This window comes from Buttiauxella sp., assembly GCF_049686335.1.
GTDB lineage: Bacteria > Pseudomonadota > Gammaproteobacteria > Enterobacterales > Enterobacteriaceae > Buttiauxella.
On sequence record NZ_JBAVHX010000006.1, the window covers coordinates 1 to 93,145 of the forward strand.

General features: G+C 48.4%; 79 protein-coding genes, 1 tRNA gene, 2 rRNA genes and 1 pseudogene. 49 read left to right on the plus strand and 34 right to left on the minus strand.

Annotation, left to right across the window (positions count from 1 at the left end; genetic code table 11):
* The first annotated feature begins 5 nt into the window (after positions 1 to 5).
* From rrf (WBL83_RS04925) to rrf (WBL83_RS04935), 3 genes are all read left to right on the plus strand, one after another.
* Positions 6 to 121: ribosomal RNA gene (gene rrf, locus WBL83_RS04925) — 5S ribosomal RNA — on the plus strand.
* Positions 122 to 136: 15 nt separating this feature from the next.
* Positions 137 to 212 (plus strand) — tRNA-Thr (locus tag WBL83_RS04930).
* Between the two features lie 38 nt (positions 213 to 250).
* Positions 251 to 366, plus strand: a 5S ribosomal RNA gene (gene rrf / locus WBL83_RS04935).
* Between the two features lie 99 nt (positions 367 to 465).
* On the opposite strand, the gene WBL83_RS04940 is transcribed toward rrf (WBL83_RS04935), so the two are convergent.
* From WBL83_RS04940 to WBL83_RS04960, 5 genes are all read right to left on the minus strand, one after another.
* Complete coding sequence (locus tag WBL83_RS04940; protein ID WP_424588105.1) at positions 466 to 1,224, minus strand: amino acid ABC transporter ATP-binding protein; 759 nt, start codon at positions 1,222 to 1,224, stop codon at positions 466 to 468.
* Positions 1,225 to 1,234: 10 nt separating this feature from the next.
* Entirely contained in the window at positions 1,235 to 2,335 is a 1,101-nt protein-coding gene (locus tag WBL83_RS04945) for an amino acid ABC transporter permease (protein ID WP_424588106.1), read from the minus strand.
* Between the two features lie 9 nt (positions 2,336 to 2,344).
* Positions 2,345 to 3,526 carry an amino acid ABC transporter permease gene (locus tag WBL83_RS04950; RefSeq protein ID WP_424588107.1) on the minus strand — a complete coding sequence of 394 codons (1,182 nt, stop codon included), beginning with the start codon at positions 3,524 to 3,526 and terminating at the stop codon, positions 2,345 to 2,347.
* A 70-nt stretch (positions 3,527 to 3,596) separates the two neighbouring features.
* Entirely contained in the window at positions 3,597 to 4,622 is a 1,026-nt protein-coding gene (locus WBL83_RS04955; RefSeq protein ID WP_424588108.1) for an amino acid ABC transporter substrate-binding protein, read from the minus strand.
* 522 nt (positions 4,623 to 5,144) lie between these two features.
* Complete coding sequence (locus WBL83_RS04960; protein WP_034459881.1) at positions 5,145 to 5,366, minus strand: hypothetical protein; 222 nt, start codon at positions 5,364 to 5,366, stop codon at positions 5,145 to 5,147.
* A 994-nt stretch (positions 5,367 to 6,360) separates the two neighbouring features.
* On the opposite strand from WBL83_RS04960, the gene WBL83_RS04965 reads away from it, so the two are divergent.
* From WBL83_RS04965 to WBL83_RS05050, 18 genes are all read left to right on the plus strand, one after another.
* The gene (locus WBL83_RS04965; RefSeq protein WP_424588109.1) at positions 6,361 to 6,732 is read left to right on the plus strand and encodes a hypothetical protein; all 372 of its coding nucleotides are present in this window, start codon (positions 6,361 to 6,363) and stop codon (positions 6,730 to 6,732) included.
* A 20-nt stretch (positions 6,733 to 6,752) separates the two neighbouring features.
* A complete protein-coding gene (locus WBL83_RS04970; RefSeq protein WP_424588110.1) occupies positions 6,753 to 8,531 on the plus strand; it encodes a polysaccharide biosynthesis/export family protein in 1,779 nt (592 codons plus the stop codon).
* Between the two features lie 54 nt (positions 8,532 to 8,585).
* Positions 8,586 to 9,389 (plus strand): ABC transporter permease, encoded by an 804-nt coding sequence (locus WBL83_RS04975; RefSeq protein ID WP_424588111.1) that lies wholly within the window; start codon positions 8,586 to 8,588, stop codon positions 9,387 to 9,389.
* A gap of 11 nt (positions 9,390 to 9,400) precedes the next feature.
* Positions 9,401 to 10,051 (plus strand): ABC transporter ATP-binding protein, encoded by a 651-nt coding sequence (locus WBL83_RS04980; RefSeq protein WP_424588112.1) that lies wholly within the window; start codon positions 9,401 to 9,403, stop codon positions 10,049 to 10,051.
* Positions 10,052 to 10,065: 14 nt separating this feature from the next.
* The gene (locus WBL83_RS04985; protein ID WP_424588113.1) at positions 10,066 to 11,268 is read left to right on the plus strand and encodes a sugar transporter; all 1,203 of its coding nucleotides are present in this window, start codon (positions 10,066 to 10,068) and stop codon (positions 11,266 to 11,268) included.
* A 133-nt stretch (positions 11,269 to 11,401) separates the two neighbouring features.
* On the plus strand, positions 11,402 to 13,918 hold the full coding sequence (locus WBL83_RS04990; protein ID WP_424588114.1) for a class I SAM-dependent methyltransferase: 2,517 nt from the start codon (positions 11,402 to 11,404) through the stop codon (positions 13,916 to 13,918).
* A gap of 36 nt (positions 13,919 to 13,954) precedes the next feature.
* Positions 13,955 to 16,123: a glycoside hydrolase family 99-like domain-containing protein gene (locus WBL83_RS04995; protein WP_424588115.1), complete on the plus strand. Its 2,169-nt coding sequence runs from the start codon at positions 13,955 to 13,957 to the stop codon at positions 16,121 to 16,123.
* A 5-nt stretch (positions 16,124 to 16,128) separates the two neighbouring features.
* The gene (locus WBL83_RS05000; RefSeq protein WP_424588116.1) at positions 16,129 to 17,199 is read left to right on the plus strand and encodes a glycosyltransferase family 2 protein; all 1,071 of its coding nucleotides are present in this window, start codon (positions 16,129 to 16,131) and stop codon (positions 17,197 to 17,199) included.
* Positions 17,200 to 17,727: 528 nt separating this feature from the next.
* Positions 17,728 to 18,894 (plus strand): nucleotide sugar dehydrogenase, encoded by a 1,167-nt coding sequence (locus WBL83_RS05005; protein WP_424588117.1) that lies wholly within the window; start codon positions 17,728 to 17,730, stop codon positions 18,892 to 18,894.
* Positions 18,895 to 18,984: 90 nt separating this feature from the next.
* The gene (locus tag WBL83_RS05010; protein ID WP_424588118.1) at positions 18,985 to 19,362 is read left to right on the plus strand and encodes a hypothetical protein; all 378 of its coding nucleotides are present in this window, start codon (positions 18,985 to 18,987) and stop codon (positions 19,360 to 19,362) included.
* A gap of 82 nt (positions 19,363 to 19,444) precedes the next feature.
* On the plus strand, positions 19,445 to 20,350 hold the full coding sequence (locus WBL83_RS05015) for a glycosyltransferase family 2 protein (protein ID WP_424588170.1): 906 nt from the start codon (positions 19,445 to 19,447) through the stop codon (positions 20,348 to 20,350).
* An 88-nt stretch (positions 20,351 to 20,438) separates the two neighbouring features.
* Positions 20,439 to 22,478: a glycosyltransferase family 2 protein gene (locus WBL83_RS05020; RefSeq protein WP_424588119.1), complete on the plus strand. Its 2,040-nt coding sequence runs from the start codon at positions 20,439 to 20,441 to the stop codon at positions 22,476 to 22,478.
* Positions 22,466 to 23,491 carry a glycosyltransferase family 1 protein gene (locus tag WBL83_RS05025; protein WP_424588120.1) on the plus strand — a complete coding sequence of 342 codons (1,026 nt, stop codon included), beginning with the start codon at positions 22,466 to 22,468 and terminating at the stop codon, positions 23,489 to 23,491. Before WBL83_RS05020 ends, WBL83_RS05025 begins: the two co-directional genes overlap by 13 nt.
* A 62-nt stretch (positions 23,492 to 23,553) precedes the next feature.
* Positions 23,554 to 24,639, plus strand: a complete 1,086-nt coding sequence (rfbB, locus tag WBL83_RS05030) for a dTDP-glucose 4,6-dehydratase (protein ID WP_424588121.1) — start codon at positions 23,554 to 23,556, stop codon at positions 24,637 to 24,639.
* Entirely contained in the window at positions 24,639 to 25,526 is an 888-nt protein-coding gene (rfbD, locus tag WBL83_RS05035) for a dTDP-4-dehydrorhamnose reductase (protein ID WP_424588122.1), read from the plus strand. Before rfbB ends, rfbD begins: the two co-directional genes overlap by 1 nt.
* A gap of 117 nt (positions 25,527 to 25,643) precedes the next feature.
* The gene (rfbA, locus tag WBL83_RS05040) at positions 25,644 to 26,522 is read left to right on the plus strand and encodes a glucose-1-phosphate thymidylyltransferase RfbA (RefSeq protein WP_424588123.1); all 879 of its coding nucleotides are present in this window, start codon (positions 25,644 to 25,646) and stop codon (positions 26,520 to 26,522) included.
* A 237-nt stretch (positions 26,523 to 26,759) separates the two neighbouring features.
* A complete protein-coding gene (locus tag WBL83_RS05045; protein WP_424588124.1) occupies positions 26,760 to 28,748 on the plus strand; it encodes a capsular polysaccharide biosynthesis protein in 1,989 nt (662 codons plus the stop codon).
* 101 nt (positions 28,749 to 28,849) lie between these two features.
* Positions 28,850 to 30,100, plus strand: coding sequence for a capsule biosynthesis protein (locus WBL83_RS05050; protein ID WP_424588125.1), 1,251 nt, complete (start codon positions 28,850 to 28,852; stop codon positions 30,098 to 30,100).
* Positions 30,101 to 30,115: 15 nt separating this feature from the next.
* Here WBL83_RS05050 and WBL83_RS05055 read toward each other — a convergent pair whose 3' ends face one another.
* The gene (locus WBL83_RS05055; protein WP_424588126.1) at positions 30,116 to 31,357 is read right to left on the minus strand and encodes a conjugal transfer protein TraF; all 1,242 of its coding nucleotides are present in this window, start codon (positions 31,355 to 31,357) and stop codon (positions 30,116 to 30,118) included.
* A 517-nt stretch (positions 31,358 to 31,874) separates the two neighbouring features.
* Between WBL83_RS05055 and WBL83_RS05060 the strand changes: the two are divergent.
* Both WBL83_RS05060 and WBL83_RS05065 read left to right on the plus strand, forming a co-directional pair.
* Positions 31,875 to 32,226: pseudogene (locus tag WBL83_RS05060) on the plus strand (IS3 family transposase); the annotation flags it as partial.
* A 337-nt stretch (positions 32,227 to 32,563) separates the two neighbouring features.
* Positions 32,564 to 32,881, plus strand: coding sequence for a hypothetical protein (locus tag WBL83_RS05065; RefSeq protein ID WP_424588127.1), 318 nt, complete (start codon positions 32,564 to 32,566; stop codon positions 32,879 to 32,881).
* 12 nt (positions 32,882 to 32,893) lie between these two features.
* On the opposite strand, the gene WBL83_RS05070 is transcribed toward WBL83_RS05065, so the two are convergent.
* The 11 genes from WBL83_RS05070 to msrP all read right to left on the minus strand — a co-directional run bounded on the left by WBL83_RS05070 (position 32,894) and on the right by msrP (position 43,239).
* Positions 32,894 to 33,715 carry a DUF4225 domain-containing protein gene (locus WBL83_RS05070; protein WP_424588128.1) on the minus strand — a complete coding sequence of 274 codons (822 nt, stop codon included), beginning with the start codon at positions 33,713 to 33,715 and terminating at the stop codon, positions 32,894 to 32,896.
* A gap of 875 nt (positions 33,716 to 34,590) precedes the next feature.
* Complete coding sequence (fis, locus tag WBL83_RS05075; RefSeq protein ID WP_000462905.1) at positions 34,591 to 34,887, minus strand: DNA-binding transcriptional regulator Fis; 297 nt, start codon at positions 34,885 to 34,887, stop codon at positions 34,591 to 34,593.
* A gap of 25 nt (positions 34,888 to 34,912) precedes the next feature.
* On the minus strand, positions 34,913 to 35,878 hold the full coding sequence (gene dusB, locus WBL83_RS05080; protein WP_034459869.1) for a tRNA dihydrouridine synthase DusB: 966 nt from the start codon (positions 35,876 to 35,878) through the stop codon (positions 34,913 to 34,915).
* Positions 35,879 to 36,279: 401 nt separating this feature from the next.
* Complete coding sequence (gene prmA, locus WBL83_RS05085; protein ID WP_424588130.1) at positions 36,280 to 37,161, minus strand: 50S ribosomal protein L11 methyltransferase; 882 nt, start codon at positions 37,159 to 37,161, stop codon at positions 36,280 to 36,282.
* 11 nt (positions 37,162 to 37,172) lie between these two features.
* A complete protein-coding gene (gene panF / locus WBL83_RS05090; RefSeq protein ID WP_424588131.1) occupies positions 37,173 to 38,627 on the minus strand; it encodes a sodium/pantothenate symporter in 1,455 nt (484 codons plus the stop codon).
* Positions 38,617 to 38,859, minus strand: a complete 243-nt coding sequence (locus WBL83_RS05095) for a YhdT family protein (RefSeq protein WP_424588171.1) — start codon at positions 38,857 to 38,859, stop codon at positions 38,617 to 38,619. The genes panF and WBL83_RS05095 overlap by 11 nt, the downstream gene beginning before the upstream one ends.
* Positions 38,860 to 39,096: 237 nt before the next feature.
* Complete coding sequence (accC, locus tag WBL83_RS05100; protein ID WP_424588132.1) at positions 39,097 to 40,443, minus strand: acetyl-CoA carboxylase biotin carboxylase subunit; 1,347 nt, start codon at positions 40,441 to 40,443, stop codon at positions 39,097 to 39,099.
* A gap of 10 nt (positions 40,444 to 40,453) precedes the next feature.
* Positions 40,454 to 40,927, minus strand: a complete 474-nt coding sequence (accB, locus tag WBL83_RS05105) for an acetyl-CoA carboxylase biotin carboxyl carrier protein (protein WP_424588133.1) — start codon at positions 40,925 to 40,927, stop codon at positions 40,454 to 40,456.
* A gap of 21 nt (positions 40,928 to 40,948) precedes the next feature.
* Positions 40,949 to 41,401 carry a type II 3-dehydroquinate dehydratase gene (gene aroQ / locus WBL83_RS05110; RefSeq protein WP_424588134.1) on the minus strand — a complete coding sequence of 151 codons (453 nt, stop codon included), beginning with the start codon at positions 41,399 to 41,401 and terminating at the stop codon, positions 40,949 to 40,951.
* Positions 41,402 to 41,633: 232 nt separating this feature from the next.
* Positions 41,634 to 42,233: a protein-methionine-sulfoxide reductase heme-binding subunit MsrQ gene (gene msrQ, locus WBL83_RS05115; RefSeq protein ID WP_424588135.1), complete on the minus strand. Its 600-nt coding sequence runs from the start codon at positions 42,231 to 42,233 to the stop codon at positions 41,634 to 41,636.
* Position 42,234: 1 nt separating this feature from the next.
* Positions 42,235 to 43,239 carry a protein-methionine-sulfoxide reductase catalytic subunit MsrP gene (msrP, locus tag WBL83_RS05120; protein WP_424588136.1) on the minus strand — a complete coding sequence of 335 codons (1,005 nt, stop codon included), beginning with the start codon at positions 43,237 to 43,239 and terminating at the stop codon, positions 42,235 to 42,237.
* Between the two features lie 285 nt (positions 43,240 to 43,524).
* On the opposite strand from msrP, the gene csrD reads away from it, so the two are divergent.
* The 8 genes from csrD (at position 43,525) to tldD (ending at position 55,961) form a co-directional block, all read left to right on the plus strand.
* Positions 43,525 to 45,465, plus strand: coding sequence for an RNase E specificity factor CsrD (gene csrD, locus WBL83_RS05125; protein ID WP_424588137.1), 1,941 nt, complete (start codon positions 43,525 to 43,527; stop codon positions 45,463 to 45,465).
* Between the two features lie 308 nt (positions 45,466 to 45,773).
* Positions 45,774 to 46,817: a rod shape-determining protein MreB gene (gene mreB, locus WBL83_RS05130; RefSeq protein WP_000913396.1), complete on the plus strand. Its 1,044-nt coding sequence runs from the start codon at positions 45,774 to 45,776 to the stop codon at positions 46,815 to 46,817.
* 67 nt (positions 46,818 to 46,884) lie between these two features.
* On the plus strand, positions 46,885 to 47,907 hold the full coding sequence (mreC, locus tag WBL83_RS05135; protein WP_424588138.1) for a rod shape-determining protein MreC: 1,023 nt from the start codon (positions 46,885 to 46,887) through the stop codon (positions 47,905 to 47,907).
* Complete coding sequence (mreD, locus tag WBL83_RS05140) at positions 47,907 to 48,395, plus strand: rod shape-determining protein MreD (RefSeq protein WP_183270843.1); 489 nt, start codon at positions 47,907 to 47,909, stop codon at positions 48,393 to 48,395. The genes mreC and mreD overlap by 1 nt, the downstream gene beginning before the upstream one ends.
* An 8-nt stretch (positions 48,396 to 48,403) precedes the next feature.
* A complete protein-coding gene (locus tag WBL83_RS05145; protein ID WP_424588139.1) occupies positions 48,404 to 48,997 on the plus strand; it encodes a Maf family protein in 594 nt (197 codons plus the stop codon).
* Positions 48,987 to 50,456 (plus strand): ribonuclease G, encoded by a 1,470-nt coding sequence (gene rng / locus WBL83_RS05150; protein ID WP_424588140.1) that lies wholly within the window; start codon positions 48,987 to 48,989, stop codon positions 50,454 to 50,456. Before WBL83_RS05145 ends, rng begins: the two co-directional genes overlap by 11 nt.
* A gap of 184 nt (positions 50,457 to 50,640) precedes the next feature.
* Positions 50,641 to 54,441, plus strand: coding sequence for an AsmA2 domain-containing protein YhdP (gene yhdP / locus WBL83_RS05155; RefSeq protein ID WP_424588141.1), 3,801 nt, complete (start codon positions 50,641 to 50,643; stop codon positions 54,439 to 54,441).
* Between the two features lie 74 nt (positions 54,442 to 54,515).
* Positions 54,516 to 55,961 (plus strand): metalloprotease TldD, encoded by a 1,446-nt coding sequence (gene tldD / locus WBL83_RS05160; protein WP_424588142.1) that lies wholly within the window; start codon positions 54,516 to 54,518, stop codon positions 55,959 to 55,961.
* Between the two features lie 16 nt (positions 55,962 to 55,977).
* Here tldD and aaeR read toward each other — a convergent pair whose 3' ends face one another.
* Positions 55,978 to 56,925 (minus strand): HTH-type transcriptional activator AaeR, encoded by a 948-nt coding sequence (gene aaeR, locus WBL83_RS05165; RefSeq protein ID WP_424588143.1) that lies wholly within the window; start codon positions 56,923 to 56,925, stop codon positions 55,978 to 55,980.
* Positions 56,926 to 57,084: 159 nt separating this feature from the next.
* Here aaeR and aaeX point away from each other — a divergent pair, with 159 nt between their 5' ends.
* From aaeX to WBL83_RS05190, 5 genes are all read left to right on the plus strand, one after another.
* Positions 57,085 to 57,288 carry a p-hydroxybenzoic acid efflux pump operon protein AaeX gene (gene aaeX / locus WBL83_RS05170; RefSeq protein ID WP_034498893.1) on the plus strand — a complete coding sequence of 68 codons (204 nt, stop codon included), beginning with the start codon at positions 57,085 to 57,087 and terminating at the stop codon, positions 57,286 to 57,288.
* A 28-nt stretch (positions 57,289 to 57,316) separates the two neighbouring features.
* Positions 57,317 to 58,228: a p-hydroxybenzoic acid efflux pump subunit AaeA gene (gene aaeA / locus WBL83_RS05175; protein WP_424588172.1), complete on the plus strand. Its 912-nt coding sequence runs from the start codon at positions 57,317 to 57,319 to the stop codon at positions 58,226 to 58,228.
* Positions 58,229 to 58,240: 12 nt separating this feature from the next.
* Complete coding sequence (gene aaeB / locus WBL83_RS05180) at positions 58,241 to 60,202, plus strand: p-hydroxybenzoic acid efflux pump subunit AaeB (protein ID WP_424588144.1); 1,962 nt, start codon at positions 58,241 to 58,243, stop codon at positions 60,200 to 60,202.
* Positions 60,203 to 60,407: 205 nt separating this feature from the next.
* Entirely contained in the window at positions 60,408 to 61,862 is a 1,455-nt protein-coding gene (locus WBL83_RS05185; protein ID WP_424588145.1) for an NAD-dependent succinate-semialdehyde dehydrogenase, read from the plus strand.
* A gap of 41 nt (positions 61,863 to 61,903) precedes the next feature.
* Positions 61,904 to 62,176, plus strand: a complete 273-nt coding sequence (locus tag WBL83_RS05190; protein ID WP_424588146.1) for a barstar family protein — start codon at positions 61,904 to 61,906, stop codon at positions 62,174 to 62,176.
* Between the two features lie 68 nt (positions 62,177 to 62,244).
* On the opposite strand, the gene yhcN (WBL83_RS05195) is transcribed toward WBL83_RS05190, so the two are convergent.
* From yhcN (WBL83_RS05195) to argR, 3 genes are all read right to left on the minus strand, one after another.
* Positions 62,245 to 62,511: a peroxide/acid stress response protein YhcN gene (gene yhcN / locus WBL83_RS05195; RefSeq protein WP_424588147.1), complete on the minus strand. Its 267-nt coding sequence runs from the start codon at positions 62,509 to 62,511 to the stop codon at positions 62,245 to 62,247.
* A gap of 117 nt (positions 62,512 to 62,628) precedes the next feature.
* Entirely contained in the window at positions 62,629 to 62,892 is a 264-nt protein-coding gene (gene yhcN, locus WBL83_RS05200; protein ID WP_424588148.1) for a peroxide/acid stress response protein YhcN, read from the minus strand.
* A gap of 385 nt (positions 62,893 to 63,277) precedes the next feature.
* Positions 63,278 to 63,748, minus strand: a complete 471-nt coding sequence (gene argR, locus WBL83_RS05205; RefSeq protein WP_183270831.1) for a transcriptional regulator ArgR — start codon at positions 63,746 to 63,748, stop codon at positions 63,278 to 63,280.
* 433 nt (positions 63,749 to 64,181) lie between these two features.
* Between argR and mdh the strand changes: the two genes are divergently transcribed.
* A complete protein-coding gene (gene mdh, locus WBL83_RS05210; protein ID WP_424588149.1) occupies positions 64,182 to 65,120 on the plus strand; it encodes a malate dehydrogenase in 939 nt (312 codons plus the stop codon).
* Between the two features lie 64 nt (positions 65,121 to 65,184).
* Here mdh and degS read toward each other — a convergent pair whose 3' ends face one another.
* The 3 genes from degS to zapG all read right to left on the minus strand — a co-directional run bounded on the left by degS (position 65,185) and on the right by zapG (position 68,346).
* Positions 65,185 to 66,252 carry an outer membrane-stress sensor serine endopeptidase DegS gene (gene degS / locus WBL83_RS05215; protein WP_424588150.1) on the minus strand — a complete coding sequence of 356 codons (1,068 nt, stop codon included), beginning with the start codon at positions 66,250 to 66,252 and terminating at the stop codon, positions 65,185 to 65,187.
* Positions 66,253 to 66,338: 86 nt separating this feature from the next.
* Entirely contained in the window at positions 66,339 to 67,709 is a 1,371-nt protein-coding gene (gene degQ / locus WBL83_RS05220) for a serine endoprotease DegQ (RefSeq protein WP_424588151.1), read from the minus strand.
* Between the two features lie 235 nt (positions 67,710 to 67,944).
* Positions 67,945 to 68,346 (minus strand): Z-ring associated protein ZapG, encoded by a 402-nt coding sequence (zapG, locus tag WBL83_RS05225; RefSeq protein ID WP_064543068.1) that lies wholly within the window; start codon positions 68,344 to 68,346, stop codon positions 67,945 to 67,947.
* Between the two features lie 180 nt (positions 68,347 to 68,526).
* Here zapG and zapE point away from each other — a divergent pair, with 180 nt between their 5' ends.
* The 8 genes from zapE (at position 68,527) to WBL83_RS05265 (ending at position 75,811) form a co-directional block, all read left to right on the plus strand.
* Complete coding sequence (gene zapE, locus WBL83_RS05230) at positions 68,527 to 69,645, plus strand: cell division protein ZapE (protein ID WP_424588152.1); 1,119 nt, start codon at positions 68,527 to 68,529, stop codon at positions 69,643 to 69,645.
* Between the two features lie 248 nt (positions 69,646 to 69,893).
* Positions 69,894 to 70,322 (plus strand): 50S ribosomal protein L13, encoded by a 429-nt coding sequence (gene rplM, locus WBL83_RS05235; protein WP_367594734.1) that lies wholly within the window; start codon positions 69,894 to 69,896, stop codon positions 70,320 to 70,322.
* A 14-nt stretch (positions 70,323 to 70,336) separates the two neighbouring features.
* Complete coding sequence (gene rpsI, locus WBL83_RS05240) at positions 70,337 to 70,729, plus strand: 30S ribosomal protein S9 (protein WP_064543072.1); 393 nt, start codon at positions 70,337 to 70,339, stop codon at positions 70,727 to 70,729.
* A gap of 321 nt (positions 70,730 to 71,050) precedes the next feature.
* On the plus strand, positions 71,051 to 71,692 hold the full coding sequence (sspA, locus tag WBL83_RS05245) for a stringent starvation protein SspA (RefSeq protein ID WP_034498882.1): 642 nt from the start codon (positions 71,051 to 71,053) through the stop codon (positions 71,690 to 71,692).
* Positions 71,693 to 71,695: 3 nt separating this feature from the next.
* Entirely contained in the window at positions 71,696 to 72,193 is a 498-nt protein-coding gene (gene sspB / locus WBL83_RS05250; RefSeq protein WP_424588153.1) for a ClpXP protease specificity-enhancing factor, read from the plus strand.
* Between the two features lie 161 nt (positions 72,194 to 72,354).
* On the plus strand, positions 72,355 to 73,137 hold the full coding sequence (locus WBL83_RS05255; RefSeq protein WP_424588154.1) for a transcriptional regulator NanR: 783 nt from the start codon (positions 72,355 to 72,357) through the stop codon (positions 73,135 to 73,137).
* 180 nt (positions 73,138 to 73,317) lie between these two features.
* The gene (nanA, locus tag WBL83_RS05260; RefSeq protein ID WP_424588155.1) at positions 73,318 to 74,217 is read left to right on the plus strand and encodes an N-acetylneuraminate lyase; all 900 of its coding nucleotides are present in this window, start codon (positions 73,318 to 73,320) and stop codon (positions 74,215 to 74,217) included.
* Positions 74,218 to 74,317: 100 nt separating this feature from the next.
* On the plus strand, positions 74,318 to 75,811 hold the full coding sequence (locus WBL83_RS05265; protein ID WP_424588156.1) for an MFS transporter: 1,494 nt from the start codon (positions 74,318 to 74,320) through the stop codon (positions 75,809 to 75,811).
* A 68-nt stretch (positions 75,812 to 75,879) separates the two neighbouring features.
* Here the strand turns inward: WBL83_RS05265 and WBL83_RS05270 are convergent, their stop codons facing one another.
* Entirely contained in the window at positions 75,880 to 77,298 is a 1,419-nt protein-coding gene (locus WBL83_RS05270) for a glutamate synthase small subunit (RefSeq protein WP_424588157.1), read from the minus strand.
* A gap of 9 nt (positions 77,299 to 77,307) precedes the next feature.
* Entirely contained in the window at positions 77,308 to 81,765 is a 4,458-nt protein-coding gene (gltB, locus tag WBL83_RS05275) for a glutamate synthase large subunit (RefSeq protein ID WP_424588158.1), read from the minus strand.
* A gap of 682 nt (positions 81,766 to 82,447) precedes the next feature.
* Between gltB and WBL83_RS05280 the strand changes: the two genes are divergently transcribed.
* From WBL83_RS05280 to mtgA, 4 genes are all read left to right on the plus strand, one after another.
* Positions 82,448 to 83,380: a TIGR01212 family radical SAM protein gene (locus WBL83_RS05280; RefSeq protein ID WP_424588159.1), complete on the plus strand. Its 933-nt coding sequence runs from the start codon at positions 82,448 to 82,450 to the stop codon at positions 83,378 to 83,380.
* A gap of 61 nt (positions 83,381 to 83,441) precedes the next feature.
* Entirely contained in the window at positions 83,442 to 85,790 is a 2,349-nt protein-coding gene (arcB, locus tag WBL83_RS05285; protein WP_424588160.1) for an aerobic respiration two-component sensor histidine kinase ArcB, read from the plus strand.
* A 235-nt stretch (positions 85,791 to 86,025) separates the two neighbouring features.
* Positions 86,026 to 86,679, plus strand: coding sequence for an isoprenoid biosynthesis glyoxalase ElbB (elbB, locus tag WBL83_RS05290; protein ID WP_424588161.1), 654 nt, complete (start codon positions 86,026 to 86,028; stop codon positions 86,677 to 86,679).
* Entirely contained in the window at positions 86,676 to 87,404 is a 729-nt protein-coding gene (mtgA, locus tag WBL83_RS05295) for a monofunctional biosynthetic peptidoglycan transglycosylase (RefSeq protein WP_424588162.1), read from the plus strand. Before elbB ends, mtgA begins: the two co-directional genes overlap by 4 nt.
* Before the next feature lie 9 nt (positions 87,405 to 87,413).
* Here the strand turns inward: mtgA and WBL83_RS05300 are convergent, their stop codons facing one another.
* From WBL83_RS05300 to vgrG, 8 genes are all read right to left on the minus strand, one after another.
* Positions 87,414 to 87,692 (minus strand): PAAR domain-containing protein, encoded by a 279-nt coding sequence (locus tag WBL83_RS05300; RefSeq protein WP_424588163.1) that lies wholly within the window; start codon positions 87,690 to 87,692, stop codon positions 87,414 to 87,416.
* 71 nt (positions 87,693 to 87,763) lie between these two features.
* Positions 87,764 to 89,554, minus strand: a complete 1,791-nt coding sequence (locus WBL83_RS05305) for a hypothetical protein (RefSeq protein ID WP_424588164.1) — start codon at positions 89,552 to 89,554, stop codon at positions 87,764 to 87,766.
* A 10-nt stretch (positions 89,555 to 89,564) separates the two neighbouring features.
* Complete coding sequence (locus tag WBL83_RS05310; protein ID WP_424588165.1) at positions 89,565 to 90,080, minus strand: DUF3304 domain-containing protein; 516 nt, start codon at positions 90,078 to 90,080, stop codon at positions 89,565 to 89,567.
* A 31-nt stretch (positions 90,081 to 90,111) separates the two neighbouring features.
* Positions 90,112 to 90,618, minus strand: a complete 507-nt coding sequence (locus WBL83_RS05315) for a DUF3304 domain-containing protein (RefSeq protein ID WP_424588173.1) — start codon at positions 90,616 to 90,618, stop codon at positions 90,112 to 90,114.
* A gap of 31 nt (positions 90,619 to 90,649) precedes the next feature.
* Positions 90,650 to 91,156 (minus strand): DUF3304 domain-containing protein, encoded by a 507-nt coding sequence (locus WBL83_RS05320; RefSeq protein WP_424588166.1) that lies wholly within the window; start codon positions 91,154 to 91,156, stop codon positions 90,650 to 90,652.
* The gene (locus WBL83_RS05325; protein ID WP_424588167.1) at positions 91,153 to 91,992 is read right to left on the minus strand and encodes a DUF4123 domain-containing protein; all 840 of its coding nucleotides are present in this window, start codon (positions 91,990 to 91,992) and stop codon (positions 91,153 to 91,155) included. Before WBL83_RS05325 ends, WBL83_RS05320 begins: the two co-directional genes overlap by 4 nt.
* A 4-nt stretch (positions 91,993 to 91,996) precedes the next feature.
* Positions 91,997 to 92,617 (minus strand): bacteriophage T4 gp5 trimerisation domain-containing protein, encoded by a 621-nt coding sequence (locus WBL83_RS05330; protein ID WP_424588168.1) that lies wholly within the window; start codon positions 92,615 to 92,617, stop codon positions 91,997 to 91,999.
* The coding region (gene vgrG / locus WBL83_RS05335) for a type VI secretion system tip protein VgrG (protein WP_424588169.1) at positions 92,569 to 93,145 on the minus strand (577 nt) is incomplete at its 5' end. The genes vgrG and WBL83_RS05330, both read right to left, overlap by 49 nt.

Consider the following 93,145-nt stretch of genomic DNA (forward strand, 5'->3'; position numbering starts at 1 on the left):
ATATGCCTGGCGGCACTAGCGCGGTGGTCCCACCTGACCCCATGCCGAACTCAGAAGTGAAACGCCGTAGCGCCGATGGTAGTGTGGGGTCTCCCCATGCGAGAGTAGGGAACTGCCAGGCTCCAAATTAAAGCGTGCTGATATGGCTCAGTTGGTAGAGCGCACCCTTGGTAAGGGTGAGGTCCCCAGTTCGACTCTGGGTATCAGCACCAGTTTTTAGGTTAAAGTTCGGCGCTAGATAAAGAATTTGCCTGGCGGCAGTAGCGCGGTGGTCCCACCTGAACCCATGCCGAACTCAGAAGTGAAACGCCGTAGCGCCGATGGTAGTGTGGGGTCTCCCCATGCGAGAGTAGGGAACTGCCAGGCTCCAAATAAACAAACAAGCCTCATGCGAAAGCATGGGGCTTTTTGTTTTGGAACTTCGTAAGAAATAAAAGCCACTTTCGTGGCTCTTATCTTTATATATCAATGAATAACCTGAGACAGAAACGCACGAGTACGTTCTGACTTTGGATGAGCAAAGAACTCATTTGGCGGAGCCTGCTCAACAATTTCCCCTCTATCCATGAAGATCACTCTATCTGCTACCGTTCGTGCAAAGCCCATTTCATGTGTGACACACAGCATCGTCATACCTGATTCTGCCAGGCCAATCATCGTATCCAACACTTCTTTAACCATCTCCGGATCCAGTGCTGACGTTGGTTCATCAAACAGCATGATCTTTGGTTTCATACATAATGATCGAGCAATTGCCACACGCTGCTGCTGTCCACCAGATATTTGTCCGGGAAATTTATGCGCATGCTCAGCAATTCGTACTCTTTCCAGATAATGCATTGCCAGCGCTTCAGCTTCTTTCTTGGGCATTTTGCGCACCCAGATTGGAGCCAGCGTACAGTTCTGCAACACGGTCAGATGCGGGAAAAGGTTAAAATGCTGGAATACCATTCCGACTTCGGTGCGAACCTTCTCAATATTACGTAAATCATCATTCAGCTCCGTCCCATCTACGACAATTCGGCCTTGCTGATGCTCTTCCAGATGATTAATACAACGTATGGTTGTGGATTTACCTGAGCCGGAAGGGCCGCACAGAACAATGCGTTCACCCTGTTGTACCTTCAGATTGATATCTTTAAGCACGTGAAACTGCCCGTACCATTTATTGACATTCTCCAGCATGATCATCGCATCAGCGGGGTGCATAGAAATTTGACTCATTTATTCATCCTCAGTGCGGTGTTCGTCCGGTGTTAAAACGTTTTTCAAGATGCTGGCTATAGCGCGACATACTGAAGCAGAAAATCCAATAGATGAGAGCGGCAAAGACATAGCCTTCGGTCGACATGCCAAGCCATGCGGGATCAACCGTGGCTTGCTGTACGCTGCTGAAAAGATCAAACAGACCGATAATGATCACCAGACTGGTGTCTTTAAACAGCGCGATGATGGTATTGACCAGACCTGGGATCACCATTTTCAGCGCCTGAGGTAAGATAACCAGCCCTTGTGTTTTCCAGTAACCGAGCGCCAGAGATTCCGCAGCTTCATATTGCCCTTTAGGCAAAGCCTGTAAGCCCCCGCGGACCACCTCAGCAACATAAGCTGACTGGAACAGGATAACCCCGACGAGTGCGCGGATTAACTTATCGATGCTTGTTCCTTCCGAAAGAAACAGCGGCAACATGACGGATGACATGAACAATACAGTGATGAGAGGTACACCGCGCCAGAACTCGATAAATACCACCGACAAAATTCTGACCACCGGCATGCTCGATCGACGACCTAATGCCAGTAAGATCCCCAAAGGTAAGGCACCCGCGATCCCCACGGAAGCGATGATCAACGTTAACGTCAACCCGCCCCACTGACGTGTTTCGACACGTTCAAGCCCCAAAAATCCACCGTACAGCAGAGCCCAAACAACCAATGGATAGATGACGGCCCACGCCGCAATATATCGTCCACGTTTTGGCATGGCATTCCAGAACATGGGAATGATCGACGCCAGGCCAATAATCAATGCAAGATTAATGCGCCAACGCTGGTCATGTGGATACAAGCCATACATAAATTGCCCGAACCGTGCATGGATAAACACCCAACAAGCACCTTCTTTAGTGCAGTCGGCACGGGTCTCACCAAACCAGTTTGCCTGGAAAATCGTCCAGTTTAATAATGGCGGGATAAGCTCCCACATCATCCACAAACAGAAAATAGTCAGTAAGCTATTAGACCAACTGGAAAAGAGATTTTTACGAGCCCACTGTACGGCCCCTAAACGAACAACCGTTGGGCGCGTGTGATGTGACATCAATGCTTTTGTCATCGTAATTCCTTAGCGCTCGATCAGGGCAATTCGCCGGTTATAGATATTCATCAATAGCGAAATAGTCAGGCTGATAATCAGATACACCGACATCGTTATCGCAATAGTTTCAATCGCTTGCCCCGTCTGATTGAGCACTGTCCCTGCGAACAACGACACCATATCCGGGTAACCAATAGCGGCTGCCAGCGATGAGTTCTTAACGATATTGAGATACTGGCTAGTCAGTGGTGGAATGATTACGCGCATGGCCTGTGGAATGATGACCTGACGCAGTGTGACCGGGTTCGGTATCCCTAACGAACGTGCCGCTTCATGTTGGCCGTAAGGCACAGACTGGATACCCGCACGGATGATTTCAGCAATGAAAGCTGAGGTATAAACCGATAACGCGAGGGTTAATGCCGCCAGTTCAGGGATCAGAACCATCCCGCCACGGAAGTTAAAACCACGCAACGCAGGAATATCCCAGTGCAGTGCAGCACCGAAAATCCACTGAGCGAGCATCGGCAATAATATCAGCAGCCCTAACGCATAAGGCCAGGTGCGACGCAATTGCCCGGTTTTGATCTGATGCATTTTGTTATAACGATACAAACCTGCTGATGCGATAAGTGCCACCGCAATAGCGGCAATAAATGCCAGTGCACCTTCGCCAATTTGCGGCGACGGGATATAAAGCCCGCGATTACTCAGAAAGAGAAGATCAAAAGCACTGACCGCCTGGCGCGGGCCTGGCAAGTTACGCAGTACGGCAAAATACCAAAAGAAGATTTGTAATAAGGGTGGGATATTGCGGAAAGTCTCAATATAAAAAGTAGACAGCTTGCGCAGTAGCCAGTTATCAGAAAGGCGAGCCAGCCCGAGAAAAAAGCCAAGAAATGAAGCAAATACGATACACAACGCTGAAACCAATAAAGTATTCAGCAGGCCAACAATAAACACCCGTCCATAAGTATCACCCTGTTCATAATCAATAAGATGCTGAACGATACCGAAGCCGGCGCTACGGTCAAGGAATGCAAAACCTGAGGTAATTCCACGATTGCTAAGGTTAGTGACGGTGTTGTGTATCAGGTAAATAGCGATGCCGACAACCACGACGACAGCAATAATCTGAAACAGCCAGGCACGAACCGCTGGGTTAGAAAAGGAGATATCACCTTTTACGATTGGGCGGCGATGGGACATAAGCGAACCTCAGTGACATAAACACAAACTTTGGGCACTACTGTGGTAGTGCCCATTTCTGACGTCTCGCTTAGCGAACCGGTGGTGCGTACTGAATACCACCTTTATTCCACAGGTTGTTTTGTCCGCGCTTAATTTTCAGCGGGCTTTCAGAACCGACGTTATGTTCGAAAATCTCAGCGTAGTTACCGACTTGTTTGACGATGTTGTACGCCCATTTGTTGTCGAGTTTTAGATCCTTACCAAAATCACCTTCTTTACCTAACAGGTGCGCCATATCTGGCGTTGTTGGGTTAGCGGCCATCTGGTCAACATTTTTGGAATCCACACCCATCTCTTCGGCGTTAAGCATAGCGAACAGAGTCCAGCGCACGATGGAGAACCAGTCTTCATCGCCACGACGGACGACGGGTCCTAAAGGTTCTTTTGAAATAACTTCAGGAAGGACAATCCACTCGCCAGGTGTGCTTAATTTGATACGCAGCGCGTAGAGTTGAGACTGATCAGAAGCCAGGGTATCGCAGCGGCCTGATTCCAGCGCTTTAGCTGACTCATCAGAACGGTCGAAAGTCACAGGGGTGTACTTCATGTTATTTGCTTTGAAGTAGTCAGCAACGTTGAGTTCTGTATCCGTCCCTGCCTGAATACAAACAGTTGCGCCATCCAGTTCCTTCGCACTTTTCAAATCTGCTTTGTTGTGGGTCAGGAAGCCGATACCGTCGTAATAAGTGACCCCCGTAAACGACATGCCCATGCCTGCATCACGGGAGGAAGTCCAGGTGGTATTGCGGGATAAAATGTCTACTTCACCGGATTGCAGAGCGGTGAAACGCTCTTTCGCCGTCAGTGGGGTGTATTTCACTTTCGAGGCATCGCCAAATACCGCAGCGGCAACGCCACGGCAAACATCCACATCAATACCGGTAAATTTACCGTTTGCATCGGCATAAGAAAAACCTGGCAAGCCGTCGCTTATTCCGCATTGCACAAAGCCTTTCTTTTTTACCGCTTCAAACGTGGTACCAGCATGAGCCTGACTGACAACCGCGAATAATGCACCGGCTGCGACCAGAGTGGAGATCAATGTCTTTTTCATAATGCATCCTGTGTGGCGAAATTATCGTTATAAGTATTGGCGTCCGGATGGCGCCGTTTTTCCTGTCTGTGGCATCTGCCAGTCTGGATATAGCAAAGGGAGTGCCAAGATTGCGATCGAGGGTATGCGTGTACCGCTCGACGCAGTAAGCAGAGTGTAGACAGTAAAAATTACTCTCAGCGCCCTGTAACGGTGCAAAACTGAAACCTACGCCACATTTCAGCGCAAAAAAGTTTCAGATTCTGATCATATGAAAAGAAGTAATTTCAGGAGTTAACATTAGCGTGAGTACTATTAATGCTGGACTGTGAGAACAATCACGACTTCTGCTGCAATAAAACAAAACTGAAGAGAACTGAGTGATTTGTTTCACGCTCAAAATAGTTTGCGGGAGAAGAACTCAAATTCAAAAGGCGGGGGATTGCGACGATTTGCACTTTAATAATGCAAAGGCTGTGTTCGAGATTTCCAAAAAAAAGCGCGCCCTTATTCAGGCGCGCTTTTTCAAATGACTGCCTTAACTTACTTTGTTAAAGCAACGATACCCAGAGTTAAACCAGCAATCGCTGCTGCACCACCGGCGATAGCACCTGCCGTTTCCCAGTTATCCTGCGTTGTCCCTTTCATGCAGGTGTTGGTGTGCACCAAACGTCCCTGGTCGTCATAGACCGGCACACAAGGTGAGTTGGTTGCACAACCCGCGAGAAGCGTAGAAAGCAACGCTGCGGCAATTAGCTTTTTCATTTGGAACCTCATTAACCCAAACCCCGTCCAGGGATAACTTGTGCGCTAAGGCTACAGAGTTATCTAAAAACCCGGTCCGGAGTGAATGTGGTGATTTTATCACCGTCATAAGCCTGGCGAGGAGCAGGGAATAATTGCAATTCATGTGCTGTGTAAACAAAGTGGAGAAAAGCGTCGAGGGCAAAAGTTAATCAAAAGATTCAGAATTACTGAAGTTTCCCGCAGTAAAGAAGCAAACCATTGTTTCCTGAGGTTAAATAATAATCATAGTTATCATTTTCCAACCAGGCGATGAGAGGGTAAGGAGTTGTCGTAATGTACTAACTATACAGAGGTATTTGTGAAAGCAAGGGCGCTGGGCTCCTCAAAAATGTCTCATGACTTGTTGCGGCCAAAATGCCTACAAATGAATAAAACAATTTCCCTTAAGTTTTTTAACAAAAACCTTTCAAAATACCCATAATTGATAGCTTTAAACGATTAGGATAATTCTTATGTATACGGTATTTTTCCGATAATTTGAAAAAATATATGTAGATTTTAAATTATTAAAGGGATGTCTAATTTAAGGATGATTTACATAAGTGACAATCTATAAGTTTATTATTTTCAATCTACCAAATTAGGTAGGTGATATTTAATTTCTTTTATTGCCCGCAAATTATTCCTGCCAGTTAGTACTTAACCTCTCTTTAAACTAAATCCCTCTGTAACAAGAGTCGACTCAGCTTGTTAGCGCATTGGTTGCTGTAAACCAGGGGCGGTAGCATGTAAAAATGCATCGCACGTTGCCTCATCAAGACTAACGGTAAGAACGCATTCTCGGTATCGCATTTTTATTCGTTTGCACACTTGACCTCTATAGATATGCGGTTTTTCGTGCCATTGCCTGCAGCCATAAAGAAACAATTAATATCTTAGCCAAATAACGTTAGTGATAAGCACAATATAGATTTCACGCCTAAAGTTTCGACCCCATGGAAAATAATAACAGATGAATTACTTAACCCGGATCGTGGCTATGTCGCTAGCTTTACAGCTTAGCGGCTGCGCCCATGAGCCAAAGAAGGTCGAAGCATCCCGACCTCTCGTGAATCCAACGGCGTCCACAGATCTGCAGGCCATGCCTGCCAATCTGCAATCAGCATTGAATACCCTCCCTCAAGGAGCCGCTCTCAGTACAGGCAGCAACAGCTTTATTCTGGGCCAGCGCTATGTTTCAGCACTAGGGAATGAATGTGTTGAGCTATTGCTCAACAATTATCAGGGTCATTCGCAAAGAAGCGCTGCATGTAAGAACGCAGAACAATGGTATCTGATACCTCAATTGGAACAGGCATCTGTCAGCAACCTCATTGCTGAATAATAGAATTGAAGGTATACGTTTTGAAGATAACGAAAATTCGTCAACTGAGTACTATTTTGCTACTCATCGGTGCTTCCTGTTCATTGATGGCTGCGCCCACACCGGACCAGGCACAAGCTGGCGGTCAAACATTTGGCTATAACCTTCCAGGCAATGCAGCGGACAATAATCGCCCTCAACTTGGCGGCCAGTCCACATTAAGTGGTCAGGCCAACACCAGTTCCACCACTGGCAGCTTCTCTCAGCAAAATCGGCAAGGCATGTTGCTACCCGGTGAAGCTGATGTGCATAAATTACTGCCACAATCAGAGGCGGGGCTGCCCCCACCTTACGGCGCAAACCTATTTGCCGGAGGATATGAAACAGAACGCAGCGATGGTTTGAATGACAATTACTTGATAGCGCCTGGTGATAAGCTGAATATCTGGATCTGGGGCGCCGTTAATTTCTCGAACGTTGTGACCGTCGACAATCAAGGCAACATTTTTATTCCTGATGTCGGTCCTATCAATGTGAAAAATGTCCCAGCCAGTCAAATTAATAATCTGGTGACCAGTAGAATTGGTGAGGTATTTACCAACAACGTCAATATTTACGTCAATCTGCTAACGACCACCCCGGTCAGCGTGTTTGTAACAGGCCCTGTAATCCGTCCTGGTCAGTACGCAGGACAATCCTCTGATAGCGTACTTTATTTCCTCAAACGGGCGGGTGGCATTGACTCAGAACGGGGTAGTTACCGTCAGATTAAAGTCTTACGCCAAAACCAGGTTATCCAGCAGATCGACCTGTACGAGTTTATGCAGCAAGGCAGAATGCCGAAACTCTCACTGAAAGATCAGGATGTGATTCTGGTCGAGCCACAGGGGCCGATGATCAATGTGGCGGGCAAGGTAAGAAATCCGTTCCGTTTTGAGTTAAAGCAACAAAATACTCCGGGCTCTGAGTTGGCTCGCTACGCACTCCCTCTTGCAAAGGTGAGCCACGTAGGAGTCATCGGTGATCGTTCCAACGGCCCATTCTCGATTTATCTCCCTTACAAAGATTTTGCCAATGTCCAACTCAAGGACGGAGACAAAGTCCTGTTTAACGATGATATGCATGCGCAGGTTTACGATGTGCAGGTCACTGGCAGTTATATGGGGCCATCTTATTTCACCGTTCGTAAACAGACAAAGTTGCACGATCTACTTAATCACATTCCCATCGATCCAAAACTTGCAGATTACCAATCTATTTACGTGATGCGAAAGAGCGTGGCGGCGAGACAAAAAGAGATGCTGGATGAATCGCTCAACCGGTTAGAGCGCAGTGTATTCACCGCGCCTGCCAGTTCGGACGGTGAAGCCTCCATCCGTGCTAAAGAAGCCGAACTGGTGATGCAGTTTGTGGATAAAGCCCGCAAAATCCAGCCTCTTGGAAAAGTTGTAGTGGCAGATAAAGGCATTATTGCCAACATTCAGCTGGAACAGGGAGACCAGATCGTTATCCCGAACAAGACCGACCTGATCCAGATTGGCGGGGAAGTCCTGATGCCACAAGCGGTGGTTTACAACGCTAATGCTGATCTTGATGACTATGTTGCCTGGGCGGGTGGTTTCACCGAACGTGCGGATGACAAACGTATCGCAGTAGTGCATGCCAATGGGCTGGTGGAGTTTAAAGGCCAGGGCAGTGTTCAGCCGGGAGATCAGATTCTGATCTTACCTAAGGTTGACAGTAAGACTATGCAGGCAGTTAAAGACATCACGCAAATTATCTATCAGATTGCCGTGGCTGCGAACGTAGCTATTAATTAATCCCCACAGACAGACTCGCCCAATGGTGAGTCTGTCGTTCGGTAATATGACTCAATGCATAAACCCATACTCAATCAAACACCACGCAGTTCCTTTCAGGTGCTGCGTGATGTCACGTTTGGCTTGCTGATCCGCGAGCTGAAAACCCGCTTTGGTAGTTATCGGCTGGGCTATGCCTGGGCTTTGCTTGATCCTTTGTTGATGATTAGCGTGTTTAGCCTGATTTTCGGCATGCGTGGCGGCCATAGTGGATTTGGTGGAGCTCCAGCCCCACTGTTTATTGCAGCCAGTTATTTACCTTTTCTCATCTTTCGAGATGTTGTGAACAAACTGCAATCAGCGGTCAGTTCTAATATGGGCTTATTCTGCTATCGGCAGGTTACGCCTTTCGCCACATTTATTGCCCGCTTTATCCTCGAAACCATGATTGGCATGGTAGTGGGTGGGATTCTGGTGATGGGGCTACTTTGGTTTGGTTTTGATGCCATCCCTGCGGATCCCTTGCAGGTGCTCCTCGGTTACTTATTGTTAATGGTCTTCTCATTTTCTCTCGGCATTATTTTTTGTGTGCTTGGTCATTTATTCCAGGAGGCAAAGAAGTTTCTCAGCTTGCTGATGATGCCGTTGATGTTTATTTCTTGCGTAATGTACCCACTGGCAACCATACCCTCTCAATATCAACATTGGTTTTTGTGGAATCCACTGGTACATGCAATTGAACTGATCAGATGTGGCTGGATTGCAGGCTATATCAGCCCTAGTGCCAGTTGGGCATATTTTTCGATTGTAACGTTGTTACTCCTGACCTTTGCCATGAGCTGCTATCGGCTGAGCCATCGTCGGCTGATTGCCAGTTAAAGTGAAATAACATGATCATTCTGGACAATGTATCCAAGTATTATCCCACTAAATTTGGCCGCAATTATGTACTACGTGATGTAAGTATTGAGCTGCCACGGGATCGCAATATTGGAATTTTGGGCGTGAACGGTGCAGGTAAATCCACCTTATTACGCTTGCTGGGTGGAATGGATATGCCCAATCAGGGAAAGGTTACTCGACAATGTCGCGTCTCATGGCCACTTGCTCTTGGTGGTGGGTTTCAAGGCAGTATGACCGGAAGGGAAAACACCCGCTTCGTTTGCCAGATTCACGGTGTACGTGATACTCAGGCTGTTGAAGAGTGGGTCAAAGAGTTTTCAGAAATAGGCCAACATTTCGAATTGCCTGTCAAAACCTACTCCAGTGGCATGAAATCAAAATATTCTTTTGCCGTCAGTATGGCCTTTGATTTTGATGTGTATCTAACCGATGAAATAACGTCGGTGGGGGATGCCCGCTTCAAACAGAAATGTATTGACGTTTTTAATCAAAAACGTGAGACCGCGAGCTTAATAATGGTATCGCATGACATGAAGAATCTACGTCAACAATGCGATATGGGTATTTTGCTGCGTAACAGCACACTGGAAATATTCGACAATATCGACGACGCCATCCGCATCTATCAGAATCTATAACAAGCACAAAAATCATGACTCAACTTATTAGCACCAACAAACCATCGCGCTTTGTACGTAAATTGCGCAAACTCAGTAATGAACCGAAACGTTTTTTAATCGATTCCAGCGGTTTTCGAATTGCCCACCGTTCCTGGCAACGTAGCCTCAAACTTGGCAGTTTTCTCTGGGTCGTGGTCTGTTTTTCCATCGCTGCCCTCTATTTTGGTGTTATAGCCTCCGACCGATACGTAAGCCGGGCAGAGTTAATTATTAAACAAGCGGACCAAATTAAAATGTTGCCTGACGCCCTGTCGATGTTGGGTATTGGTGGCAGCAACCATCAGGACGTTCTGCTGGTTCAGGATTATATGAAATCCTGGGACATGTTATCCAAGCTGGATAAAGAGCTTGGCCTCAAATCCCATTACCAGAGCGATAAGGCCGACTACTTTTCTCGCCTGCCCCAAGATGTTAGCCGAGAAGATTTTCTTGAATATTACCGCAATCATTTGACCTTACGCCTTGATGAACTGTCAGGGGTGCTCACGGTCGAGTTACAGGCATTTGATCCCGAGTATGGGCAGCGGGTCGTAAACCTGATGCTTAAAGAGTCGGAGGTATTTATCAACAAACTGGGGCATCAAGTCGCGTTGTCTCAACTGGAGTTTGTAGAAAAAGAGGTCGATCGCGCCTATCAGCGGCTTCAGGATGAGAAAAGCAAAGTGCTGGCTTTTCAAAACAGCCATCAACTCATCAGCCCGGAATCCACCAGTAGCGCCCGCTTAGGGGTGGTCAGCCAGATTGAAGGAGAGCTGGTACGCCAGCAAGCTGAATTAAAGCAATTACAAAGTTATATGAGGGACACTGCACCAGGCATTATCTCGGTACAGGCCAGAATTGATGCGTTGAGCAAGCAGTTGAAACAGGAACAAGCCAGGCTTACTGGTGTTGATCAGGATGCGATGAATGAAGTTACCGCGGGCTATTTAGACGTGCAAACCCAGGCAACTTTTGCTGCTGATCTTTACAAAACAGGCCTTATTAGCCTTGAGCAAGCCAGGGTAGAGGCTTACCGCAAACTGAAACATCTGATGGTCATCAGCCAGCCTACACTTGCTGAAGATGCCGAATTCCCTCGTCGCCTCTACAACCTGGCCACCGTAGGCGTACTCCTTTGTCTCTTTTATGGGCTCTTCGTGATGGGTCTCGCGACTCTGCGTGAGCATCAGGACTAACAGGGAATTGCTGGAAATACTCATTTAACGAGCTATTTCATCTTGGGCCATGGTTCTTCGTTAACCAGCCTGCAAGTAGCCACACTCCTGGCCACTTTTATTCACATATCAAATATTTGAGAGACCTCCCACTATGGACAGTCAACAAGGCAGCCATTTACTGGCTATTCCTAACCACAAATCAGAAGCAGAACAGCAACCAAAGACCGAACTGGACTTTGTTTTCAAGCGCTCCCTTTTTTGGCGTCCAACCTACATTGCCCAATCCGCTTGGTTAGAACACATTCCATTTGCTTTCTGGTTATTGGAAACACTGCGCCCCCGCAAGGTTGTCGAGTTGGGTACCCATTACGGCAGTTCTTATTTTTCATTCTGCCAGGCAGTGACAAAGCTGGATCTCGAAACTCTCTGCTTTGCTGTTGATACTTGGGGAGGAGACGAACATGCTGGACAGTACGGGGAGGAGGTCTATGGGCAAGTATCTGAATATAACCAACAACACTACTCAGGTTTCTCTACCCTTATCCGCAGCACATTCGACCAGGCATTAGACCATTTCCCTCAAGGCAGTATTGATTTACTTCATATTGATGGTTTGCACACGTTCGAGGCGGTACGACATGACTTTGAAAGCTGGCTGCCGAAGCTCTCTGAAAAAGCCGTTGTGATTATGCACGACACTAATGTGCGAGAACGTGGGTTTGGTGTATTCCAGCTTCTGGATGAGCTAAAACAGCAGTACCCTCATTTTGAGTTTGCCCATGGTCATGGCCTTGGGGTGATTGGTGTGGGGAGTGAGCAGTCTTCAGAAATGAAGAGCCTGTATGGTATTTCAGAAAATGCTCGTGCCACCAAACAAGTACATGAAATATTTTCTCGCCTGGGTAAAGCCTGTGGTGATAGTTGGGAAAATAACCAGTTAAAACGTCAACTAACGTTACAGCAAGAAGAGCTACAGGCGGAACATCAACAACTGATGGAACAACAGGCCCTCGAGCGGGGGCGTCTTGCTGAAAGAATCACTGCCCAGCATCACAATCTGACCACATTAGAAAGCAAACTTGAGCATTATAAATCATTAGAAGGTGAGCAATCTGCTCAACGGCAGGAGCAACTCACTACTCAAGAACAGGCTCAAAAGCAGTTACAACAGCAACTTAATGAACAGGCGCTACAACTTAGCGAAGAGACCCAGAGAACTGCGCAACTGACCCTTGCTCTGAGCAAGAGTAACGTGGCACTCACCGAGCACTCACGCCAACTTACCGCACTGCAGCACCATTTGGAGCAAGCTCTACACACACAGGACTCACAATCTCGCACAATGGTCGAACGAGATAACACGGTGAACCTGCTGCAACAAAGAGCTAATGCTCTTTTGCAACAACTTGAAGATGAGAGCCAAACCAAAAATCAACTGCAGCGCGCATACGGATTGCTTGAAGTCCAATATGAAGCTCTATGCAAAGAACGCGATGGCTTGCGTCAGACCAACATCAACCTGCTTGAACAAGTTGATGTTGCCTCGGTAGTAAGGCAACAGTTACAGCTCCAGATAGATGAACAAGAAAGGGTATTGGAATCTGCTCATCAGCGGTATGAAGAGCTGACGCAGGTTCTTACCGACAAAGCACAAGAGGCATCCCAATGGCAGATGCAATGCGAATCCTTGTCTGTCGATCTGGATGCAAGCCGTTTGCTGCTTGAGCAATATGAAACAACCAAGCGAATCTGGCAGGAGCAAGAACAAGCGCTTAATACCACAGTGGAAGAGCGTTTTGCCGAAATTGCGGCACTGACTCGAATGCTTGAAGAGCAAACCCAGACCATTAGTGCGCAAGCGGCGGAATACGAGCACTTGAGCGCCCAATTACACGCTACGCAGCAGCAATTACAGGCTGAACAAGCACAGCATCAAATAAGTATGCAAGCGTCAGCAGAGTTTGCTGCAGAGCAAGAGAAACAGGTTAGCGAACTCAAAAAGATGCTAGATGAGCGCTTCAATGAGATAGCGTTACTCACTCGTATTCTGGAAGAACAAACTCGGACCATTGATGTGCAGGCTGTAGAACACGAGCGTTTGAATATCCAGCAGCAAACCTTCCAGCAACAGGCAGCCCAGCAACAGACCCAACTAGACCTCCGTGTGGAAGAACTGGTTAAACATAACGACGGACTGGAAGCCAATATTTCCGAGCGTTTTCGTGAACTGGCTATCATGACAAATTTGATAGAGCAGCAAGGAAGAGAACTCAGTAATAGTGAACAGCAGATTGAGCGGCTAAAAGCTCGCATAAATAAACTTAAAGGAACAGTGTCTTGGCGTTTGACTGCACCAGTGAGAGCATTGGCAAAGCCCTTCAAGGTTTCGCCAGCATACAGCATTAGCCAAATTAATATAATTGCAGAATCTGGGTATTTCGATGAAGTATGGTATCGCCAACATTATCCTGCTGCTGGGAATAACACCTCAGCGATTGAACACTATCTGAATATTGGCGCAGTGAATGGCTATAACCCGAGCTCTAAATTCGATACCCGCTGGTATATTAATACGTACCCTGATGTAGCTAATGGAGACATAAACCCACTTTTGCATTTCATTTTGCATGGGCAACACGAAGGGCGACTGTGTCACTCACAGTCTTGATGTTTAAAATATGTATTAAATAACATGGGAATGAAAATGCAATCTTTCAACGATATACTTAATGGTTCTGAGCTATTTGATAGTGAATGGTACAAAGAAACTTATCCTGATGTTGAACTCCTAAATATGGAGCCTGCGGAGCATTATTTAAAGTATGGCTGGAGAATGCTCCGTGATCCAAGTGTTGAGTTTTCAACGAAGTTCTATTTAAAGTTTAACGCGGATGTGAAAGAGGCTGGCGTCAATCCGCTGATTCATTATATTACGCAAGGTATAAATGAAGGGCGTGTTTGCAAGCAGGCCACCACTTCTCTGTTTAAAGACGGTATTCCTGCACCCGTATATATAAAGAAAAGCCAGCTTGACTTTAAATTTGAATCGCCGGTCAGAACTATTTGTTTCTACCTTCCACAATTCCATGCCATTCCTGAAAATAATGAATGGTGGGGAGATGGCTTTACTGAATGGTCAAATGTTAAACCCGCGAAATCACAGTTTGAAGGTCATCATCAACCTCATATTCCAGATGAATTAGGTTATTACAACCTACTTGATGTGGATACTCAACGCAGACAGATAGCCCTTGCAAAACAGTATGGCATCGACGGTTTCTGTTTCTATTTCTATTGGTTTGCTGGACATCGTCTGTTGGAGCAACCATTACTCAATTACTTAGATAATAGTGATCTAGATCTGCCATTTAGCTTATGCTGGGCTAATGAAAACTGGTGCCGCCGCTGGGATGGTCTTGAAAGTGAAATTCTCATTGCGCAAGACCATAGCCCTGCTGATGATATCGAATTCATCAAGTATGTTTCAAAATATATGCATGACCCCCGTTATATTCGAGTGAATGGTAAACCGCTACTTACCATCTATCGCCCTAGCTTGCTGCCAGACGCCAAAGCGACCGTAGAGCGTTGGCGTACCTGGTGCCGTGAAAATGGCATAGGTGAAATATATATGGCATACACTCAATCCTTCGAAAAAGAGTCGCCGAACGTGTATGGTATTGATGCTGCTATCGAATTCCCGCCCAATAATTCAAATATTCCTAATATAACTCATCAAATTGCGGAATTATCAGATGAGTTTACCGGTAATATTTATGATTGGAGTGAGTTGGTAAAGCGCAGTGAACATTATAGCGACCCTGGTTATCAATTTTTCCGAGGTGTTACACCAAGTTGGGATAATACAGCTCGTCGCAAAAATAATGGCACTATTCTATACGGTAGTTCACCTTGCCTATATCAAAAGTGGCTTTTCAATGCAGCTCTGGATACTACCCAGCGCATCAAAAATCCAGATGAACGTTTTGTCTTTATCAATGCCTGGAACGAGTGGGCTGAAGGTGCCCACCTTGAGCCAGACCAAGCATATGGATTCGGTTACCTTGAGGCAACCCGTATGGCTTTGGTTCGGGCTCAGCTATGCATCCAACCAGTAAGCAGTCACCAAGATAAGTTGGCTGTGGTAATACATGCCTTCTATCTTGATATTCTTGAAGAAATGATTGCTGAGTTACAATCTGTAACTGAATGGAATATCAAACTATTCGTCACTACACCGTATCAGAACGAGCAAGAGGCCCAAGCACTTTTGCAAACAAGTGGCCTGGCCTATCATCTATTACCGCTGGAAAACCGTGGACGTGATGTGCTGCCCTTTCTAAAAATTATGAATGTTGTTAACCAGGAGGGTTACAACTATCTTGTCAAGGTACATACCAAGCGCTCGGAACACCGTGAAGATGGAGATAAATGGCGTGATGATCTCTTTTCCAAATTGATTACCTCGGCAGCTATCGATAATGCGATGGACATCTTCAGGGAGCAACCCAAAGTCGGAATTATCGGGCCAGAAGGTCATATAGTCCCCATGAATTTCTATTGGGGTTCCAATGCAGAAAAGGTTGAAAAACTATGTTACCGCATGGGGTATAAACTCGATGATATTAGGGAGATCAATTTTGTAGCAGGCACCATGTTTTTTGCTCGCGTGGATACGATCAAGCCTTTACTCGGTCTTGGGTTGACTGATGATGATTTTGATATGGAGGCAGGTCAAATCGATGGAACGATTGCACATGCGATTGAACGTGTGATTGCTGTTGCGGCTAACTCGGTAAAACATACTGTTAGTAATACAAATGGTGAAAGTATGAGTAACCATTCTTCTTATGCATTTGCTAAAATAGGATAATATAGATGAAAACAAACGTAAGAATTTCCGCTATTGCTAAAGATGAAGGTGCATATTTAGTCGACTGGATATTTCATCACTTTTACTTTGGTTTTGATTCAATTGATATTTATATAAATAAAACTACTGATAATTCAAAAGAAATATGTAATAAACTAAGTAATAAATTTAACATTCGTGTATTGGATGGTGATGATTTTGTAACCGAGTATGGTGGTGACTTTCAAAAGCATGTATACGAGCACGCTTATAATTTAGCCAAAGAAGAAGGTGTGACAAATTTATTATTTCTAGATATTGATGAGTTTTGGACTCCACGAAATTTCAAAACTAGCATCCATGAACATTTGGAAGAGAATTCTCATTCTGATATCATTTGCTATGAGTGGGGTATTCCTGCGCATGACTCACTCCCATTCTCTACACCCTTTTCAGAACATCAAAAAATATTAAAAAACTATCATCTTAAATCATTATTTAAAACATCAATTGATATTTCAGTAATAGGTATACACAATGTTTTATCGGAAAGAGCAACGTACGTACTAGCCGATGGTTCAACTCCAAACTTCGACGAAAAAAATAAAGCAACAATCATAGCCACTGATACAATTGGCCCTTTGAAAGAGGTGTTCATTCTACATCGGGTAGCAAGAAGTCAAGTGGAATATGTATCATTACTTGGGAAAGGTCGACCATCGACACAAAACAGCCTGAAAAATAATAGATGGGGTTTCATTAGAGCAAATGATGGTGTGGATTTTTCAATTATCGAAGAACATATTTTAGACTATAAATCAAAATTATCATCATTGATTGATACTTTACACCTAAGAAAAGATATTAATGAAGCAAGGTGTTTTGTCTTGGAAAGATTTAAATATGTGGTGGATTTTATTATAAATAGTGGAAGTCATAACATTGTAATACATCAGAATATTCTAAAAAACATAACATTACCTAGTGTTCTTTTTGTTATTAATGCCGTTTCCTCGAATGCTTTCGTTGATATTAAAAGTGTTTATGAATTTGTGGCGTCTGATTTAGATAAAGTCGATATCAATAAATTTAATTAACTTGAAGTTAATAAACTAATTTTTATAATATTGCAGCAGTTAGACTTTTTTTCAAATAGGTCATTTTAGGCTAACCAATTCCAATACTACACAGGCTACATGGTTATTATGATGTTTCTCCACAAGCTTTTTTTTGGGTGATGGGTTTTAATAGGTGTTGTTCAATAGAAATAATGCATTGAGTGAAAGTTATATAGTTTTGATGATGGTGAGAACAAGTTTCTTCTAAGGTGCACACGAAAAATTTCATATTTTTGTTCAGTCCATGATAAATACTCGCCAATTGTGTTATATATCCTATTTCCCCTAAGTATCTGCATTGAAAATCATATTCTTAGGTCTCCGTCATGAAATGGTTAAGTAACATGAATAATCATGCCATACGTTATTAGGATAGATCCTACCATAATATAATTATAGAAAAATGCGCAGGCATATACTGTTAATTTAACCATTATGGGTATACTGAATTTCATCCTTCATTGTATGATCAAGGTATAATTACTAAGTTTTAGAGTCTCAATAAAAATGAATATAACAATTGCAGGCACCGGCTATGTCGGTCTTTCCAATGCAGTACTTTTGGCCCAACACCATACAGTTATTGCTCTGGACGTTGTGCCAGAAAAAGTCGAACAAATTAACCAGCGCAAGTCCCCAATAGCGGATAAAGAACTTGAAGAGTATTTGGCCAACATACCTCTAAATTTAAAGGCCACGCTTGATAAATTCGAGGCCTATAAAGCCGCCGAGTATGTGATTATCGCTACCCCAACCGATTATGATCCCGAGACTAACTATTTCAACACCAGCTCGGTCGAGGCGGTTATCCGCGATGTAATGGCTATTAATCCCGATGCGGTTATGGTGATTAAGTCGACCATTCCGGTGGGCTTTACCGAACGCATGCGTCAGGAACTTGGCACGGAGAATCTGATCTTCTCACCAGAATTCTTACGAGAAGGTAAGGCCCTGTATGACAACCTTTATCCTTCTCGTATCGTGGTGGGTGAGTGCAGCGAACGCGCTCAAGCATTTGCTGAATTGCTCAAAGAGGGTGCCATTAGGCAGGATGTTCCTGTGCTGCTGACCGGCAGTACCGAGGCTGAAGCCATTAAGCTTTTTGCCAATACTTATCTGGCGATGCGGGTGGCTTATTTCAATGAGCTCGACACCTATGCTCAAGCCCATGGGCTGGACAGCCGCCAGATCATTGAGGGCATTGGACTGGATCCTCGTATTGGCAACCACTATAACAACCCTTCATTTGGCTATGGCGGCTACTGCCTGCCCAAAGATACCAAGCAGTTGTTGGCCAACTATAACCAGGTGCCTAATAACCTGATCCGCGCCATCGTTGATGCCAATACTACTCGTAAGGATTTTATTGCTGACAGTGTGATCCGTCGCAAACCTAAGGTAGTCGGTATCCACCGCCTGGTGATGAAGGCGGGTTCGGATAATTTCCGCTCCTCTGCCATCCAGGGGATCATGAAGCGGATCAAGGCCAAGGGAATCGAGGTGGTGATATTTGAGCCAACGATTAAAGAAGATGCCTTCTTTAACTCCCGCGTGATCCGTGACCTGGGCGAATTTAAGGCACTCAGTGATGTCATTCTGTGCAACCGAATGGCGACTGATCTGACTGATGTTGCAGACAAGGTCTATACGCGAGATCTTTTTGGCTCTGATTGAGTTTTCTAATGAGGTAAGGTGTGTAATAGTGCGGTCAGGCGATAATAAAAAGCGCCACCCCGTCAACAATAACAAGAGTATTAAATCAGGATGATAGCTACCTACACCCTTGTCAAATTACCACTTCTCACACCAGGTGGTCAGTTACGTTGGAATATTGATTCTTCATCCAGCCAGCAGGCTGTTAAAGTTTCAAATGGTCGTATTGAACTTCGTGGATGGTTGCTGGCTGAAAGCGAACCGTTTGCCAGGCTTGCAGTTAAAAACAGCATCGGGACTTATTGCTTTCCTTTTAATATTCGAAGACCTGATGTTATCTCCGCCATATTGGAGTTGCCAGCAGAAAACCATCCAAGACTACTCTGCGGTTTTGACATTAAAGTGCCATTCTCTTCGCAGATGACAATAGGACTGGAGTCTGATGGTTTAATTACCTGGCTTGAAGAATTAATTTTTTCTCCTGCCTAATTATTTGAAAATTTACATTCACACCGGTGTTCAATAATAGTTCTTTGAACCGGTGTGAATGCTGTTTTGCATGGATAATAATTTGAAACTCTATATTGCTGCTATCATTAAAGATGAGCTGTCAGGTCTTCTTGAGTGGATTGCATACCACCGGGTATTAGGCGTGGCAGGGTTTATTATTGCCGATAATGGTAGCCGTGACGGTAGTGGTGAGCTGTTATATTCCCTTGCCAGACTGGGTATTGTTACCACTTTTGAACAACCCGATATAATAAATCAAAAACCTCAACTACCCGCCTACGAGAAAATATTACGCAGTTGTCCACGTGAAGTTGACCTGCTTGCTTTTATCGATGCCGATGAATTTTTATTACCCTTAACATCCGATTGCAACTTAGGTGACTTTTTTAGCTCAAGATTTAAGGATGAAAGTGTCAGCGCGATGGCACTTAACTGGTCAAACTTTGGATCTAATGGTGAACTTTTTGCCGAAGAAGGGTTGGTCACTGAACGTTTTACCAGGCGAGCCCCTCAGGCATTCAATGTTCACCATAATTTTAAAAGTGTTGTGAAACCGAATCGCACTAATCGCTTTCATAATCCTCACTTTGCCGACCTGCGATATGGTCGCTATGTTGACGCACTCGGGCGTGATCTGGTGCTTCACCCAAAACATGGCAACGGGGTCAGTGCAGAGGTGATTTGGAATGGAGTGCGGGTCAATCACTATGCGGTTAAATCGCTGGAAGAATTTCTGTTGGGTAAACATCTGCGCGGCAGTGCTGCCACGGCCAATAGAGTTAAGCACAAAGCCTATTTTAAGGCTCACGACCGCAATGATGAGAGTTGCCTGCTGGCGGCAGCCCTGGCTCCCAAAGTAAAAGCTGAAATGGTGAGACTCACTGAGCTGATAGAAGCACTGCCTGTAGAGGAAAATAAGCCTGCTACCTCATGGTTGTCGCAAAAAGTGAAGAAGTGGAGGGGATGATTTCCCCTTAATATCCAGTTCTTAGCTGACTTTTATTGGTATTGATTGATCCCTCTGGGTTACCCATTTTCTGACGCGATATTTATCTATGACCCCATCTTCTGATTGGCAACCTCTGGTTGTTCCCCCATCCATTGCGCGAAGCGGAGGGTGGTTGTTGATTAAGGCATCGATCCACTGTGTTACGCCACGGGGAGAAACCCGATTACGTTGGCAGGATATACAAGGCCAGCCAGCTGGATGCTTATTGCCAGTTTCTCGCAAAGGCACCTTGTTAGAATTGGTTTATTTACCTGCGGGTGCACAGCAATTGGCATGGCTTGCCAGTAGTGAAGGGGCAGTTTATACGGCAGAGGCGCCAAGTCTGCAGACGGTCTCTGGCATCGAAAGTGTATGGCGCCGCTTGCAACGCGTGTTCCCATTCTATTGGCGGCTCTCTCGCCGCCGTCGGGAACGGCTGGGGCTATCTACCCATCTTTTGCTCACCGATCTGCAACAGGCTTATAGGCTGGTGGGGCAGTTGCGAGATGAGAAGACCCTATTAGAATATGCCAGTTGGCTCGCCCGCTTCGATAAGCTGGAACAGGGCGACCGGTTACGGATAAACAAAATGTTAGGGCGCTGGAGGACATCGTTGCCTCGTTTTCGCCTCCATCTGGTAGGTGACGGGTCGGCTCATGCCTGGCAGCGTACGCTGGAAAGCGTGTCGAATCTCTGTTATCCCACCTCCCATATCACACTGATTGATCCCAGGGAGGAGGGAGCGAACAGCAAGCAGGATCAGATGCAACCCAATGAGTGGCAATGGGTTGTTCCTGTTGGCGCTACTCTGGCCCCGGCATCCCTTTGTTGGATAGCGCATACCCTGCGTCAGTCACCTCAGTGCCGCTGGCTATATGGGGACCATGACTTACTTGATGAAAAAGGGGAGCGGCACAGCCCTGGTTTCAAACCGGACTGGAACCAGACTCTGCTGTACAGCCAGAATTACATCGGTTGGTGCGGGCTCTGGCTTCATGAGGAGGATACCGAGGGGACGGTGCCACAAGACCAGGAAATGTGCCATCAATGGTGGCTGACCCTGGCTGAACGCTTGACCGCGTTGCAGATTGCCCATGTCCCCGCCTTGCTGATGCATCTTCCCGAGAATAATCACCACGCAGAGCACCACAGGGCAGTTTCAACCTATTTTCAGCGGCATCATCCAGAAGTAGAAGTTAAACCGGGCGCACACGGGGTATGCCAATTGCTTTGGCCGTTACCGAAAGTTCGTCCCCTGGTCAGTATTATTATTCCGACCCGCAATGGACTCGCTCATTTGCGCCCTTGTATCGAGAGTCTGGTTCATAAAACCCGTTACGGTCGTTTCGAAATCCTGGTGATGGATAATCAGAGTGATGATCCCGACACCCTGGCCTATTTTCAGTCGATTACCAACACATACGATGTGAGGGTTATCCGCCATGATCATCCTTTCAACTATTCCTCCATCAACAATGAAGGGGTTCGTCAGGCGCAGGGGGAAATTATCTGTCTGCTTAACAATGACACCGAGGTAATCACGCACACCTGGCTGGATGAGATGGTCGCCCAATTGCTGCGCCCCGGCGTCGGGATTGTGGGTGCCAAACTCTTTTATGGTGATGGCAGGGTCCAGCATGGTGGAGATGCAGTGGGTCCTGGTGGATGTGCAGACCATTTTCACAGTCAATTAGCTGCAACTGACCCCGGTTATCAACGCCGGGCGGTGTCGGCTCAGGAGTTATCGGCGGTGACTGCCGCTTGTCTCTTAACTCATCGACATATTTTTATGCAACTGGGTGGCCTGAATGAACAGCAGCTTTCTGTGGCGTTCAATGATGTGGATTATTGCCTGCGGGTCAGAGAGGCGGGCTGGCATGTGGTATGGACTCCCCATGCTGAACTCTATCATCATGAGTCTGTATCGCGTGGCAAGGATGTTTCACCACAACAAACTAAACGCGCCCAGTTGGAGCTTAATTACATGCGTAAGCGCTGGCGACAGCAGCTAAAGCATGATCCTTTTTATAATCCTAACCTGAGTTATGACCGTCCAGATTTTTCCCTGAGCCGTTCCCCGAGCGTGATACCACCATGGATGAATTAATCAGAAAAGCACTATTCAAACCCTACCGGTCTCTGAATAAACAAAGTTATGGCAATCAGCATAACTGGTTGCAGGAGTGTCAACGGGTCATCATCTTGCATGAAGGTCTGTCACCAACCCTGGCTTATTTTGAACAGGCTATTACGAGTAAATTTCCGGATACTGAATATCGGCTCCAGGATACCACCTCAATCTCAAATATGGTGATATCCGAGGGAGATGCCATTGTTATCATTCGGTTTTTATCACCTTCCTGGCAACAGCGAATTGAGCAGGATATAGATAAAATTTCTCGCGTGATCTATTTCATGGATGATGATCTTTTAGATCCACCCGTGCTGGTGGCCTTACCAAAACCATACCGAAAGAAAATACTTCGCCGCTCAGCAGCACAGCATCAATGGATCACCCAGTATTGTGATGAGATCTGGGTATCTACCATTTATCTGGCAAAAAAATATGCTCATCTCAGTCCTGACGTGGTTGAGGCTAAACCCTCTTCACTTCTGCTAGAGTCAATGCAGCCAGTCAAAATCGCTTATCATGGTTCCAGTTCTCATCGTGAAGAAAAATACTGGCTACGCCAGGTGGTTGAAGGAGTTTTGCAGCGTTGTCCTAGTGCTACTTTTGAAATTTTTGGCGAGCATGAGATCTACAAACACTACCGGGACCTGCCCAGAGTCACTGTGCTGCATCCAATGAGTTGGGATAATTATCTTGCCTATACCAGAATCCAACGTATCGATATTGGATTAGCACCTTTACTCGACTCAGCATTTAATGCTGCTCGTGGCCCAGTAAAATATTATGATTTCGTACGAATGGGGGCAGTGGGTATTTATAGCAACTGCGCTCCCTACAACAAATTGATTGAGCAGAACGTAAATGGTCTACTTCTGGAAAATGATTCTAATTTGTGGGTAAAGGCGCTGGAAGTCCTGGTGGAGTTTCCTGACAAAAGAATCGAACTTTCTAGTAATGCCAGGAGGCATGCTTATTCATTGATTGAATAGTTAGATTCGCAGTTTAAAATGAATTAAATCAAATAAATATGAGAATAGGGTAACAGCATAATATGAAAATCCTCGTAACCGGTGGTGCGGGCTTTATCGGCTCGGCAGTGGTACGCCATATCATTGGCCATACCCAGGATTCCGTGGTCAATCTCGATAAGCTCACGTATGCGGGTAATCTGGAATCTCTGGCTGAAGTATCGAGCAGTGAGCGCTATGCTTTCGAGCAGGTGGATATCTGTAACCGTGCCGAGCTGGATCGAGTGTTTGGCAAACATCAACCTGATGCCGTTATGCACCTGGCCGCCGAAAGTCATGTCGATCGCTCCATCACTGGGCCTGCTGATTTTATCGAGACTAACATCGTCGGTACTTATGTGTTGCTGGAAGCGGCTCGTGCATACTGGAACGGACTTGATGAGACCCGCAAGGGAGCCTTCCGCTTCCATCATATTTCTACCGATGAAGTATATGGGGATTTGCCACACCCGGATGAGATGAGTACAGGCGAAGCCTTACCTCTCTTTACCGAAACTACCGCTTATGCCCCTAGCAGCCCTTATTCGGCCTCAAAAGCTTCAAGTGATCATCTGGTTCGTGCCTGGCTTCGCACCTATGGCCTGCCGACCATTGTCACCAATTGCTCCAATAACTATGGTCCTTATCATTTCCCAGAGAAGCTAATCCCACTGGTTATCCTGAATGCTCTGGATAGCAAGCCGCTGCCGGTTTACGGCAAGGGCGACCAAATCCGCGACTGGCTGTATGTGGAAGATCATGCTCGTGCGCTCTATAAAGTGGTGACCAGCGGTCTGGTGGGAGAAACCTATAATATCGGTGGCCATAACGAGAAGCAGAACCTGGAAGTGGTGCATGTCATCTGCGATTTACTTGATGAAATGGTACCCAAAACGGGCTCTTATCGTGACCAGATCACCTATGTGGCGGACCGCCCTGGACATGATCGCCGTTATGCCATTGACGCCAGCAAGATGAGTGCCGAGTTGAACTGGCAGCCGCAAGAGACCTTCGAATCCGGCATTCGCAAAACAGTGCAGTGGTATCTGGACAACCAGCAGTGGGTGAACAACGTCAAAAGTGGCACCTATCAATCCTGGATCGAGCAGAACTATGGAGAAAGAGACTAATGCATATTCTATTGTTCGGAAAAAATGGTCAGGTTGGCTGGGAGCTGCAACGGGCTTTGGCACCTTTAGGGCGCTTGACCACAGTAGATTTTGACTCCATCGATTATTGCGGTGACTTCAGCAATCCAGCGGGCGTTGCCGAAACCGTGCGTCTGCTTAAACCAGATGTCATTGTCAATGCGGCCGCTCACACTGCGGTAGACAAAGCTGAAAGTGAGCGTGAATTTGCCGAATTGCTTAATGCCACCAGTGTCGCGGCGATCGCTAAAGAAGCAGAAGCGCTGAACGCCTGGTTAGTTCACTACTCAACCGACTATGTGTTTGATGGCAGTGGTGAACGGCCCTGGGTTGAAACGGATACCACGGCGCCACTCAACGTCTACGGTGAGACCAAGCTGGCAGGTGAACATGCCGCTGCGCTATGCTCCCGCCACCTCATTTTTCGCACTAGCTGGGTCTATGCCGCTCGTGGTGCCAATTTTGCTAAGACTATGCTTCGTGTTGGTAAAGAGCGTAGCGAGATGTCAGTCATCAATGATCAATTTGGTGCCCCGACAGGAGCAGAATTGCTGGCCGATTGTACGGCTCACGCCATTCGCACCGCGCAACGTAAGCAAGAGGTCGCTGGTCTTTATCACCTGATAGCCTCCGGAACTACAACCTGGTTTGACTATGCGCAACTGGTGTTTGCCAAAGCGAAAGAGGCTGGTGTCGAACTGGCCGTGACCCAGATAAACGCCGTGCCGACAAGCGCATTCCCGACTCCAGCCAGGCGTCCTCATAACTCCAGACTCGATACTGGCAAGTTTCAGCGCACCTTCGAAATGGTGCTGCCGGATTGGCAGGTTGGAGTGGAGCGGATGCTGACCGAGATCCTCGGTCGTTAATAGCAAAACAAGACTTTAACAGTCTTGATAGCTGACCGTCCTTCGCACGGATAAAAGAAAGGACGGTTAATGATCGTTTTGATCGTTTTCAGATTTCAAAATTAAGAGCGCGCAATTATGACACAACGCAAAGGTATTATTCTGGCAGGTGGTTCTGGTACTCGTCTTTATCCCGTCACTATGGCGGTCAGCAAGCAACTGCTGCCGATTTATGACAAACCGATGATCTATTATCCACTCAGTACTCTGATGCTTGCAGGCATTCGCGATATTTTAATTATCAGTACCCCTCAGGATACTCCTCGCTTTGAACAATTACTGGGAGACGGCAGCAAGTGGGGCCTGAATTTGCAATACAAGGTTCAGCCGAGCCCGGATGGTCTTGCACAGGCCTTTATCATCGGTGAAGAGTTTATTGGTTCTGACTCATGTGCACTGGTATTGGGTGATAATATCTTCTACGGTCATGACCTACAAAAACAGTTACAAGAAGCCGCCTCTAAGCCTGGTGGTGCCACCGTATTTGCCTACCATGTGCATGATCCGGAACGCTACGGTGTGGTGGAGTTCGATAACAACGGCCTCGCGATTTCCCTGGAAGAGAAGCCGTTGGAACCTAAGAGTAACTACGCAGTGACGGGTCTCTATTTCTTTGACAACAGCGTAGTCGAAATTGCCAAGGGCCTGAAACCTTCACCTCGTGGCGAGCTTGAAATTACCGACGTCAATCGTATTTATTTGGAACAAGGTAATCTTTCAGTCGCGATGATGGGGCGTGGTTTTGCCTGGCTGGATACCGGCACGCATGAGAGTTTGATTGATGCGAGTAACTTTATTCAGACTATCGAGAACCGTCAGGGATTGAAAGTAGCCTGCCCGGAAGAAATTGCTTATCACCAGGGATTTATTGATGCAGAGCAGGTAAGAAAACTGGCTGCTCCACTGGCTAAAAATGCATATGGACAATATTTACTGAAGCTGGTTAAAGGCAAGTAGTTAATAATACCTGGATTAATAACACCCTGATAGAGTTATATTTTTTCGCTAAAATAACACATGTTTTCAGTTTAGAGGCCCTGCAAAAGCAGGGCTCATCATTTTTAGTGATAATAAAAACCATGAATATCACGTCGCTGCCAATATAAGAACATCATGACACTATATACGACATCAAAGGGAATATTGTCTAAAGAAGGTCAAATTAATATTTGCTTTCAAAAGTCGCTTATATTAATGGGTAATAACTCTAAGTTTAAACATGATGCAATATGTGTTGGCTGGGGACAAAAAGCCAATACCCACCAAATTAAACAAAAGGCGCATGAATTAGGCCTGCCGTATTGGCAACTGGAAGATGGGTTTATCGGTTATATCGGCCATCCAGCCAGAGGCGGCAAAGCTGTATCGCTGATCGCCGATCCCATAGGTATTTACTACGATGCCCGCCAACCCAGCCAGCTGGAAAATTTGATTGCATCTCCATGCGGGCCGGAGCTGCTGGCACGAGCCGAGCGATTGGCAGCTGAGTTGGTGCGCCTCGGAGTGACCAAGTACAACTGTTATCCCAACAGTCAGGCTCATCAACCTGCGCAGTTGACTGCTCATGGGGTGGATTCTGGTGGCTTGTCACCTGTGCTCGCCCGTCGTTTGCTTGGGGATGAAAGGCCTCGGGTGTTGCTGGTGGATCAGGTTGCAGGGGATCTCTCAATCCCAGGCGCACTGGCAAGCGAGGCCGACTTCCTGACCATGATTGAAACGGCACGCCGTAATCACCCGGATGCTCGTCTGTTGTTACGTACTCATCCTGATACCCGCTTTGGCAAGAAGCGTGGCGTATTAGCCCGGTTGCAATTTCATGATGTTGAGGTCGTGGCGGAGCACTGTCACCCGCATGCCCTGCTGGGCATGGTAGATGCGGTCTATACCGTCTCTTCCCAGCTTGGATTTGAAGCCCTGCTGCTAGGCAAGCCTGTTTACTGCTTCGGCATGCCGTTTTATGCCGGTTGGGGGCTGACTCATGACAGCAAGCAGTGCGAGCGTCGCAACGTCACGGTCACTCTGGCTCAACTGGTCGCCGCTGCGCTGATTCAGTATCCACGTTATCTGGATCCGGTTCTGGGGCAGCGCTGCGAGGTGGAAGAGGTACTGGCGATCATTGCGCGGCAGCAAAGCCCGGCCCCACGCTGGCGACGGCTCTATCTGGTCGGGTTTTCACTGTGGAAGAGGGCATTCATGCGCTCCTTCTGCCAGCATCTGGCCGATGAGTTGTGCTTTGTGCGCACGCCTCCCAAAAAGCTTATGGGTGACGAACAGGTGCTGGTGTGGGGTATCCGCCACCCGGAACTCACCTCAGCTATCCGGGTCGAAGACGGCTTTATCCGCTCAAAGGGACTGGGCTCCAATTTGTGCCGCCCATCGTCGTTGTCTATCGATCCTGTCGGCATCTATTTCGATAGTCGCAGTTCCTGCGCACTCGAACAGTTGCTCAACGAGCAGTTTTTGAACGAACAAGAGATTAGCCGTGGTAGCGCTCTTATCACGCTGCTCAGGCGTCATGGTGTCAGCAAATATAATGTCGGCGAGCCGCAACTCTACCAACCTCCTGGAGACGGGCGTCCGTTAGTGCTGGTCGTCGGTCAGGTAGATGGTGATGCCTCTATCCTGACCGGTAGCCCCATCATTCGTAGTAACGAGCAGTTGCTGTGGGCCGTTCGTGCCGCCAGGCCAGATGCACATATTTTATATAAGCCTCACCCAGATGTGGTGGCAGGTAACCGGGCGGGGGCCATCTCCAGCGCGTGTTTGAACGAGTGTGTCGACAGTCAGGTGCTGGATATCGGCTTAACCAGCCTTTATCCCCACGTAGATGAGCTACATACCATGACTTCGCTCAGTGGTTTTGAGGCGCTGGTGCAGGGCATCAAAGTCACTACCTGGGGCCAGCCCTTCTACAGCGGTTGGGGGCTGACCACTGATGCCCATGCTCCAGAACGGCGTAAACGTACATTGCCCCTGGCTGCACTGGTCTATCTGACGCTGGTGGCCTATCCGCTTTACATGGACTGGCAGACTGGTCTGTGGATGAGCCCGGAGCAACTGATCAGCCAGTTAGCAGCGCAAGGGCAGTCCAGCTCACGCAAGGCAAGCCGTTTGCAACGCTGGCAGCTCAAGTTGCGCTATTTGGCTCAGGCACTGTTTCAACGCTCTCACTTCCCCGGCTAATGTCAACAGCGCGCGATTTACCCGTGTTTCACGGTAACGCCAAAAGCTAAAGATGTTCAGCCGCATCAAATTCAGCGAATAAAAAATAAGCAAGGATGTTTATGCAACGCAACGCAGTTAAAACATTACTTTCTGGGAAAAAATATCTGCTGCTTCAGGGGCCGATGGGACCATTTTTTAATGATATGGCAAACTGGCTTGAAGAGTCCGGGCGCGATGCTTTAAACGTAGTGTTCAATGGGGGAGACCGTTATTACTGTCGTAATCGACCTTATAAAATCTATACCAGGACAGCCAAAGAATTTCCTGGTTGGTTAAAGGAGTTGTGGCAGGATGATCCCTTTGACACCATTTTGTGTTTTGGAGACTGCCGCCCAATGCATCAGGCTGCGCGCAGATGGGCTGAAGCAAAAGGGGTGCGTTTCCTGGCATTTGAAGAAGGGTATTTGCGTCCACATTTTATAACGGTGGAAGCGGGTGGCGTAAATGCTTCGTCATCTGTTCCTCGGGACCCCTCGTTCTACCGCCTTATGGCAGAAATACAATCGGCACCGGTAGAAAACCTTAAGCCATCAACCCGTCTGCGTATGTGGCATGCTGCGTGGTATTACATTATGGGTTGGTATAGTCGCCGGGAATTTCCTCGCTATCGTCATCACAAATCTTTTTCACCATGGTATGAAGCTCGCTGCTGGTTTCGTGCAGGTTGGCGTAAAAAGTGGTACGCCTGGAAGCAGCGAGGGGTTTTAAATACGCTACAAACCTCTCTGGATAAGCGTTATTACCTGGCGGTGTTGCAAGTTTATAACGATAGCCAGATCCTTAATCACAGCAATTATAAAGATGTACGTGATTATATTAATGAGGTTATTTACTCATTTTCACGCAAAGCACCTGCAGAGCAATATCTGGTGATAAAACATCACCCGATGGATCGTGGACATCGTTTATATGGCCCTTTAATTAAACGCCTGAGTAAAGAGTATGGTGTATTTGAACGGGTTATATATATCCATGATTTGCCGCTACCAGAATTACTCAATCATGCAAAAGCAGTCATTACGATTAATAGTACAGTTGGGATCTCCGCCCTCATTCACAATAAACCTCTGAAGGTGATGGGGCGTGCATTGTATGATATTAAGGGTTTGACATATCAGGGGAATCTGCATCAGTTCTGGAATGCAGATTTTAAGCCTGATATGAAATTGTTTAAAAAATTTCGTGCTTATCTGCTGGAAAATACCCAGATCAACGCAGTTTATTATGGCAAAAAACCACATTACCGTTTTACGTCCACATCCCCTACATTGTTGGAAAATACCGACATAAAATGGGTTGGTCCTGAATAAAAAGATACTGGGTCGTCAGAATTGTACTGAGAGTTGTAGGCCTGCACCCCAGGTTTTATCCTCGCCAACCGCACCGTTCAAATCGATATGAATAATATCGAGCGGAGCAAATCCCACCCCACCTGTAAATACGTTACTGTTGTTGGAAAGCATATCTGCACGATAACCGGCACGTACATCTAGCCAGAGCAGGGGCGTAATTTCAGCCCCTACGCTCACATATTGCGAGTTACCTTCACTTTTAAAATTTTTAGTTTCCGTTAAGTCTACATCGGTGCTCAGGGTAGCGATGCTGCTGTGCCAGGCCGCACCCGTAGTGACTAGCGGGCGTATCTGGAAAGTGTCCTTAAAACCATTAATCTCTTTTGTACCGATATCTCGTGACACCAGGTTTTGCCCGCTCAGTCCCACAGTCCAATGCTGACTAATTTCGGCCGCAACGCCTGCATCGATGTTAAAACCCGCATCAGTATTGCGATACTGGCTGTCTGTGAAGTTGTCTTTTTGGTATGCGTAAACCGATGTGCTGTAGTTATACAGCCAGGTGTATTGAAATTTAGGCGTTATACCCACTGATACGGGCACTTCACTAATATCGAATTTGTGCGCGATACTCACGCCATAATCAGAGACGATGGCCGCTCTGCCAAAACCCTTAGAAGTGAAATTGTCCAGGTCATCACGGTTAGGGATGACTGTGCCATTTGCAATCCCATCCAGATAATCAAGGTCGCGCTGAGTGATGTCGGAGGTGACTCTTGCGTTACCATACACTTTTGCAATAAAAGCAATGGGCAAAGTGCTATTTGGAATACTTACCGCCAACGCACCTCCTGCCTTCCCCTCCGCTGTTTCCCCACGTACATCACGCAATTGCCCGGCGAGAGCCGCCGCATGGCTCTGTAACTGCTCGTATAGTGAACGGTTGCGTAAAAGTCGTGTTGTAGAAACATCCGCAGAATCAAGATAACGCTCAATAGTGTTACTGATGCCGTCAATTTTGTTTTGGAGATGGTGAGGGTCCGTCGACAGGACTCCAGCAGAAGGAATGATGACCGCTATACGATCATTCTCCTGCGCTTGCGCCAGTAATGCCGGGTTTATCAGTGCGGCACTGCTCCAACGGGCCGATGCGATACCTGTACCGCCCATGGCATCGTTACGTGCTTCAGTCCATGTTCCTGCAGCATGGGCATTATTTTCTATCAATAAAAAAACAACATTCAACACCACCACACTTGATATGATTTTTATCATTCACAGCCGCCTGTTCAAGTCAGGTTTACAATTGGCCCCTGGCGGTTGTGAACCATCAGGGGTGGATATTGCACGTGAAGATCATTTTCAAATGGGTGAGCATTGCCCAAAGGTATCCCGTAATAATCCAGCCGGGTTATTATTTCTTTATGTCCAATAGAGTTATTTATAGTTTACCGTTCGGCTTTCGTGTAGGAGGCCGGTTACGCGAACGCAAAAATTGCGAGGGAAGATTGCTTCTGCGGTCATGCAGTATTTTTTCAAAATAGTGTTTTTGGCAGTTTTTCCTTGTTACTTTATGTTCACATAATTTATTGAATATAAAACAAATATAATAATTATTGGTTTAAATTCGTTCACCTGTGTTTATGGGGGTTCATGCACATGTGTAGTCTAGTTTGCATATGAACTGATTTTTTTTTGGGGTCTGATATGGCGGTGGAACGAACAAGTTAGGTGATGCGTAATTACGTAAGATGTATGGCCGAAATAGTCCAGGAGATAATTTTATGCCGCCGCTGCCACTGCGATGAATGTCTGCAAATCCACGATGGACAAATGGGTTCGACAACTGAAAGAAGAGCGAGCGGGAAAATCACCCATAGCTTCACCCATGACACCTGAGCAGATTGAGATACGTGAGTTGAAGAAAAGACTTCAACGCGTTGAAATAGAAAGGGATATATTAAAAAAGCTACCGCGCTCTTGATGTCAGACTCCCTGAACAATTCTCATTAGTTGATAAACTCAGGGCGCGGTTTCCTGTTGCTGCTGTGTGCAATGTGTTTGGGGTTCATCGCAGCAGTTATAAATACTGGCGGCAGCCCAGGAAGCCTGACGCCACGAGAGTGGCATTACTGAGCCTTGTGCGTAAATTTTAGCGAAGCCAGCATAGCGATAACCAATTACATCATGGGATATTACAGCCAGCTCAGACCTCATCAATATAATGGAGGTCTCACGCCGAATGAATCAGAACGATTGTTCTGGAAAAACGCTAAAGCCGTGGCCAGTTTTTGTTGACCACTACATAACGACATGATTTTTATAATTAAATAACAAGGGGTGAACACTTTTTTATATAAAGTAATTTCTATCTTTTATTCGAAGCATCCAGATTCAGCATCGACACTGGCATTATTTATCAATCTAAATCAGTTGTAGGGCGTATGATGGCGTTCTGGACAAGAAGAGAGGCATAGGGAAATGACAGAGCAAGATTTACTGGATGCAGGCTTTACCGATAAAGAACTGAAAATACTTAATCAAAATATTGAAGCGGTGAAGGGAGCAACTTACGAATCACTTCTGAGAGACTTATCTAAGAGATTCTGGGGCGGCGTAATATGCTTATTTTTGATATTGCTTCCAACTTTATCAAGTATCCTTCAGTCTAACCCGTTGGATATGAGTCTTGTTTACACTAATACTGGAATAATCATTTTTGGGATAATCGTTATCTACTTTGTTATCCCAATGAAACTGGCTATCAAAGCTCGTCAGTATATTAAGCGTTCAGCATAGCCAGTAGGTATATTAGTTACTGTTGTAAATATCATCTTTACTAGTATAAGTCTTATCTATCACTCTAATTTTATTACCAGTAGAAATAACCTTGAGACTTAATGCTGTCTTTCCCATTGTGGTTATTTTCCTCTGGAAATCAGTTGGTAAATAATGAAAAAGTCGCCATGCCTCTGGTTTCAGGAAAAGACCACCTATAACGTAAAGTGAAGAACTAAGGTCTAAAACAAGGTAAGCCAGATCACCCGTCTTACGATCAAACCCCATGAACTCCGCCGTTTGCATCGTTTTTTCTCGGATCCATCCAGTGGGTTTTTTATCTCCTTGTATTTTTTGTACATTCTCTTGAACAGTATTGATGCCTGTTAAAACAAGCGTCGCTCCTGCAAGAACACCAATCACATTACCTGATGCCAGAGAAGCAGCAGCCACAGTGACTCCGGTTATGACCTGAACCCCTCCAAGAACAATAGCGATCCCGTCAATGATATAGCTAATTGTTTTTTCATGTCTTTCGAAGGTAGCCGTGGCATAAATTTTTGCCTCCCCCATAGACAGCATAAAATCTTGCTTTGACAGGTTTTCCATTTCTTCCTTGATGAATTGCATTGCCTGTTTTCGATCTTCCCGGCTTCTGGATGTAGCAAAGACATCCAGATTGTGTCTGGCAAATGATTCAACTGACGATACAAACTGAATGCGTAACATGATGTCCTGAATATAGCGTTCTGCCAGTGAGCGGGCCTGAGCTATTAAGCTCTCACATTCAATGCTTCCCATTGCCCGATAATACCGCTCATCCCTCTTGGCATTTGAACCTAAATAATCATCCATTTGGTTTTCCTTATTGATTAATGACACAAGAAAAATACGCCAAATATCCATGAACTAAAATGATGGGAAATCATTTGTATGGTTTCATACAGAATTGTGATTATTAATATCTGCCGTTAAATAAATTTTTGCCCTTGTGCGCTCTAATTTTTACTTTTATGTCTCATGCCACACATTGTAGATAAAAACCGTCACGTTAATTGCCCAAAACACATCAATTAAGACTACCATTGCGTTTTATGAAATTATGTTTGTTTCGCTCATCACAATGAGGTGAAGTATGCCAGCGCCCCGCAACTCAACCGCCGTACTGATTAACCGTGACCAGCTTTAGCAAATCCGCCAGATACAGGAACTGGAGCGCCAGCGCTCCGGGATCGGCGCTTGCCCGTCCATTCATACCGTGGCGCGAAGCCTGATTGATTCAGCGCTGGAACAACGTAAGCAGGCAGGAAAAAGCAATAAACGTTGATAAATCGGTATTGCATCAGTAATTAGCGGCTATTCGAGCTGAAAGGTATTAATGGCTAGCATCCGGGAAAGCGGAGCCGGTAAGCGTCAGGCATTGCCCGCGCCAGGTTGGAGGGGGTTCATTGTGGCCGTCCGGCTTTTGAGCACGGCGAACTGATTGCTGATTTGTGGGCGCAGGGGATGAGTTACCCGCAGATATCAGCGGAGCTGGTGGGCCGTGGAATCAAGGCGGGGAAAACTACCGTTTACAGCTTTAAAAGGTAACAGGGGCAGAGCGGAAAATATTTGTCATTGTCCCGGCTCGTTTATCTCGATGTGTAGTCTATGGTGTAGTCATTTCATTAAAAAAGGCGCTTCCCCATGCCGAGTAGCGCCTTTTTAAACAACAAGTTAACTGATTAGTATCAGTTCATGCCGTATTTTTTCAATTTCTTACGCAGCGTGCCACGGTTGATGCCCATCATCAGGGCAGCGCGGGTTTGGTTGCCACGGGTGTATTGCATCACCATGTCCAACAATGGCTGCTCTACTTCAGCCAATACCAGCTCATACAGATCATTAACATCCTGACCATTCAGTTGAGCAAAATAGTTCTTCAGTGCCTGTTTCACGGAGTCACGCAGAGGTTTTTGGGTAACCTGATCCTGTGAGTTAACGGTTGAAACGGTTAGTACGTCAGAATTTACGCGTTGTTCGAACATAGTTCTGTCAGCTCTTTATTTCTAATTACGCAAGATTTTCGAAGTATGCCTCCAACGCCTCAAGCTGTTCGCTTGCATCCTCAATGGCGTTGAATGTGCGCCGAAACTGGTCATTTGGAGCGTGTTCCTGTAGGTACCAGGAAACGTGTTTACGAGCAATTCGGTATCCCTTTGCATGACCATAAAAGTCATGAAGTTCCCCAATGTGTCCGCAAAGTAAGCGCTTCACCTCTGCCAGAGGCAGTGGAGGAAGCAGCTCTCCAGTGTCCAGATAATACTGGATTTCCCGAAAGATCCAGGGTCTTCCCTGAGCCGCACGTCCTATCATCAGAGCATCAGCCCCTGTATAGTCAAGCACAGCTCTGGCTTTAAGCGGGTCAGTAATGTCACCATTCGCGATTACCGGAATGGAAACTTTCTGCTTAACTGCCCGAATGCTGTCGTATTCAGCATCTCCCTGAAATAAACAGGCGCGGGTGCGTCCATGAATTGTCAGAGCCTGAATGCCACAGTCTTCAGCCAGTTGGGCAATCTCTTCACAGTTACGGTGCGCCGTATCCCAGCCAGTGCGAATCTTCAACGTAACAGGCACGTCAACTGCGTTAATCACCGTCGTCAGGATAGACTTCACCAGACTTGGGTATTGCAGCAGAGCGGAACCCGCCAGTTTGCGATTCACTTTCTTCGCCGGGCATCCCATATTGATATCAATAATCTGGGCGCCATTAGCCACATTAATGCGTGCGGCCTCTGCCATCTCATCAGGGTCACTACCGGCAATTTGCACGGTGCGAATTCCTGGTTCATTCACGTGCACCATTCGTAAACGTGATTTATCACTCGCCCAAACTTCAGGGTTAGATGACATCATCTCGGAAACAGTCAGTCCCGCTCCCATCTCGTAACACAGCGTCCTGAATGGTCTGTCAGTGATGCCAGCCATAGGTGCTGCAATCAGTCGATTTCTGAGCTGGTGTTGTCCAATGCGCATGAGTTAAGAAATGACCATACTTGCCTGCAAGGCGGCGTATATTACGCATTTTTAGCCAGAGATGAAAGGCCAAACTTTGAACAATCAGCTGTCGTAGATCAATGAATCCTCATCCCGCACACTGACATAAATAAATTAATCATTAAATTCAATGTATTGCGTGATATTGGTTGATTTGTGCGCTTTTATATTTTCGCCATAAACAGTGGTAATTCATGATTATTAGCGTGATAGATACCCGATAAAGTGCTGGTAAAATCACCAAAATCAGTGTTTTTCTGCGATCAGCATCTCATTTTGTTGCGATATATCACTGTGATGAATTGTTCTGCAGGGCATGAAGATGGGTGAGATTGTGATTCAGTAACGTGGTCAAAGACCACATTACTGAAGTACTATTTTTAACGTTTGATACCGGTAATTCGGCACCATTCTTCTTTTTCGGCAACAGGATCGAGGGTGAATTTATCCTGATACGCTGCACAAACCCCTTCAGCCTGGCTCGCCAGAACACCAGAAAGTCCAAGGAAACCGCCCTGAACTGGCAGCACGCTGATTAACGGTGCTAACTCACGTAATGGGCCGGCCAGGATATTTGCGACCACGACATCGGCGCTCATGGCTTCTGGCTGGTCTTGAGGTAAATACAGTTCCAGGCGGTCAGAAACACCATTGCGCTCTGCGTTATCACGGCTGGCCAGAATGGCTTGCGGGTCGATATCAATACCAATCGCTTTGGCCGCGCCCAATTTCAGCGCAGCAATCGCAAGGATCCCTGAGCCACAACCGAAATCGATGACCGTTTTACCTTCCAGATCCAGGCCATCAAGCCATTCAAGGCATAACGATGTGGTTGGGTGAGTCCCGGTACCAAACGCCAGACCCGGATCGAGCATCACGTTCACCGCAGTGGCATCAGGCACATCACGCCAGCTTGGACAAATCCACAGGCGCTTACCGAAACGCATTGGGTGGAAGTTATCCATCCATTCACGTTCCCAGTCTTTGTCTTCCAGCTGTTCGATTTTGTGCGGGAAACCCACGCTCAGAAGCGGGCAATTTTCGAGGATTGCGACCACTTCCTTCATGTCTGTTTCAGCGTCGTACAGGCCAATCACATCGGTATCGCCCCATAAGCGGGTTTCGCCCGGTAATGGCTCGAATACTGGTGTGTCATGGGTGTCCTGAAAGGTAACGGAAACCGCACCGCTTTCGATCAGCGCATCGCCGAGTTCTTCAGCGTTTGCGCCGGAGGTATTAATTTTCAGTTGGATCCATGGCATAGCGAAACTCTTTATTTATCAGTAGTTGAAACGAGTGCTGGAACAGGCAGTGGCTGACCAAAACGGTTGCCCACCAGGAACGCCAGCAAACTTAGTAATAAGGATGGCACAATGGGGTGGAAGCCCAGCAACTGGATATTGAAGCTCGCCAGCACGGCATACAGCCCGCCACCCACAATCATCGCGCTCAGCGCACCCGCAGCATTAGCACGTTCCCAATACAGGCCCAATACCAGTGGCCACAGGAATACCGCTTCAAGCCCGCCAAATGCCAGCAAGTTCAGCCAGATAATCATCTCTGGTGGACGCCAGGCGGCAAGCAGCAGTAACGCGCCGAGAATCAGCGTAATCACCGAGGACATTCTTTTCAGACGCCTTTCGTTGTGGATCTGTTCCGGGCGCATATTCAGATAAAGATCTTTGACGATCGTAGCGGATGATTGCAGCAATTGGGCATTAATTGTCGACATAATTGCCGCCATCGGCGCCGCCAGGAAAATCCCCGCCGCGATAGGGGGCAACACGGTGACCATCAGTGTTGGGATAACCAGATCCGGCACTTTCAAATCGGGTATGACTGCGCGGCCTAACGCCCCCGCCAGGTGCATACCAAACATCAGAATCGCGACCACAATCGTGCCGAGGATAATGCCACGATGCACGGCTTTGCTGTCTTTATAAGAGATGCAGCGCACCGCGGTGTGAGGCAAACCAATCACTCCGAAACAGACCAGCACCCAGAAGGAGGTCATAAACGTCGGCGACAGAATGTCATCTGCACCCTGCGGTGAAACCAGTTTAGGATTGATATGCTGGAGCGTATCTACCGCGTTATGCAATCCGCCTGCCGCATGTACGATGCCAACTAACAGCAGAATCGTACCAATTAACATCACCATTCCTTGCATTGCGTCATTGAGCACGCTGGCACGGAAGCCGCCAAAAGCAGTGTAAAGCGCGATACTGATGCCGAAAATCAACAGGCCCGTTTCGTAGGGAATACCCGCCGCCGTCTCAAGCAGGCGCGCACCACCGATGAACTGCACGGTCATTGCGCCAACAAAAGCCACTAACAAGCTAATGCTTGCCAGCCACACCAGCAGGCGGCTTTGATAACGCGCGTACAACATGTCATTGAGCGTCACCGCATTATAACGACGCGCAAGAATGGCGAATTTTTTCCCCAGAATTCCCAGTGACAGCCACACCGCCGGGAGCTGAATCATCGCCAGCAATACCCAGCCAAGCCCATATTTGTATGCAGCCCCTGGCCCGCCGATAAACGAACTGGCGCTGATGTAGGTTGCGGTGAGAGTCATCGCCAGTACGAATCCGCCCATTGAGCGACTGCCGAGGAAATATTCGTTGAGGAAATTCCCCGTCGTGCGGCGTTTCATGGCGTACATAGAAATGCCAAAAACCACCAGCAGGTAAGCTACCAGCGGCAGAATGACTTCAAGCTGCATGATCATCCTCCAGAGGAATATCACGGAAGATAAATTTCACCATCGCCCAGCATAGTAAAATGAACAGCAAAGGTACCAGCAAACAGGCCATTTCAAACCAGTGCGGTAGGCCTGTAGGGCCAATCTCATTACCAGGTAAGTAAGCGGCCACTAACCATGCTGCAAGATAGAGAAGGGTTAGCCAAAGTGCCCAGCGGGCTTCTTTATTGGCCTGAACAAAACGCGCGTCCATTATTGTCCCTTGAGTTAGCGGAAAGCGGCGATTGTAACGCATAGCGGCGGGATGGGGATCAAAAAAGAAAAAGGCCGGAAACCGGCCTTTTATACCCATAATCCTTCAAGTTGCAGGGGTGTTGGCTGCAATCACTTACCCGAATCACTTACTTAAGTAAGCTCATCGGGATAAGCTCTTTTGCCGCCTACCTGCAACCCGAATGCTAACGGGTATCACGATGTCACTTAAGAAAACTTAGTCTTGAAGACCCAGTTTCTTCTCCAGATAGTGGATGTTAGTCCCACCATGCTGGAAGTTTTCATCGTTCATAATGCGAGTCTGCAAATCAACGTTGGTTTTAATGCCATCGATGATCAGCTCAGCCAACGCATTTTTCATACGAGAAATCGCAACTTCGCGGGTTTCACCGTAGCAGATCAGTTTGCCAATCATGGAATCATAATACGGCGGTACAGTGTAGCCGGCGTAAATGTGTGATTCCCAACGCACACCAAAACCACCTGGCGCATGGAAGCGTGTGATTTTGCCTGGGCTTGGCAGGAAGGTGTTCGGGTCTTCGGCGTTGATACGGCACTCTACCGCGTGGCCTTTAACATGAACGTCTTCTTGCTTAATGGACAGTGGCTGACCCGCAGCAATACGCAGCTGTTCTTTAATCAGGTCAACGCCGGTGATCATTTCTGTTACCGGGTGCTCAACCTGAATACGGGTGTTCATTTCAATGAAGTAGAACTCGCCGTTTTCGAACAGGAACTCGAAAGTACCTGCGCCGCGATAGTTGATATCAACACACGCTTTAGCACAGCGTTCGCCGATGAATTTACGCAGTTCAGGCGTGATGCCTGGTGCTGGCGCTTCTTCAACAACTTTCTGGTGACGACGCTGCATGGAGCAGTCACGTTCTGCCAGATAAATCGCTTTGCCCTGGCCATCAGCCAACACCTGAATCTCGATGTGGCGTGGGTTTTCCAGGTACTTTTCCATATAGACCATGTCGTTGTTGAAAGCAGCTTTTGCTTCCGCACGGGTCATATTAATGGATTGTTCCAGATCGGCATCGCTACGTACGACACGCATACCACGACCGCCGCCGCCGCCGGACGCTTTGATAATTACCGGGTAACCGATGCGTTTAGCATGGGCACGGTTTTTATCCATATCGTCATTCAGCGGGCCGTCAGAACCTGGTACGCAGGGTACGCCAGCTTTCTTCATTGCGTTGATAGCAGAAACTTTATCGCCCATCAGACGGATAGTTTCAGCACGCGGGCCAATGAAGATGAAGCCTGAACGCTCAACTTGCTCAGCAAAGTTGGCGTTTTCAGACAAGAAGCCATAACCCGGGTGAATCGCAACCGCACCAGTAATTTCTGCTGCAGAGATGATTGCCGGGATATTCAGATAGCTTTTGACAGACGGAGCCGGACCGATACAAACGGTTTCATCTGCCAGTAATACGTGTTTTAAATCGCGATCCGCAGTGGAGTGCACGGCGACAGTCTTGATGCCCAGTTCTTTACAGGCACGAAGAATACGCAGTGCAATCTCGCCACGGTTAGCGATGACAATTTTATCCAACATAATCGCCTCGTTACTCGATGACGACCAGCGGCTCGTCAAATTCAACCGGTTGGCCATTTTCAACCAGGATGGCTTTAACCACACCGGCTTTGTCAGCTTCGATCTGGTTCATCATTTTCATCGCTTCAACGATGCACAGAGTGTCGCCAACGTTAACTTTCTGGCCAACTTCGATAAATGCTTTAGCATCCGGGCTTGGGGTGCGGTAGAAAGTACCGACCATTGGGGAACGCACGATGTGACCACTGATTTCAGCAGCTGCTGGTGCTTCTGCCGGAGCGGCAGGTGCAACAACGTTAGACAGACCGGCCTGCGGCTGTGGCTGGTACATTGGAGCGGCATAAGCCTGTTGCATCATTGGGAAACCGGTGTTTGCCGGTGCGCGGCTGATGCGTACAGATTCTTCGCCTTCAGAAATTTCCAGTTCAGAAATGCCTGATTCTTCAACCAGCTCGATCAGTTTTTTAATCTTACGAATATCCATGAGTGGGTTCCGTACTCTTGTTTAGATGGATTTTGACAAGCGTTTTACCGCAGTCTGTAGTGCATATGAATAGCCGTCAGCGCCTAATCCGCAGATGACACCAACAGCTTTATCAGAAAGATATGAATGATGGCGGAACGGTTCGCGCGCATGCACATTGCTCAGATGTATCTCGATAAACGGAATATCAACCGCTAATAAGGCATCACGCAGTGCAACGCTCGTATGAGTAAACGCGGCCGGATTAATCAGAATAAAATCAACAGTGTCTTTAGCCTGATGAATACGGTCGATCAATTCATATTCTGCATTTGATTGCAGGTGGCTGAACGAGACATGTAGCGTTTTTGCTTCTTCTTCGAGCGAGTTAACAATTTGGGCTAAAGTCTGCGTGCCGTACTTCTCAGGCTCACGTGTACCCAGCATGTTAAGATTCGGGCCGTTCAAAAGCAAAATGTGAAAATTAGCCGACATCGTGCTGCCATCTCCTGCAATTTGTAGGTATTTTACAAAATATACCTAAGTTGCTCGGTTGTCACCTTCAGAGCCAGAAAATGGCCTGTCAGAAAAACCAAAGTCGCACATTATAACGATTTCGTAGCAATTGGCAGCTAAATACTGGTCTTATCAGGGAAGATGATCAACTGATATCCCTTTAAGAGGGACGGTTGTTCACTTTTCTGCGGGGAACGACACATATCCTGGGCTAACGCCACCACTGACGGAATTTCTTGTAGCGCAAGGCTAACAAGAGGATTGCGCCCAGAGCATACAGTAATGGCTGCGGTGAGATAACCTTTACTGACCAGAGATAATGAATCGGTGCAAGGATGGCGACAAGATAGACGAAGTTATGCAGTTTTTGCCAACGTGGTCCCAATTTTCGTTGTAAAGATTGGGTCGAAGTTGCTGCCAATGATAACAGCACCAACCAACTGATAATTCCTAAAGTTAAATAGGGACGTGTGACCAACTCCCGGCCCAGTAGCGCCAGATTGTTGATGCCTAATTCCAGCGTAGCGTAGCTAACTAAGTGGAGCGTGGCCCACGCAAAGCACCATAATCCCAACAACCGACGGGTTCGAATTAGCAATGGTTGCTTCCCGTAGCGTGCCAGAGGTGTGACTAACAGCGTCGCCAACAAGAGTTTAAGCGCCATTCTGCCGGTAAAATGCTGGATATCTTTAGCCGGGTCAGCACTCAACTGCCCCTGACTGGCGGCATAAAAGAGCCAGACAAAAGGCAAAAAGGCGGCGAGATGCAGCACCACCTTCAGCAACGTTACCTGCTTTGCTGTTAATCTCACTTTAGAAGTTCTCCTTCAAATTCAAGCCGCGATAGAGCGAACTCACCTGGTCGGCATAACCATTAAACAGCAGCGTTGGTTGTCGTTTTACATCCAGCACGCCGCCTGAACCAATGAATCTTTCGCTGGCCTGTGACCAGCGCGGGTGGTCAACATTGGGGTTTACGTTGGCATAAAACCCATATTCATCTGGTGCGGCCATATTCCACGTGGTGGGCGGTAACTCACTAACCAGTTTGATACTGACAATCGACTTTATCCCTTTAAATCCGTACTTCCATGGCACGGTGAGACGTATCGGTGCTCCATTTTGCGGTGGTAGCGCTTTGCCATACACACCAACGGTCAGCAGCGTGAGAGGGTGCATCGCCTCATCAAGACGTAACCCTTCAACATAGGGATACTTCAATCCGCCGCCGATAAAACGGTCTTTCTGCCCGGGCATTTGATCCGGGTCGTAAAGCGTTTCGAATGCGACATATTTCGCTTTGCTGGTGGGTTCGACCAGCGCCAGCAGTTTACTAAGCGGGAAACCTATCCACGGCACTACCATCGACCACGCTTCTACACAACGCATCCGGTAAATACGTTGCTCCAGCGGGAATTTCTTATACAGATCGTCGAGGTCCAGCGTTTGTGGTTTTGCTACTTCACCGCTAATCGTCACTTTCCACGGATCGGTTTTTAGACTTCCGGCATTGGCTGCGGGGTCGGCTTTATCCAGACCAAATTCATAGAAGTTATTGTAGCCAGTCACTTTATCTTCTGGCGTCATGGCGAGTTTTGCCTGCCACTGTTCTGGTTGGCTAAATTGCAGCGGTTTTCCCGATGGAGCGGGCGGACGGTCGTTCCCTTTAAACCAGGAGAGAATATCCGCATGCGCAGACTGAGGAAGCGAGAGGGCAGCCGCACCGATACCCAGCGCTTTCAGTACCTGGCGGCGTTTCATCATAAAAACTGATTCGGGTGTGACATCTGCTTCTGTAAAGCGGGTTAGCTTCTTCATCTTTCTCTCCAGCATGGCTTTATCAACTAAGCATGACGGAGAACGCTGAAGGCTGCGAATATGTCACAAAAAATTGAAACTTAAACCACATGGCCGGGTTTAGTTGCGGTGGTGTTAATGGGAGAAAAGACGATGAAGGCTATACTTGAATAGCGGCTTATATACGCATCCTTTGCAACAAAGGATAAGAATGTGTTCAGCGTGTTTGCCTGAATAGCGCTTTTGCTATGTAATGCCGCATCACGTCAGGCTGGTCTATCTTCACCAAACGGAGTTAACTCAAGGATGCGATTAACGACGAAACTTTCTGCTTTTATGACGCTGCTGACTGGCCTCGCGATTTTTGTGACGCTGGTGGGGTGTTCATTAAGCTTCTTTAATGCGATGCATTATAAAGTTCATCAACGAGTGGTTGCGGTTGCCACCATCATTGATAACGATTTGGTTTCAAGTTCCCCCGAAGCGCTGATCAAGCGCCTCAACGAAGTCATGGTTCCCATTGATATCACCGAAGTGGCATTCAAAGTGGGCGGCAACACGGTTTACCAGCATCAACTGAGCCAAACCTATCGCTTACTGGGAAATAGCTACAGTTTTCGCACCGTGACTGTTGAATTAATGAAGCATCCGGGAATGTTCCTTACGCTCACCTATCGCGATCCGGTCGCCAATTATTACAACTCTCTATTCACGACGGTTCCACTTTCAATCACGGTTGGCTTCATGCTTATCGTGCTGTTTTTTGCTATCCGCTGGATGAAAAAACAACTCGTCGGACAGGAGCTTCTGGAAAGCAGAGCCCGGCGAATTCTGAATGGTGAAAGAGGCGTTGAAGTGCGTGGTTCGGTGCTGGAATGGCCTCCACAAGCCAGTAGCGCACTGGATTTACTGCTCTCAGATCTGCAAAACGCGAGCGATCAGCGCAGCCGCATGGATACCTTGATTCGTGCATATGCCGCGCAAGATGCGAAAACCGGTCTGAACAATCGTCTGTTCTTTGATAACCAACTGGCGACTTTGCTTGATGAACAAGAGCAAGTGGGTGCCCATGGCGTGGTGATGATTATCCGCTTACCGGATTTTGACACCTTGCATGAAACATGGGGACGCAATGCGGTCGAAGAGTACCTGTTTACCATTATTAATATGTTGTCGACTTTTGTGATGCGTTACCCCGGCGCTTTGCTGGCGCGTTATTTCCGCAGCGATTTTGCCGTTTTGTTACCGCATCGCACCTTAAAAGAAGCCGACAGCATTGCAAGCCAGTTACTGAAGGCCGTTGATACGTTGCCGCCAACGCGGATGCTTGACCGTAATGACATGATGCATATCGGTATTTGCGCATGGCGAAGTGGGCAGACCAAAGAGCAGGTGATGGAGAACGCAGAAGTCGCGACGCGAAACGCTTCTTTGCAAGGGGCGAACAGTTGGTCGGTGTATGACGATAGTTTGCCGGAAAAAGGGCGCGGCAATGTGAAATGGCGTACGCTCATTGAGCAGGTCTTGCAGCGTGGCGGTCCGCGCTTTTACCAAAAACCGGCGGTGATGCGTAATGGATACGTTCATCATCGCGAAATAATGTGTCGGATTTTCGACGGCGAACAAGAAGTGCTGGCGGCAGAATATATGCCGATGGTGAAACAGTTTGGTTTATCGGAGCAGTATGACCGACAGACCATCGCCCGATTGTTGCCATTAGCCGGTTTCTGGCCAGAAGAAAACCTGGCTATTCAGGTGTCAGTCGAGTCATTGATTCGTGCTCCGTTCCAGCGTTGGTTGCGTGATGCGTTGATGCAATCAGAAAAATCGCTTCGACGACGTATTCTTTTTGAACTTGCAGAGGCAGATGTTTGTCAACACATCAGCCGATTGCAGCCTGTGATTCGCTTGATAAAAGCATTGGGGGCGCGTGTTGCGGTCTCCCATGCGGGTTTGACCGTGGTTAGCGCCTCTTATATTAAAGAGTTGGATGTGGAGTTGATAAAGTTGCATCCTGGGCTTGTGCGTAACATCGAGAAACGAACGGAAAATCAGCTATTTGTTCAGAGCCTGGTTGAGGCCTGTAACGGGACTCAGACCCAAGTTTTTGCGGTTGGAGTCAGAACGCGAAGGGAATGGCAGACACTGGTGGAGAAAGGCGTGGCGGGTGCTCAGGGGGATTTTTTTGCGGCCTCTCAACCACTAGACAGCAACGTGAAAAAATATTCGCAAAGATACTCGGTTTAACCTGCCGTTTATAAATATTTCACGTAGAATAACGCGCGCTGCATCTCAAGGGGGCCAATACGCCTGCTGACCAGATTGTTGAAGCATGAAATGAACCCGGTTTGCTTCCTTGCACTGTTCGTTTAACCTACAGCGTTTGTTTGTTTCCTCCGCAGTTCGAGGATAAACGTGTCGAAAGTGTAACGGTCGTAGTAAACTGCACAATTTTTCACCATTGCAGAACATTTTTGCGCCTTGTCGCTGCAATGAGTGGTTGGTAAAGTAAGCGGATTTTGTTTCCGCCCCAGCTTTCAGGATTATCCCTTAGTATGTTGAAAAAATTTCGTGGCATGTTTTCCAATGACCTGTCCATTGACCTGGGTACCGCGAATACCCTGATTTATGTGAAAGGACAAGGCATCGTACTGAATGAGCCATCTGTCGTGGCTATTCGCCAGGATCGTGCCGGTTCACCTAAAAGCGTTGCGGCCGTAGGTCATGATGCTAAACAGATGCTGGGTCGTACCCCTGGCAACATCGCAGCTATCCGTCCAATGAAAGATGGCGTTATCGCCGATTTCTTCGTGACCGAAAAAATGCTGCAGCACTTCATCAAACAAGTGCATAGCAACAGCTTTATGCGTCCAAGCCCGCGTGTACTGGTTTGTGTGCCAGTTGGCGCAACTCAGGTTGAACGTCGTGCTATCCGTGAATCTGCACAAGGTGCAGGTGCTCGTGAAGTGTTCCTGATTGAAGAGCCAATGGCTGCAGCTATCGGCGCAGGCCTGCCAGTTTCTGAAGCGACCGGTTCTATGGTTGTGGATATCGGTGGTGGTACTACCGAAGTTGCTGTTATCTCTTTGAATGGCGTCGTCTACTCTTCTTCTGTCCGTATCGGTGGTGACCGCTTCGATGAAGCCATCATTAATTATGTGCGCCGTAACTATGGTTCACTGATTGGTGAAGCCACTGCCGAACGTATCAAACACGAAATCGGTTCTGCTTACCCGGGCGACGAAGTGCGTGAAATCGAAGTGCGTGGTCGTAACCTGGCTGAAGGTGTTCCACGTGGCTTCACTCTGAACTCCAATGAAATCCTTGAAGCTCTGCAAGAACCACTGACCGGTATTGTGAGTGCGGTAATGGTTGCGCTGGAACAGTGCCCGCCAGAACTGGCTTCCGATATTTCAGAGCGTGGTATGGTTCTGACTGGTGGTGGCGCATTGCTGCGTAACCTCGACCGTCTGCTGATGGAAGAAACAGGCATTCCGGTAGTAGTTGCAGAAGATCCATTGACTTGCGTAGCCCGTGGCGGTGGCAAGGCACTGGAAATGATCGACATGCACGGCGGCGACTTGTTCAGCGAAGAGTAATCAGCCACACGTAAAAGGCAGTGATTATCACTGCCTTTTCTTGCTGGCCCTGGAATACGCATAGCCTATGAAGCCAATTTTTAGCCGTGGCCCTTCGTTGCAGTTTCGCCTAATTCTGGCGGTGCTGGTGGCGATTGGTGTCATTATTGCTGATAGCCGTCTGGGTACGTTCAGTCAGATTCGAACGTATATGGATACTGCCGTCAGTCCTTTCTATTTTGTCTCAAATGGTCCCCGTGAATTGCTCGACAGCGTCTCGCAAACACTGGCATCACGCGACCAGCTAGAACTCGAAAATCGTGCACTGCGTCAGGAACTGATCCTGAAAAACAGCGAACTTCTGATGATGGGTCAATATCGTCAGGAAAACGCACGTCTGCGTGAATTACTTGGCTCACCGTTGCGTCAGGACGAGCAAAAAATGGTGACTCAGGTTATCTCAACCGTTAACGATCCTTACAGTGACCAGGTGGTTATTGATAAAGGTAGCGTGAACGGGGTCTATGAAGGCCAGCCTGTCATTAGTGATAAAGGTGTCGTAGGTCAGGTAGTTGCGGTGGCGAAACTCACCAGCCGCGTATTGCTTATCTGTGATGCGACCCATGCACTGCCGATTCAGGTTCTGCGCAACGATATTCGTATCATTGCGGCGGGTAATGGTTGTACCGACGATCTGCAACTGGAACATTTACCGGCCAATACTGATATTCGTGTCGGTGATGTGTTAGTGACATCTGGTTTAGGCGGGCGCTTCCCGGAAGGTTATCCAGTGGGTGTCGTTTCTTCAGTGAAACTTGATACTCAGCGTGCATACACCGTTATTCAGGCTCGTCCAACTGCTGGCTTACAACGTCTGCGTTATTTGCTGCTGTTGTGGGGCGCGGATCGTGAAGGGAAAACCCCGATGCCGCCTGATGAAGTTCATCGCGTTGCGAATGAGCGTCTGATGCAAATGATGCCGCAGGTTTTACCGGCCGCTGATTCTGTTGGACCACCGGCTCCGGTTCCACCACCCGCAACGGGCATTACCACTCCAGCGCCTGCAGGGAATACTGTTTCTGCTGCACCTGCAAGCCAGGGAGGGCAGTAGTGGGAAGTTACCGTAGCCAGGGCCGTTGGGTAATCTGGCTTTCTTTCCTCGTCGCCTTGCTGTTACAAGTAATGCCCTGGCCTGACGATTTAAAAGTCTATCGTCCGGACTGGGTATTACTGATCCTGCTTTACTGGATTCTGGCTCTGCCACACCGCGTAAATGTCGGCACAGGTTTTATCGTGGGTGCCATACTGGATTTAATCAGTGGTTCCACCCTTGGCGTTCGGGCGTTATCTCTGAGCATCGTTGCTTATCTGGTGGCGTTAAAGTACCAGCTATTCCGCAATCTCGCGCTTTGGCAACAGGCTTTGGTGGTTATGCTGTTGTCATTGATGACAGATGTCATTGTTTTCTGGTCTGAATTTTTAGTTATCAATGTCTCTTTCCGCCCAGAAATATTCTGGAGCAGTGTGGTCAATGGTGTACTGTGGCCATGGATCTTCTTGTTGATGCGTAAAATTCGCCAACAATTTGCTGTGCAATAGGATTTAACATGACATCTTTGTATCTGGCATCGGGTTCCCCACGTCGTCAGGAATTGCTGACTCAGTTGGGCGTATCGTTTGAGCGCATCATTACTGATGTAGAAGAGCAGCGTCTTAGCGCTGAGAGTGCGCAACAGTACGTAGTGCGTCTGGCGCGTGATAAAGCACGGGCAGGCGTTGCACTCGCTCAACATGACTTACCGGTATTAGGTGCTGATACGATTGTTATCTACAATGGCAATGTGTTGGAAAAACCTAAAGATGAACAACATGCTGCAGATATGCTTCGGATGCTATCCGGAAATCAGCACCAGGTAATGACGGCCGTTGCGCTGGCGGACAGTGAGTCGTTGCTTGATTGCCTGGTGACGACTGAAGTGACATTTCGAGCATTATCAGAACAGGATATCGCTGATTACGTTTCCAGCGGTGAACCCATGGATAAAGCAGGTGCATACGGTATTCAAGGGCTTGGTGGCTGTTTTGTCAGGAAGATTAATGGCAGCTACCATGCTGTAGTCGGTTTACCGCTAGTTGAAACCTATGAATTGCTGAGTAATTTTCACGCATTGCGTGATGGACGAGGAAAACATGACGGCTGAATTGTTAGTCAACGTGACCCCATCGGAAACTCGGGTGGCTTACATTGATGGTGGAATACTGCAAGAGATTCATATCGAACGCGAAGCACGTCGCGGGATCGTAGGGAATATCTACAAAGGTCGTGTAAGCCGGGTGCTTCCGGGGATGCAGGCGGCATTTGTAGATATTGGCCTTGATAAGGCAGCGTTTCTTCACGCTTCTGACATCATGCCACATACCGAATGTGTGGCGGGCGAAGAGCAGAAGAACTTCACCGTACGAGATATTTCCGAACTGGTACGCCAGGGCCAGGATTTAATGGTTCAGGTGGTCAAAGATCCGCTGGGCACCAAAGGCGCTCGTTTGACTACCGACATCACGCTGCCATCTCGTTACCTGGTGTTTATGCCGGGTGCTTCCCACGTCGGGGTTTCCCAGCGCATTGAAAGTGAAGCCGAGCGTGAACGCCTGAAACGTGTGGTGAATGCGTATTGCGATGAGCAGGGCGGATTTATTATTCGCACCGCTGCTGAAGGCGTATGTGAAGACGATTTAGCGTCAGATGCGGCTTACCTCAAGCGTGTCTGGACCAAAGTGAGTGAGCGCAAAAAGCGTAATAAAACTCGCTGCCAACTCTACGGTGAACTGGCGCTGGCACAACGTGTGCTGCGTGATTTTGCCGATGCCGCTCTTGACCGTATTCGTGTCGATTCCCGTCTTACTTACGACATGCTGTTGGAATTTACCGAAGAATACATGCCGGAAATACACAGCAAAATCGAACACTACAGTGGTCGCCAGCCTATTTTTGACCTGTTTGACGTTGAGAACGAAATCCAGCGTGCGCTAGAGCGAAAAGTTGAGCTGAAATCAGGTGGCTACCTGGTTATCGACCAGACTGAAGCGATGACGACTGTGGATATCAACACCGGGGCTTTCGTCGGCCACCGCAATCTTGATGACACAATTTTCAACACCAATATTGAAGCGACACAGGCGATAGCCCGCCAGTTACGTTTACGCAACCTCGGTGGCATTATCATTATCGATTTCATCGACATGAGTAATGAAGACCATCGCCGACGTGTGTTGCACTCTCTCGAACAGGCGTTGAGCAAAGATCGCGTGAAAACCAGTATTAACGGTTTCTCTCAACTCGGACTGGTTGAGATGACGCGCAAACGCACCCGTGAAAGCGTTGAACATGTGCTTTGTAACGACTGTCCAACTTGCCATGGTCGCGGTACCGTGAAAACCGTAGAAACCGTGTGCTATGAAATTATGCGTGAAATTGTGCGCGTGCATCATGCTTACGATTCCGACCGTTTCCTGGTTTACGCTTCACCAGCGGTAGGGGAAGCGCTGAAAAGCGAAGAGTCCCACTCTTTGGCTGAAGTGGAAATTTTCGTCGGCAAGCAAGTCAAAGTTCAGATCGAGCCGCTCTATAATCAAGAGCAATTCGACGTGGTTATGATGTAACTCGCCGCACGGATATACCCATCGGCCTTCAATATGCAGGGTTGTTGGCTGCTCTTGTTCACCCGAATCACTTACTAAAGTAAGCTCATCGGGATTCATGCAATTGCCGCCTACCTGCATCTTAAAGTGACTTGGGTATAGTGCAGATTTGAGTTCCGCTCCGGCGGCCAACAAGGAGATATTCGTGAGGCGACTGCCCGGCATTCTGCTGCTCACTGGCGCAACGTTGATCGTTATCGTCGCACTGCTGGTGAGTGGTTTGCGGCTGGTTTTGCCGCATCTCAATGCCTGGCGTCCAGCGCTGCTCGAAAAAATAGAAGCCATGACGGGTGCGCCCGTCGATGCCAGCCAGATCCAGGCAAACTGGGAAAATTTCGGCCCAACGCTTGATGTCCGCGATATCAAAGCGGGACTGAAAGATGGTGGCGAACTGAAGGTTAAGCGTGTCACGCTGGCGCTCGACCTGTGGCAAAGTATTTTGCACGCTCGCTGGCAGTTCCGCGATCTCACTTTTTACCAATTGCAGGTTCGAACCAACACCCCGTTAAGTCGAAATAAAGGGGACAGTAAGCTCGAACCGGGCAAAATCAGCGATCTTTTTTTACGCCAGTTCGATCACTTCGATCTGCGCGATAGCTCCCTGAGTTTCCTCACCATTTCCGGCCAGCGCGCCGAACTCACCATTCCGCAATTAACCTGGCTTAACACCAAAAACCGTCACCGCGCCGAAGGGCTGGTCAGCTTGTCGAGCTTTAATGGCCAACACGGTGTGGCGAAAGTCAGAATGGATTTGCGTGACGAAAATGGTTTATTGAACATTGGTAAAGTCTGGTTGCAGGCCGAAAACGTTGACATGAAACCGTGGCTTGGCCGCTGGATGAAAGACAATGTCGATTTAAAAACTGCTGAATTCACCCTTGAAGCCTGGATGGATATCAAAGCTGGCGATATTTCGGGTGGCAACGTCTGGTTGAAGCAAGGCGGCGCAAGCTGGGCGGGGAAACGTTCCGAGCATCGGCTGTCCGTTGATAATCTTATGGCGCGCGTAAATCGTTCTGGTGCAGGCTGGGATCTTGCGATTCCTTCGACCAATATCACGCTGGATGGTAAAACCTGGCCTAAAGGCTCGTTGGCGCTGGCGTGGATTGCGCCTCAAAGTGTCGGTGGTAAAGAGAATGAGCGCAGTGACGAACTGCGTGTGCGGGCTACCAATATGGAGCTGGAAAGCTTCACTGGCTTATCGCCGATCGCAGAAAAGATTTCGCCAGACTTCGGTGAGATTTGGAATACGCTGCAACCGCGCGGACACATCGACGTTCTGGAGGTGGATATTCCGCTTCAGCAGACTGAAAACACCCGTATGCAAGGGCGCTGGAAAGACGTCAGTTGGAAGCAATGGAAGATGCTGCCGGGCGTTGAACACTTCTCCGGGTCGGTGACGGGCGGCGTCGGGCACGGCCAGCTTAATGCGCAGGTTCTTAATGCCAAAATGCCATACGAGGGCGTATTCCGTGCGCCGCTGGAAATTGAACGCGCCGTTGCAACACTTGAATGGCAGAAAAATGCCGCAGGTTTCCAGCTTGATGGCAAAAATCTCGATGTAAAAGCGCGTTCTGTTTGGGCCGCCGGTGACTTCCGTTACTACCAGCCGACAGACAATGAACCGTGGCTTGGGATTCTTGCCGGGATCAGCACCCATAATGGCGCTGATGCGTGGCGTTACTTCCCTGAAAACCTGATGGGCAAAGAGTTGGTTGATTACCTCAGCGGTGCGATTCAGGGGGGGGAAGCGGATAACGCGACGTTGGTTTACGGGGGTAATCCTCATCTATTCCCTTATGTGCACAACGAAGGGCAGTTCCAGGTATATGTCCCGTTGTATAACGCGAAATATGCTTTCCAGCCTGACTGGCCTGCGCTTGAAAACCTGAATATCACTCTGGATTTCATCAATAACGGTTTGTGGATGAAATCAGATGAAGTGAAACTGGGCGGTGTGACCGGACGTAATCTGACGGCGGTAATCCCGGATTACGCGAAGCAAAAACTGTTGGTTGATTCTGATATCAGTGGTCCTGGCAGTGCGGTTGGCCTCTATTTCAAAGACACTCCGCTTAAAGATTCTCTTTCCTCCGCACTTGATGAACTCCAGATTGGTGGCGATGTGAATGCTCGCTTACATCTGGATATCCCGTTTAATGGCGATGCGACCACTGCCTCGGGTGATGTTCAGCTCAAAAATAATACATTGCTGATAAAACCCCTTTCCAGCACGCTGACCAATCTGAACGGTAAGTTCAGCTTTGTTAACGGCGATCTGGAAAGTGAGCCGATGAAAGCCACCTGGTTTAACCAACCCATTGGTATTGAGTTCAATACTAAAACCGGTGAGAAAGACTACAAGGTGGGCGTCAACTTGCTGGGTGACTGGCAGCCGACAAAAATGGGCATTGTGCCTGAGCCAATCAGTAAAGAATTGAGTGGTAATGTTCCCTGGAAAGGCGATGTGGCGATTACGCTCCCGTACCGCGGAGAGGCGAACTACAAAATTAACGTTGCGGCAGACTTGAAAAATGTGAGCAGTCACTTACCTCCTCCCGTCGATAAATCCGCGGGGCAAGCGCTGCCGTTGAATGTTGCTGTGAAAGGCGATCTCAATAGTTTCGATCTGACAGGTAACGCGGGTCCGAAAAACCATTTCGCCAGTCGCTGGTTGCTGAGTAAAAAACTCACCCTTGACCGGGCGATTTGGGCAACCAACAGCCACACCGTTCCGCCACTACCTGACAATTCTGGCTTAGAACTGGATCTTCCCGCGATGGATGGTGCGCAATGGCTGGCAATATTCAGCCACGGCGCGGTGGAAAGTGTCGGTAACTCGGCCTCATTCCCGACTAATGTTACATTGCGTACACCTTCGCTGACGTTTGCGGGTCAGCAATGGAACAACCTGAGTCTGCTTTCCCATGCGATTCCAAATGGTACTCGCGTCGAAGCCCAGGGCCGCGAAGTGAATGGCTCGTTGACGATGCAAAATAATGCACCGTGGCGAGCAGCCATCAAATATCTCTATTTCAACCCTGACTGGGGCAATAGCACCGCTAAATCGACCAGCGCTTCGCCATTGGGCGAAAGCAACGCGATTGATTTCCGGGAGTGGCCTGATTTGCAGCTGCGCTGTGCAGAATGTTGGCTGTGGGGGCAGAAATATGGCCGCATTGACGGTGATTTCGCGGTTAAAGGGAACACGCTTGAACTGGAAAACGGTTTAATCGATTCTGGATTTGCAAGGCTCACCGCCAGTGGCCAGTGGGTGAACAACCCGGCAGAAGAACGCACATCGTTAAAAGGTAACTTACACGGTACTAAACTCGATGCGGCGACTAACTTCTTTGGCATCAAGACGCCAATTCAGGGTTCCTCGTTTGATGCGGACTATGATTTACACTGGCGCGACAAACCGTGGCAGCCGGATGTGGCCTCATTAAACGGCATCCTGCATACCAAACTGGGCAAAGGGCAAATTGCCGATTTGGGTACCGGCCACGCTGGGCAATTGCTACGCCTGGTCAGTGTCGATGCGTTGATGCGTAAACTGCGTTTCGACTTCAGCGACACCTTCGGCGATGGCTTCTACTTTGACTCCATCCGCAGCACCGCCTGGATTAAAGACGGCGTACTGCATAGCGATGACACGCTGGTGGACGGGCTGGAAGCCGATATTGGCATGAAGGGCTCTGTCGATTTAGTGAAACGTCGCCTCGACGTTGAAGCGGTCATTGCACCTGAAATTTCTGCTACCGTCGGCGTGGCAACGGCATTTGTGGTGAACCCGATAATCGGCGCCGCCGTGTTTGCCGCCAGTAAAGTGTTAGGGCCGCTGTGGAGCAAAATCTCGGTACTGCGCTACCACATCACCGGTCCAGTCGATAAACCGCAAATCAATGAAGTGCTTCGCCAGCCAAGGCATAAGGAAGCTAAGTGATTTGACGCGCGCAGTTAATTGCCTCAAGCTCAATAGATATCTCCAATCGATAGACAAATAAGAGTAGCGAAACGATGAGTCTGAACCTGGTAAGTGAGCAGTTGCTGTCTGCGAATGGCTTAACCCATCAAGATCTGTTTTCCATTTTGGGACAATTATCCGAGCGCCGACTCGACTATGGGGATCTCTATTTCCAGTCCAGTTATCACGAATCGTGGGTGCTGGAAGATCGCATCATTAAAGATGGTTCTTACAACATCGATCAGGGCGTCGGTGTGCGCGCGGTTAGCGGCGAGAAAACCGGTTTCGCTTATGCCGACCAGGTGAGCTTGTTGGCACTGGAACAAAGTGCACATGCCGCCCGAAGCATCGTGCAGGATAAAGGCAATGGCCGCGTACAAACATTAGGTGCTGTGCAGCACAGTGCGTTGTATACCAGCGCTGATCCTCTGCAGAGCATGACGCGTGAAGAGAAACTCGACATCCTGAAACGTGTCGATAGCGTGGCTCGTGCAGCGGATAAGCGCGTTCAGGAAGTGACCGCAAGCCTGACTGGCGTTTATGAATTGATTCTGGTCGCGGCAACCGATGGGACTCTGGCAGCTGACGTTCGCCCGCTGGTGCGTCTGTCTGTCAGCGTTCAGGTTGAAGACAATGGCAAGCGCGAGCGCGGCTCAAGCGGCGGTGGCGGTCGTTTCGGTTATGAGTATTTCCTTGAAACTGTCGACGGTGAAGTGCGTGCTGATGCATGGGCGAAAGAAGCCGTGCGTATGGCGCTGGTGACCCTTTCTGCGGTTGCGGCACCTGCTGGTATGTTCCCGGTGGTGCTGGGCGCAGGTTGGCCTGGTGTGCTGTTACATGAAGCGGTAGGTCACGGTCTGGAAGGTGATTTTAATCGCCGTGGTACATCCGTATTTAGCGGCCAGATGGGCCAGTTGGTTGCCTCTGAACTTTGTACTGTCGTCGATGATGGCACCATGGCGAACCGCCGTGGCTCTGTTGCAATTGACGATGAAGGCGTTCCGGGCCAATACAACGTGCTGATCGAAAACGGCGTGCTGAAAGGCTACATGCAGGACAAACTCAATGCCCGTTTGATGGGCGTTGCGCCAACCGGTAATGGCCGTCGCGAATCTTACGCGCACCTGCCAATGCCGCGCATGACCAACACCTATATGCTGGCGGGCAAATCAACGCCGCAAGAGATTATCGAATCTGTTGAATACGGGATCTACGCGCCGAACTTTGGTGGCGGGCAAGTGGATATCACCTCCGGCAAGTTTGTGTTCTCCACGTCGGAAGCGTATCTCATCGAGAATGGTAAAGTGACCACACCGGTGAAAGGCGCCACGCTGATTGGTTCCGGTATTGAAACCATGCAGCAGATTTCGATGGTGGGTAACGACCTGGCGCTGGATAACGGTGTTGGTGTCTGTGGCAAAGAAGGGCAGAGTTTGCCAGTCGGTGTCGGCCAGCCAACGCTTAAAGTCGACAACCTGACGGTTGGTGGCACAGCGTAAAAATCTTACAGCCGGGTTAATCCCGGCTGATTTCATTTGTACGTCCTTTCTTGTCTCGTACCCCTTGATACAGGTGCGAAACCTTCACGAAATATTCCGTCAGATAGTTAATACAAACCTGCACTTTCAGCGGCAACTTATCTTTCTCTGTATACAACGCATAGACCGGACGCGGATCGGACTGATAACGCGGCAGTAAGATCTCAAGCGTGCCGTCATTGATCTCATCGATCACCCACATCAATGGGACATACGCGATCCCCGCGCCCACTTTTAGCCAACGGCTTAAGGTCATTGGATCGTTGGTAACGAATCGCCCTTGCGGGATCATCTTCGTGGTAAGCCCTTCAGGTGCGATCAACTCGAATTCATTATGCGGACGAATGCTGTACTCAAGCCAGGAATGACTGGCAAGATCGGCGGGTTTTTCCGGGGTGCCATTTTGTTGCAGATAGCTTTTGGCGGCGCAAATCACCATCGGCATCGAGCCGAGGCGTGTCGAGAACAGGCTGGAATCCTGCAAAGCACCGACACGAATCACCACGTCCAGACCATCAGCGATCAAATCAGGGGCGGGTATGCCAGTTACCAGATTAACGGTTAACTCAGGATACTCTTTGAGCATATCGGCGGTCATGGACGCGAGGACATTTTGTGCCATAGTTGAAGAACTGCCAATACGCAGCGTCCCGATGGGGGTGTTGTTGAAGGCGTAGAGTTGTTCGTGCACCTCTTGCGCTTCATGTAACATTTTACGGCAGCCCAGGTAGTAGATTTTACCGGCTTCAGTGAGCCCGATGCTGCGCGTACTGCGGTTTAAAAGCTTAACTTGCAACTCGTCTTCAAGCTTGGAAACGGTTTGGCTGATGGACGATACGCTCATTTCCAGTTGCCTTGCCGTGGCGGTAAATGAGCCAAGTTCGACAACTTTGGCAAAAACCCACATGCGCTTAAGTCTTTCCATTGTTAACTCTGGCTTAAAAGTGATTTAGATCACAGATTATAGATAACTAGCTAACAATTACGTTAATATATTATTACTAACACAATCCGTAACTTTTGTTAGCGCAGCGTTCCTGGCTGTGCCAGGGCTTGTGTATTCTGGATTTTCTTCAAGGTTAACATGAGTCTATTTCCCGTTATCGTGATTTTCGGTCTTTCTTTTCCGCCGATATTCTTCGAGCTAATTCTTTCGCTGGCGCTGTTCTGGTTGGTTCGCCGTCTGCTGACTCCGACGGGGATTTATGATTTTGTCTGGCATCCGGCATTATTTAATACAGCGCTTTATTGCTGCCTGTTTTATCTGATCTCGCGCCTGTTTGTCTGAGGTTGATGTGAAAGCACTTACAACAAAAATGACCCGCACTGCCATCACGCTGATTCTGGTGCTGCTGGCTTTCATCGCTATCTTCCGTGCCTGGGTGTTTTATACCGAATCCCCATGGACACGCGACGCCCGTTTTACCGCTGATGTTGTCGCGATCGCACCCGACGTGTCCGGTTTAATTACCGATGTGAAGGTCCATGACAACCAACTGGTAAAGAAGGATCAGGTTTTATTCACCATTGACCAACCCCGTTACCAGAAGGCGCTGGAGCAGGCACAAGCAGACGTTGCCTATTACCAGGCTTTAGCGGGAGAAAAACGTCGTGAAGCCGGGCGCCGCAATTCGTTGGGGACGCAGGCGATGTCGCGCGAAGAAATTGACCAGTCGAACAACCTGTTGCAGACCGTTTTGCATCAGTTATCCAAGGCTGAAGCGACACGAGATTTAGCCCAACTGGATCTGCAACGTACTACTATACGTGCGCCAGCAGAGGGTTGGGTCACCAACCTGAATGTGTATACGGGTGAGTTTATTACCCGCGGTTCCACCGCTGTTGCGCTGGTCAAACGCGGGACTTTCTACATTCTGGCTTACATGGAAGAAACCAAGCTTGACGGTATTCGTCCAGGCTATCGGGTTCAAATCACTCCGCTTGGCAGTAACCGCGTATTACGCGGGACGGTCGACAGTATTTCTGCCGGCGTAACCAATGCCAGCAGCACCCGGGATACCAAAGGGATGGCGACGGTTGATTCCAATCTTGAGTGGGTGCGTCTGGCGCAGCGTGTGCCAGTGCGTATTCGTCTTGATGAGCAACAGGCGAATATCTTCCCGGCAGGGACAACGGCCACCGTCGTCGTAACCGGCGATAAAGACCGGGATATTAACCATGACTCGGTATTCATTAAATTCATGCATCGTCTGCGTGAGTTCGGTTAAGCGTAGGTCGATATGTATTTTATCTCGCGATTACATTTACGCTTTGCCTTCAAGCTGGCATTCGCCATTGTGTTGGCGGTGTTTGTGGGTTTCCATTTCCAACTGGAAACCCCGCGCTGGGCGGTACTGACCGCAGCGATAGTCGCCGCAGGCCCGGCGTTTGCTGCGGGTGGCGAACCCTATTCAGGGGCGATTCGTTATCGCGGGATGCTACGCATCATCGGGACGTTTATCGGCTGCTTTGCTGCACTGTTCATTATCACTTCGATGATTCGTGCACCTGTTGTGATGTTACTGGTGTGCTGTATTTGGGCCGGTTTTTGTACCTGGATTTCCTCCCTGGTCAAAGTTGAAAATTCCTATGCCTGGGGGCTTTCTGGCTACACCGCGTTAATCATTGTCATCACTATTCAGGCCAACCCTCTTGTCGCCCCTCAGTTTGCCGTTGAGCGCTGTAGTGAGATTGTGATTGGTATTGTTTGTGCGATCCTTGCCGACTTACTGTTTTCCCCGCGTTCTATTAAGCAAGAAATCGACCGCGAGCTCGATAACCTGCTGGTGGATCACTACCGGCTGATGCAGCTGTGTATTGCGCATGGTGATAAAGAGGAAGTTGATAAAGCCTGGAGCGGGCTGGTACGTCGTACGACCGCTTTGGAAGGGATGCGCGGGAATCTCAAAATTGAATCTTCCCGCTGGAGTCGTGCAAACCGCCGACTGAAAGCGATCAACGCTCTGTCGCTGACACTTATCACCCAGGCGTGCGAAACATTCCTGATTCAAAACACGCGCCCGGAATATATGACCGCGCAATTCCGCATGCTGTTTGAGATGCCTGTTGAAACCGCTGCTGATGTGCATAAGCAGGTGAAAGTTATCCGCCGAGCCATTTCTTATACCGGCGATAAAAATACTCCTGCCACCATCAGCAGTTGGGTTGGTGCGCTCAGCCGCTATCTGTTGCTAAAACGCGGAGTCATCAGTAACACGCGTATTAGCTCGATTGAAGAGGACGTTTTAAACCAGGAAGTGGTTATCAAAGTGCAGTCTGCGGAAGGGCATCACGCGATGATTAACTTCTGGCGTACGACCATTTCCTGCGTGCTTGGCTGCTTGTTCTGGTTATGGACGGGTTGGACATCCGGCAGTGGCGCAATGGTGATGATTGCCGTCGTCACGTCGTTGGCGATGCGTTTACCCAATCCGCGCATGGTCTCCCTCGACTTTTTATACGGCATGTTAGTCGCGCTTCCATTAGGGGCATTCTACTTCTTAGTGATCTTGCCTTCGACTCAGCAAAGCATGTTGTTACTGTGCATCAGTCTTGCGTTGCTAGGCTTCTTTATAGGGATAGAAGTCCAGAAACGACGTCTCGGTTCGATGGGGGCGCTTGCCGGAACCATCAACGTGATTGTGCTGGATAACCCGATGACGTTTCATTTCAGCTCGTTTTTGGATAGCGCGTTGGGGCAAATTGTCGGCTGTTTCGTGGCGATGATGGTTATCTTGCTTATTCGTGATAACTCCAAGGAGCGTACCGGCCGCACCTTGCTGAACCAGTTTGTTTCTGCAGCCGTTTCCGCGCTGACAACCAATAATGCACGCCGCAAAGAGAACCATCTGCCGGCGCTTTATCAGCAACTTTTCTTGCTGCTCAATATGTTCCCGGGAGATATCGCTCGCTATCGCCTGGCGTTGACATTGATTATTGCTCACCAGCGACTGCGTGATGCACCAATACCGGTGAATACCGATCTCTCTGCATTCCATCGCCAGTTGAGAAACACCGCAGATAAGCTGACGTCAGCAACCAGTGATGATAAAAAGCGACGTTACTTTGAGCAGTTATTAAGTGAGCTGGATATTTATCAAGAGAAGTTGCGTATCTGGGAGGCGCCGTTACAAGTCACCGAACCGGTGAAACGACTGGCAGATGTGCTGCATAAATACCAGCATGCCTTGATAGATGCCTGACCCGAACCGAAGCCGACGCCCAACGTCGGCTTTTTTGTATCTATACTTATACCCGTCATACTTCAAGTGGCAGATGCCTTGGCTGCGTTTGCTCACCCGAATCACTTACCAGAGTAAGCTCATCGGGATTCACTCACTTGCCGCCTTCCTGCCACTCGAATTATTTTGGGTATCTTCAATGCGCAATTTTTAACGGGAGAAAATTATGACGAATCAGGCACTCCAGGATAGTGAATTATTTAACACCGGTTATCTGGTTAATGGCGAATGGCACAAGCTGAGCGAAACCTTCGACGTGCTTAATCCTGCCACGGGGGAAGTTGTCGCTAAAGTTGCAAAAGCAGGCAAGAAGGAAACCGAAGAGGCTATAACCGCCGCCGCCAAAGCTTTCCCTGCGTGGCGTGCAAAAACGGCCAAAGAACGCTCAACCATTCTCTATCGCTGGTTTCAGCTGATTATTGAGAACAAAGCCTGGCTCGGGCGCTTGATGACCACCGAACAAGGCAAGCCGCTGAAAGAAGCGGAAGGTGAAGTCGAGTACGCTGCAAGTTTCATTCAGTGGTTCGCCGAACAGGCCAAACGGGCCAACGGTGAAATCATCCCTCCTGCAAAACCTGGCTCACGCATTCTGGCAACCCGGGAACCTGTCGGTGTGGTCGCGGCCATTACGCCGTGGAATTTCCCGATGGCGATGTTGACCCGCAAACTCGGCCCGGCACTGGCTGCGGGCTGTACTGGCGTGATTAAACCAGCAAACAACACGCCGCTGTCTGCCTTTGCTTTACTGGCACTGGCAAAAAAGGCCGGTGTACCCGATGGCGTGCTCAATGCCGTAGCCGGTAATACGCAGGAAATCAGTGATGCGATTATGGCAAGTCATGCGGTGCGTAAGATTTCGTTTACTGGTTCTACGGCAGTCGGCAAAACATTGGTGCGAAACGCCGCGGAAACCATGAAAAAAGTGTCGATGGAGTTGGGTGGTAACGCGCCGTATATCGTCTTTGATGACGCTGACATCGACGAAGCGGTGAAAGGGGCTATCGCGAACAAATTCCGCAATGCAGGCCAGGTTTGCGTGAGCGTGAACCGCTTCTTCATTCAGGAAGGCGTTTATGACACCTTCGTCAATAAATTGGCGCAGGCTGTTAACGCGCTGAAGGTGGGCAACGGCCTGGAAGAAGGGGTCGTTGTCGGGCCACTCATTGAAAAATCTGCCGTAGATAAAGTCCGTGAGCATATTGAAGATGCGCAAGCGAAGGGCGGCAAAGTGCTGGTGGGCGGTAAGAGCCATGAGTTGGGAGGCAACTTCTGGCAGCCAACGGTGATTGTCGATGCCAGTGATGATATGAAACTGGCGCAAGAAGAAACCTTTGGTCCGCTCGCTGCCTGCTTCAGCTTTAAAACGGAAGAGGAAGTCATTGAGCGTGCCAATAACACGCCATTTGGTTTGGCGGCGTACTTCTATACTCAAAATCTGGCGCGTGTATTCCGCGTCTCCCAGGCGCTTGAGAGTGGGATGATTGGTATTAATGAATGCGCGGTATCGACTGAACTGGGGCCGTTTGGCGGCGTAAAAGAGTCTGGTCTGGGACGAGAAGGTTCAGTGCTGGGTCTGGATGAGTTTCTGGAAGTCAAAACCTTGCATATTGGCGGGCTGTAACAGCTCCGAAGATAAGACCGTTCTGGTTAAGGTGGCAAGCAATGAAAAAATACACCTTTGATTTTAGTCAGATAGAAGATCAGCCGGGATTCTATCGTCACTTTATCCAGGAATTTCGACTAGAGAAAAAACAGGTTCACGATCTCGATAGTCTGTGGGATGTCGTTGTCGGGGGGCTACTACCGCTCCCGGCGGAGATTGAATTTGTTAATCTGCCAGAGATGCAAAGGCGACGTTACGGGGCTTTAATTTTGCTTTTTGATGAAGCAGAAGAGGAGCTGGAAGGGCAGTTGCGTTTTAACGTACGTGGCTAATCCCGATTTCAAGGCATAAAAAAGCCCCCGCGAACGGGGGCAAAGTCGTCGGGTTAGACGACGAGGGTTTATTTATACAGTTCAGCGGTGGCGTGCCATGTATCGCCAGAACGTGCTTCGATAACGCGATAAGCGGAAGCACCTTCTTTACTCGCTTTCTGTGATAATTCCTGACGCATATCCATTGGTGCACTACCTACCTGGCTTACGGAAATAGTACCCATAGACTGCATATTCTGTGCTTGTTCACTGTCTATCTGATGTGCAGCTGCGTTAGCGCCGAAAGAGATAACGGAAAAGAGGCTCAGTGCTGCGATAGTTAATTTGGTTTTCATAATCTTTACTCCTGAAGGGTTTATATCAACGACCGGAAGGGCTTAACTGCATTTATTGTTCTTGGGGTCGTCGGTTTAGATAACTCTTTTATTGCATCTGCTTATGGCTGCTTGTTGTTACTTGTACAGCTCAGCTGTTGCGTGCCATTGGTCGCCAGTGCGGGCTTCGATGATGCGGTATGAAGAAGCACCTTTCTGTTCAGCTTTTTCATTGAGCATTTGGTGCATATCCATTGGTGCACTACCTACCTGACTTACAGAGATTGAACCCATCGCCTGACGGTCTTGCGCCTGGTCTGCATTAATTGAAGTTGCAGCGAAAGCGCCAAATGACAGCATTGAGAGCAGGCTTGCGGTAACTAAAGTTGATTTCATGTTCATAATTTTCACCTCGTCGTATTCTTTTATCGGGGTCTTCATTCCGTGACCCTCATCACAAAATCAAGTATACACTAATAACTGGGAAAATTAATACCACGCTAACTATTCCCTATGAAACTTTACAATAATGGAGGCTTTTTATATTACGTAAAGTTATTAAAATGAGTCTTTTATTGCTGTTATTTTGTTAAAAATAAGTAAAAACAATGAGATATTGGACTTTGACTTTTTGTGCGCTTCATCACGTAACAGGCTGAGTGGAAGTCATTTTAGAGTGGGTTAATGCGTTTTGACTGAGGTTTACAGCAGAAGGATGGCGAAGGGGAGTTTGTTAAAAAGATGTTGTTCCCGCCGTTTAATAGTAACGGGAACGTAATAGCAACGCTTACAGCTCTTGTTCGAACAGCACCAGAATCGCTTCATACAATTCTTTAACGGTGAAGTCCTTCGCAGGGGTAGTAAAGATGGTGTCATCCCCGGCAATGGTACCCAGGATCCCTTCGGCTTTACCTAAAGAATCAAGCAGTCGTGCAATTAACTGTGCCGCACCAGGGCTTGTGTGGATAACCACCACGGCATCATTGTAATCAATATCCAGTACCAGATTCTTCAGCGGGCTGGATGTTGTTGGCACGCCAAGCTCGGCTGGTAAGCAGTACACCATCTCCATTTTGGCATTGCGGGTACGTACCGCGCCAAACTTAGTCAACATACGAGAGACTTTGGATTGGTTGATGTTTTCAAAGCCGTCATTTTGCAAAGCATGAACAATCTCGCCTTGAGAACTGAATTTTTCTTCTTTCAGTAATGCTTTGAATGCTTTGACTAATTCTTCTTGTTTTGAGGAAATACGCATATGTCACCCATATTCAGGTTAACGAAGATAACATTACTATGCATTTAAATGAATTTTTATGCAAATTATTGGCAGGGTGAAAGCCTGAAATAATGTTATGAAAGGGGCGAATATTATCAAATTTTGTTATCGAGAAACATGCCTTCGTCACGACTCGAAAATAAGTTGGTAAGTAAACTAAATGTTATCAAAATGATGTTGTTTTGCTGCGCAGCGAGGGGTAATGTAACCGCCGTTGATGTGACAACATCAGGTTGTGACCGGGCGCTAAGGCGTCGTTTCCACCCGGCGAGTAAATGCAGCAGTAACGTTTCAGGTTTGCTTAACTTCGCAATCCTTTAGCGGGAAGATTGTAATTACCCCTTCTCTGGATTATGGTCGCCACCGCATGGAGTTACGGCACCTATTTGCTAACCATAATAAGGAGTTTAGGATGAAAGTTGCAGTCCTCGGCGCAGCAGGCGGTATTGGCCAGGCGCTCGCCCTTCTACTCAAGACCCAACTGCCTTCAGGTTCAGAACTCTCCCTGTATGATATTGCACCGGTAACCCCGGGTGTTGCAGTCGATCTGAGTCATATCCCTACTGATGTGAAAATTAAAGGTTTCTGCGGTGAAGATGCAACACCTGCACTGGTTGGTGCGGATGTGGTGCTGATCTCTGCTGGTGTGGCACGTAAACCAGGTATGGACCGTTCAGATCTGTTTAACGTCAACGCGGGAATCGTGAAAAATCTGGTTCAGCAGATTGCTCAAACTTGCCCGAAAGCCTGTATCGGTATCATCACTAACCCAGTGAATACCACCGTGGCGATTGCTGCGGAAGTGCTGAAAAAAGCAGGTGTTTACGACAAGAACAAACTGTTTGGCGTGACTACACTGGACATCATCCGCTCCAACACCTTTGTTGCGGAACTGAAAGGTAAACAGCCGACTGAAATCGAAGTTCCTGTGATTGGCGGCCACTCTGGTGTGACTATTCTGCCACTGCTGTCTCAGATCCCAGGTGTGAGCTTTACCGAGCAAGAAGTTGCTGACCTGACTAAGCGTATCCAAAATGCGGGTACCGAAGTTGTAGAAGCGAAAGCGGGTGGCGGATCGGCAACCCTGTCCATGGGTCAGGCTGCGGCACGTTTCGGTCTGTCACTGGTTCGCGCACTGCAAGGCGAAAGCAATGTTGTTGAATGTGCTTACGTTGAAGGCAATGGCGAGCACGCGCGTTTCTTCTCTCAGCCACTGCTGCTGGGCAAAAACGGTATCGCAGAGCACAAATCCTACGGCAAACTGAGTGCTTTTGAGCACCAGGCGCTGGAAGGGATGCTGGATACTCTGAAGAAAGATATTACCCTTGGCGAAGAGTTTGTTAACAAGTAAACCCTGAGCTTAAGAGATAAAAAAACCGGAATTGATATTCCGGTTTTTTTTCGCCTGAACTTTATTAGTTGGTGGCGGGATATTCCTGAATGGTCACTTGCAGCGTCAGCTTCTTATCTTCACGCATGACCTCGACTGGAATGACAGAACCTGGACGAATCTCCGCGACCTGGTCCATGGTGCCCAGAGCCGAGATTGCCGGTTTATGGTTCACCGAGATAATCACGTCGTTAACCAACAGGCCTGCTTTTGCCGCCGGACCGTCAGGTGTCACTTCGTTGACGATAATCCCCTGAATTTGGTCAATACCCGTAGCCGGGCCATGCAATGGCGTTATCTCACGTCCGCCAATCCCAATGTAGCCACGGATCACGCGACCATCCCGGATAAGCTTATCCATGATTTTGGTCGAGAGCTGTGTGGGAATGGCGAAGCCGATACCTTCAGGCGTTTCACCATCGTTACTTTTATCAAACGAGAGGGTATTGATACCCATCAGCTCGCCCAACGAGTTAACCAACGCACCGCCGGAGTTACCGTGGTTGATGGAGGCGTCCGTTTGCAGGAAAGACTGGCGGCCAGACGGGCTCAGGCCGATACGACCGGTGGCACTGATGATGCCCTGAGTAATCGTCTGCCCGAGGTTATACGGGTTGCCAATCGCCATCACGACATCACCAATATGCGGCACACGCTTATTATTGATAGGGATAACCGGGAGGTTGGTGGCATTAATTTTCAGCACGGCCAAATCGGTCAGGCTATCAGAACCCACCAGCAACGCTTCAAATACGCGACCATCTTGCAGCGCAACGATAATTTGCTCAGCATCATTAATGACGTGTTTGTTGGTAATGATGTAGCCGCGGTCATCCATGATGACGCCGGAACCGAGGGTGCGGATTTCTAACTGATTTTGAGTATTGCTGCCGACACTGCGGTTATAGACATTGACCACAGCAGGCGCGGCGCGTCGCACCGCAGAGTTATAGCTCAGCGGAGTTTCATCGGCACTGTCAAAGTTCGAGGGTGCTAGCGGGATGATTTTCTGGCGCAGGGTTGGCAAGACTACCAACAACAATCCCGCCACAATCAGGCCAATCACCACCGAGCGTAATATCTTCAGAAACATGTATTTGAGTTAGTCAATAATAAACCGGGTGCAGGATAGCATGAGTTAATCGGACATCGTACAGTGATGTCCGATTACTGAGCAGATTAGCGCACTAACAGATAGATACTCTCTTCGCCACGTGCGACATGCAGCGCAATAACGTCGGGTTTGCTTTCCAGCACCTTCCGCATCTCGGCAATGCTTGTGACTTGCTCGCGGTTTACACCAATGATGAAATCATCTTTATGTAGCCCGGCTTGTGCAGCAGGTGTGCCTTTTTCAACGCTATCCAGCTTGACGCCTTTAGTGCCATCTTTTAACTGACCGTCGCTTAACGTAGCACCTTGCAAGGCTGGCATGATCAGTTCTGCATTGGCTGAGGACGCGGTACTTTTATCCAGTGTCACGCTTACTTCCAACGGTTTTCCGTCACGCAGCAAGCCAAGTTTCACCACGGTTCCTGGTTCTGTTGTGGCGATTTTTGCGCGAAGCTCCGCAAAACTACTGATGGTTTTACCATTCAGACTGGTAATCACATCACCGGCTTTTACGCCAGCTTTAGCCGAACCAGACTGAGGCAACACTTCACTAACGAATGCCCCGCGCTGAGTGGTCAGATTAAATGCTTTGGCAATATCCGCACTCATTTCTGTGCCTTTAATCCCCAGTAAGCCGCGCTTAATCTCGCCAAACTCCATCAACTGTTTCGCCAGCGTTTGTGCCATATTACTCGGGATAGCAAAACCGATACCGACGCTACCGCCGCTTGGCGCGAGGATGGCGGTGTTAATACCGATAAGCTCGCCATTAAGATTCAGCAATGCGCCGCCGGAGTTACCACGGTTAATGGAGGCATCTGTCTGGATAAAGTTTTCCAGCCCTTCGAGGTTCAGGCCGCTGCGGCCCAGTGCGGAAACAATCCCGGAGGTTGCTGTTTGCCCCAGGCCGAATGGATTTCCTACGGCTACCGCAAAATCACCGACGCGCAGTTTGTCTGAATCCGCTACAGCGATTTGTGTCAGACCGGTCGCATTCTGGATTTGAATCAGAGCAATATCACTCTGATCATCGCCGCCAATCAATTTGGCTTCAAATTCACGCCCATCATTTAGCAGGACACTGATTTTTTCAGCATGATTGATGACGTGATTATTGGTTAGCACGTAGCCTTTCTCAGCGTTGATGATGACGCCGGAACCCAGACCTTCAAACGGTTGAGCTTCTGAAGGAGGCAAATCGTCACCAAAAAACTTTTTAAATTCTTCAGGGATTTTCTGGCTCGGTGCTGCGGCCGTTCCTTCAACCTGAACACTGACCACGGCGGGTAATACTTTTTCGAGCATTGGCGCAAGACTTGGTATCGCCGGTTGGCCCGGGATCTGAGCAGGTAACGACGCATTCACCTGCGATGCGACACCGAACGTTAGTCCGACACTTAGCGCTAAGGCACTCAACAACAGTGTTTGTTTCTTCATTGATGGCTTGCTCTCGTGACCAGGAAAAGGAAAACCCGAATTATCCGTCATCTTTCAAGCAACTGGGGCGTAAGCCGCACTCGAAATTTGAAGGGTATGACACTCCGATGTTATTGAAATATCAGCCGGGTAACAATGTTGTTATAGAGTGAAGAGGTACTGTAAATGATAGCTGTGCTGGAGAGAGATTAGGGGCACGAAAGCTGTACCCCTGAAAAAAATTCTACATTTGTGATTAATCGCGTTTTGCGCGCTCGGTACGCAGCAAACCTGATGCGCCCTCAGAGTAGTCACGCGGCATTTGAACCGGAGCCTGATCGTTGCTGGCTTCTGACTCAGCGAGGCGGTTACGGAACGGGTTCGCTTCGGCTGACATTTCAGGCAACAGGCTGCTGGAGCTTTTCGCCATGTGTTGATAAAGCTGGCGATAATCATGAGCCATGTTATCCAGCAACTCTGCGCTACGGGCAAAATGACTGACTAACTCTTCACGATACTCTTCAAGTTCTGCTTTATTTTTCTCAATTTCGTACTGCATGGCCTGCTGCTGACGCAGCTTGCGGTTGCCAAAACGCATTGCAACTGCACCAACGATGATGCCAACAACTAACCCAATTAGCGCATATTCCCAGGTCATGAACTTCTCCCGTTGTCTTGTGTTTCCGTAGGGTAATGTAGCCACTATAACCGTTAACCTAAGAGAAGTGGAATCCTGACGCAGCATCGCTTAGGGTAGAACGGCCTTTTTTTCGACAACCGTCCTTTTTTGAGTACTAAGTAAACGGCAATCCGATTTCTAAGGGAATACCATAATACCATGCAAAATCTCTCTCCTGCATCGCTCTACCAACACGCCCTGACAGAGGGCAGCTATCAACCTGATGATGTACAGCGTGAGGCTGTCGCCAGACTGGACGCCATCTGGCAGGCAATAACCCGCCAAACACCAACGGTGGTCGCAAGCAGTGGTTTCCTGGGCAAACTGTTTGGTAAGCGCAATGCTCCGGTGAATCAGGAGCCGGTTCGCGGGCTGTATATGTGGGGGGGCGTGGGGCGCGGGAAAACCTGGTTAATGGACATGTTTTTTCAGAGTCTACCTGGCGAGCGTAAGCTGCGGCTGCACTTTCACCGCTTCATGCTGCGGGTCCATGAAGAACTTGCCGAGCTTCAGGGGCAAACCGATCCTCTTGAATTGATAGCGGATAAATTTAAGTCTGAGACAGATATTCTCTGTTTCGATGAGTTTTTTGTTTCAGATATTACTGATGCGATGTTGCTCGGTTCGCTGATGCAAGCCCTATTTGCCAGGGGAATTACCCTGGTGGCGACCTCTAATATTCCCCCTGATGAGCTGTATCGCAATGGCTTACAGCGCGCACGTTTTTTGCCGGCGATTGACGCGATAAAACGTCACTGCGAAGTGATGAACGTGGATGCTGGAATCGATTACCGCTTGAGAACGCTGACTCAGGCTCACCTGTGGCTTTCTCCGCTTAATGACCCAACCGCGCAGCAGATGGAGAAACTCTATACTGCGCTGGCCGGTACGGTTCGAGCAGGGGAACCGGTGCTGGAAATCAACCATCGCCCATTAGCGACTCTCGGACTGGCCAATCAAACGGTGGCGGTAGATTTTACTACTTTGTGTGTCGATGCCCGCAGCCAGCACGACTACATTGCGCTGTCGCGTCTTTTTCATACGGTGATGCTGTTTAATGTACCAGTAATGAATACGCGTAATGAAAATGAAGCGCGGCGATTTATTGCGCTGGTGGATGAATTTTACGAACGTCACGTCAAGCTGGTGGTTTCTGCACAGGTGCCGCTGTTTGAGATTTATCAGGGTGAAAGACTTCGATTTGAGTTCCAGCGCTGCTTGTCCCGTCTGCAGGAAATGCAAAGTGAAGAGTATTTGCGATTGCCGCATATGCCGTGAACCACATCTGCATGCAGAACTGACCACAAACTGTGACAAAAACTACAAAAAGGTTCGACCTTTGGGGGCGACTTCCCTATAATCTTGCGACCCCACGTTACAACCAAAGTTTTTTTCCCAAAACTTGGTCGTGCTGGCATTGGCTATTCGAAGGGGTAGGTTTGCCGGACTTTGTCGTGTGAACCTTGAACTGATTTTAAACGTTTGGGTGAACACCTACGTGTAACTATTTATTGGGTAAGCTTTTAATGAAAACTTTTACAGCTAAACCAGAAACCGTACAGCGCGACTGGTTCGTTGTTGACGCTGACGGTAAGACCTTAGGTCGCCTGGCTACTGAATTGGCTCGCCGTCTGCGCGGTAAGCATAAAGCGGAATATACTCCGCACGTTGATACTGGTGATTACATCATCGTTCTGAACGCAGAAAAAGTTGCTGTAACCGGCAACAAGCGTACTGACAAAGTGTATTACCATCACACCGGTCACATCGGTGGTATCAAACAAGCGACCTTTGAAGAGATGATTGCCCGCCGTCCTGAGCGTGTGATTGAAATCGCGGTTAAAGGCATGCTGCCAAAGGGCCCGCTGGGCCGTGCTATGTTCCGTAAACTGAAAGTTTACGCGGGCAACGAGCACAACCACGCGGCACAGCAACCGCAAGTTCTGGACATTTAATCGGGATTATGGCAATGGCTGAAAATCAATACTACGGCACTGGTCGCCGCAAAAGTTCCGCAGCTCGCGTGTTTATCAAACCGGGCAGCGGCAAAATCGTTATCAACCAACGTTCTCTGGAACAGTACTTCGGTCGTGAAACTGCCCGCATGGTAGTTCGTCAGCCGCTTGAACTGGTTGATATGGTTGAGAAATTCGATCTGTACATCACTGTTAAAGGTGGTGGTACTTCTGGTCAGGCTGGTGCGATCCGTCACGGTATCACCCGCGCTCTGATGGAGTACGACGAGTCCCTGCGTGGCGAACTGCGTAAAGCTGGCTTCGTTACTCGTGATGCTCGTGAAGTTGAACGTAAGAAAGTCGGTCTGCGTAAAGCACGTCGTCGTCCTCAGTTCTCCAAGCGTTAATTGTCATCTGCTCTTTGCAGAATACAATTTGCGAAAAGCCCGGTCTTGTACCGGGTTTTTTTATGCCTGAAAATTATATTTAGTGCTGCTAACATTTTGATAGTAATCACTTTTCAGTCAAATTCTAGATCCGCTCCCCACAAAACCCGTAAAATCTGGTAAACTATCAACCAATTTTCTGCCCAAAGGTCGGCATCAGTTTGTTTTCGCCTTGTTTTCTGGCGACTGATGGTATTACGGCGTTTTGGGTATCAAACGGTCAGGTTAGTTGCCGCTTGCGGCTATTAGCAGTAATTATTCTGAATAAACTTGGAGGTTTTCATGGCTGTCGCTGCCAACAAACGTTCGGTGATGACGCTGTTTTCCGGTCCTACTGACATCTATAGCCATCAGGTACGTATCGTACTGGCCGAAAAAGGTGTTAGCGTTGAAATTGAGCATGTGGAAACGGATAACCTGCCTCAGGATCTGATTGACCTCAACCCAAATCACAGCGTACCGACCCTGGTTGACCGCGAACTTACTCTGTGGGAATCCCGCATCATCATGGAATATCTTGATGAGCGTTTCCCACATCCACCATTAATGCCGGTTTACCCGGTTGCACGTGGTGAAAGTCGCCTGTACATGCATCGTATCCAGAAAGACTGGTACTCTCTGATGCACATCGTGATGAACGGTTCTGCTCAAGAAGCTGATGCTGCTCGCAAGCAATTACGTGAAGAATTGCTGGCTATCGCACCTGTATTTACTCAGAAACCTTTCTTCCTGAGTGATGAGTTCAGTCTGGTAGATTGCTACCTGGCGCCGTTGCTGTGGCGTTTGCCACAAATGGGCATTGAACTGACAGGCGCAGGTTCTAAAGAGATGAAAGGCTACATGACTCGCGTATTCGAACGTGATTCATTCCTCGCTTCTCTAACCGAACCTGAGCGCGAAATGCGTCTGCAGACTCGGGGCTAATTAATGGATATGTCACAATTGTCACCACGTCGTCCGTATCTACTTCGTGCTTTCTACGAATGGCTACTGGATAACCAGCTCACTCCGCATCTGGTGGTGGATGTGACATTGCCTGGCGTACATGTCCCGATGGAATATGCACGTGACGGGCAAATTGTCCTGAATATTGCACCGCGTGCAGTAGGAAACCTGGAGCTGGCCAACAACGAAGTGCGTTTTAATGCGCGCTTTGGCGGTGTACCTCGTCAGGTATTTGTTCCTATGGCCGCGGTTCTGGCTATTTATGCCCGTGAAAATGGTGCTGGCACCATGTTCGAGCCTGAAGCCAGTTATGACGAAGAAGGTGAAAGTCATAACGATATTGAGCAGTTGCCATCTGATCCAGAAATGGTGATGCAGGTGATCGATGGCTCACGCCCCGATCACGACGAAGATGATAACAGCCCGGATGATGATCCTCCTCCGCGTGGTGGCCGTCCGGCGCTGCGTGTAGTGAAGTAGCTCGCAGTTTAAATGCTAATCGAAGCCAGTCTCATGACTGGCTTTTTATTGCCTAAATAAACCTGTGAGTGGCATCTTTACGTATGCCAAGATTTGCTGTGTTATGATTCGACAATACTATTTGCGATCTTCCTTCCATTAAATGGCCAGATTCTGACGCGATGAGCACATTTGACGAGCAGCCTCCTGAGTTGACTGACACTATCGGGCACACGATGCGCCGTCGCCCGCTTGCGCGTAAAAAACTCTCGGAGATGGTGGAAGAAGAACTTGAGCAGATGATTCGTCGACGCGAGTTTGCTGAAGGTGAGCAATTGCCTTCAGAACGCGAACTGATGGCTTTTTTCAACGTCGGTCGCCCTTCGGTGCGCGAAGCGCTTGCGGCACTGAAACGCAAAGGGCTGGTACAAATCAGTAACGGCGAACGTGCCCGTGTTTCACGTCCTTCCGCAGATACGATCATTGGCGAACTCTCTGGTGTGGCGAAGGATTTCCTTTCCAGGCCTGGCGGTATCGCTCACTTTGAACAATTGCGTATGTTCTTTGAATCCAGCCTGGTTCGTTATGCCGCAGAGTTTGCGACAGACGAGCAAATTGCTCGCTTAGGGCAGGCGCTGGAGATGAACAACCAGGCGCTGGATGATAATGACCTGTTCATTCGGTCCGATATCGAATTTCACCGTGAACTGGCAGAGATACCTGATAACCCGATTTTCATGGCGGTGCATGTCGCGTTACTAGACTGGCTCATTGCCGCCAGACCGACCGTGCCTCAAGATACACTGCACGCACATAATACCGTGAGCTATCAGCAGCATATTGAAATCTACAACGCGATAAAAGCACGCGATCCTGATGCTGCTGACGCGGCGCTAAAAGCTCACCTCAAGAGTGTGTTTGCCTCCTATTACCCGGCACCGCGTAAGCGTGCCTCGAAAAAGTAACCGCCGTTAATCTGCGATCTAACGCACGCCTTCTAAGTAACGTCTGATCAACCATCACAATTTCATATGAACAAGATCGCATTCTGACGTCATTTGAATGCCATGTTTACTTTTTGATCTGGTATAACAGGTATAAAGGTATATCGTTATGTTTAGAAACCAGACAACAAAGAGGCGTTTATGAAACAGAATCTTCGCGGTGTGATGCCGGCACTGCTTACCCCCTTCAACCAGCAACAGCAGGTAGATACCGACAGCCTACGCCGTCTGGTTCGTTTTAATATTGAACAAGGCGTTGATGGTCTTTATGTTGGAGGCTCGACCGGCGAAGCGTTCTTGCAGAGCACTCAGGAACGTGAGCAGGTGCTGGAGATCGTTGCGGAAGAAGCCAAAGGCAAAGTGACTTTAATTGCGCACGTTGGCGGCATCAGTACGCATGAAAGCCAAACCCTGGCGAATGCTGCGCATCGCTACGGATTTGATGCTGTCTCCGCAGTGACGCCTTTTTACTATCCATTCAGCTTTGAAGAACATTGCGATCACTATCGCGCAGTGATTGATTCATCGGGTGGTTTGCCGATGGTGGTTTACAACATTCCGGCGCTGAGCGGCGTTAAACTCTCCCTTGAGCAGATTGATACGTTGATCAATTTACCGGGTGTGGGTGCACTGAAACAGACTTCTGGCGATCTTTATCAGATGGAGCAGATCCGTCGTGCTCATCCGGATCTGGTGCTCTACAACGGCTACGATGAAATCTTCGCATCCGGTTTGCTTGCTGGCGCTGACGGCGGTATCGGCAGCACTTATAACGTAATGGGTTGGCGGTATCTGGCAATCAGACAGGCTGTGCAGGAAGGTGATTTCCAACGCGCAAGCCAACTGCAAAGCGAGTGCAATAAGGTTATTGATTTGCTGATTAAAGTCGGTGTTTTCCGCGGCCTTAAAACCTTGCTGCATTACATGGATGTTGTTGCTGTACCGCTATGCCGCAAACCGTTTGCTGCAGTACATGAGCAGTATTTGCCTGAACTTAAAGCACTTGCGACTCAACTTCAGAATGAGCGTGCAGCGTTTTGATTGACGCACAAGAATCATGATGCTGAAAACCAGCATTGATAATACCTAATCTGACCTAACCAAAGGGCGGGTTCTGCCGAACCCGTACCGGGAGTGCTTTATGAATAACACTGCCCAACAGATCCCGTGGTATCGCCATTTGACTAAGCCGCAATGGAAAGCATTTTCAGCTGCCTGGATTGGCTACTTGTTGGATGGTTTTGATTTTGTCCTGATAGCGTTAGTACTGACTGAAATTCAGAGTGAATTTGGGCTGACGACCATCCAGGCTGCGAGTTTAATCTCCGCAGCATTTATCTCACGTTGGTTTGGTGGACTGGTTTTAGGTGCCATGGGTGACCGCTATGGCCGTAAACTTGCCATGATAACCAGCATCGTCCTGTTTTCTTTCGGTACGCTCGCATGTGGTTTTGCACCGGGTTTTACCACTATGTTTCTTGCCCGACTGCTAATCGGTATGGGGATGGCGGGTGAATATGGCTCCAGCGCCACCTATGTCATCGAAAGCTGGCCGAGGCATCTGCGTAATAAAGCGAGTGGTTTTCTGATTTCTGGATTTTCTGTGGGCGCGGTGATTGCGGCACAGGTGTATAGCGTTGTCGTCCCTGCCTGGGGCTGGCGAGCACTGTTTTTCATCGGCATATTACCGATAATATTCGCGCTGTGGCTGCGTAAAAATATTCCCGAGGCAGAAGACTGGAAAGAGAGGTTTGCCGATAAAGCGCCCACTAAAACCATGGTGGACATTCTGTACCGTGGCGAGCACCGCCTGATCAACATGGGGCTGACCATTGTCGTGGCGGCAGCGCTTTACTTCTGTTTTGCTGGCAATCTGGGTAATGCAGCCCTTGTCGCCATCCTCGGTTTAATATGCGCGGCGGTGTTCATTAGTTTCATGGTTCAAAGTAGCGGCAAACGTTGGCCGACAGGCGTAACGCTAATGATCGTCGTTTTCTTTGCCTTCCTCTATTCCTGGCCAATACAGGCACTGTTACCAACCTATCTGAAAACGGAACTGCTCTACGATCCTTCAACAGTGGCACATGTCTTGTTCTTTAGCGGATTTGGTGCGGCAGTAGGGTGTTGTGTAGGTGGTTTCCTTGGGGATTGGTTAGGTACGCGTAAAGCCTATGTCTGTAGCTTGCTCGCATCACAGCTTTTGATTATTCCGGTTTTCGCTATCGGTGGTGGCAATATTTGGGTGCTAGGTTTGTTGTTGTTCTTACAACAAATGCTGGGGCAGGGGATTTCCGGGATTTTGCCAAAACTGATTGGCGGTTATTTCGATACCGAACAACGAGCGGCAGGTTTGGGCTTCACCTATAACGTGGGCGCACTGGGCGGTGCTCTGGCACCAGTGATTGGTGCGACTATAGCTCAGCGTCTTGATTTAGGTACGGCACTGGCCTCGCTTTCGTTCAGCCTGACCTTTGTGGTCATCCTGTTAATTGGTCTGGATATGCCATCTCGTATTCAGCGTTGGATCCATCCAGAGGCACTGCGCATGCATGATGCTATTGACGGCAAACCGTTTAGTGGTGCCGTTCAGGCAGCAACATCAAAGGGGCGAGTGATGCAAAAAGTGGTGAAATAACCACGCTGCGATAAGCATAAAAAAGCCCGGTAATTATTTTTACCGGGCTTTTTAACATCTGCGATTCGTTATACTTCGAGGAAGTTCAGGATACCGTCAGCCGCTTTACGACCTTCAGCGATTGCTGTCACCACCAGGTCAGAACCACGAACAGCATCACCGCCAGCAAAGATTTTCGGGTTGCTGGTCTGGAACGGATTGTCGCTGCCTTCTGGCGCCAGAATACGGCCCTGGCTGTCGAGTTCAACGCTATGTTTTTCCAACCACTGCATCGCATGTGGACGGAAACCAAATGCCATAATTACGGCATCGGCAGGCACCACGTGCTCTGAACCGGCAACGATTTCTGGACGACGACGGCCATGTGCATCAGGAGCTCCCAGTTCGGTACGGGCAACTTTCACACCCGATACCCGACCGTTGGCGTTAACTTCTACGCCCAGCGGCTGTACGTTGAACTGGAATTCCACACCTTCTTCACGCGCATTTTTCACTTCGCGTTTGGAGCCAGGCATGTTCTCTTCATCACGACGGTAAGCACAAATGACGTGCGTTGCGCCCTGACGAATTGAGCTACGCACGCAGTCCATTGCGGTATCACCACCGCCAAGAACCACTACGCGTTTGCCTTCCATATTTACATACGGCTCTTCTGGTGAATCACCAAAGCCCATAATTTGTTTGGTATTAGCGATAAGGAATGGCAGGGCATCGTAAACGCCCGTTGCATCTTCATTCTCTAAACCACCGCGCATTGACTGGTAAGTCCCGACGCCGAGGAATACGGAATCATATTCTTTCAGCAAGTCGTCGATGTGAACGTCACGGCCAACTTCGGTATTCAGTTTGAACTCAATACCCATGCCGCTGAAGATTTCACGGCGCTTAGTCATCACTTCTTTTTCCAGCTTAAACGCCGGAATACCGAAGGTCAGCAAGCCACCGATTTCCGGGTGACGGTCATAAACCACCGCTTTCACGCCGTTACGTGCCAGCACATCAGCACATGCAAGCCCCGCAGGACCTGCGCCGATGATAGCGACACGTTTGCCGGTTTGTTTCACGCCAGTCAGGTCTGGTTTCCAGCCCATCTCAATCGCTTTATCGTTGATATAGCGCTCGATATTACCGATGGTGACGGCGCCAAACTCATCATTAAGCGTACAAGAACCTTCACACAGACGGTCTTGCGGGCAAACTCGACCACACACTTCCGGCAGGCTGTTTGTCTGGTGAGACAATTCAGCCGCTTCAATAATGCGCCCTTCGTTGGCCAGCTTCAGCCAGTTCGGAATGTAGTTATGAACCGGGCATTTCCATTCACAGTACGGGTTACCGCAAGACAGGCAGCGGTCTGCCTGTGCTTTGGCCTGGCCTTCTGAGAACGGCTCGTAAATTTCCACAAATTCAATTTTACGGATTTTGAGCGGTTTCTTTGGCGGATCAACGCGCTGTAAGTCGATAAATTGATATACGTTTTGACTCATCGTGACCTCTTACTGCGCCTGCACCCGCAACTCAGCGGCGCTTCGACTACGGTGACCCAACAATGCTTTGACATCACTGGACTTCGGTTTAACCAACGTGAATTTAGAGGCAAATGCTGGCCAGTTTGCCAGAATTTCTTCGCCGCGTTGGGAACCCGTCAATTGCACATGCTCGGTAATCATTCCACGCAAGTGTTCTTCGTGAATGGCCAGCTCATCAACGTTGATTAGCTCAACCAGCTCAGGGTTAACACGTTTACGGAAATCACCGTCTTCATCAAGAACGTAAGCGAAACCACCAGTCATACCTGCACCGAAGTTCACGCCTGTTTTGCCGATGACGCAGACAATACCGCCAGTCATGTATTCACAACCATTATCGCCAATGCCTTCAACCACGGTAATTGCACCGGAGTTACGCACTGCGAAACGCTCGCCCGCACGGCCAGCAGCATAAAGTTTGCCGCCTGTTGCACCGTACAAACAGGTATTACCGATTATGGTCGCTTCGTGGCTACGGAAGGCGGAGCCAACCGGAGGACGCAAAGAGATCAAACCGCCAGCCATACCTTTACCGACATAGTCGTTAGCATCGCCAGTCAGGTGCAGTTCAACACCACCGGCATTCCACACACCGAAGCTTTGCCCAGCGGTTCCGCTGAAATGCGCTTTAATCGGATCGGCCGCAAGACCCTGGTCGCCATTGTGTTGGGCGATATAACCTGACAGCGTGGCACCCACAGAACGGTCAGTGTTGCGAATATCAAACCAGAACGTTTTGCTCTGCTTGTCGTCCACATACTGCTTCGCCTGGCTCAGCAGTTGAGCGTTCAGGTCGCCTTTATCAAATGGCGGGTTAGTTTCGGTGCAATACACCGCTTTGCCCGGCATAGGTTCGGCTGTTTTAAGCAGATTCGACAGATCCAGGTTTTGTTGTTTAGCGGTGAAACCATCCAGTTCTTTGAGCAGATCTGTACGGCCAATCAAGTCAACCAGACGCTTCACGCCTAACTGCGCCATCAACTCACGGGTTTCACGCGCAATGAACTCAAAGTAGTTTGTCACTTTAAATGGCAGGCCGTGATAGTGGTTCTTACGCAGTTTTTCGTCCTGAGTTGCAACACCGGTTGCGCAGTTGTTCAGGTGGCAAATACGCAGGTATTTACAACCCAGCGCGACCATTGGGCCTGTGCCGAAACCAAAGCTTTCTGCGCCAAGAATCGCTGCTTTGATGATGTCGAGACCGGTTTTCAGGCCGCCATCCACTTGCAGACGGATTTTGTGACGCAGGCCGTTAGCCACCAGAGCCTGTTGTGTTTCTACCAGACCCAGTTCCCACGGGCAGCCAGCGTACTTCACAGAAGACAGCGGGCTTGCGCCTGTACCACCGTCATAACCGGCGATGGTAATCAGGTCGGCATAAGCTTTAGCTACGCCAGTTGCAATGGTGCCCACACCCGGTTCGGAAACCAGTTTGACCGAAATCATCGCTTTCGGGTTGACCTGCTTGAGGTCGAAAATCAACTGCGCCAAATCTTCGATAGAGTAGATATCGTGGTGTGGCGGAGGGGAAATCAGTGTCACGCCAGGCACGGAATAACGCAGTTTTGCGATATACGGCGTAACTTTATCGCCAGGTAACTGACCGCCTTCACCAGGTTTAGCGCCCTGAGCGACTTTAATCTGAATAACATCAGCATTGACCAGGTACGCAGGGGTCACACCAAAGCGACCAGAAGCCACCTGTTTGATTCGGGACACTTTATTGGTGCCGTAACGCGCAGGGTCTTCGCCACCTTCGCCTGAGTTGGAGTTCCCGCCGATGCTGTTCATCGCCTCGGCCAATGATTCATGCGCTTCCGGGCTTAATGCACCGATAGACATCGCGGCAGTATCGAAGCGTTTGTACAGCTCAGTGGCAGGCTCTACGTCTTCAATTTTGACCGTTTCACCTTGCGGATCGAGAGCCAGCATATCGCGCAGTGTCGCCACCGGGCGCTCGTTAACCAGCTTCGCGTATTCCTGATAATCTTTGTATTCGCCGCTGTTTACCGCTTTTTGCAGCGTTTGCACCACATCAGGGTTGTAAGCGTGATACTCGCCGCCGTGGACGTATTTCAGCTGACCACCTTGATCCAGTGGCTTACGCGCTAACCAGGCACGCTTGGACAGGTTCAGCAAATCTTGCTGGAAGTCGTTGAACCCGGCGCCGCCAATACGGCTGACAACGCCCTGGAAGCACAGCTCAGAAACTTCTTTATGCAGGCCAACCGCTTCAAACAGTTTTGAGCAACGATAAGAGGCGATAGTCGAGATGCCCATTTTGGACATAATCTTGTACAGCCCTTTATTGATGCCGTTGCGGTAGTTCTGCATCACTGCACGGTACGATTTTTCAATCGCGCCGTTGTCGACCAACTTCGCCAGCGTTTCATAAGCGAGGTATGGATAGATGGCAGTCGCGCCAAAACCGAGTAGCACAGCGAAGTGGTGCGGGTCGCGAGCGCTTGCAGTCTCAACAATAATGTTGGCATCGCAACGCAGATTCTTTTCAACCAGGCGGGTCTGGATTGCACCAACTGCCATCGGAGCCGGAACCGGCAAACGATTTTTAGCGATGTTACGGTCAGACAGCACCAGTAAAACAGTACCGTTACGAACCATGCGTTCCGCTTCGTCGCATAGCGCAGTCACCGTTTCGTGCAGCGACTGAGCGGAAACATCGTAAGTGATGTCCAATGTGTCGGCACGATAGTGCTGCTCTTCAAGCGAGGTCAGCTGTTGGAAATCAGACCACAGCAGAATCGGTGATTTGAAGCTCAGGCGGTGCGCCTGGCCTTCTGCTTCACAGAAGACGTTCATTTCACGGCCAATGCTGGTCGCCAGTGACATCACGTGCGCTTCACGTAGCGGATCGATTGGCGGGTTTGTCACCTGCGCAAACTGCTGGCGGAAGTAATCATAAATAATGCGTGGCTGGCTAGAAAGCACGGCAAATGGCGTATCGTCGCCCATTGATCCGACCGCTTCCTGGCCATTTTCACCTAATACGCGAATGACTGAATCCAGCTCTTCGACGCTGTAGTTGAACTGTTTCTGGAAGCTAGCAAGCGTATCGTCATCCAGTTCGCGAGTGCCGACTTCTTCGTCTGGCAAATCTTCAAACGGCACTAAACGGCGAACGTTATTTTCCATCCACTCTTTATACGGGTGGCGGCTTTTCAGGTCGGCATCGGTTTCAGCTGAATGCAGAATGCGGCCAATACGCGTGTCGATAACCATCAACTCGCCAGGGCCAACGCGTCCTTTTTCTACCACTTCATCAGGCTGGTAATCCCAGATCCCAACTTCGGAAGCACAGGTGATCAGCTTATCTTTGGTGATGACGTAGCGTGCTGGACGCAGGCCGTTACGGTCCAGGTTACAGGCTGCATAGCGCCCATCGGACATAACGATACCGGCAGGGCCATCCCACGGCTCCATGTGCATGGAGTTAAAGTCGAAGAAGGCTCGCAGTTCCGGATCCATGTTCGGGTTGTTCTGCCAGGCTGGTGGCACCAGTAAGCGCATGGCACGAACGATATCCATCCCGCCTGCTAATAGCAGTTCGAGCATGTTATCCATCGAGCTTGAGTCGGAACCGGTTTCGTTGACGAATGGTGCCGCATCATGCAAGTCCGGGATGAGCGGAGTCTGGAATTTATAGGTACGCGCACGCGCCCACTGACGGTTACCGGTAATGGTATTGATCTCACCATTGTGCGCCAGGTAGCGGAACGGCTGAGCCAGCGGCCAGCGTGGAACGGTGTTGGTGGAGAAACGCTGGTGGAACAGGCAAATTGCCGACTCCAGGCGTAAGTCCGCCAGGTCCAGGTAGAAGCGCGGCAAATCTGCCGGCATACACAGACCTTTATAGATGTTAACCAGGTTGGAAAGACTACAAACGTAGAAGTCTTTATCCTGAATACGTTTCTCAATGCGGCGACGGGCGATAAACAGGCGACGTTCCATATCACGTGGGCGCCAGCCAGCCGGAGCATTAACAAAAATTTGTTCGATGCGAGGCTTTGAGGAGAGGGCGATTTCACCGAGTACGTCTTCATTGGTTGGCACTTCGCGCCAGCCTACAATCGACAGGGTCTCGTTTTGCAACTCTTCTTCAACAATGCGGCGGCTTGCACTGGCCAGCGCATCGTCTTTATTTAAGAAAATCATGCCAACGGCATAATTTTTTGCCAAACGCCAGCCACGCTCTTCCGCAACGATTCGGAAGAAACGATCAGGCTTTTGCAACAGCAGGCCACAACCATCACCGGTTTTACCATCGGCGAGAATTGCTCCACGGTGTTGCATTCGGGCCAGTGCGTGAATAGCAGTACGCACTACCTTGTGGCTAGGTTCGCCTTCTATGTGGGCGATCAGGCCGAAACCACAGTTATCCTTCTCAAGGGATTTATCGTACAACATATCAGTGAACCTCCCCAGGCTCTACGTGACTCCCTACCAACCGTTTGCGTTCAGACACAGCAAGGGCATGGCGACGGGGTTTGCGCATCTACGCATTCCTCGCGTGTCGCCCTCTTGATGTCTTACGCATCCGGTTTCACAAGTGTTGAGGACTTGCTTTAGAGGGAATCTTAATTACTGCATAAATATGATGGGCACAGAACCCATCCAGAAAGCTTCCAGCGGATTTCCAAGTTATCGGGAAAGCGCACACAGGTCAAATGGCATTCTTATTTATACGATTATGTGCTAAACACACATTAACATCATGAAAATAAACATTTTATTATCATTTTTATCGTATTTAAGCGGCAGGATAATCGCCTGAGTAATGTGATCTCTCTCACTATCTGCGGGGTTGCAAAATTCCAGACCATGCTGGCAATGCTTGTATCGGCAGGATCTTATGCTATCAACGGGGTTTGGCGTGTTGTATGCCACTGTTTTTCACAGGGTCAGATATTCTTTAAAAATAGAGGGTGAATATAAGGAAAAGTAATCATCTTGCGGGTGCGTAAAATTGCATTAATTTTGCATTTATATGCAATGGATAAAGCTGCGCCAGAGCGATTGATCCAGGTCATCGCTAAAATGGGCAGAAAATGGCAGGCTACATCCCTTTTACAGGGCGGCCCATCAGATTATGCAGTTACAGAAATTAGTCAATATGTTTGGTGGTGATCTTCAGCGCCGTTATGGTCATAAAGTCCATAAACTCACGCTGCACGGGGGTTTTAGCTGCCCAAACCGTGATGGAACCATTGGACGAGGCGGGTGTACTTTCTGCAACGTGGCCTCTTTCGCTGATGAAACCCAACAACATCACTCTATTGCCGGGCAACTTGAGCGCCAGTCGCAGTTGGTTAACCGTGCGCAGCACTATCTCGCCTATTTCCAGGCGTACACCAGTACATGGGCAGAAGTGCAGGTGTTGCGTTCGATGTACCAGCAGGCCGTCAGCCAGGCCAGTGTTGTCGGGTTGTGTGTCGGCACACGCCCTGACTGCGTGCCCGATAGCGTGCTCGATTTGTTAAGCGAATATCATGACAAAGGCTTTGAAGTCTGGTTAGAGCTGGGCTTGCAGACCGCACATGACAAAACGTTGCATCGAATTAATCGCGGGCATGATTTTGCCTGTTATCAGGAAACCACGCGTCGCGCTCGTGGGCGCGGTTTGAAAGTGTGCAGCCACCTGATTGTTGGCCTGCCAGGTGAAGGTCGGGAGCAATGCCTGCAAACGTTGGAGCAGGTGGTTGAGACTGGCGTTGATGGCATCAAACTTCACCCACTCCATATTGTCAGCGGCAGCACCATGGCCAAAAGTTGGCAGGCAGGCCGACTGCAAGCTATCGAACTGGATGAGTACGCCATCACCGCAGGCGAGATGATTCGCCATACGCCACTCGATATTGTCTTCCATCGCATTTCTGCAAATGCCCGTCGTCCAACCCTGCTGGCACCGTTGTGGTGTGAGAATCGTTGGACTGGAATGGGCGCAATCGATAAATATTTGAATGAGCATGGCCCTCAGGGTTCAGCACTCGGAACACCGTGGGACCCGACATTTCTGTTGTAATTCCTGAGCGTGGGATCTTTTTGCGGTATATTTAGCAGATTGAAGGCGAAGGAAACGTTCCATGAAGCAAATCCGGTTACTTGCGCAGTATTACGTTGATTTGATGGTGAAGCTCGGATTAGTGCGCTTCTCTTTGTTGCTGGCTTCCGCATTGGTGGTGCTGGCTATTGTGGTGCAAATGGCCGTGACGATGCTGTTACGCGGCCAGGTCGAAAGTATTGATGTCGTTCGCTCGATCTTTTTTGGTCTGTTAATTACTCCCTGGGCCGTCTATTTCCTTTCTGTGGTGGTTGAACAACTCGAAGAGTCGCGCCAACGGCTGTCAAAGCTTGTGCAGAAACTCGAAGAGATGCGCGAAAGGGATCTCAAACTCAATGTGCAGCTTAAAGACAACATTGCACAATTGAATCAGGAAATCGCTGTTCGCGTTAAAGCTGAAGATGAACGTCAGACTATGCTTGAGCAACTCAAGGTTGAGATGCAAGAGCGCGCAGAGACGCAAATCCAACTGGAACAGCAATCGTCATTTCTCCGTTCTTTCCTTGATGCCTCGCCGGATCTGGTTTTTTACCGCAATGAAGATAAAGAGTTTTCAGGCTGCAACCGTGCCATGGAATTGCTGACGGGCAAAAGTGAGAAGCAATTAATCAGCCTGAAGCCGGAAGATGTGTATTCGCCAGAAGCGGCTCTGAAGGTCATTGAAACCGACGAAAAAGTATTTCGTCATAACGTGTCTCTGACCTACGAACAATGGCTGGATTATCCTGACGGTCGCAAAGCCTGCTTTGAAATTCGTAAAGTGCCGTACTACGACCGTGTAGGTAAACGCCACGGTTTAATGGGATTTGGCCGCGATATTACCGAGCGCAAACGCTATCAGGATGCTCTTGAACGCGCCAGCCGGGATAAAACCACCTTCATCTCTACCATCAGCCATGAGTTACGCACGCCGCTGAACGGTATCGTCGGGTTGAGTCGTATTCTGTTGGATACAGAGCTGAATCCTGAACAAACAAATTACCTCAAAACCATCCATGTTTCGGCCATCACACTCGGTAATATCTTTAACGATATCATCGATATGGATAAACTCGAACGCCGCAAGGTTCAGCTAGATAACCAGCCAATTGATTTCACCAGTTTCCTCGCCGATTTAGAAAACCTCTCCGGGTTACAGGCGCAGCAAAAAGGGCTGAAACTGGAAATGAACCCTACCTTGCCTCTGCCGCATAAAGTGGTGACGGATGGAACGCGCTTGCGACAAATCCTGTGGAATCTCATCAGCAATGCCGTGAAGTTCACCCCTAAAGGTGGTCTGGTTGCTGTGCGCGTGTGTTATGAAGAAGAAAACATCATGCGCTTTGAAGTTCAGGACTCCGGCATTGGTATTCCTCAGGACGAACAGGACAAGATCTTCGCCATGTATTACCAGGTGAAAGACAGCCATGGTGGTAAACCTGCAACCGGTACGGGGATTGGGTTAGCGGTATCGCGCCGCCTGGCTAAGAGTATGGGCGGCGATATCACGGTTAGCAGTAAGCCGGGTGAAGGCTCGCTGTTCACCCTGACGATTCAGGCGCCTCGCGTCGCGGATGAAGTTGAAGATACGCTTGAAGATGACGAAATGCCGCTGCCGGCGTTGCATGTTTTGCTGGTGGAAGATATTGAGCTTAATGTCATTGTTGCGCGCTCTGTGCTTGAGAAACTCGGCAATAGCGTCGATGTCGCCATGACGGGTAAAGAAGCGCTGGAAAAATTCACTCCAGGGGAATATGACCTGGTGCTGCTGGACATCCAGTTGCCTGATATGACCGGCCTGGATATTTCCCGCCAGTTAACCACTCGTTATTCGCGTGAAGATTTACCACCGCTGGTGGCATTGACTGCTAACGTATTGAAAGATAAAAAAGAGTATCTGGATGCTGGCATGGACGATGTGCTGAGCAAACCCCTCTCGGTTCCGGCATTAATGGCGATGATCCAAAAATTCTGGGACAACCAACAGTCAGAGTCTAAGAAGGAGTCTCAAGTGCCTCAAGTTAATAGTGAAAAGCAGCAAGCATTGCTCGATATTCCAATGCTTGAGCAGTATATGGACCTCGTCGGGCCAAAACTGATTACCGATGGGCTGGCGATGTTTGAAAAAATGATGCCGGGCTACCTGAGTGTTCTGGACTCCAATATGACTGCCCGCGATCAAAAAGGGGTGGTGGAAGAAGGTCATAAAATTAAAGGGGCGGCGGGGTCTGTTGGCTTACGTCATTTGCAACAAGTCGCTCAGCAAATTCAATCGCCGGACTTACCAGCATGGTCAGAAAATGTGGGTGAGTGGATTGAAGAGTTGAAACAAGAATGGCAACACGATGTTGATGTTCTGAAGGCCTGGGTGGCAAACGCTCCCAAAAAATGACCCCGGATAAACCGGGGTGCGCGAATTCTGCGCCAACACCAGGGAAAAAGTAGGTTGCGCCGTTGAGTTATAAGTATTTATCCAAATGGCGCAGCCGATAATCTCGTGTGCTGCTCAGGCATTAAGATAGCAAATCTTAAATAGTTTGTTACATGAATCAGTAAAATGTGTGAAGCATAGCGATCAAATCGTCATAACTGATGATAAAAATTGCATGATGAAAAGGAATGGCTAAATGAAGAAGATTGGTGTTGTGCTCAGTGGGTGCGGGGTCTACGACGGAAGCGAAATTCAGGAAGCGGTTATTACCTTGCTCGCTATCGCCCGCTCAGGTGCTGAAGCTGTCTGTTTTGCACCCGATAAAACTCAAGCAGATGTAATCGATCACCTTTCTAATAATAAGGTTATTGAGGATCGTAATGTGCTTGCTGAAGCCGCACGAATCACTCGCGGTACGATAATGCCCTTGGCTCACGCCGATGCCAACCAACTCGATGCCTTAATCGTCCCTGGCGGTTTCGGTGCAGCTAAAAACCTGTGCAATTTTGCGAGTCTTGGCAGTGAATGCGTGGTTGATAGTGATTTACGTCGTCTGGCCCGCGATTGTCATGCCCAGGGCAAGCCACTCGGTTTCATCTGCATTGCTCCGGTAATGTTGCCTAAAATTCTTGATATGCCGGTGCGTTTGACCATTGGTACCGATATCGACACCGCCGAGATCGTCGAAGAAATGGGAGCCGAACATGTTCCGTGTCCGGTCGATGATATTGTGGTTGATGAAGAACATAAAGTGGTGACGACGCCTGCTTACATGTTAGCGACACGCATTGATGAAGCCGCTTCAGGTATCGAAAAGCTGGTGGCTCGCATCGTGGATATGACTGAATGAAGAAAGGGCGTATTGCGCTCTTGAGCCTCTTCAAGCGCTGGCTTTTGCGTGGCCTGTTGGCACTGGTGGGGCTTTGGTTAGCGGGGATAATCCTGTTCAGCTTTATGCCGGTGCCGTTTTCCGCGGTGATGGTTGAGCGCCAGTTCAGTGCCTGGTTCAGTGGCGATTTCAGTTATGTTGCGCACTCGGACTGGGTGAGCATGGACGAAATTTCGCCGTGGATGGGGCTTGCCGTCATTGCGGCAGAAGACCAGAAATTTCCTGATCACTGGGGATTTGATGTCGCAGCGATTGAAAAAGCCGTAGCTCACAACGAACGCAACGAAAATCGTGTTCGTGGTGCCTCGACACTGTCTCAACAAACGGCTAAAAATCTGTTTCTTTGGGATGGGCGCAGCTATGTTCGCAAGGGACTCGAGGCAGGCTTAACACTGGGCATGGAAGTGGTGTGGACGAAACGCCGCATCCTGACGGTTTACCTGAATATTGCCGAGTTTGGTGATGGGATTTTTGGCGTGGAAGCCGCTTCGCAGAGCTATTTTCATAAACCAGCAAGCCGTCTGACTATGTCAGAAGCTGCATTGCTGGCCGCCGTTTTACCCAATCCTATCCGCTTTAAAGCGAATGCCCCGTCAGGTTATGTACGTCAACGCCAGCAATGGATTTTGCGTCAGATGCGCCAGCTAGGTGGTGAATCGTTTATGGCGCAGCATGAGTTGAAGTGAGAGCGTTGATTATAAAACGGTCACCGACGGGACCAGGGGCAAAAGAGTATTACTCCCTTTAGGACAAGCACAAGCCACGAGATCCCCCTGAAGAGCCATGGGAATATCGTTGAATTTTTGTAGATGCGGACCCAAGGGTTCGATTGTCCCGATTCCTTTGCACACCTGGCAGGAGGCTTTCATTCCGATAAGCGCTACCGGTAACCCTGCGATGGTAATGGTCGGAACACATTCGAGGATTTTTCCACCCGTTGTTGTCGGGCAGGTTTGAGTCATCATTGCTCTCATTATTTATTCCTGAATTATTTTCTTAGGTATCAGCGGGTGATAAATTTTCAACTGCAAATTCTTTATCCGGATTAGTCTTCTTCTACTTCAGGTACTTCGAATGAGCGAATTGCCAGGAAATCCACACTAATTGATGCGGCTGGATCAACCTTTTGAATATCGTGAACCAGCCAGGAAAAAATTTCTTCTGGAGCGTTATCGGTTGATGCTGGCATAGGTTTTTGCTGATACGCACAAACGCTGTATTCCAGAAATTTTTCTGCACGCTTGAATGCAGGAGTATAAATTTTTGGTGCAATCCGTATTCGCGTATCGTTTGGGTTTGTCATTACGCTATTAATAAACCAACGAGCTTGATCTTTTACATCATCCAGCCAACTCCAGTTATTTTTCAAAGTTTCTCGAGCCAAATGATTATCCGCTATTTTTGCCCGTGTTTCGGGGTCTTCTGTCGACAAGGTTATGGTGCTCATAATGTCTGCTTTTTCTGCATCTATTCTTTGCAGCTCTGTGCAATACAAGTAGTACTGTCGACCAAGCCAGTCAAAATAGCTGTCAAGATGAGCATTTTGGGCATGAATACTGAGTGTTTGGTTGCCGACGCTAGACTGATAACGTCTTGCCCAATATTGTGCGGAACGCCCTTCGATGGTGTCGTTCATATAAAAGTAGCTGGCAATATCTGTATCTATTTTGTCCATGGTTTGGTAATCAGGAAAAGGAACCCCCGCCATGTAAGCGGTACGATACATTTGATGTAGTGCCACCCGGCATAACTCCGCACTGGGTTTTTGTTCATCTGGTAATAAACCGCCACCTATATCTTCACTACTTCCGGCTAGCAAGATCTCTTGCCATTTTCCCTTGCCTAAAGAATAAATGCCACGCCATGGGCGGCGCTCATGGGCTGCAACCAAATGCAAAGCATTGCGTACCATTGAAGGTAAAGGCGTATCCTGGTCGATAGCTTTTTCCCCCATAAAAAGACTCACACCTTCTCCTGGCGCCCCCAGTAAAGCGACATAATAATCCAACCCATTATTGCTACTGGCGGGGCTATGGCGTGAACAATCAAAAAAACCGGCAAATATAATATCTACCGGGACTTTGTTATATAAGTATTTTACGGGTGAACCCTTGATCTCTTCTTTTTGGCAAATATCTTTAAGAAGATCATCGATGAATTTTCTCGCGAGGGTAGCACCAAGATCAAACCCAAAAATGGAGATGGAAATGTTTTTTACAGGGAGTGCATTGTTGTTGTTATTTTTTTCATAAAAATCCTCAAATCGAGTCTTCGCTGAAGAAACTCTTGTATCAACACCGGTTAAAAACATAGCAGACATCACTTTGTTATCTCGTAACCACGGTGTTGACTCTATACTCACTTTAGTTAGTATTTTACCCTTTACTGCGGTAATAACCTTTTTCCACTTCAGAGGATTACAAAGTTCCTTAAATTTATTATCCAGTACCTCATACCAGGGTTTGGTAAATATTTCTCCGGCTGCCTCCTCCAGTTCACCTGCTGGAATGCTTTTAACTTCATCTATAAATTTATCAAGGCCACCATCCATCGCTGTACGTAGTTTTTCAGAAAGTTCTTCTTTGAAAGGAGTACCCAGACCTGAAAAGTAAAATTTATCAAAGCATGAATTGTTTGTATTTGAGCTGTTTTCTGGATATGCCCGAAAAAGACGTGCAACATTACTTAGTCGATGTTGTGTTGCATCTTGTTCAATATTACGTTCCACGCCATCAAAAAATAGTCCCAGATGCCAGGTACGTCCGCAAGAGTTTGAATGGCTATCTTCATTTTGCTGTGCCTGGTTAGCACTGCCAATAATTTGTTCCTTATTCATTTACACATCCCTATTTAACTTGATTTTTATTCTCTACATAATTGGGTATTTTCCGCCATGGATGGCTTAACCCTTCACCCCACCACAAACGAACATTATCGCCAGGCAAAAAATATACATGCAGGTAGTTCTCTCCCCATTTTCTTTCCGGTAACGGGAGAGTTTTGTTTCGTTTTTCCAGTCGCATCCCTTGTAAATATTGAGAATGAGTTATATCAATTGTCCATATAACTTCAGCAGTTTTCCCTTCAATATTCCCACAGCAGGTTACTGCTCCGCCACCCTGAGCAAAAGCATTCCCACCCGCAACACCATTGACGCTAAAACCCAATATTGGTCTATCCAGATCATTATGAATTACGAGTTGCACCCCACCAGTCGGTGGTCCAAAAAATACGTCCCATGCAAGGTTTAAACCCCAGATAATACCCAGCAGAATTAATCCTCTTCCTAGCCAACGGCACCAGCGCGCCCAAAAGCGATGCAGCGCAGCATCTATTTTTTCTAGCCGGAACAGTAAATTCATATTTTTGCTATCCTTATTATCTCTCTGTCCTTTATTTATTTTTTGTGTTTATTTCGGGCCGTGTTTCAAACGGGGACCATGCATCAGGACTCCACCCCAGTTTAACCTGATCATTTGGTAGGAAATGTACATGCAGATTATCCTCCCCCCATATTCTTTCCGGCAACGGGAGAGTTTTGTGACGAGTTTCTTTACGCAAACCGGCATCATATTGTTTGCGTGTAGTGCTTAGTGTCCATATAACTTCAGCAGTATCCCCTTCAATAGTCCCACAGCATGTAAGAGTCCCACCTCCATGTGCAAAAGCATTTCCCCCCGCAACACCATTAACGCTAAAACCAAGAATTGGGCGGTCTAGCTCACTATGAATGATCAGCGCGACGCCTCCGGTCGGTGGTCCAAAAAATACGTCCCATGCAAGGTTTAAACCCCAGATAACACCCAGCAGAATTAATCCTCTTCCTAGCCAACGGTTCCAGCGCGCCCAAAAGCGATGCAGCGCAGCATCTATTTTTTCTAGTCGGAACAGTAAATTCATATTTTTGCTATCCTTATTATCTCTCTGTCCTTTATTTATTTTTTGTCTTAATTTCTGGCCGCTTTTCAAACGGGGACCATGCATCAGGACTCCATCCCAGTTTGACCTGATCATTTGGCAGGAAGTGAACATGCAGATTATCTTCCCCCCATTTTCTTACCGGCAATGGCAGAGTTTTTTGTCGTTTTTCCAGTCGCATCCCTTGTAAATATTGAGAATGAGTTATATCCAGTGTCCATATAACTTCAGCAGTTTTCCCTTCAATAGTCCCACAGCATGTAAGAGCCCCACCTCCATGTGCAAAAGCATTTCCCCCCGCAACACCATTAACGCTAAAACCAAGAATTGGGCGGTCTAGCTCACTATGAATGATCAGCGCGACGCCTCCGGTAGGTGGCCCAAAAAAAACCGCCCAGGCGAGGTTCAGACCCCAGATGGCAACCAGTAGAATTAATCCTCTGCATAACCAGCGACTCCAGCGTGCCCAAAAGCGATGCAGCGCAGCATCTATTTTTTCCAGCCGGGAAAGCAGACTCATAGTTCCATGTCCTGAAGAAGTGCTTCGGTGAGGGTGATATTTCCTGCTGCAACTTTTTCGACTGCTAGGACCATATCGGATGATTCAATAGCTTTACTTCCACCACTCAAGTAATGGAGAGCATATATTTTTTTATCAATGGGGCGTGCTAGCCCCGCTTGTTGTGCTTTATTGAGCGCCTTATGAACCATTGCACGCTGAATACATACCGGGAATTTCTTACTCTGTGGTTGTTGTACCCATACTCTTAATAAGGCGCTGACGTCAGTGTCACCATTTAATATTTCCCAAAGAGCGTGATCGAGTTCAATATTTTTTTGGGTCTTATCATATTCGGCGTTTAAGGAGGGGATTAACGCTAATGACCACCATCGTTGTTTAATATTGGGAACAAACCATTCTTTGATCCCACTAAAAAGAGCCGAATACCCATTCAGATCGTTGCGTTGCGATAAATGTTGTAATACATGGGGCGTATAGAACCGCAACAATAGTCCTTTATTAACCGGAGACTTTACAACGCAGCCCCAGGAGAGTTGTTCTGCCAATTGTGGTAATGCAACACTGGAAATAATGATTCCATGTAATGCCCCTTGTTCTTCGAGAGTGAGTGGAATCGTGTCATTCAAGTCATTGATTTTTATAAGCCATGGTCCAATGGAAACCAGAGTCTCAAGCTGTGGATGAATAAAAATAGATCTCATCCTGTCACTTGCGGATGCACATATCTCACGCAGAATTTTATTTTCAACTAAACCCGCTTCAAATAATGCATACGATGAAGTGGTAGTCTCTTGGGTCATATGGCTAACAATCAGTAATTCGGACAGTGTCATAGTATTAACTTCCACCCACTATTGCTGCATCTTCACGCATTGAGTTCATCATGCATTCCTGGCAAATATCTTCATCAATTTCAGGCCGAGCCGCCATATCAGGCGACTCGGCCTTATTTTTTCCCAGCGTTAATTTTCCTTGGGAAAGAGTGAGTTCATCTGGCAATTGCCCATTCCATTCTGTGCCCTTACCCGGAGAACCCATCCCCATATTTACAATTGCACTGGTTTGGATACCGCTGGCGTCAATTTTGATAAAGTTGCCACCGGCTTGTAGTGTTAACTCACATCCTGCATCAAGTGTGACTTTACTGCCTGCTTTGACGTGATATTCACTGCCATTTACGATCAGCATATTTTCTTCAGTTTTAATATGAAGAGTCTGTGAAACAGTGAGTGAATAATCTTCTTTAACTAAATCACGTTTTTCGCTTTCAACTCGTAAATGATTTTCGCCTTTGATATGCATCAGCTGATTTTCACCAACCCAGAAAGCATCGCGATTATTGACTATCCGATTCATGTCCTTCTGGGCATGCATCGACAGCAATTCCTGACCAGTCTGGTCTTCAAACATCAGTTCGTTGTAGCCGTTACCCTTGTAGGTCTGCGAGCGGATTGCCATCCGGGTTTTAGTCCCGGGGTAAATTTCACCGTCACGCGCCCGTGTTCATCGCAGTAAATTTCCTCTCCGGCAGGACCGGTGACTGTCCCAATTTGCGGGCCGTCTATGCGGGGTTTTGGCAACGGCACCGGTCGCCAGGTCTGTGTGGACGGAATAACATAAAAACGGCTGGTGAGCGTGGTGCCCTGGCCTGAACTGCCTGTGTGCGCCTGTGGCTGGTTGCCGGTCATCTCGCATGACACCACCTGCCACGCGCGGTTCAAGTCTTCACGCGGGTGCCCGGTGAGAGTGTACCAGCGCCCCGGCTGGAGCTGCGGGCAGTTACTGGTGCCGCTGGCAAAATCCACATTATTGCGCCAGCCTTCCACCTGATATTTAGCAAAATCGGCGCCGCGCTGCTCATCCTTAAAACGCCCCGGATAGTCAAAGATTTCATAGTCCGGGCGCTGATACGACAGGTTTGCGCCTTCTTCCCGGTACTGCGCCTGCCAGCCTGGCGCGGTGAAGGTGTAATCCTTTGTGGTGACT

Coding starts and splice junctions, on each gene's coding strand:
- WBL83_RS04940 (WP_424588105.1), bottom strand. CDS start 1,224: ATGAGTCAAATTTCTATGCACCCCGCTGATGCGATGATCATGCTGGAG.
- WBL83_RS04945 (WP_424588106.1), bottom strand. CDS start 2,335: ATGACAAAAGCATTGATGTCACATCACACGCGCCCAACGGTTGTTCGT.
- WBL83_RS04950 (WP_424588107.1), bottom strand. CDS start 3,526: ATGTCCCATCGCCGCCCAATCGTAAAAGGTGATATCTCCTTTTCTAAC.
- WBL83_RS04955 (WP_424588108.1), bottom strand. CDS start 4,622: ATGAAAAAGACATTGATCTCCACTCTGGTCGCAGCCGGTGCATTATTC.
- WBL83_RS04960 (WP_034459881.1), bottom strand. CDS start 5,366: ATGAAAAAGCTAATTGCCGCAGCGTTGCTTTCTACGCTTCTCGCGGGT.
- WBL83_RS04965 (WP_424588109.1), top strand. CDS start 6,361: ATGAATTACTTAACCCGGATCGTGGCTATGTCGCTAGCTTTACAGCTT.
- WBL83_RS04975 (WP_424588111.1), top strand. CDS start 8,586: ATGCATAAACCCATACTCAATCAAACACCACGCAGTTCCTTTCAGGTG.
- WBL83_RS04980 (WP_424588112.1), top strand. CDS start 9,401: ATGATCATTCTGGACAATGTATCCAAGTATTATCCCACTAAATTTGGC.
- WBL83_RS04985 (WP_424588113.1), top strand. CDS start 10,066: ATGACTCAACTTATTAGCACCAACAAACCATCGCGCTTTGTACGTAAA.
- WBL83_RS04990 (WP_424588114.1), top strand. CDS start 11,402: ATGGACAGTCAACAAGGCAGCCATTTACTGGCTATTCCTAACCACAAA.
- WBL83_RS04995 (WP_424588115.1), top strand. CDS start 13,955: ATGCAATCTTTCAACGATATACTTAATGGTTCTGAGCTATTTGATAGT.
- WBL83_RS05000 (WP_424588116.1), top strand. CDS start 16,129: ATGAAAACAAACGTAAGAATTTCCGCTATTGCTAAAGATGAAGGTGCA.
- WBL83_RS05005 (WP_424588117.1), top strand. CDS start 17,728: ATGAATATAACAATTGCAGGCACCGGCTATGTCGGTCTTTCCAATGCA.
- WBL83_RS05010 (WP_424588118.1), top strand. CDS start 18,985: ATGATAGCTACCTACACCCTTGTCAAATTACCACTTCTCACACCAGGT.
- WBL83_RS05020 (WP_424588119.1), top strand. CDS start 20,439: ATGACCCCATCTTCTGATTGGCAACCTCTGGTTGTTCCCCCATCCATT.
- WBL83_RS05025 (WP_424588120.1), top strand. CDS start 22,466: ATGGATGAATTAATCAGAAAAGCACTATTCAAACCCTACCGGTCTCTG.
- rfbB (WP_424588121.1), top strand. CDS start 23,554: ATGAAAATCCTCGTAACCGGTGGTGCGGGCTTTATCGGCTCGGCAGTG.
- rfbD (WP_424588122.1), top strand. CDS start 24,639: ATGCATATTCTATTGTTCGGAAAAAATGGTCAGGTTGGCTGGGAGCTG.
- rfbA (WP_424588123.1), top strand. CDS start 25,644: ATGACACAACGCAAAGGTATTATTCTGGCAGGTGGTTCTGGTACTCGT.
- WBL83_RS05045 (WP_424588124.1), top strand. CDS start 26,760: ATGGGTAATAACTCTAAGTTTAAACATGATGCAATATGTGTTGGCTGG.
- WBL83_RS05050 (WP_424588125.1), top strand. CDS start 28,850: ATGCAACGCAACGCAGTTAAAACATTACTTTCTGGGAAAAAATATCTG.
- WBL83_RS05055 (WP_424588126.1), bottom strand. CDS start 31,357: ATGATAAAAATCATATCAAGTGTGGTGGTGTTGAATGTTGTTTTTTTA.
- WBL83_RS05065 (WP_424588127.1), top strand. CDS start 32,564: ATGACAGAGCAAGATTTACTGGATGCAGGCTTTACCGATAAAGAACTG.
- WBL83_RS05070 (WP_424588128.1), bottom strand. CDS start 33,715: ATGGATGATTATTTAGGTTCAAATGCCAAGAGGGATGAGCGGTATTAT.
- fis (WP_000462905.1), bottom strand. CDS start 34,887: ATGTTCGAACAACGCGTAAATTCTGACGTACTAACCGTTTCAACCGTT.
- dusB (WP_034459869.1), bottom strand. CDS start 35,878: ATGCGCATTGGACAACACCAGCTCAGAAATCGACTGATTGCAGCACCT.
- prmA (WP_424588130.1), bottom strand. CDS start 37,161: ATGCCATGGATCCAACTGAAAATTAATACCTCCGGCGCAAACGCTGAA.
- panF (WP_424588131.1), bottom strand. CDS start 38,627: ATGCAGCTTGAAGTCATTCTGCCGCTGGTAGCTTACCTGCTGGTGGTT.
- WBL83_RS05095 (WP_424588171.1), bottom strand. CDS start 38,859: ATGGACGCGCGTTTTGTTCAGGCCAATAAAGAAGCCCGCTGGGCACTT.
- accC (WP_424588132.1), bottom strand. CDS start 40,443: ATGTTGGATAAAATTGTCATCGCTAACCGTGGCGAGATTGCACTGCGT.
- accB (WP_424588133.1), bottom strand. CDS start 40,927: ATGGATATTCGTAAGATTAAAAAACTGATCGAGCTGGTTGAAGAATCA.
- aroQ (WP_424588134.1), bottom strand. CDS start 41,401: ATGTCGGCTAATTTTCACATTTTGCTTTTGAACGGCCCGAATCTTAAC.
- msrP (WP_424588136.1), bottom strand. CDS start 43,239: ATGAAGAAGCTAACCCGCTTTACAGAAGCAGATGTCACACCCGAATCA.
- csrD (WP_424588137.1), top strand. CDS start 43,525: ATGCGATTAACGACGAAACTTTCTGCTTTTATGACGCTGCTGACTGGC.
- mreB (WP_000913396.1), top strand. CDS start 45,774: ATGTTGAAAAAATTTCGTGGCATGTTTTCCAATGACCTGTCCATTGAC.
- mreC (WP_424588138.1), top strand. CDS start 46,885: ATGAAGCCAATTTTTAGCCGTGGCCCTTCGTTGCAGTTTCGCCTAATT.
- WBL83_RS05145 (WP_424588139.1), top strand. CDS start 48,404: ATGACATCTTTGTATCTGGCATCGGGTTCCCCACGTCGTCAGGAATTG.
- rng (WP_424588140.1), top strand. CDS start 48,987: ATGACGGCTGAATTGTTAGTCAACGTGACCCCATCGGAAACTCGGGTG.
- tldD (WP_424588142.1), top strand. CDS start 54,516: ATGAGTCTGAACCTGGTAAGTGAGCAGTTGCTGTCTGCGAATGGCTTA.
- aaeR (WP_424588143.1), bottom strand. CDS start 56,925: ATGGAAAGACTTAAGCGCATGTGGGTTTTTGCCAAAGTTGTCGAACTT.
- aaeX (WP_034498893.1), top strand. CDS start 57,085: ATGAGTCTATTTCCCGTTATCGTGATTTTCGGTCTTTCTTTTCCGCCG.
- aaeA (WP_424588172.1), top strand. CDS start 57,317: ATGACCCGCACTGCCATCACGCTGATTCTGGTGCTGCTGGCTTTCATC.
- aaeB (WP_424588144.1), top strand. CDS start 58,241: ATGTATTTTATCTCGCGATTACATTTACGCTTTGCCTTCAAGCTGGCA.
- WBL83_RS05185 (WP_424588145.1), top strand. CDS start 60,408: ATGACGAATCAGGCACTCCAGGATAGTGAATTATTTAACACCGGTTAT.
- WBL83_RS05190 (WP_424588146.1), top strand. CDS start 61,904: ATGAAAAAATACACCTTTGATTTTAGTCAGATAGAAGATCAGCCGGGA.
- yhcN (WP_424588147.1), bottom strand. CDS start 62,511: ATGAAAACCAAATTAACTATCGCAGCACTGAGCCTCTTTTCCGTTATC.
- yhcN (WP_424588148.1), bottom strand. CDS start 62,892: ATGAACATGAAATCAACTTTAGTTACCGCAAGCCTGCTCTCAATGCTG.
- argR (WP_183270831.1), bottom strand. CDS start 63,748: ATGCGTATTTCCTCAAAACAAGAAGAATTAGTCAAAGCATTCAAAGCA.
- mdh (WP_424588149.1), top strand. CDS start 64,182: ATGAAAGTTGCAGTCCTCGGCGCAGCAGGCGGTATTGGCCAGGCGCTC.
- degS (WP_424588150.1), bottom strand. CDS start 66,252: ATGTTTCTGAAGATATTACGCTCGGTGGTGATTGGCCTGATTGTGGCG.
- degQ (WP_424588151.1), bottom strand. CDS start 67,709: ATGAAGAAACAAACACTGTTGTTGAGTGCCTTAGCGCTAAGTGTCGGA.
- zapG (WP_064543068.1), bottom strand. CDS start 68,346: ATGACCTGGGAATATGCGCTAATTGGGTTAGTTGTTGGCATCATCGTT.
- zapE (WP_424588152.1), top strand. CDS start 68,527: ATGCAAAATCTCTCTCCTGCATCGCTCTACCAACACGCCCTGACAGAG.
- rplM (WP_367594734.1), top strand. CDS start 69,894: ATGAAAACTTTTACAGCTAAACCAGAAACCGTACAGCGCGACTGGTTC.
- rpsI (WP_064543072.1), top strand. CDS start 70,337: ATGGCTGAAAATCAATACTACGGCACTGGTCGCCGCAAAAGTTCCGCA.
- sspA (WP_034498882.1), top strand. CDS start 71,051: ATGGCTGTCGCTGCCAACAAACGTTCGGTGATGACGCTGTTTTCCGGT.
- sspB (WP_424588153.1), top strand. CDS start 71,696: ATGGATATGTCACAATTGTCACCACGTCGTCCGTATCTACTTCGTGCT.
- WBL83_RS05255 (WP_424588154.1), top strand. CDS start 72,355: ATGAGCACATTTGACGAGCAGCCTCCTGAGTTGACTGACACTATCGGG.
- nanA (WP_424588155.1), top strand. CDS start 73,318: ATGAAACAGAATCTTCGCGGTGTGATGCCGGCACTGCTTACCCCCTTC.
- WBL83_RS05265 (WP_424588156.1), top strand. CDS start 74,318: ATGAATAACACTGCCCAACAGATCCCGTGGTATCGCCATTTGACTAAG.
- WBL83_RS05270 (WP_424588157.1), bottom strand. CDS start 77,298: ATGAGTCAAAACGTATATCAATTTATCGACTTACAGCGCGTTGATCCG.
- gltB (WP_424588158.1), bottom strand. CDS start 81,765: ATGTTGTACGATAAATCCCTTGAGAAGGATAACTGTGGTTTCGGCCTG.
- WBL83_RS05280 (WP_424588159.1), top strand. CDS start 82,448: ATGCAGTTACAGAAATTAGTCAATATGTTTGGTGGTGATCTTCAGCGC.
- arcB (WP_424588160.1), top strand. CDS start 83,442: ATGAAGCAAATCCGGTTACTTGCGCAGTATTACGTTGATTTGATGGTG.
- elbB (WP_424588161.1), top strand. CDS start 86,026: ATGAAGAAGATTGGTGTTGTGCTCAGTGGGTGCGGGGTCTACGACGGA.
- mtgA (WP_424588162.1), top strand. CDS start 86,676: ATGAAGAAAGGGCGTATTGCGCTCTTGAGCCTCTTCAAGCGCTGGCTT.
- WBL83_RS05300 (WP_424588163.1), bottom strand. CDS start 87,692: ATGAGAGCAATGATGACTCAAACCTGCCCGACAACAACGGGTGGAAAA.
- WBL83_RS05305 (WP_424588164.1), bottom strand. CDS start 89,554: ATGAATAAGGAACAAATTATTGGCAGTGCTAACCAGGCACAGCAAAAT.
- WBL83_RS05310 (WP_424588165.1), bottom strand. CDS start 90,080: ATGAATTTACTGTTCCGGCTAGAAAAAATAGATGCTGCGCTGCATCGC.
- WBL83_RS05315 (WP_424588173.1), bottom strand. CDS start 90,618: ATGAATTTACTGTTCCGACTAGAAAAAATAGATGCTGCGCTGCATCGC.
- WBL83_RS05320 (WP_424588166.1), bottom strand. CDS start 91,156: ATGAGTCTGCTTTCCCGGCTGGAAAAAATAGATGCTGCGCTGCATCGC.
- WBL83_RS05325 (WP_424588167.1), bottom strand. CDS start 91,992: ATGACACTGTCCGAATTACTGATTGTTAGCCATATGACCCAAGAGACT.
- WBL83_RS05330 (WP_424588168.1), bottom strand. CDS start 92,617: ATGGCAATCCGCTCGCAGACCTACAAGGGTAACGGCTACAACGAACTG.